Raw genomic sequence first — 113693 nt, 5'->3', positions numbered from 1 at the left:
CGCGACCTGCAGCGGTGCGCGCCCGTCGGCCTGCGCCGCGACCTGCGCGAGCGTCGCGTCGAGCAGCGCGCGATCGCGGCCGCTCACGTGCAGCGCGGAACCGAACACGACGGTTTGATCGACGCCCGGCATCGCGCGCAACCGCGCGGACAGTTCGGTCAGGTGCCCGCCGGTGATCGTACGCGTCGACAGGTGCTGCGATGCGACGATCTCCGCCGACGTGCCCTGCGCGAGCAGTTCGCCGGACGCGATGTACGCGAGCTTGTGGCAGCGTTCGGCTTCGTCCATGTAGTGCGTGCTGACGAGTACCGAGATGCCTTGTGCGGCCAGCCGGTGCAGTTCTTCCCAGAAGTCGCGGCGCGCGGCCGGATCGACGCCGGCGGTCGGCTCGTCGAGCAGCAGCAATTCCGGCTCGTGCAGCATGCACGCGGCGAGCGCGAGGCGCTGCTTCCAGCCGCCGGACAGCGCGCCCGTGAGCTGGTCCGCACGGCTCGCGAGGCCGAGCCCGTCGAGCGCGCGGGCGACCGCCGCCCGGCGGTTGGGCATCCCGTACACGCGTGCGACGAAATCGAGATTCTCGCGGATCGACAGGTCTTCCCAGTACGAGAAGCGCTGCGTCATGTAGCCGACACGCCGCTTGATCTGCGCGCTGTCGCGCACGATGTCGTAGCCGAGGCAGGTGCCGCTGCCCGAGTCGGGCGTGAGCAGGCCGCACATCATGCGGATCGACGTCGTCTTGCCGCTGCCGTTCGGCCCGAGAAAGCCGAAAATCTCGCCGCGCGCGACGCGCAGCGAGACGTCCTTCACGACGTGCTTGTCGCCGAAGCGCTTGTTCAGGCGATCGACGTCGATCGCGTACGGAGCGGCCGGCGCGTTCAACGCATCCTCACGGCGACGGGCTGGCCCGGGTGCAGCTTCGACGCGTCGGCGACGGCGGGACGCGCTTCGATCATGAACACGAGCTTGGTCCGGCTCTCGTTGCTGTAGATCACGGGCGGCGTGTATTCGGCCTCGCGCGACACATAGGTGACGCGCGCGGGCACGTCGGCCGCGCAGCCGTCGCAGCGGATCGCGACGGTGCGCCCCGGCGCGATCGATGCGATGACGGCTTCCGGCACGAAGAAGCGCACCTTCAGGTTCTGCGGCGGCAGCATCTGCACGACCGGATTGCCGGCCTGCACCCATTCGCCGACGCGGTACAGCGTGTCGTACACGCGCCCGGCGGCGGGCGCGGCGACGCGCTTCTGGTCGAGCTTCCATTGCGCTTCGGCAACCGCCGCCTGCGCAGCATCGACTTGCGCGGCCTGGGCGGCCACCTGCTGCGCGCGTCCCGGCAGGCGCGCGACGTCGACCTGGTTCTGCAACTCGCGGACCTGCGCGGCGGTGGTCTGCGCGGACGTGCGCGAATCGTCGAGCTGCTGCTTCGACAGGCCGCCGGCCGCGTACTGGCGTTCGTCGCGCGCGCGTTGCGCGGCGGCCCGCGCGGCCTGTGCGATGGCCTGCGCGAGCTGGGCACGCGTGACCGCGACTTCCGGCGGCCGCTTGCCGGTCTGAAGGTCGGCAAGTTGCGCGCGGGCCGCCGCGAGCTGATGCTGCGCCTGCAGCAATGCCGCCGTTTCGTTGACGGCTTCGAGCGAGAACACCGGCATGCCGGCCGCGATGGCCTGGCCGCGTTCGACCGACAACTGCGTCAGCGTGCCCGCTTGCGACGACGACAGGTACACGAATTCGCCTTCGACATAGCCCTGGTAGGTCGCGACGTCGTTCGCCGGCCGTCCGCAACCGGCGAGCAGCGCGACGGCGGCGGCCAGTGCGAGCGGCAGCAGGCGGGACACGTTCACGACGGCCTCCGCGGCGAATGCGCGCCGGCATCCGGTGTGGCGGCGGGCGGCTGCAAGCCGGACCCGAGCAGCGCGCGGACGTGGCGATGCAGCACGTCGCGATCGACCGGCGGCAGGCCGCGCGCGCTTTGCCACAGCTTCGCGGTGGCGAGCGGCAGCATCACGAGTGCGATGATCGAATGGAACAGGAACGCGGGTTCGAGCGCGGGGTTCAGCGTGCCGGCCTGCTGCGCGGCGCGGATGCGCTCGGCAAAGCGCCCGACGTGCTCGAGCGGAATGCGCCGCAGCATCCGCTCGCGCAGCAGCCCGCCTTCATGGACGATCTCGCGCAGCCAGATCGACGGCAGCCACGGCATGCGATGCGTGACGTCGAAGAAGCGGTCGACGAGTTCGGCGACGAGCGCGAACGGATCGTTTTCGATCTGCGGCTCGGTCGGCCGCCACACGAACGCGATGACCTGCGCGAGCCGCTCCTCGACGATCGCATCGAGCAACTGCTCGCGATTCGTGAAGTAGTAATGGACCATCGCCGACGTGACGCCTGCGGCCGCGGCGATCTGCGCGACCGTCGTCGCCGCGATGCCACGCTCGGCGAACAGCTGCATCGCGACGTCGAGCATGTGGTCGCGCAGGTCGAAGTCGTCCGCCGACGGGCGGCGCCCGCGCGGCCTGGCGACGGTGGATTTCGCGTTCATGCAGACGACGCTAATTGATGAGTTAGTTAATTTCAAGGAAGGGTTTTTGCCCGCGTTGATCGAGATCAGGCGTGCGCCGAATGGCGGTGCGGACGAGCGGGGACGCGGCGCGGCGGCACGCCGTGTGCCGGCGGCGGAGTGTAGGGAGCGGCTACTGGGGAAGCGCGGGGAACCGGTGGAGGAATGGGTGGAGCGGCCGCGCCAAAGGCTGGCGAGGAAGCCGCGCGTCACGGGCAGGGAAGCCGGCAGCACGGCACGGGTGCGCGCCCGACACGGCACGCACCCCGGAAACGTCGTTACTGATCAATCGGCGACTTCAACGGCTGGTGCTCGCCCGTCAGCCCGAACACGACGAGTTGCGCAGGCTCGGTCGCGCTCGGATTGCGCGACACCTGGTGGCGCGAACCGGGCGGCTCATACCAGCCTTCGCCGGCGCGATAGCGGCGCACCGGGCCGCCGTTCACCTGCGACAGCACTTCGCCTTTCGACACGACCGCGAACACCGAGCCGAGGTGCCTGTGTGCTTCGGATGCCTGACCAGGCGCATAGTCGACGGTCGCGACGACGGCGAGCTTGCCGGGCGCTTCGGGCACGGCCTGCTGCATGATCGCGTGCACGTTGTCGCCGGCATCGTGCGCACGGGCAGCGGCCGGCAGCGCGGCGACGAGCGCGAGCGACGTGCAAAGCATCGCGCGGCGGAGCGTGGAGCTGGAGCGCATGATCGTCGTCTCCTTACTCGGGCATCTTGCGAAACGCGATCGCGAAGCGGTTCCACGTGTTGATCGTCGCAATCAGCATCGACAGCTCGAACAGCTCGGCGTCGCTGAAGTGCGGCTTTACGGCTTCCCAGACGGCATCCGGCACATGGTTGTCGGCGACCAGCGTCAGCGCTTCGGTCCACTCCAGCGCCGCGCGTTCGCGCTCGGTGAAGAACGGCGTTTCGCGCCACACGACGACCGTCGCGAGGCGGCGATCGGTCTCGCCTCCTTTGCGTGCATCGGTGGTGTGCATGTCGACGCAGAACGCACAGCCGTTGATCTGCGACGCGCGCAGCCGGACCAGTTCGGCGAGCGGCTTCTCGATCGAGCTTTTCGCGATGAATTCCTCGGCGTTGCGCATCACCTTGATTGCGTTCGGGCTGGCGGTATAGAAGTTCAGGCGCGGTTGCATGGCAGGTCCTTTTTCGGTTGATGCGCACGGTGGCGCGACAGGACCCACTTTAAGCGTGCCACTGGCCTGCTTGAATGGCCAATTCCGGGAAAATTCAGGTAACCAGTGTCGCGCCGCCGACGCTGCCCGAGTCCAGCAGCGCGGCCAGTTTCGCGAGCGCGGTGTCGATGCGCAGCGCGTCGATCCCGCCATAGCCGAACAGCAGCCCGGCGCGCGCCGCCGAGCCGACGTGGAACGCCGCGATTCCGTACAGGCCGATGTCGTGCTCGCGGGCGGCACGGACCAGCGCGGCTTCATCGAGCTTCGGTTTCAAGTGCGCGGCGAGGTGGATGCCGGCGGTCGGCACGATCGGGTCGAACCACGGCGCGAGGCTGCCGCGCAAATGCGCGAGCAGCATCTTGCGGCGCGCGTCGTAGTGCTTCTGCACGCGCCGCAGATGCCGCGCGAAATCGCCTTCGTGCATGAAGCGCGCGAGCGCCGCCTGCGTGAGTGTGCAGGTATGCCAGTCGACGATCTGCTTCGCCTTGGCGAGCGCGCCGCGCAGCGCGCGCGGCGGAATCGCGTAGCCGATGCGCAGTTCGGGAAAGATCGTCTTCGAGAACGTGCCGACGTACGCGACGAGGCCCGTGCGGTCGAGGCTCTTGAGCGACTCCACCGGCCGGCCTTCGAAGCGGAATTCGCCGTCGTAGTCGTCCTCGATGATCACCGCGCGGCGGCGCTGCGCCCATTCGAGCAGCGCGACGCGCCGGTCCAGCGTCATCGGCATCCCGAGCGGGAACTGGTGCGACGGCGTCACGTAGACGAGGCGTGCGTCGTCGGGCAGCCGTTCGACGATCAGGCCGTGCGCATCGACCGGCACGCCGATCACCGTCGCGCCGAGCGACGCGAACGCCGCGCGCGCCGGCGGATAGCCGGGATTCTCGACCGCGACGACGTCGCCGGGCCGCACGACCACGCGCGCGATCAGGTCGAGCGCCTGTTGCGCGCCTTGCGTGACGAGCACGTCGTCCCAGCCGCACGCGACCGCGCGGCTGAACGCGACGTAGCGCGCGATCGCGCCGCGCAACTGCGGATCGCCGGCCGGGTCGTGGTACTGGCCGGGGCCGCGCGCCTGCTGGCGCAACGCGTGATGCAGGCAGCGGCGCCACGCGTCGAACGGGAACAGCGTCTTGTCGGTCACGCCGCCGCGGAAGTCGAACGCGGGCGTGTCCTGCGGCGCGGGCATCGCGAGCGCATCGGGCAGGTCGTTCCACAGCGCGCGTGCGTCGACGGCATGAACGGGCGGCGTGGCCTCGACGAGCGACGGCGTCGAGGCCGCCGCATGCGGAACCCGCGCGAGGCCGTCGGCGACGAACGTGCCGTCGCCCGCGCGCGTGTTCAGGAAGCCCTCGGCGACGAGACGCTCGAACGCGTCGAGCGTCGTCTTGCGCGACACGCCGAGCTGCTTCGCGAGATCGCGCGTCGACGGCAGCCGGGCGCCGCCTTCGAGCCGCCCGTCGACGATCGCGGTGCGCAGTTGCCGAAAGATTTGCCCGGTCAGGTCGTGACGGCCTTCGATGCGGATCGCGATGTCCATCGCAGTGGTTACTCCGAATAAGGCAATTTGATGCCGATGAGCATACCGGAAGTTCGTGGCCGGCCCGGCATCCGCCGAACACAGGGGCGCGGCGCCATTCGATTGGACCGCCGCCCGCCGGTGCCTTACGATCCATCACAATCCACGACCGGAGTGCCCCCATGCTGTCCGAAGACGAACTCGCGCTGCTCGATGCGATCCGCGCCACCGGCAGCCTGTCGCGGGCGGCCGCGCGGCTCGGCAAGGCGCCGTCGACGGTGTCGCACGCCGCGCGACAGCTCGAAACGCGTTTCGACGCGCTGCTGTTCGACCGGCGCGGCTACCGGCTGCAGCTCACGCCGGCCGGCCAGCTGCTGACCGACGAGGCGTCGCGCCTCGCGCTGGACGTCGCGCGGCTCACGCAGCGCGTGCGGCAGGTCGCGAGCGGCTGGGAGGACCGGCTGTGGATCGTCAGCGACGAGGTGCTGGAGTTCGATACGCTGCTGCCGGTCGTCCGCGCGTTCGATGCGCTCGATTCGGGCGTGTCGCTGCGCTTCACGTACGAAGTGCTCGGCGGCACCTGGGAAGCGCTGCGCGACGGTCGCGCGGATCTGGTCGTCGGCGCGACCAACGAGCCGCCGGCGATTCCGGGTTTCAAATGGTTCGAACTCGGCGCGATGGAATGGGTGTTCGCCGTATCGCCGCGCCATCCGCTGGCCGCGGCAAGCGAGCGACTGACCCGCGACGCGATCTGCGCGCATCGTGCGGTCGTCGTCGCCGATTCGTCGCGGCGGGCCGTCGGCCGCGCATACGGGCTGCTCGGCGGGCAGGCGGTGCTCGCGGTGCCGTCGATGCGCGCGAAGATCCTCGCGCAGCGCGACGGGCTCGGCGTCGGCTGGGTGCCGCGCCGGCGGGTTGCGTCGCTGCTCGCGCGCGGCGAGCTCGTCGAGAAGGAAACGGCCGATCCGCGCGAACCGAACGTGCTGTACGTCGCGTGGCGCGGCGACCGCGAGGGCCGGGCGCTGCAATGGTGGCTGGAGCAACTGCGCGAGCCGCGGCTCGCGCAGCGCCTGCTCGACGGGATCGACGTGGTCGGCTGAGTGCGTCAGCCGCGCAACGCACGGAAAGGTCCCGACAAACACGTTCGAAGATTTCGAACATGTCTGCCGCGCCGGTCGTACGGCAAGGCGGCCCGCCGCGCGCATCCTGTGTTCACGGTCAACTCACCGGTTCAAAGGAGAACATCATGCAACGCTTCGAAGGAAAAACGGTACTCGTCACGGGCGGCAACAGCGGCATCGGCCTGGCGGCCGCACGGGCATTCGCGGCCGAAGGCGCGCGGGTCATCATCACCGGTCGCGACGAGCAGACGCTCGCCGCCGCGCGCGAGTCGCTCGGCGACGGCGCGCTCGCGATCCGCAACGAGGCCGGCAGCGTCGCGTCGGCCCGCGCCCTGGCGGACGCGATCTCGGCCGCAGGCGCGCGGCTCGACGCCGTGTTCATCAACGCGGGCGTCGCGAAACTCGCGCCGTTCGCCGACAGCGACGAGGCCATGTGGGACCTCGTGTTCAACACCAACGTGAAGGGTGCGTATTTCCAGATCCAGTCGCTGGTGCCGCTGCTGAACCGCGGCGCGTCGATCGTGATCAACGGCTCGATCAACGCGCATATCGGGATGCCCGGCTCGTCGGTGTACGCGGCGAGCAAGGCGGCCGTCAATTCGTTCGCGAAGACGTTGTCGACGGAGCTGCTGCCGCACGGCGTGCGGGTGAACGTGGTGAGCCCCGGCCCGGTCCAGACGCCGCTGTACGGCAAGCTCGGGCTCGACGCGGCGACGCTCGACGAGACGGCCGAGAAGATCAAGGGGCTCGTCCCGATCGGCCGGTTCGGCACGCCGGACGAAATCGCGTCGACGGTGCTGCACCTGAGCGCGCCGGAGTCCGCGTTCATCGTCGGCGCGGAAATCATCGCGTCGGGCGGGATGGGTTTGCTCTGAGCGCGTAACCGGCGGGGCTGCGCGACCCGACGCGATGTCGGGCGGTGCAGCCCCGCCGTTCGATCGCATCGCTAGTGCGATGCACAGGCGTCACGGACTTCGTCGGTCCGATCGCGTCCGTGGAGTTGCGTCACCGTCAGCCCCGAGAACGCCGCGCTGCCGTGCTCGGCGAACACGGCCACGCGGTCCGCATCGAGCGGCGGAAAGATCAGGTCCGTCAGCGCGACGCGGCCGCCGTTCGCGAATACCTCGACCGACCCGCGATCGACGACGATTTCGAGCCGCAGTTGCCCGTGCTCGAGCGGCAGATCGACGATGTGCTCGCGGCTGAACGTGCCGGCAAAATCCGTTGTGCCGGAGCGCGAGCGGTCGAGCGTCAGCGTGCGCTTCGCCGTGTCGTACACGATCCGGGTGCCGATCGAGCCATCCGCCGATCCCCGGACGATCAGACCCGCGCGGGCCGCGCGCTGCGGCGCAATCGTCACCGTGATGCGCTGGACGATGCCGCGCGCGGCGTCCGACAGCGGGCGGGTGGCGGACTCGACGTTCAGGTTGCCTTCATGCACGGCGGGCCGCCCGTCGGCCCACGCATCGAACGCGGCGGCCGGCGTCACGACGAGCGTCGGTTCGCCGCCGATCGTCTTCAGCGCGAACTCGCGCGGCAACGTCGCCGCGCCGCGCCAGGGCGCCGTCGGCGCTTTCGCCGCGTAATCCCAGTTGCTCATCCATGCGATCGCGACAGGCCGCGCGCCCGGCGTGCCGGAGAACGTGCCGGCGGCGTAAAAGTCGGCGCCGTGATCGACCCAGCGGAATCGCGCGGGATCGGAACCGGCCGGCGCGACGTGGTCAGGCGTGAACGTGCGACCGTCGAAGTCGCCGACGAAATACATCGCGCCGGAGCCGCCGGCGATCGACCACGGGTTGACGTTGACGATCATCACCCACTTGATGTGTCGCGGATCGTCGTCGACGGGCAGCGGCACGAGATCGGGCATTTCCCACAGCACGCCAGCATGCGGCACGTCCGGCAGCGTGAAGTCGCTCAGGAACGACCAGTGGATCAGGTCATCAGACCGATAGAGCTTCACGACCTGCGCGTCCGCGACGACGGTCGTCATCAGCCAGTAGCGTCCCGGCGCGTACCACGACACTTTCGGGTCGCGGAACTGCTTCGACTCGGGATCGAGCGTGAGCACGGGGTTGTGCGCGTAGGGCCGCCACGTCGCGCCGTGATCGAGGCTGTACGCGAGCGATTGTGCCTGCGTGCCCGGTGCGTGGCCGGAGCCTTCTTTATAGACGCTCGTGTAAAGCGCGACCAGCGGCGTGTCGCCCGGCGCGCCGAGGCCGGACGTGTTGCGCGTGTCGGCGACGATCGAGCCGGAGAAAATTTCCTCCGTCGCGCTCGCGCGCATCGCGACCGGCTGCTCGCGCCAATGGACGAGGTCGGTGCTGGTCGCATGGCCCCACGACATGTTGCCCCAGTCATGGCCGAGCGGGTTGTACTGATAGAACAGGTGATAGCGGCCGTTCTCGTAGACGAGGCCGTTCGGATCGTTCATCCAGTTGCGTTGCGGCGTGTAGTGCACGGCCGGCCGCCATTGCTGCGTGCCGGGTTCGGGCGGTGCGTCGCAGGGCGCGGCGCTGGCGTGCGTGCAGGCCGCGCTTGCCGTACACGCGAGCAGCAGCCGGGCAATCCGGAGGGAAAAGCGAAAAAACGTCGATCTCATGCGGGGTTCCGTGCTTCGGCGCGCGAAGCGGGAAAGGAGGGTGCATGCCGCTTGCAACGGCAGCATGCGCGATTCTGCGAAGGAGGGAGGCGGCACACACGCGGCACGCGCGATGTGCGCCACCTCGACGCTGGCGGGCGGGGCCCGCCGCGTCCGTAGCGGACCCGTTACGGACGGGTGCCGGGGCCGCCGTTGTGGTCGGCGCCCGTCGCCGGCAGGTTTGCCGGGATGTCGCCGTAGCCGCCGAGGCCGCTACGTCCGTACGCGCGGTCGACTGCCGTCGACGTGCCGCTGATGTTCACCTTCACCGTCGGCGCGAGCGTGCCGCCGCGACGCGGGCCGATCGCATCGATGAACGACTCGACGAGCCCGCCCGGCATCACGTAGTGCGAGTACGACTGGAATTCGCGCGGATTCTGGTTCGGGTCCTGCGAATACGGCGCGCCGGCCGGTGCGGAGAAGTCGGTCGGGTTGCCGAGCACGAGGCCGCTGCCGCCGTTCAACGGCAGGAAGTCGCTGCGGATGCCGTTGCCGACGAAGCCGTAGACACCATCCGGCCCGTCGACGCCCGCGGCCATCGTCGTGCGGTGGCTGATCGTGAACAGGTAGTACTTGCCATCCTTCAGATAGATCTGCGGGCGCTCGGTCTGGTCGTCGACGCAGTTCGCCGACAGGATCGGCGGCAGGAACTTCCATTCGGTCAGTTGCGGATTCGTCGCGACCGCCAGGCCGACGTTGGCCTTTTGATACACTGCGCCCGAGTTCATGACGGCGTTGAGGTCTTCCCGCTGCGGATCGTTCGGCGCGTAGCCGAGGTCGGCCTCGGTGCAGGTCCGGGCGCCGCGCTGGCCGCCGGTGTTGCCTTCGAACACCATGTAGGTCTTGCCCGGATGCGCGGGGTCGGTGAACACGAACGGATCGCGGAACGAGAAATAGGTGTTCTGCTGGCCGGTCTGGTAGTAGTTGCCGTCCGGTTGCAGCAGCGCCTTGTGATCGTCGAAGCCGCTGAACCACACGTGCTTGTCGTCGGCATGGATGTGGCCGTCGGCGCGCGTGATGATCGCCTGCGGCGGCGTGATGTCGGCGCCGCCGGGGGCCGAGCGGTTGAACGAGGTCGCGGTGTAGTAGAGGCTGACGTTGTCGCCATGCGTGAGGCGCGCGGAACCTGACCATTCGGCGTTGTTGGTCATCGGCGACGTGCCGAACACCTTGGCGCTCGCGCCGTCCGGGAACAGATGGCCGCCCCAGGTCCAGCCGCCGTTCGCGGGACGCTGCGACGCGGGAATGCCGGCACGGCGATAGAAGAAGCCGATGCGCGCATGGACGTGGCGGTCATCGAACGTGTAACCGGCGTGCGGATCGGCGGTGAGCGAGAAGATCACCTCCCAGCCCTTGTAGCTGAGCTGGTTCGCGCGCAGGTCGGCCAGCGGCCAGGTATCCCAGACCCACACGTTCGAGTTGATCAGCGGGAAATCCTGCGGGATGTCCGGCATCGTCAGCGACTGCGGCAGCGAGTTCTTGTCGGCGCCGGCCGTGTGCGACTGCGCGACGATCTGGCGGATGTCCGCGCGGGTCCAGCGCATCGTGAAGTTGCCTTCGGGATCGTAGGCCTGCTGCGTATGCGGCGTGGGGGCGGGGGCGCCGGTGCTCTGCGCGTGCGCGACGGACGACGCGGACGCGAAGGCGGCCAGTGCTGCGCCAGCGAACAGCAAACGTTTGGCCGCGGTCGCGCGGCAAAAAGGAAAGTAAGTCATGACGGCGTTGTTTCCGTTTGCGGTGAAAAGGAACTGCTGAGGTGGTATCAATATCCAAACCGGTTTGGATGCTATTTCAAACCGGTTTGGACGTCAAAAGATAAATATTTGACGGTAATAACTACCATTCGGAAATAATTGCCGCCGCGAGCGGGTTGAACGAATGGCATGCACAACGCGAGGAGCGACGTGAAGGTGAATCTGAAGGCGCTGTCGGATGCGCTCGGACTGTCGCGCACGACGGTCAGTCGGGCGCTGAACGGCTACGACGATGTGAGCGAGGCGACCCGCGAGCGCGTGATGAAGGCTGCGCGCGAACTCGGTTATGTCGCGGATCCGACCGCACGGCGGCTGGCGACGGGGCGTGCCGATACGATCGGCATCGTGTATCCGTTCGGAGCCGGCGATCTGGGGGACCCGCGCTTCGGTGAAGTCGTCTCGGGCATTACCGAGCGGCTCGGCGAGCGCAATCTCGACTTCATCATCGCGGCCGCACGACCGAACGCCGAACTCGACACGTATCGCCGGCTCGTCGACGGCAGGCTCGTCGACGGGCTGATCGTCGCGCGCACGCTGGTCGACGATCCGCGCCTCGCGTACCTGCGCTCGAATGCGTTTCCGTATGTCGCGTACGGCCGTACGCAAACCGCGGAGCCTTACGCATGGTTCGATTTCGACAACGAAGCGGGCGCGCGCGATGCGGTGCGGCGCCTGATCGGCTTCGGCCATCGCCGCATTGCGATGATCAGTGCGCCGCTGTCGCTGAATTTCGCGATGCAGCGCCGCGCCGGCTACCTCGCGGCGCTGCGCGAAGCCGGGATCGAACCCGATCCGGCGCTGCTCGTCGAGGGTCCGTTTACGCGCGACGGCGGGCAGCAGGGCGCACAGGCGCTACTCGCGCAGGCGGAACGACCGACTGCGCTGCTCGTCGACAACAACATCTCGGGCGGCGGCGCGTTCCGGGCGCTGGTCGACAGCGGCTTGCGGCTGGGGCGGGACATGTCGCTCATCGTCTATGACGGGGTGCCCCCGGAGGTCGCGTATCCGCGTCGGGTGACGGCGGTGGTGCAGCCGACCGGACATGCGACGGGGCGTGCGCTGGCGGACCTGATGCTGGGCTTGCTCGCCGACGGCGTTCGCGAGCATCGGCTCGAAATGCCGATGATCGAGGCAGGCGATACGGACGGGCCGTTGCACGGCTAGCCACGACGGCGGCGCGCGGCGGCGGGGCGATCGGCAACGAGCGTTGCGGGACGCGCTCCGGCGCAAAAGCCATGACGGCGGCAGGGCTGAATGCCAGATCTCTAGACGACCGGTCTAATTGAGGGCTATCATCCGGCCTCATGAATGCGACGTCGTGCCTGCCAACGGACGCGAAAATGCCACATCGCGCTGCGATGCTGGTCGCGCAGGCGTGGTCGCCGATTTTTTCGGGCCAGTTATAGACGACTGGTCTAATAGAATCGGGCAATATTTTTTGTGCCGAGCTGGCACGTTGACGTGTGCCTGCGGCCTAACCGGCAGGCGTGCCGTCGTTGCCGGCACGTGGCGTGCGCCGCGTTGGCCGCCGCCGTGACGCGGCCCCGTTCCCCCATTTCGAAGGAGTGTCGATCATGAAGATTCTGGTTGTCCTGACCTCGCACGACACGCTCGGCGACACCGGCAAGAAGACCGGCTTCTGGCTCGAGGAGCTGGCCGCGCCGTACTACGCGTTCAAGGATGCGGGCGTCGAGCTGACGCTCGCGTCGCCGAAGGGCGGCCAGCCGCCGCTCGACCCGAAAAGCAGCGATCCGGCCGCGCAGACCGACGCCACGCGCCGCTTCGATGCCGATCCGGCGGCCAAGGCCGAGCTCGCGGCCACGCGCAAGCTGGCCGACGTGTCGATCGACGATTACGACGCGGTGTTCTATCCGGGCGGGCACGGCCCGCTGTGGGATCTCGCCGAGGACCTGCACTCGATCGGGCTGATCGAGCGCGCGCTGGCGGCGGGCAAGCCGGTCGCGGCCGTGTGCCACGCGCCGGGTGTGTTGCGCCACGTGAAGGATCCGAAGACCGGCGAGTCCGTCGTGCGCGGCAAGCGTGCGACGGGCTTCACCAACAGCGAGGAAGCGGCCGTCGAGCTGACGGAAGTGGTGCCGTTCCTCGTCGAGGACATGCTGAAGACCAACGGTGCGCAGTTCGAGCGCAGCGCCGACTGGGCGCCGCATGTCGTCACCGACGGGCTGCTGATCACGGGGCAGAACCCCGCGTCGTCGGAGCCCGCTGCCGAGGCGCTGCTCGCGAAGCTTGGCCGTCAGTAAGCCGGCGCGGTGCCGGCATGACCGGCACCTGGCCGTGCCGTCGTCGGGCGCATCCGGCCCGGCGACGACCCGAACCGTTCCGTCGTGCGCACCGCACGACGGCTCATCCAGTCGTTTCGTAGAACCAAGCAAAGGAGTGGTGGATGTCTGCCCTGTTCGAACCGTTCAAACTCAAGGATGTCACGCTGCGCAACCGCATTGCGGTGCCGCCGATGTGCCAGTACGTCGCCGAAGACGGCGTCGTCAACGACTGGCATCACGTGCATCTGGCCGGCATCGCGCGCGGCGGCGCGGGCCTCGTGATCGCGGAGGCGACGGCCGTGTCGCCGGAAGGCCGTATCACGCCGGGCTGCGCCGGCCTGTGGACCGATGCGCAGGCCGAGGCGTTCGCGCCGTCGGTCGCGGCGATCAAGGCGGCCGGCGCGGTGCCGGGCATCCAGATCGCGCATGCGGGCCGCAAGGCCAGCGCGAACCGTCCATGGGAAGGCGACGACCACATCGCCGACGGCGATCCGCGCGGCTGGCAGACCATCGCACCGTCGGCCGTACCGTTCGGCGCGCATTTGCCGAAGATGCCGCGCGCGATGACGCACGACGACATCGCACGCGTGCAGGCCGACTTCGTCGCGTCGGCCAAGCGTGCCCGCGACCTCGGCTTCGAATGGCTCGAACTGCACTTCGCGCACGGCTATCTCGGCCAGAGCTTCTTCTCCGTGCATTCGAACCAGCGCGACGACGAGTACGGCGGCTCGGCCGAAAACCGCGGCCGTTTCCTCGTCGACACGCTGAAGGCCGTCCGCAAGGTCTGGCCGGAGCACCTGCCGCTGACCGCGCGTCTCGGCGTGATCGAATACGACGGCCGCGATGAAGAGACGCTCGCCGAATCCATCGCGCTCACGCAGCGGATGAAGCAGGAAGGCCTCGACATGCTGAGCGTGTCGGTCGGCTTTTCGGTGCCCGACGCGCGCATTCCATGGGGCCCGGCGTTCCTCGCGCCGATCGCGGAACGCGTGCGCCGCGAGGCCGGCATGCCGGTGTCGTCCGCATGGGGGATCGACACGCCTCAACTGGCCGAGCGCGTCGTCGCCGAACGGCAGCTCGACCTCGTGATGGTCGGCCGCGCGCATCTGGCCGATCCGCACTGGCCGTACTACGCGGCCAAACAGCTCGGCGTCGAGCGTCCGTCGTGGACGCTGCCTGCGCCGTACGCGCACTGGCTCGAACGCTATCGCGTCGCCGACAAGGTGGCCTGAGCGCACGTCGCACAGCACGGCGCGCGCGACGTGCGCGGCACGCATTTGACAATGCTTGGCATCGCGTCCGCGTGCCGTGGCGGTATCGATGGATAGAATGGCGGTTCGCACCGGCCTTTGGCCCATGCGAACCGCCATTTTTTCATTTCGACAGAGGTGCCATGCGCGCACATGTCTCGCCTTCCCCCGATTCCGCCGGGCGGCCGCGTGCCCAGCAGATCGCCCGCGCCGTGCTGTATGCGGCGTTGTTGGTGCTCGCGCTGTGGGTGATCCGCGATTTTCTTCCCGCTATCGCGTGGGCATGCGTGATCGCGATCGCGTTGTGGCCGTTGCTGGAACGCTTCGAATCGGGCAGCTGGTTTCGCGACCGGCCGACCCTGATCGCGACCGCGATCACCGCGGGCGTGTCGCTGCTGGTCGTGCTGCCGATCGCCATTGCGCTCGGCCAGGCGATCTCGCAGGCGCACGACCTGCGCATCTGGCTGCATTCGATCCAGGACAACGGCATTCCACTGCCGGACGTCGTCGGCCGGTTGCCGTACGGCGCCGCACAGATCACCGAGTGGTGGCAGGCCAATCTCGGTCATCCGCTGCACGCGGGCACCGCGATGCATGGCGCGAGCGGCGAGCGGTTCATCGCGTTCGGCCGGCAGTTCGGCACGAAGCTCGCGCATGCGCTTTTCGAGTTCGGCTTCATGCTGGTCACGCTGTTCGTGATCATCAGGGCCGGCCACAAGTTGTCGGGCGCGTTGCTGCAGGGCGCGCGGCGTGCGTTCGGCCGCGGCGGGGCGGACCTGATCGAACGGATGGTCGCGGCCGTGTACGGCACGGTGACGGGGCTGGTCGTCGTCGGGCTGGGTGAGGGCGCCATTCTCGGCGTCGCGTATGCGCTCGCGGGCGTTCCGCACGCGGCGCTGCTCGGCCTCGTCACGGCCGTCGCCGCGATGCTGCCGTTCTGCGCGCCGATCGTATTCTGCGGCGCGGCGCTCTGGCTGTTCGTGCAGGGTGCGACCGCGTGGGCCGTGGTGGTGCTGGTGCTCGGTTTCGTGGTCGTGTTCGTCGCCGAGCATTTCGTGCGGCCGGTGCTGATCGGCAGCTCGACCCGCCTGCCGTTCCTGCTCGTGCTGTTCGGCATCCTCGGCGGCGCCGAGTCGTTCGGCCTGATCGGACTGTTCGTCGGCCCGGCGCTGATGACGGTGCTGACGATGCTGTGGGCCGAGTGGGTCGCCTGACGACAAGGCTCGTTGCGCAGTTCCGGGCCATCGGCGCAACGGCATTGACGCCCGTGCGGGTCCGCGCGGCGCCTCATGTTTCGCGACGATCGGGCGTGCGCCGGGCCGCGCCGGGCGCGACGTCGGACACAAGTCTCTACATTTCTTTTCGATCCGGACCCAAAGGTCTAGTAGCATGGGGCTTTCGATCACGCCGGCACGGCGCAGCAGATTTTCCAAGCATGCGATTGATTCCGATGTCCCGTCGCGCCGCGACATTGTCGCTGGCCGCCAGTTGCCTGATGCTGCACGGCTGCGCGTGGTTCGACTCGTGGCTGCCGTTCTCGTATTCGCGCACGCCGCTGGCGCGGGCCGCGTCGCGGCACGGCGCGACGCGCGCCGACGTCGTCCGCGCGGGCGGCAACCCGCGCAGCGTGTGGATGGTCCGTAACGGCAGCGGCGTCTGCTACAACTACTTCATCGAGCACGGCAACGATCACCGGGCGTACTTCGTCGTGTTCGACAAGGCCGGCGCCGTCACGCAACACGGCTTCGATACCTGCATGGACGCCGACCGCAAGGGCACGCTTCAGTCGGACAAGGCGGCTTCGCGGTAGCGCGGCCGCCATGCGCCGTGCGAGCGTGTCACGCAGTCGTCACGCTATCGTGTCGACCACGCCGCCGTCTACGCGCAACGCCGCGCCCGTCGTGGCCGAGGCCTGCGGCGAGCAGACATACACGACCATATTCGCGACTTCCTCCGTCGTAGCCGGGCGCTGGATGATCGAGCTTGAGCGCTCGCTGCGCACGAAATCCACCGCGACGTCGTCGATGCTGCGGCCCGTTGCGTCGGCCGTTTCCTTCAGGAGCGCGCGCACGCCTTCCGACATCGTCGGCCCTGGCAGCACGGAATTGACGGTCACGTTGGTTCCGGCCGCGAGTTTCGCGAGGCCGCGCGCGATCGCGAGCTGCGCGGTTTTCGTGAACCCGTAGTGAATCATGTCGACCGGGATGTTCAGGCCGGATTCCGACGAAATGAACACGACGCGGCCCGTGTTGCGCGCGAGCATCCCCTTCAGATAGTGCCGCGCGAGACGCACGCCGGACATCACGTTCATCTGGAAGTAATACGCCCATTCGTCGTCGTCGATGTCGAAGAACGCCTTCAGCCCGTAGATGCCCGCGTTGTTGACGAGGATGTCGGCCTCCGGCGTGTGCTGCGTGACGCGCGCGACGCCGGATGCGTCGGCCAGGTCGGCGGCGACGCCGTCGATGTCCGCGCCGGGTACCGCGCTGCGCAGCACTGCGAGCGCGGCATCGATCGACTTGTCGCTGCGTCCGTTGACGACGACACGTGCGCCGGCCTGCGCGAGCCCTTTGGCGATCGCCAGCCCGATGCCGGCGGTGGAAGCGGTGACGACCGCGGTCTTGCCTGTCAGATCGATGTGCATGAATGTACCGGTTGGAAGAGGGAACGGGAACCGCCGGGGGGGGGGGGGCGGCGGCCGAATTCATAGCTTAGGCGATCCGGCTGCGAAGTGTCGTGTCGCGGTTGCATCGCGCAGCGCAGTCTTGTACGGTGTGCGTTCGCCGTCCGATCCGGGAGCCCGTCGCGTGAGCCGTTCCGCCAACCCCCTCGCTGTGCCGTCGCCGTTCTGGCGCGACGCCGCGCTGCCGTTCATCGAGGCGCGCACCGTCGACGACGGCCGGACGTTCTGCTACGCGAAGCACACGCACGACACGTTTTCGCTCGGCGCGATCGTCGGCGGCACGAGCACCTACCTGAACGGTGCGACGAAGGAACGCGTCGGGCGCGGCGTGCTCGTGATCATCGATCCGGAGCAGGTGCATGCGTGCAATCCGTATGGCCCCGACGCATGGGCGTACCGGATGGTCTATGTCGACGTGCCGTGGCTCGCACGGCTGCAGCATGCGCTCGGGCGTGACCCGAACAGCGATTTTCACGGTTTTTCGCCAAAGTTGACGGCACGGCGCGACCTGTTCGCGCAGTTCGGCGGCTTTTACCGCACGCTCGTGGCACCCGGCATCGATCCGCTTGGCAAGGAAAGCGCGGCGGTCGAATTCTTCACGCGGCTGCACGGCGCGCTCGATCGCGAGTTGCCCGTCGATACGCGGCGCGGGGCCGACAACGCGAAGCTCGCCCGCGCGGCTGACTACATCGCTGCGCATTGCCGTCAGGCCGTCACGCTCGATGCGATCTGCGCGGCCGCCGACCTGTCGCCGTCCTACCTGATCCGCGCGTTCAACGCCCGCTACGGGATGACGCCGCATGCGTTCCTGGTCGACCGTCGCGTGCAGTACGGCCGCGCGGAACTGCGCCGCGGCCGGCCGATCGCAGAGGTCGCGCTCGATGCGGGCTTTGCGGACCAGGCGCATTTCCAGCGCGCATTCCGGCGCATCGCGGCCGCCACGCCGGGGCAGTATCGAAGCGCCGCGAGTTGACCGGCGAACCGTGGGGCGGTGCCGGCGTCGCAGACCGCAGACCGCAGACCGCAGACCGCAGACCGCAGACCGCACACCGCAGACCGCAGACCGCAGACCGCACACCGCACACCGCACACCGCAGACCGCACACCGCACACCGCACACCGCACACCGGCGATGGCCTGTGTCATCGGTCGCCGGCGGCACGCGCGCCGCGACCACACATCGAAAACGGCACTAAACATCGAGCAGATAAAGCGCGCTGCCCGCGAGCAGCAGCGCCATCGCGCGGTTGAACAGCCGCATCCGCCGCGCATTCGCGAGCCAGTGCCGCAGCGACGCACCCGCATACCCCCAGCAGGCGATCGACGCGAAGCAGATCACCAGATACAGCGCCGCGAATTGCCACACCTGCGCGCGATCGCCATCGGCCGCATACGCGCCCATCGCGGCCACGCACGCAAGCCACGCCTTCGGATTCAGCCATTGCATCGCCGCGCCGGCCGCCGCCGACGGGCCGGCGACGTTTCGCGCGTCCGGATCGGCCGGATCGGCCGACAGCCGGCCGTCGTCGAGCGCCAGCCGCAGCGCGAGGTAAAGCAGGAACGCGATCCCGGACCATTGGGTGGCCGTGGTCAGCATCGGCCAGCGCGCGAGCGCCGCGTGCAGCCCGAGGCCGATCAGCAGGAACAGCGCGACGAAGCCGAGCGTCGCGCCGGCCGCATAGCGCAGGCTCGCGCCGAGACCGTGGCGCGCGCCCGCGCCGAGCGCGACGAGGTTGACGGGACCGGGCGTGATCGACGACGCCAGCGCGAACGCGGCCATCGAAACCAGCATGCTCATCATGTGTCTCCATGCGAATGTGAAAGTCGCATCGAGACTAAAGAAGCCGCGCATGTCCGTATTGAAGAAAACTGCCCTCGGCGGCGCTGCCGGGATTCACGTAACGCCGAACCGGGCACAGCGCTCACCGGCGCTCGAAAGTCGTTGGACGCAGGCGTTGCAGCCGAAGGCATCGAGTCTTACATCACGGATGAGCGGCCGTCGCGAGCGCGTCGAACGCGTCGGCTTCCGGAAGCTGCAGCCACGACTCCGGGCCTGCGTCGATTTCCTCGACCGTCAGCAGGCACGCATCGAGTTCGCGACGCAACGTGGCGTGATCGATCGACTGCCCGATGAACACGATTTCCTGCCGACAATCCCCGGCCGGCTCCTCCCATTTTTTCAGCACGCCATCGCGACGATAGTCGTCGTGCGGCCAGTCCGACTGCGGGATAAATCGCCACCATCGCCCAACGTAACCCCACTGGAATGCTCCGCCCGTCTGCACGAGCATGGCGATCTCGGCATAGCGGTGCGCAGCCCAGACATAGCCCTTGCAGCGAAGCAGTCGGCCGTTGTCCCACGGACGACGCAGCCATGCGAGCAGGCGCGCCGGATGAAACGGCGCACGTTCGCGATAGGTCCACGACGCGATCCCGTACGCATCCGACTCCGAGGGGCGTTCGTCGATCTGCATGCGCTGCATCCATCCCGGCGATTCGACGAGCGCCGGCAGATCGAAGCGCCGGGTATCCAGCACGTCTGACGGATCGACCTTGCCGTGCTGCATCGGCAGGATTCGCGCTGATGGATTCAGCGATGCAAGAATTGCGCGCAGCCGGTCGAAACCCGCGTGGCCGATCCGGTCGAGACGGCTCACGAGGATCACGTTCGCGTATTCGACTTGCTCGAGCAGCAGGTCCGACAGCTTGCGCGGCGGACCGGAATTGCCGTCGTTCGCGAGCGTCGCGTCGTGCGCGACCGGTTCAGCCGACGTGATCATGTCCTCGAACGTCTCGCCGTCGACCACCGTGACGAGCGTGTCCAGCCGCGCCAGTTCGCTCAGGCTGAAACCGTCTCGATCGAGAAACGCAAACGTCTCCGCGACCGGCATCGGCTCCGAGATGCCGGTCGATTCGATCAGCAGATAATCGAAGCGGCGCTGCCGCGCCAGCGTGCTGATCTGCTCGAGCAGATCGGCGCGCAGCGTGCAGCAGATGCAGCCGTTGCTCATCTCGACCAGTTCGTCCTCGCCTCGATGCAGCTCGACGTTGCGCCGCACGTCGTCGGCGTCGACGTTCACTTCGCTCATGTCGTTGACGATCACGGCGACCTTCAGTCCTGCGCGATTGCGCAGGATGTGGTTCAGCAACGTCGTCTTCCCGGCGCCGAGGAAGCCGGACAACACGGTGACCGGAATCCTCGGCGCCGGGGCGGCCGGCGTTCCCTGATTCCCCGGCGTCGTCATGCGCTCTGCCCGGACGCGCGATCCAGGTAGCCTTCGAACAGGTCGACCACGACGTAGCCGTCGTCGTCGGCGTCGCCCCACAGATCCTTCACGCGGAACTCGACATGGTAGGTCGGCTGATGCGCGGCGCCGGTGTCGCCGTGGCCGATCGCGTCCGGGAATGGCCACGATTCGGTCGTCCGGTGCAGCACGACACCTTCCTTGCCGCGAACGTAGCCCGGCGCGCGGATGTGTCCGCTGACGTATTCGTCGCGAACGACGACGCGATCGCCGACCTCGAACCGCGTTGATTCGGGCGGGGCCGCCCGGCCCCCGGATTTCGGCGGGTTCGCGAGCCGGAAATGCGAACCGAGCGCGCGGTCGAGTTCATCCTGCGTGAGCACGCCGGTTTCGACGAGCAATGTCGCCGTCGCGATCACGTAGCGCTCGTAGTAGCGCGTGCCGACGTGCTGGCGCACGTCGATGCGTTCGACCGCGTGACGTACCTCGTCGACGCTGAATTTTTTCAGTTGGTCCACGCCGACGAACATCAGACTGTACGCGAGATGTTCCCAGTCTTCCTTGAAGACCGGCTTGTAGCCGAGACTGTTGATCGTATGCGGCACCGGGCCGAAACCCTGGAATCCGCCGAGGTCGTGAAAGCCGTCCATATGTGATCTCCGAGATGAAGGTCGAGAGCGAAACGTGGTGGGCGTCAGCGCGCGCGCGGCAGCGCAACGCCGATCAGCACGTCCTTCGTGACGAGCGTGCGCAGTTGTTCTTCGGTCATGTGCTCGCTGCCGGCCGGCCGTACGGGCAGCACGAGATAGCGGCTTTCGGCGGTCGTATCCCAGACCTTCACGACGACGTCGTCGGGCAGGTCGGTGCCGAGCTCCCGCAGCACCGTGCGCCCCTCGCGGACGAGCCGCGCACGATATTCGAAGCCCTTGTACCACTCGGGAGGCAGCCCGAGCACAGGCCAGTTCGTGCATGAGCACAGGCTGCAGACGATCACGTTCTTCAGCGTGGGCGTGTCTTCGAGCGCGACGATGTATTCGCCCTGCGGGCCGGTGTAGCCGAACTGCGCGCACGCGGTCGTGCCGTCCTTGAGCAGCAGTTCGCGAAACGCCGGGTCGACCCACGCACGCGCGACGATGCGCGCGCCGTTGGCCGGATCCCAGGTCGTGGACATCAGCTCGGTCAGGCCCGCGATATAGCCGTCGGGGATCAGGTTCTTCTCTTTCATCACGCGAAACAGCGCCCAGGCACGTTCGCCGGGCGTCGAGACCGTTTCCGCGGAAGGGGTCGTACTCATCGTTGGGGCTCCTTGTGGTGGTTCGGATTGACCGCCGCCACGGGGTCGGGACTGCCCTGGCGGGGTGCGGCCGCGTGGTGTCGGCCACGCTCGACGAGCAGGGTAAGAAGAGAAAAAGCGCGGTTCTTTGCCGGCACGGATCGGAAACTATGCTGAGACGGCCCCGTTGCGCGGCATGGGGCCGACACGCAACGGATGCACGGCGATTGGCGGCAATCGACGGGGCGCCCGGCACGAAAACCGTGGCGGCCGGCGCACGTTTTTCGACCGCTTCATGGCATCGGAAGCGCAGATCCGTCACAGCCAATTTCTTGTTCCGCCGGAAAACAGAACTGCGGATTTTGCCTTTCTATTCTCATCCTCAAGCGATGGCCGTTCGATGTCGCGAATCGCCGGCATCCCCGATGTACCGGCGGAACAACAGTCAGCCAGCACCCCGCGATTCCACCGTCCGGCGACGGTTCCCGTTCGTCATGCGGCGGGCGTGGCGGTGTCTGCGCAACCAGGTGAGGAGCATGATGGACAACGTCAACAGAATGAAACTGAAGCGAATCGCGCGCTGGATCGGCTTGTCGCTGATCGCCGTCGCATCGCATTACGCGGGCGCGGTCGAGGTCGATCCCGGCGACTATGAGCAGTATCCGATCGGCGCGACGATCGGCGTGCTGTACTACAACTATTCAGCGACGAACGCGTACTACGCGAACGGCCACCGGACGTCGGATTTCGATCTGCAGTCCAATGTCGGCATCGCCCGCCTGCTGCATGTGTTCCAGCTCACCGACAGGCTCACGATCGATCCGCAGGTGTTGCTGCCGTTCGGTCACGTCAGCAGCTTCGGCAACGCAAATTCGCTTGGCAGTACGAATGGTGTCGGAGACGTGATCCTGACGGCTCCATTGAAATTTCGCCTCAACGACGCGAAGGACGTCGCCGCCGCGACCATCTACGTATACGCGCCGACAGGGAGTTACGACCAGAACCGCGGTCTCAATCTCGGTGCCAATCGCTGGTCGCTCGATTTCCAGGCGGCCTACATCAAGCACTTTTCGCCACAGTGGGCACTCGATCTCGTCGGCGACGCGATCTGGTACGGCAACAACAGGTCGTACGGCGCGAGCGGCACGACGCTGCATCAGCGGATGAGCTACAGCGCACAGGCGATGGTGCGTTACATGCCCGATCCGGGCACGTCGCTCGCGATCGGCATCACCCAGCTCTGGGGCGGTGAAACGAGCGTCGACGGCGCGGACAACAACGACGCGCTTCGCACGACGCGCATGCGGATCAGCGCGGCGAAATTCGTGACGAAGGCCGATCAGGTGCAAATCCAGCTCGGCACCGACCTGAGCGTGCGCAACGGGCCGAAGAACAGCGTGCTCGCGGGCCTGCGTTACGCGCACATCTTCTGACCACCCGCATGCGCCGGGATACGTCCGGTGCATGTGGCTCCGTGTTCCCAACGTCGATACCTCGACATCCGATTCCCTTTCCAGAGAGGTCATGCATGGAATCCGCCATCGACAAACACCTGGTCTGCCCGCGGACGCTGTCGCGCCGCGTCGCGGATGACTACCAGCCGCCGTTCCCGATGTACGTCGCCCGGGCCGCCGAAGACCTGAGTCAGGTCGTGATGGGCTATTTCGGCGTGCAATACAGCGGCGCCGACAAGCGCGCGGCGGCACTGGCCGCGTTGCGCCGGATCGTCGCCGATTTCGGTGCGCAGGACGGGCCGAAAAACTACGATCTGACGCAACACACCGATGACCAGGGTTACGAGAACCTGATTGCCGTCGGCTATTGGCGCGATCCGGCCGCGTATGCGCGCTGGATTACGTCGCCGGCGCTCGTCGAATGGTGGACCTCCGACGCACGCCTCGCGGACGGCATCGGCTACTTCCGGGAAATCGTCGCGCCGCGCGCCGAGCAGTTCGAGACGCTTTACGCATTTACGAGCGATTTCCCCGGCGTCGGCGCGATCATGGACGGCGTCAGCGGCGAGATCGAGGAGCACGGCTACTGGGGATCGATGCGCGACCGGTTCCCGATTTCGCAGACGGACTGGATGAGCGCGGACGGCGAGTTGCGCGTCGTCGAGGGCGATCCGGCCCGCGGCGGCCGCGTGGTCGTGCTGGCGCACGACAACATCGCGCTGATTCGCTCCGGTCAGGACTGGCGCGCGGCCGAGCGCGACGAGCGCCGACTGTATCTCGAGGAGATCGAGCCGACGCTGCGCAGCGGGATGGACTTCCTGCGCGACAACGGCACGGACGTCGGCTGCTACAGCAATCGCTACGTGCGCTCGATCGATCTCGACGGCAACGTGCTCGACGAGAGCTACAACATCGGCCACTGGCGCTCGCTCGACCGCCTCGAACGGTGGGCCGAATCCCATCCGACGCACCTGCGGATCTTCGTCACCTTCTTCCGCGTCGTCACCGGGCTGTCGAAACTGCGGCTGTATCACGAGGTTTCCGTCTTCGACGCAAAGCATCAGGTCTACGAATACGTGAACTGCCATCCGCGCACCGGGATGATGCGCGACGCCGTCGCCCGCTGAATCCCGCCGGCACCGCCGGGGCCGGCGGTGCCGCTTACCGAACTGGAGAACGTCGATGGCCATCAAACGCCCGACCCGCGAACAACTGTCCGATATTGCAGCCGGCTTCGGCTTTCATCTCGATTCCCGCCAACTCGCCGAATACGACGACGTACTGCAGGCGAATTTCGACGCCTACGATGCGATCGACGCGCTGCCCGACTATCTGCCCGTCGTCGCGTATCCGCGCACGCCGGGCTACCGCCCGGAAGGCGACGAGAACCGTTACGGCGCATGGGCGCGCAAGAGCACGATCCACGGTGCCGCCGACGGCAAGCTGCGCGGCAGGACGGTGGTCGTGAAAGACAACATCTGCGTCGCCGGCGTGCCGATGCGCAATGGCTCGAGCACGTTCGAGGGCTACGTGCCCGACGTCGACGCGACCGTCGTCACACGGGTGCTCGACGCTGGCGGAACGATCGCCGGCAAGTCGACCTGCGAGTACTACTGCTTTTCCGGCGGCTCGCACACGAGCGCGTCGGGGCCGGTGCACAATCCGCGCAAGGCCGGGCACTCGTCCGGCGGCTCGTCGTCCGGCAGCGGTGCGCTGGTCGCGAGCGGCGAGGTCGACATGGCGCTCGGCGGCGATCAGGGCGGCTCGGTGCGGATCCCGTCCGCCTACTGCGGCATCTACGGGATGAAGCCGACGCACGGGCTCGTGCCGTACACCGGCGCGATGCCGATCGAGGCGACGGTCGATCATCTCGGGCCGATGACGGGCAGCGTGCTCGACAATGCGCTGCTGCTCGATGTCATCGCGGGCGACGACGGACTCGATCCGCGCCAGCGGGCGCTGCCGCCGCGCGCCGATTATCTCGGCGCGATCCGCGACGGCATCGCCGGCCTGCGGATCGGCATTCTGCGCGAAGCGTTCGGGCTCGCGAATTCGGAGAAAGTCGTCGACGAGGCCGTGCTGGTTGCCGCGCACCGGTTGCGCAAGCTGGGTGCGAGCGTCGCCGAAGTGTCGGTACCGCTGCATGCGGCCGGCACCGCGATCTGGTTGCCGATCGCGGCCGAGGGCGCGACGCAGCAGATGATGAAGGGCAACAGCCACGGTTTCAACTGGAGTGGCCTCTACGTGACCGGCATGATCGATCACCATGCGGGCTGGCGCGAGCGCGCTGATGAGCTGCCGGATACCGTGAAGGTGACGATGTTGCTCGGCGAGTATTTCACGAGCCGGTATCGCGGCCGCTACTACGCGAAGTGCCAGAACATCGCGCGGCGTTTGCGGGCGGATTACGACGCGGCGCTGCAGTCTTGCGACGTGTTGTTGATGCCGACCGTGCCGATGCGTGCGTCGAAACTGCCGGAGCCGGGTTGTGCGATGTCCGAGTCGCTGACGCGGGCGTTCGAGATGATTGCGAATACCGCGCCGTTCGACGTGTCCGGGCATCCGGCCATGTCGCTCCCGTGCGGCGTCGCCGATGATCTGCCGATCGGGCTGCAACTGGTCGGGCGCCGCTTCGACGAGGCGACGATCTATCGCTGTGCGTATGCGTATGAACAATCTTCCGACTGGCGTCAGGCGACATTCGCATAACGTGCCCGGAGCCTCGCCGCCGCGCTGCGTGTCGGTCCGGCCGGCAACGCGGCGGGCGCGGTGGAATCGATTGGACAATGTGCTTTTGAACGGGCACGCTACCGGCTGCGTATTTGCCAACCCATGTGGGGCACGACCATGACGATGCGTCCTTTCCCGCGCGCCGCAAGCGGCGACGCGCCCGGCTTGGACTCCGACAGCCCGCCGGGCGAACGAACGAATTCGGCAATCGAGGTGGCGACCAACGGCTCGATCAGCCAGCGTATCGAATTCTGGCGCGAGACGATTCTGCGCTTGTTCGCGGACGTGCAGATCGCGGCCGTGCAGAAAGCCGATTTCTTCGGCCAGGTTCGGCAGCGTAGATGCGAAAAGATGCGCATCTCCGAGATCTACGCAAGCGAGCAGGCCGTGATCCGGCGTTATCGCCAGGCGCGGAGCGAGTACGAGGACAAGTATTTCGGAGTATTGATGCTCGAGGGCAGCCAATCGGTCGAGCAGGACGGCAAGATCGTCACGCTGCACCCCGGGGATTTTGCGATCTACGACGCGACACGGCCTCACCACCTGACGTTCGGCCAGTCGTGGCGCGAGATCGTCGTCAGCATTCCCCGCACGACCCTGAACCAGCTCGTCGTCGGAATGGAGCACCGTACGGCGTGCCCGACGCAAACCGGGGAGGGTGTCGGCAGCGTCATGCGCGCGTTTCTCGAGCAGATGTCGTCGCAGATCCGTAACGTGTCCGAGGACGAGATGCGGCAGTTGTCGGATACCGCGATCTCGCTGATCGCGATGACGGTCGGGGGCTTGCAGCGCAACGATCTCGCGCAATCAAGGATGAAGGCGTTGACGCTGACGCGGGTGAAGCGGCATCTGCTCGAGCACCTGCGCGACCCGGAGCTGAACCCGATGATGATCGAGCGGTCGATCGGCATTTCGTCGCGCTACATCAACAAGCTGTTCGAGGCGGAGAACACGTCGCTGATGCGTTACGTATGGAACCTGCGGCTCGAGCGGTGCGCGCAGGATCTCGTGAATCCGCAATGCGCGATGCTGCGCGTGTCCGACATCGCGTTGCGCTGGGGATTCAACGACATGTCGCATTTCAGCCGCGTGTTCCGCGAGCGGTTTGCGATGTCGCCGCGGGCGTGGCGCGAGCAGGGCAGCAAGCCACGCGCGTGACGCGTTCCGGGCCGCGTTCGCGGCAGGCTCAGGCGCGTTCGGGGCATCCGACAGGCGCGGGCGCCGTCAGTGCACCGCGCGCGGCGCGTGCGCCGGCCGCAGCGCGTGCGGGTCGCCCGCGTCGGCCGCGCGCAGCGGGCCGACGCTGCACAGCTGCGTCGACACCGAGAAGCCGAACGTATTGACGCCGCCGGAGCACGCGACGAACACGCTGCCGCCGTGCATCTCCGCGACGGCCTTGACGATCGACAGCCCGAGCCCGTGGTTCTCCTTGCTGTTCGCGCGCGCTTCCTCGAGCCGGTAGAAGCGCTCGAACACGTGCGAGCGCTGCACGGGGTCGATCGGTTCGCCGGGGTTGGCAACCGACACGTCGACGAGCGTGTCGCGCGGCGTGATCGTCACGTTCAGCGTCGCGCCGGGCGCCGAATGCTGGATCGCGTTGATCAGCAGGTTGGTCATCGCGCGGCGGAACAGCGACGGGTCGACGGCTGCGTGCGCATCGCCGTGCAGTTCGGCGCGCAACTGCGCTTCGTCCAGCGGAATCTCGAGGAAGTCGAGCATGCGCCGCACTTCGTCGGCGAGCGACACGTGCTTCAGGTCGGTCGCGCGCTCGCCGCGATCGCTGCGCGACAGGAACAGCATGTCGTTGATGATGACGCGCAGCCGTTCGAATTCTTCGAGGTTCGACTGCAGCGTCTGGCGCATCCGGTCGACCGAGCGGTCACGGCTCGTCAGCGCGACCTGGGTCTGGCCGATCAGGATGCTGATCGGCGTGCGCAACTCGTGCGCGACGTCCGCGTTGAACGCCTCGAGCCGCGCGTAGGTTTGCTGGATGCGCTCGAGCGCGCCGTTGAACGACGCGGCCAGATCGCGCAGCTCGGTCGGCAGCGCGTCGGTGTGCAACCGCTGGCGGCGGTTGGTGGCGTTGATCGCCGCCGCGTCCTGCGACAGCCGTTCGAGCGGCGCGAGCCCGAAGCGCGCGACCGCGCGGCCCAGCAGCAGCGTCACGGCGGTAGCGATCGCGATCAGCGCCGCGAGCGTCCACACGAAACGGCGCAGCATCCGCTGCGTACGCTCGCACGACGACGCGACGATCAGCTTCAGATCGGGGCGCTCGCCGCTGCCCGCGATCGGGACGGTCTTCGTCATCACGTCGTAGCTGCTGTGGTTGAGCGCGTACTGCTGGAACGCACCGAACGGCTTGCCGACGGGCATGCCGTCGACCGGATGACCGAAGCGGAAGTTGGCGTCGGGGCTGTCGATCTGGTAACGCGTCGACCCGTCGGGCGGTTCGAGGTCGGCGAGCTTTTCCTGCATCAGGCGGCCGCGCGCGGCCGTGGTCGCGTGCGACACGATCATCTGCGCGACCTTCGCGCGCGTGTCGATCGTCGCGCGCAGTTCGGCAAACAGCTGGCGCTCCATCATCACGAACAGCCCGCAGCCGACCAGCGTGAACACGAGCAGCGACACGATGCCGAACATCGCCGACAGACGCAGGGTGATCGAGCGTTTCATGCGTGCCTCTCGTTGTCGGCGTCCTCGCGCGCCTCGAGCACGTAGCCCATGCCGCGGATCGTGTGCAGCAGCTTCTCCGCGAACGGGCCGTCGAGCTTCGCGCGCAGGCGCTTGATCGCAGTCTCGACGACGTTCGCGTTGCTGTCGAAGTTCACGTCCCATACGAGTTCGGCGATCGTCGTCTTCGACAGCACCTCGCCGCTACGCCGCGCGAGCACGCCGAGCAGCTGGAATTCCTGCGCGGTCAGGTCGAGGCGCGTGCCGTCGCGGGACGCGCGCCGGCCGATCAGGTCGACGCGCAGGTCGCCGATCGAGATCAGCGTCGATTCCTGCACGCGCGCGCGGCGCGTCAGCGCGCGCAGCCGCTCGATCAGCTCGAGGAACGAGAAGGGCTTGGTCAGGTAGTCGTCGGCGCCGCCGCGCAGCCCGCGCACGCGATCGTCGACGCGGTCGCGCGCGGTCAGCATGATCACGGGCGTCTGCTTCTGCGCGCGCAACGCGCGCAACACGCCGAAGCCGTCGAGTTTCGGCAGCATCACGTCGAGCACGACCACGTCGTATTCGAATTCGACGGCCTTCCACGCGCCGTCCTCGCCGTCGAGCGCGGTGTCGACGACCCAGCCCTCCTCGGTGAGGCCGCTCTTCAGGTATTCGACGACTTTCGGTTCGTCTTCGACGATCAGGACTTTCATGGGTTTGTCCTTGTAACCGGGTTAGGGGCCGACGCTCGCGGCGCGCGGGAGGATTGCCGTCGCGACGTCGGTCGGCGTGGCGCCGCCGGTCGCGCCGCCGTCCCAGCCGCCGCCGAGCGCCTTCGCGAGAAACACGACGAGCGCCGCGCGCTGGCCCTGGATCTGCACGGCCTGGCGCTCGCTCGTCAGCAATTGCTGCTGGGCGGTCAGCACGTCGATGAACGGCGTGAGGCCGCCCGCGTAGCGGTCCTGTGCGAGCGACACGAGCTTGCGCGCGTCGTCGACGGCCGCCGATGCCTGCTGCGCGGCTTCGGCCAGCACCGACAGGCCCGTCACCGCATTTTGCACCTCCTGGAACGCGGTGAGCACGGTCTGCCGGTAGCTGGCCTGCGCGGCGGCATAGCCGGCCTGCGCGAAATCGACGCCGGCCTTCAGCTTGCCGCCTTCGAACAGCGGCTGGCTGACCGACGCGCCGACCGACCACAGCAGCGCCGGCACCGTGAACAGGCCGGCGAAGCGCGTCGCATCCCAGCCGATGTCCGGCGACAGCGTGATGCGCGGGAAATACGCGGCGCGCGCGACGCCGATCTGCGCGTTCGCGGCCGCCATCGCGCGTTCGGCCGACGCGACGTCGGGGCGCCGCTGCAGCAGGTCGCTGGGCATCCCGGTCGGCAGCGCGGGCGCGTTGATCGCCACCACGCGCGGCGGCAGCGAGAATTCGGGGGCCGGCGTGCCGACCAGCGTCGCGATCGCGGTTTCGACCTGCGCGCGCTGCTGGATCAGCAGCTGTGCCTGCGTGCGCGTCGCGTCGAGCTGCGCGCGTTGCTGCAGCAGATCGAGGCCGGACACCGCACCGAGGTCGTGGCGCGCGCTCACGTAGTCGAGCGCCTTCTGCTGCAGGTCGATCGAGCGCTTGACGACGTCGATCTCGGTGTCGAGCGCGCGCAGCGCGAAGTAGCTCGACGCGAGATCGGCGGTCAGCACGAGGCGCGCGTTCGCGAAATCGTCGCGCGCCTGCTCGGAGCTGGCCTGCGCGGATTCGACGCTGCGCCGCACGCGGCCGAACAGGTCGAGTTCATAGCTGGCGCTCGCACCGACCTGGATGTCGTTCTGGACGGTCGACGTGCTCCGCGTCGCGTAGTTGGTCTGCGGCCGGTCGGCGGAGATCTTGAAGCGCTGGCCGCTCGCGTTCAGGCCGACGGCCGGATACTGCGCGGACGCGACCGACGCGAGCGTCGCCTTTGCCTGGTCGTAGCGTGCGGCGACGGCCTTCAGGTTCTGGTTGTTGCGCAATGCGTCGGCTTCGAGCGCGTCCAGCTGCGCGTCGCCGAAGGCGGTCCACCAGGCCGGATCGAGCGGCGCACGGGCAGGCGCGGCCGGGTGCCAGTACGCGTCTGCCGGGTCGAGCCGCCAGGCGGCCGGCGTCTCGACGGCGGGGCGCCGGTAGTCGGGGCCGACCGTGCAGCCGGCAAGGGCCGCGACCGCGACGGCGGCCAGGAGCGCGGCGGGGCGCAGGCGGGCGCGCATCGCGCTCACGACTTCGCTCCCGCGGCGGCGGACGCCGGCTTCACGACCGGCGGCGCTTGCACGATGACGGCGTCGCCGTTCGCGAGCGCATCGCTCGGGTTCGCGACGAGGCGGTCATTCGGCGTGAGCGGGCCGTCCACTTCGAGCGTCTGCCCGATCGTGCGCGCGATCGTCACCGCCTTCAGGCGCACCTGGCCGTTCGCGTCGACGGTCGCGACGGTCGGCCCTTCGGCGCGGAACAGCAGCGTGTTGGCCGGAATCTGCAGGCGGCCGACCGGCGTCATCGGCAGCGTCGCCTGCACGTATGCGCCGGGCAGCAGCCGTCCGTCCGGGTTCGGCAGCGTGATCTCGATCTGCAGCGAGCGCGTCGCGACGTCGATTGCCTGGGACGTGCGCGTGATCGTGCCGTCGAAGGTCTGGCCAGGCAGCTCGGCCTGCGCGACGCTCGCGTGCTGGCCGACCTTGATTTGCTGCGCATACGCCTGCGGCACCTGCACATACAGGCGCAGCCGGTCGGCCTGCACGACCGTGAACAGCGAGCGGCCCGCGTTGCCGGAATTGACGAGGTCGCCGACGTCGACGTTGCGCTGCGTGACGATCCCGTCGATCGGCGCGACGATGCGCTGGAAGCCCTTCAGTTCGGTGAGCCGGCGCATGTTCGCATCGGCCGCCGCGAGGTTCGCGCTGCCCTGGTTGAACGCGCCTTGCCGGTCGTCAAGTTCCTGCTGCGACACCGCATCGCGCTGGCGCAGTTGCTGCGCGCGGTCGAACGACGTCTTCGCGAGCGCGAGCGCGGCCTGCGCCTGCTGACGCTGCGCGGTGGCCTGCGCGAGTTCCTGGTTGAGCTCGGGCGTGTCGAGCTCGGCGAGCAGTTGCCCCTGCTTCACGTGCGCGCCGATGTCGGCCTGCCAGCGCAGCACGTAGCCGCTCGCGCGCGCATAGATCGGCGCCTCGACGAAGCCGCGCAACGTGCCGGGCAGCGTGAGCTTGCCGCCGGTGGCGGCATCGACCGGATGCACGACGTTCACGTACTGGCGCGTGTTCTGCTCGGCCACTGCGTCGAGCCGGTTGCGGTTCAGCACGTTGACGACGATCGTGCGCGCGGCGCCCGCGGCCAGCAGCACGCCGACCACGATCAGCACGATCCGCCCGCGCCGCGACACCGACGTGCGCGTCGGCAGGTGCATGCCGTGTTCGTCCACCTGGATGCCGACGGAGCTGTGATGTTTCTCTTCCATGAATTGACCGGGTCTAGAGGCTAGGGGCGAAAGTCAGCGTCCGGCCTGGCGCGCGCGCCGGCGGGCCAGCCGCGAATGCACGCCGCCGAACACGAGCGGCACGAACAGCAGCGTCGAAACGGTGGCGAACAGCAGGCCGCCGATCACCGCGCGGCCGAGCGGCGCGTTCTGCTCGGCGCCTTCGCCGAGACCGAGCGCCATCGGCACCATCCCGATGATCATCGCGAGCGCCGTCATCAGCACCGGGCGGATCCGCGTCGCGCCGGCCTCGAGCGCGGCCGTGAGCGGCGGCGCGCCGGTGGCGAGGCGTTGGCGCGCGAACGACACGACCAGGATGCTGTTCGCGGTCGCGACGCCCACCGTCATGATCGCGCCCGTCAGCGCGGGCACGCTCAGGTGCGTGCCGGTGATGAACAGCATCCACGCGATGCCGGCGAGCGCGGCAGGCATCGCGCTGATGATGATCAGCGGATCGAGCCACGACTGGAAATTCACGACGATCAGCAGGTAGACGAGCACGATCGCCATCGCGACGCCCGCGCCGAGACCGATGTACGACGTGCGCATCGTCTCGACCTGGCCGCGCACCGTGAGGTCGGTGCCGCGCGGCAGCGTCGCGCGCGCGTCGGACACGATCCGGTCGATCGCGCCCGCGACCGAGCCGAGGTCGCGGCCCTCGACGCTCACGTACAGGTCGATCGCCGGGCGGATGTTGTAATGCGTGATCACGGCCGGGTTCGAGACGGGGTGGATCTGCACGAGGTTGCCGAGCAACTGCAGCGGCATGCCCGTGCGCCCGCTCGCGGAAATCGGCGTGCCGAGCAGGTCGTCGATCGACGCGATGTTGTATTGCGGGGTCTGGATCTGCAGCGGGTACTGGACGCCGGTGCGCGGGTTGATCCAGAACGACGGGGTCGTCTGGGAACTGCCGGACAGCGAGATCAGCATGTTCTGCGCGACGTTTTGCGCGGAGAGGCTGAGCTGCTGCATGCGCGTACGGTCCATGTCGGCCACCAGGGTCGGTTCGTCGTTGCGCTGCAGCACGTGCACGTCGACGGTGCCGGGGATTTGCCTGATCTTTTTCATCAGGCTGCTCGCGATAGCCATGTTACTCGCGAGATCGTTGCCGAGCACCTGCACGTCGATCGCGGCCGGCTGACCGAAGTTGAGGATCTGCGTGATGATGTCCGACGGCTGGAAGAAGAACTCGACGCCGGGGAAGCGCTGCGGCAGCAGCGTGCGCAGCGTCTGCACGTAGTGCTGGGTCGAGCGATGGCCGGGCTTCAGCGCGATCATCAGTTCGCCGTCGAGCGTGCCGATCGTGCCGCTGTTGCTGTACGACAGGTTGATGCCGCTCACCGGCAGCCCGAGGTTGTCGACGATCGCGCCGAGTTCGTCGGGCGGCACGGCTTCGCGGATCACGCGCTCGACCTGGTCGGCGAGGCGCGCGGTTTCCTCGATCCGGTAGCCGGTCGGAGCGCGCATGTGCAGCCGGATGTTGCCGGAATCGGCGTTCGGGAAGAAGTCGCGGCCGAGCACGAACACGAGGCCGGTCGACAGCACGCAGAAGCCGAGGAAGCACGTCGCGTAGAAGCGGCGGCGCACCAGCAGGATGCTGAGCAGCACGATGTACCACGCACGCAGCCGCTCGAACGCGGCATTGAACGCGTGATGGAGGCGCGCGAAACGCGACGTCGAGTGGTCGGGGCCGGTGGTGGCCTGCTGCGGGCGGAACAGCAGCATCGCGAGCGTCGGCACGAGCGTGCGCGACAGCACGTAGGACGCGAGCATCGCGAACACCACGGCTTCGGCGAGCGGCACGAACAGGAAGCGCGCGACGCCCGTCAGGAAGAACATCGGCACGAACACGATGCAGATGCACAGCGTCGATACGAACGCGGGCACCGCGATCTCGCCCGCGCCTTCGAGAATCGCATCGTGCAGGTTGGTGCTCGACGAGGACCCCAGCGCGCCCTCCGGTCGCGGCCCCCCGAGGGGGCTGCCGGGCTCGCCAGGGTCGGCCCGGCGCGTGCCGAGATGCAGGTGCCGCTCGATGTTCTCGATCGTGACGGTCGCGTCGTCGACCAGGATCCCCACCGCGAGCGCGAGCCCGCCGAGCGTCATGATGTTGATGGTCTCGCCGAGCGCGGAGAGCGCGATCAGCGACGTGAAGATCGACAGCGGAATCGAGATCGCGATGATCAGCGTGCTGCGCCAGTTGCCGAGGAACAGCAGGATCATCATCGCGGTCAGCACGGCCGCGATCAGCGCCTCGCGGATCACACCCTGCACGGCGGCGTTGACGAACACCGACTGGTCGAACAGCGGCGTGATCGTGAGCCCTTCGGGCAGCGTCGGGATCACCTTCGGCAGCAACGCCTTCAGGTCCGACACGACCTTCAGCGTCGACGCGTCGCCGGTCTTCAGGATCGACATCAGCACGCCGCGCTGGCCGTTCTGGCGCACGACGTTGGTCTGCGGCGCGAAGCCGTCGCGCACCGACGCGACTTCGCGCAGGTAGGTCGTCGCGCCGTTGACGGTTTGCACCGGCAGGCCGTTGATGTCGGCGACCGTGTCGGCCGACGCGTTCGTGTCGATCCGGTATTCGGTCTGGCCCATCTTCGCGGTGCCGGTTGGCAGCACGAGGTTCTGCGCGTTGACCGCGTTGACGATGTCGGCGGGCGTGAGGCCCTTCGCGAGCAGCGCCTGCGGGTCGAGGTCGATCGCGACCACGCGCGTGCGGCCGCCGTACGGAAACGGGATCTGCGCGCCCGGGATCGTGATCAGTTGCGGGCGCAGGAAGTTGAGCGCGATGTCGGCGAGCGACTGTTCGCTGAGCGTCTTGCTGGATAACCCGAGCTGGATCACCGGGATGCTCGACGCGGAATAGGTGATCACGAGCGGCGGCGTCGCGCCCTGCGGCATCTGCCGCACGATCGCCTGCGCGGACGAGACCGTCTGCGCGATCGCCGTCTGCACGTTCGCGCCGGGCTGCAGGAACACTTTCACCACCGCGATGCCGGGCAGCGAGGTCGACTCGATGTGCTGGATGTTGTTGACGGTCGTCGTCAGGATCCGTTCATGGACGGCCGTGATCCGGTTGGTCATCTCCTTCGCGGAGAAGCCGTTGTAATTCCAGATCACGCTGATGACGGGAATGTTGACCGCCGGCAGGACGTCGACAGGCGTGCGCATCAGCGCAAGCGGGGTGGCCAGCACGATCATGATGGCCATCACGATGAACGTGTAGGGGCGCCTGAGCGCGAGATTGACGATCCACATGGAGGCAGCGGGACAGGCGGTGATCAGGCGTCGGTGAAGGGAACCCGAATGATAGGCGTCGGGGCGGAACGGGTCACTGGCGCGAAACTGGCGGAATTGTCAGGTTGGGGCGGGGTGACGAAAGGCCGATTCATCGGATGAAAGGCGCGCGGGCGCAGGCACCCGGAAACCGCCGCCGTGCCGTATGCGGATGCCGCATCGACGACGGTTCCACTCATCCGGCGTCGCTCAGATCTGTTCCATCCCGACCCGCGCCAGCGCGGCCAGATCGACGACCTCGATCTGGTTGTACGCGAGCCGCAGCACCCCGAGTTTCTCGAGCTGCTGCAACGCCTGGTTGATCCGCTGCCGCGACACACCCACGAGCATCCCCAGTTCCTCCTGCGAGATCGCGAGGGACGGACCGGTGTCCGGGTACAGCGCCGGGTTGAACAACTGCGCGAGCGCCTGCGCGACGCGCGCGTCGACGTCGAGCAGCCGGCTGTTCTGGATCGACGCGATGAACTCGCCCATCCGGTTGTTCAATTGATGGATCACGAAGCGTGTGAACGGCAGGCTGGTGTCGAGCAGCGCATGGAACGTGTCGACCGGGACGAACAGCACGATCGAGCGCTGGACGGCGACGACTTCGTACTTGCGCAGCTCGCGCTTGATCACGCTGCCTTCGCCGAACCAGCCGCCCGACGGCACGCCGGAAAACGTGCAGCCGCGCCCCGACGCGTTGAAGATCGCCAGCTTGAGCAGTCCGCGATGCACGCCGATCCAGTATTCGGACGGCGCGAGCCGCTGCGCGATCACGTCGCCGGCTTCGTGCCGTTCCGCATGGGACTGCGCGAGCACCAGCGCCTGGTGTTCCGGCGCCAGCGCGCGGAACCACGCGCACTGGCCGAACAGCGCGGACAGGGCGGGCAACGGGCCCGGTTCGAGCGGCGGGTTGGCCGGCGAGTGGTCCGGCGGAGCGGCCGCGTCGGGCGGCGCAACGGAGTGATCGTGCATGGGTGCGGGTTTGCGAGGATAGGGATAACGCGCAGCGTTCATCGGGCACTCTGTCGTTTCGATGACAGACGGCTCACAATAGCGCCCGTTAGGCTATCGGCAATTGAACCACATCAAAACCGATCGGGGTGCATGCACGCCGGCCGGCAGAAAACGGGAGACAGGATCATGACGCAGATGTTCGAGGCCGGACTCGGCCGCCGCGAGGCCAACTACGTGCCGCTCACGCCGATCGACTTTCTGGTCCGCGCGGCCGAAGTCTACGGCGAGCGCCTCGCGATCGTGCACGGCGACGTGCGGCGCACGTGGGGCGAGACCTACAAGCGCGCGAAGCAGCTCGCGAGCGCGCTCGCGCGGGCCGGCGTCGCGCGTGGCGAGACGGTCGCGGCGCTGCTGCCGAACATCCCGGCGATGGTCGAGGCCCACTTCGGCGTACCGATGGCCGGCGCCGTGCTCAACACGATCAACACGCGCCTCGATATTTCGTCGGTGCTGTTCATGCTGCGTCACGGCGAAGCGAAGGTGCTGATCGTCGACACCGAATACGCGGAGCTCGCGCATCGCGCGGCGCTCGAAGTGCCGGGCCTGAAGATCGTCAGCGTCGCCGACGCGATGCCGGCCGACCCCGCGCGCTTCGCGGGCGCGACCGACTACGAAGCGTTCGTCGCGGGCGGCGACCCGGACTACGCATGGACGCCCCCCGCCGACGAGTGGGAAGCGATCGCGCTGAACTACACGTCCGGCACGACCGGCGACCCGAAGGGCGTCGTCTATCACCATCGCGGCGCGTATCTCGCGGCGATCAGCAACATCCTCGAATGGGACATGCCGAAGCACGCGGTGTATCTCTGGACGCTGCCGATGTTCCATTGCAACGGCTGGTGCTTCCCGTGGGCGGTCGCGGCGCGCGCGGGCGTGAACGTCTGCCTGCGCAAGTTCGACGCGAAGACGGTGTTCGACCTGATCCGCCGCGAACGCATCACGCATTACTGCGGCGCGCCGATCGTGCAGAGCGCGATGGCGAATGCACCGGCCGAGTTCCGCGCGGGCATCGATCACACGGTGCACGCGATGGTCGCCGGTGCCGCGCCCGCGCCGGCCGTGATCGCGAAGATGAAGGAGATCGGCTTCGACCTGCTGCACGTGTATGGATTGACCGAGGTCTACGGCCCGGCGACCGTGTGCGCGAAGCAGGCGCACTGGGACGAACTGCCCGACGACGAGCGCGCGCGGCTCAATGCGCGGCAGGGCGTGCGCTATCACCTGGAAGCGGGCGCGACGGTGCTCGACCCGGACACGATGGCGCCGGTGCCGGCCGACGGCGAGACGCTCGGGGAGATCATGTTCCGCGGCAACATCTGCATGAAGGGTTACCTGAAGAACCCGCACGCGACGGACGAGGCATTCCACGGTGGCTGGTTCCATACGGGCGATCTCGGCGTGCTGACGCCGGACGGCTATATCCGCATCAAGGATCGCCGCAAGGACATCATCATTTCCGGCGGCGAGAACATCTCGAGCATCGAGGTCGAGGACGCGCTGTACCGGCATCCGGCCGTCGAGGTCGCGGCGGTGGTCGCGATGCCTGACCCGAAATGGGGCGAGGTGCCGTGCGCGTTCGTCGAGCTGCGCCACGGCATGAGCGCGACCGAGGAGGAAATCGTCGCGCACTGCCGGCAGTTGCTCGCGGGTTTCAAGGTGCCGAAGGTCGTGCGCTTCGGTGAGTTGCCGAAGACGTCGACCGGCAAGATCCAGAAATTCCAGCTGCGCAACGCGGTCGGGTCGGACAAGGCGATCGACCTGGCCGGGGACAAGAAGTAATCGACGCGACCGGGCAGTTGCCCGGCCGTTCGTCGTGCGTCACGCGTCGCGGGCCAGCCGGAACACGCTGACGGCTTCCGACAGTTGCGCGGCCTGGTCGCGCAACGCGACGGCCGCGCGTTCGGCATCCGAGATCAGCGTCGCGTTCTGCTGCGTCGCCTCGCCGATCTGCGTGATGGCCTGATTCACCTGCTCGATGCCGGTCGATTGCTCGCGCGACGCGGCGCTGATCTCGCCGATCAGCGTGCTGACCTGATCGACGCGCTGGACGATGTCGCGCATCGTGCCGCGCGCGGCGTCCGCGATCCGATAGCCCTGTTCGACGGTCGTCGACGATTCGGCGCTCAGCGCGTCGATTTCCTTGACCGCGGCCGCGCTGCGCTGCGCGAGTGTGCGCACTTCGGCCGCGACCACCGCGAAGCCCTTGCCGTGCTCGCCCGCGCGCGCGGCCTCGACGGCAGCGTTCAGCGCCAGGATATTGGTCTGGAACGCGATGCCTTCGATCGTGCCGGTGATGTCGGCGATCCGGCGCGTCGCACGGCCGATGTCGTCCATCGTCGCGACCACGCGTTGCACTGCCGTGTCGCCGTCGGTCGCGGCGGCCGATGCGTCGGCGACCAGCGCGTTCGCCTGCGCCGCGTGTTCCGCGTTCTGCTGCACGGCGGCCGTGATCTGCTCCATGCTGGCTGCCGTCTGTTCGACGCTGCTCGCCTGCGTCGCGATCCGCGCCGCGATGTCGCCGCTGCCGGCCGCGATGCCGACCGTGCCGCGCGCGATGTCGGACGAGCTGCTGCGCACCTGCGCGACGATCCGCGCGAGGCCGTCGCCGATTCCGTCGACCGCCTGCACGAGCCGGCCGATCTCGTCGTTGCCCGCCGCGCCGCGCGCGGCGGCGCCGTCGCGGATGCGGATGCTGAGGTCGCCGGCCGCGAAGCGTTCCGATGCACGCGCCGCCGCATCGAGCGGTCGGCTCACCACGCGTCGCACGACGACGAGGAACAACGCCGCGAACGCCGCGACGAGCACGGCCGCGATCATCAGGAAACGGTTGCGGACGGTGCGCATGCCCGCCAGCAGTTCGTCGTCGAGCGCGATGCCGCCGACCAGCCACTGCCATTGCGGAATCGTCGTGAACGACACGAATTTGGCGCTGGGCGCGGCGTCGTGCGCGGCCGGATCGGCCGACGTGTAAGCGAGCCGGCCCTGGCCGGCGGCGAGCATCTGCGTGTACGGCGCGCGCGCGTCGTCCGCGCGCTGGCCGGCCGCGTCGGGATGGACGACGAAGGTGCCGCGCGATGTACCCGGCGACGCATCGAGCACGAAGTAATAGCCGTTTTCTCCGATCTTCAATGCCCGGATGCCGTCCTGCACGACTTGCAGTTCGGCACCGACGTCGAGGCCGACGAACAGCGCGCCGATCACGCGACCCGTCGCGTCGGTGACGGGCTTGTACTGCGTGATGTACGGCCGGCCGAACAGTTTCGCGAGGCCCGTATAGCTGCGTCCGGCGACGAGCGGCGCGTAGGCGGGGCCCGCGCGATCGAGGCGCGTGCCGACCGCGCGCGAGCCGTCCTGCTTCTTCAGCGACGTCGTGATGCGGACGAAATCGTCGCCGTCGCGCGCGAAGATCGTCGCGATCGCGCCGCTTTTCTTCAGGAACTGGTCGGGAATCGCGTAATCGAGGTCGAGCGGCTGGCCGCCCGCGGACAGTGTCGGCGCGGCGACGCCGCCGATGTCGACGGTGCGGGCCGGGTCGAGCGCGAAATCGGCCGGCAGGAAACTGGCGAACAGCGCCATCGCGCGGGTGGCTTCGGCGGACAGCGCCTTGTCGAACATTTCGACCATCGCGCGGATCGACTGCTCCTTGTCCGCGATGCGCGCATGGGCCTCGTCGGCGAGCTGCTGGCCGGCGAAGTGGGCGAGCGCCCATGCGAAGGCGCTAAACAGCAGCGCGACGAGCACGCATGCCAGCGCGGCCAGGCGCGCGCCGACGCTCGCCCGGCCCAATTGGGTCAATCTCATATGAATCCTGAGTCGAGAGGGAGAGAGGCGGAACGCACGCGCCACCGCATACCGTAAGGAATACGGCAGCTTCGGTGAATTCTTTAGCGGTGCGAAGCCGGAGGGGGCGAGCAGGCTCGCCCGACGCAGGCGGGCAGCGTCAGTGCATCACGAGCCACGCGACGGCCAGATACCGCCCGACCTTCGCGATCGTGACGATCGCGAGGAAGGTCGGCAGCGGCTCGCGGAGCACGCCGGCGACCATCGTCAGCGGATCGCCGACCACCGGCGCCCAGCTCAGCAGCAGCGACCAGCGGCCGTAACGCGCATACCAGCGCTCGGCGCGCGCGAGCGCGGCCGGCTTGACCGGGAACCAGCGGCGGTCGCGGAAGTGCTCGATGCCGCGGCCGAGCGCCCAGTTGACCACCGAGCCCGCGACGTTGCCGACGCTCGCGACCAGCAACAGCGCCCATACGGGCTCGCGTCCGGCGAGCAGCAGGCCGGCGAGCACGGCTTCGGACTGGAGCGGCAGCAGGGTCGCGGCGACCATCGACACGGCGAATAGGCCGCCGTAAGTGAGCAATTCGGACATCGCGCGATTGTACCGGCCGCGCGTCGGCCGGCACCGGTCACGCGGCGGCGTCGGTGCCGAACAGCAGGTGCGAGATCACCGACTTGTCGACCGGTTCGTCGTTGAGCGTGCTGGCGAGCAGTTCGCCCGCGAGCTGCTGCGGCGAGAACACCATGTCCGGCTTCAGCAGGCGCAGCCGCTCGAGGTTGCGTTGCTGGTTCACGAGCGCGACGGTACGCACCGTCGACGCGATCTCGCGGATCGCGAGGATGATGAACGCATTCTCGGCATCGTCGGAACGCAGCGCGAGCACCGCGCGGGCCGTTGCCGCGCCGGCGCTTTCCAGCACCGCGTGGTCGGTGGCGTCGCCGACGATCAGGTCGGTCCCGCCCGCATAGTTGTGCTCGACGCCGGCCGGCACGATGACGGTCACGGCGTAGCCGCGCTTGCGCAGCCCCTCGTGCACTGCATGCGCGACGGGCGTCGCGCCGACGATCAGGAAATGATGCTTGCGGATCACGTTCGAAATGCCTCCCTTGACGATCCGTTTCAGGTTGCCGCCGATCACCGGCCCGACAACCGCGCTGATCGACGTCGCGAATACGGTGATGCCGAGCACGATCACCGATGCGGTGAAGAGGCGCGCGGTGGGCGCGTGCGGCACGATGTCGCCGTAGCCGACCGTCGACATCGACACGATCGAGAAGTAGACGGCCGTGGCGAGGTCGTGGACCGGCGGCGTGAATTCGTCGCCGAGATACAGCACGCCGAAGGTCGCGTAGATCAACAGCGACACGATGCTGAGCAGCGCGAACAGGCTGCTCGCGGCGACGCTCGCGCGGTCGAAATGGCGCCAGTAGTAGATCAGCGTGACGGCCAGCACGGCCGTGTACACGAACACCGCGTTGCTGCGGTAGCCGCCGAGGATGCTGATCGCGGCGGCCGCGACCAGCAGCAGGATCGACAGCACCCACGCGACACGCGCACGCAGCACGATGCCGATGGCCATCGTCGCGAGGCCGGCCGCGACGACGACCTGCGGCAGCACGACGAGGCCGGCGTTATCGACGAGATTCAGCGCATCGGTGAGCCACGCACGATGCACGCCGAGCTTCGCATGGGCGACGACGGGGCGCAGCACCATCAGTGCATCGAGCGCGAGGAGGAGAGCGAGATACCAGTGCAGGCCGATCGGCGCGAACAGCCGCCGCAGGCGGGTAGTGACGTGCTTCATGCAATCACCCGGTCGAGCCGGGCATGTCCAACGAACCAGGCGCTACCCTAAAGCATTCGGCGATCGGCTGCTTTTTCGCGGGGTGCGCGGGTGACCCAGCACCCGCGCGTGCGGCCGCGCGGTCTCAGTTCCAGCCGACCATGATCGCGCCCATGCCGACCAGCAGACCGCCGGTCACTCGGTTCATCGCGCGCATCCGTGCCGGACGCCGCAGCGCATGGCTCAGCCGGTGCGAGAAGAGCGCCATCGACGCAATGCCACCGGCGAACAGCAGCGCGAAGGACGTCGCGAGCAGCAGGAACTGCGCGTTCAGGCTCCAGTCTGCGCTCGGTACGATGAACTGCGGAAAGAACGACGGAAAGAACAGCAGCGTTTTCGGATTCAGGCCGGAGGTGGCGAGGCCGCGCCAGAACAGTGCGCGTCCGCTGTCGGTGTCGTCGGGTGCGGCGCTGCCGGGCTGGGTCGACGCGGCGGGCGCGGTGAGCTGCGCGCGGCCTAGCCATTGCTTGCCGCCGAGCCACACGAGGTAGGCGGCGCCGGCCCAGCGCAGCACGTTCAGCGCGTGCTCGTCGAGATGGACCAGCGAATTCAGGCACAGCGCGGTCAGCGCGAGCTGCAGCAGCACGGCGAGCGTGCCGCCCCATACGCACGGCAGCGCGCGGCGCCAGCCGGTGCGCAATGCCTGGTTCATCGTGAGGAGGTTGACGGGGCCGGGGGCGTAGATGAGGACGGCGGACGCAGCGAGGAACGACAGATAGAGCCTGAACGACATGACGGGAGGTGCGGAAAACGAAGGATCAGGCGCCGGCCCGTGCAGCCGGATAGGCGCGCGGGAGGCGGGACATTGCATGCCTGCGTGTCCGGCGCCGCAACTCGTGATTGCGGTCGTGCGTCCCGGTGCGACGGGGTTGTCGCGGGGAGCGTGCCGGACAACAGGCATGGAGAAAATGTATCAAGCGAGCCGGTTAAAAGGCTTCCTGTTTTCCAGTAAAGCACGCCCGAAACTGGAATCCTGTTCAGATAGAATGCCGATTTCCAGTAGAAAATTCTTTACGTCATGGCTACCCGCGAACGCACGCCGAAAACCCTCGACAACCAGGACCGCAAGATCCTCGGTGCACTGCAAAAGAATGCGCGTCTGTCGAACGCCGAACTGGCCGAACAGATCGGCATGTCGACCACCGCATGCTGGAACCGCACGCGGCAGCTCGAGCTCGACGGCTACATCGACGGCTACGTCGCGCTGGTCAACCAGCGCATGCTCGGCTACGCGGACATCGTGATCCTCGAAGTCACGCTCGATCGCCACGAGGACGACGCACTCGCGCGTTTCGGCGCCGAACTCGCGGCGCTGCCCGAAGTGCTCGAGGCCTACCTCGTGTCGGGCGAATACGACTACTGGATCAAGGTCGCGGTGGACGGCACGGCCGGCTATGAGCGCTTCCTGCGCGAGAAGCTGTACCGGATTTCGAGCATCCGCCATAGCCGCTCGATGTTCGCGCTGCGGTGCATGAAAGACGTGCCGTCGATTCAGGTGTGACGACAGGGGAGATAGGCCGCGGATCGTCGTGACGACGAGATGCGCGGTTGTGCCGAAGCAGAGTGGTAATCGGGCTGTCGCGTCGAGTGGGCGCGGCCCGGAGCCGGAAACAGGCGAGAAATGCCTGCGGGGCGGTAAAACGGATGATTCTTCCGCGGGCTTTTGCGGCCTTCATCCGTCACGCCGATGCCGGGCGCAGCGGCCTTGCGGTGCGCGTCCCGGCAGGCGGGTCGGACGGATGGCGTGCCCGCCGGCCGGCGGCGTGACGCTGCGCTCAGCGCGGCAGGCGTGCGTGCGCTTCAGCGATGACTTCGCAGTTCTCGAGGTGCAGTGCCCATGCTTCTGCAAGCAGCTCGCCAACACGTGCGAGCCAGCCAGCGGATTGGGTGGAACGATCGGAGACATTAGACGTTTGCATGACGAAGCCCCATGTAGGTGGCGAGTTAGGGATAACCCTAATGATAGAGAAGTGTCGCCGCTTTGTGAAATGCGATTTCGTTATATGAGAATTACTGACAATTTCTGTTGCTGCTGCACAACATGAATTGCGCCTGCTTCTGCGTGGCGGACAGGCGTAACGAGGCCGTGGCGAGCACGGCCGCGCATTGAGGGACGCAAAGGGATGTCAGGCGGGGAGAAAGGGCGCGGCAGCAGAGCGGTGCTTACCCGCCGATCCATCCGAAGCGCCACGACAGGCGGCGCGTCGCGGCGAGCAGCACATGCGCGAGTTCGCTCTCCGGCCCGCGCGGGAAGCCGCGCGACGAACCGATGATCGCGATCACGAGCCGGATGCTGCCGGTGTGATCGAACACGGGCGCTGCGATCGTCCCGATGCCCGGCACCGGTGCATCGAACGCGAAATCGAGCTCGTCCGCGCGGATCGTCGCGAGCCGCGCGCGGAATGCGTCGTCGATCTGCGTCGCGCGGCCGGCGAGACGCACCGGCTCGTCGGTCAGCAGGCCGGCCAGCACGTCGTCGGACATGCCGGCCGCGAAGATCCGCCCTATCGCGGTATTCACGAGCGACATCACCGTGCCGACCTGCAGGCTCACGTGCTGCGGCCGCGCGGATTCCTCCAGGCGGATCACGGTCGGCCCGAGCGGCCCGAGCGTCGCGGCAGCCACGCTCATGTCGGTCGCGGCCGCCAGCGCGACGATCTCGGCTTCCGCATCGCGCGTCGGCGACACGCGCTGCATCGCGATCAGGCCGAGCGCCTGGGCGAGCGGCCCGCCGCCGAAGCAGCCGACGTCGTCGCGGCTCAGCAGGCCGATCTTCTGCAGGCTCACCAGATGCGGAAATGCCTTCGCGGCCGGCATGCCGGCCGCCGCCGCGAGGTCGCGCAGCGGCAGTGCACGACCCGCCGAGACGAGCGCCAGCAGCAGCTCGCCCGTGCTGTCGAGCGCGTTGATGCCGCGTTGCGCTTTCGTATCGTCGGCGAGCGCGGGCGGCATGCGCTGCGTTGCCGGGAGCATGCCCGGCGCGATCGGCGGCGCATCGCGTCCCGCGCCGAGCGACGCAGTGGCTTGCCGTGCCGCGTCGCGCAGCGCCGTCGCGATCGGGCCGTCCCATCCGACATCGATCGATCCGGTCGAGCCGATCACCGTCAACGCGAGTTGCAGGCGTCCGTCCGCGTCCAGCACCGGCACGCACATCGCGCTGACGCCGGGGCTCGGCCGGTCCACGCCGCGCTCGATCCCGCGCGCGCGGATCGCGTCGAGTTCGGCCTGCCACGCGCCGGCGTCGGACGTGGGCTGGACGCCTTCCGCGCCCGCGAGCGTGTCGCCGGCGCCGGCCTGGCTGGCCGCCATCGCGTCGAGCTGCGCGGGGTCGCCGAACGCGCGGAACACTCGGCCGGTCGCCGTCGTGTCAAGCGACATCACCGATCCGACGTGCAGGTTCACGTGCAGCGGATAACCGCCGTGCTCGATGCGCACGATCGTGGGCCCGAGCACGCCCGGCACCGACAGCGCGACGCTCAGGCCGACCGCTTCCGCGAGCCGCGCCGCATGCGGCAGCGCCGCGCGATAGGCCGGCTGGCGCTCGATCGACATCAGCCCGAGCCGCAGCGACAGCGGCCCTGGCTCGTAGTTGCCCGTGAGCGCGTCGCGTTTCACGAGCGCGAGCCGCGTCAGGCTGACGAGATAGGTGTGCGCCTGCGCGGTCGACAGGTCGGCCGCGGCCGCCAGCTCCGACAGCCCGAGCGGCTTGCGCCGGCGCGCGAGCGCGTCGAGCAGCCGGCCGCCGACCTCGACGCTCTGGATCCCGCGCTGCGCCTTGGGCGGCGCGTCGTCCGCGCTGACTTCATGGTTCTGCACGCGATGATTCTTCCGTTGACGAAACCCCGCATGGTATCCGACGCCATTTGACGCGCCAGCCCACAGGTTTACCCGCATTAGACAATAGCAAGCGACTTTGTCATTGACAAATAATCGTCGCGGGCAGATGATCCGTTCACTCCCCTCAACACATGGCTCGCAGCCACGGAACGCAACATGGCCAAAGCATTCGCCTCCCAAGCCGATCTGGAAGAGAAGAAAGTCACCTGGACGCAGCTGTCCGAGAACGCGTACGCGTACACCGCCGAAGGCGATCCGAACTCGGGCGTGATCATCGGCGACGACAGCGTGCTGATCGTCGACACGACCGCGACGCCGGCGATGGCGCAAGACCTGATCGCGAAGATCCGCAGCGTGACCGACAAGCCGATCAAGCACGTCGTGCTGTCGCATTACCACGCGGTGCGCGTGCTCGGCGCGTCCGCGTATTTCGACGAAGGCGCGCAGCACGTGATCGCGAGCCGCGGCACGTACGAGATGATCGTCGAGCGCGGCGAGGCCGACATGAAGTCGGAGATCGAGCGTTTTCCGCGCCTGTTCGCGGGCGTCGAGACGGTGCCGGGCCTGACCTGGCCGACGCTCGTGTTCGAGCGCGAGATCACGCTGTTCCTCGGCAAGCTCGAAGTGAAGATCATGCACGTCGGCTCGGGCCACACGAAGGGCGACACGATCGTCTGGCTGCCGTCGCAGAAGGTGCTGTTCTCCGGCGACCTGGTCGAATACGACGCGGCCTGCTATTGCGGCGACGCGCAGCTCGAACAATGGCCGGCCACGCTCGAGGCGCTGCGCGCGCTCGGCGCGGAAAAGCTCGTGCCCGGCCGCGGCCCCGCGTTGCTGAATCCGGCCGAGGTCGACAAGGGCCTCGACTACACGAAGGACTTCGTGACGACGCTGCTCGCGCAGGGCCGCAAGGCCGTCGAGCGCAAGCTCGACCTGAAGGCGTCGATGGCGCTCACGCGCGAAGCGATGGATCCGAAGTTCGGCCACGTGTTCATCTACGAGCACTGTTTGCCGTTCGACGTGTCGCGCGCGTTCGACGAGGCGAGCGGCATCACGCATCCGCGCATCTGGACCGCGCAGCGCGACAAGGAAATGTGGGACGCGCTGCAGGACTGAGCCGCTCACCGCGGCGCGGTGTCCAGGCGGGCGTCGTGCCGTTTTACTGAAGGCGCCTGAACGACGGCGGCATTGGGCCGCGGTTCACGGCGCCGGCTTCCGGTCTCACAAGAATGCAGGGCGCACGTACGCCCTCGGAGACTGCTGCGCGCTCGAATCGCGCGCCCCGTTTGGAGAGAGACATGCCCCAATCGCTTCCCGCCGAAGCGACGATCGCGCACGCGAGTGTTGCGGCGTCGGCTTCCACATATGAATCCACACCGGCGTCGGACGCCGGCGACGCGCTGCTGTTCCGCAAGATTGCATGGCGGATCGTGCCGTTCCTGTTCCTCTGCTACGTCGTGTCGTTCCTCGACCGTATCAACATCGGCTTCGCGCAGTTGCAGATGAAGCACGACCTCGGCTTCAGCGATGCGATGTACGGCCTCGGCGCCGCGGTGTTCTACGTCGGCTACGTGTTCTGCGAGGTGCCGAGCAACTTGCTGCTCGCGCGCTTCGGCGCGCGCCGCACGTTCACGCGGATCATGCTGCTGTGGGGCATCGCGTCGACCGGGATGATGTTCGTGTCGCAGCCGTCGCATTTCTACGTGCTGCGCTTCCTGCTCGGCGTGTTCGAGGCTGGCTTCTTTCCCGGCATCGTTCTGTACCTGACCTACTGGTTCCCCGCGAACCGTCGCGCGGCGGCGATCTCGGTGTTCTTCGCGGGCGTCGCGGTGGCCGGCGTGCTCGGCGGCCTGATGTCGGGCTGGATCATGCGCGACATGAGCGGCGTGCTCGGGCTGTACGGCTGGCAGTGGATGTTCGCGATCGAAGGGGCGCCGGCGATCGTGCTCGCGTGCTTCGCGTTTACCTATCTCGTCGACCGGCCGCAGGACGCCGCGTGGCTCACGTCCGACGAAAAGGCGCGCGTCGCCGCGCTGTGCGGCGACGGCCGTGCGCACGGCGCGCACGACACACGCAGCCTGATGGCCGCGCTCGCGAACCCGCGCGTCTACCTGTTCGCGTTCGTCTACTTCTCGCTGACCTGCGCGTCGCTGACGCTCAATTTCTGGATGCCGCTGATGATCCGCGACTTCGGCGTGACCGACGTCGTGGCCGTGAGCCTCTACACGGTCGTGCCGAACGCGGTCGGCGCGGTGGGGCTGATCCTTATCGCGCGCCGCTCGGACCGCACCGGCGAGCGCCGCAAGCACTTCGCATGCTGCACGATCGGCGGCGGGCTCGCACTCGCGGCGCTGACGCTGCACGTGCACAGCTTCGCGGCGATGCTTGCGTGCCTGTCGATCGCGGCGACGCTGATCTTCGCCGCGCTGCCGATCTTCTGGGCCGTGCCGACCCGCTATCTGTCGGGAAATGCGGCCGCAGCCGGGATAGCGCTGATCAGCAGCATCGGGATCACGAGCGGCATCGTCAGCCCGTGGGTGATCGGGCTGATCCGCACGCGCACCGGCAGCATGGATCTCGCCGTGTACCTGCTGGCCGCGCTGCTCGCGCTGAGCGGCGCGGCGCTGATGCTCGGCGTGAAGGGCGAACCCGCGCGGCGGGCCTGAACCACGGCCGGGCGCTGCATGCGGGCCGGCGGCGACCGGCGTTGCGTGTCCTGCAGGCCCCGTATTCGCATCCATCGAGGAGACGATCGATGTCAGCCCATCTTCAAGCGGACGCCGCGCATCCCGTCGCATCCGCGTCGCGCCCGTCGGACAACGACGCGCTGTACCGCCGCATCGGCGTGCGGATCGTTCCGTTCCTGTTCATCTGCTACATCGTGTCGATCCTCGACCGCAGCAACATCGGCTTCGCGCAGTTGCAGATGCGGCAGGATCTCGGCCTGACCGACGCGATGTACAGCCTCGGCGCGGTGTTGTTCTTCGTCGGCTACGTGCTGTTCGAGGTGCCGAGCAACGCGCTGCTGCGCCGCTTCGGCGCGCGCCGCACGTTCGCGCGGATCATGTTCCTGTGGGGCGCGGTGTCGGTCGCGATGATCACCGTCGACAGCGCGAAACACTTCTACGTGCTGCGCTTCCTGCTCGGGCTTTTCGAGGCCGGCTTCTTCCCCGGTGTCGTGTTCTACCTGACGTACTGGTATCCCGCGCGCCGGCGCGCGTCGGTGCTGTCGATCTTCTATGCGGGCGTCGCGGTGGCCGGCATGGTCGGCGGGCTGCTGTCGGGCTGGCTGATGCGCGGGATGTCCGGCGTGCTCGGGCTGCACGGCTGGCAGTGGATGTTCGCGATCGAGGGCGCGCCCGCGATCCTGCTCGGCGTGATCGCGTGGTTCTGGCTGTGCGACCGCCCCGAACAGGCGCGCTGGCTGTCCGACGACGACCGGCAACGGCTCGAGGCCGACCTGGCCGCCGATCGCGCGGCCGCACCCGCGCACGCGGCCGCATCGCTGCGGCAGGTGCTGGCCGAGCCGCGCACCTACCTGTTCGCGTTCATCTATTTTTCGCTGACGACCGCGCTGCTGATGCTGCTGTTCTGGATGCCGCTGATGATTCGCGAATTCGGCATTCACGACGTCGTGCAGATCAGCCTGCTGTCGATCGTGCCGAACGCGATCGGCGCGGCCGGCCTGCTCGTGATCGCGCGGCGCTCGGACCGCAGGCGCGAGCGTCGTTGGCACTTCGCCGCGTGCGCATTCGGCGGCGCGCTGACGCTCGCGTTGCTGACGCTGCACCTGCCGAGCATCGTCGCGATGATGGCGCTGCTGTCGATCGCGGCGATGCTGATCTTCGCCGCGCATCCGGTGTTCTGGGCCGTGCCGTCCGCGTATTTCTCCGGCGCCGGCGCGGCGGGCGGGATCGCGCTGATCAGCAGCATCGGCGTATCGAGCGGGATGATCACGCCGTGGATCGTCGGGATGATTCGCACCCGCACCGGCAGCATGGACTCGGCGATGCTGATGATCGCGGGATTGCTGGCCGCATGCGCGGTCGCGATGCTGCTGGGCGTGCGCGCGACCTCGCGTGACGCGGCGCTCGCGTCGCGTTGACGGGTGTGCACCGGCGCGGTGCGCGGCTAGGGTCGATACACCTCGATCCGGTTGCGGCCGCGTTCCTTCGCGACATACAGCGCCTTGTCCGCACGCGATAGCGCCTGGTACGCGCCCAAGTCGGACGTCCGCATCGCGTCGATGCCGATGCTGACGGTCAGCGCAAGCGCCTGATCCTCGTGCACGAGCCGGGAATCGGCCGCGCGCTGCTGCACGCGCCGCGCGAGCGCGCACGCCGCATCGATTCCGGCGTGCGGCAGCACGATCGCGAATTCTTCGCCGCCGATGCGCCCGACGATGCCGTCCGGCCCGATTTCCGTGAGCAGCAGCCGCGCGAAATGCCGGAGCGCGCGATCGCCGAACGGATGTCCCCAGCGGTCGTTCAGCGCCTTGAAGTGGTCGAGGTCGAGCATCAGCACCGCGGCGTCCTGGCCGGTCGCGCGCACGCGGCGCAACGCGGCTTCGCCTAGCCGCATGAACGCGTGGCGGTTCGACAGTTCGGTCAGGTGATCGGTCGTCGCCATCCGGTGCAGCTCGGTCTCGATGTGCTTGCGCTCGGTCGCATCCGTGATGAAGCCGTGCCAGACCGTGCCGCCGTCCGGCATGCGTTGCGGCCGTGCGTCGCCTTCGCGCCAGCGCATCCCCTGGTCCGGCAGCAGCACGCGGTATTCGAGCCGCCACGGTGCCAGTCGCTCGGCCGACGTCAGCAGCGACTGGCGGTAGGCGACCAGATCGGCCGGATGAATCCGGGTCTCGACCGCATCCGCGTCGTGGGCAATCTGCTCGGGCGTCAGTTCGTAGATGTCGCGCACACCCGCGCTCGCGTACGAAAAGAACCGGCGGCCGTCGGCGGTCTGCCGCAGCTGGAACACGAGACCGGGAACCTGATCGGTCAGGTTCGTCACGAGCGTGACGGAGTCGCTCAGCCGGCCGGCGAGTTCGCGCAGCGCGGTGATGTCCGTGGTCGTGCCGACCATGCGCAACGCCCGCCCGTTGCTGTCGCGGGAGATGACCTTGCCGCGGCTGCAGATCCATTTGTACGTGCCGTTCTTGCAGCGAATGCGGTGCTCGACCGCATAGCTGTCGGTGCGGTTTTCGAAATGCGCGATCATCGCGGCCTTCACGTCGGCGACATCGTCCGGGTGCAGCCGTTCGTACGCATCCTCGATCCGGCTCGTCAGTTCGTGGGGCGCGTAGCCGAGCAGCGCCTTCCAGGCCGCCGAATAATGGATCTCGCCGGTTTCCACGTTGCGATCCCACACGCCGGTGCCGCTTTCGGTCAGCGCGAGCGTGGTCAGCGCGCTGCGTTCCGCGACGATGCCGAGCCGTTCGTGCAGCGCGGCCTGCGCGTTCGCGCGGGCGATCGCGTGTTCCGCGAGCGTGGCAAGGTCATGCAGGAAAGCGCGTTGCGCGGCGTCGAGCATCAGGCCCGCGTCGTCGACGATACACAGTGCGCCACGCGTGGTGCCGTCGGCCGCAATCAGTTCGCAGGCCGCGACGATATGCGGTGCGTCGAGCGGCAGGCCACCCGCATCGGGCGTGATGAATCGCCGGTCGGGCGCCGAGGTGCGCTCGACACGCTGCGGGAAGTGCACGGAAGAAAGCGTGGCGGGCAGCGTCCCGTCGGACGCGACCACATGCTGTGTGCCGGCTTCGGCGTAAGTGACGAACGCGCCAGCCGTGCCGACGTGCGCGCGGGCGAGACGGCACACGGTCTCGAGTTCGGGCAACGGCGCGAGCGCCGGGCGATCGTCGGCGGGAACGCGAGAGGAGGCGGGTGTGTCGCCGGCCCCGGAGGTGAACATTCGGAACCGCATGGTTGAATTCCGCGACGGTCGATTGCGCCGATGATCGGACGAATGCCGCGTGGCGCTGCTTCGGGAGTTGCAATCGCGAAGCTTATCGTCGCGGGAAATGCGTGGCAAGCGGGGCGCAACCGGCTTTGGCGGGAATGCAACGCAGGGTCCGGAATGCGTCGCGGCGTCGACGGCTGCGGTGGCGCAAGCGCCGTCGACGCGCGTCGATTCGGGAGCGTCGCGCCCGGACAGCACGGGCGCGACGCGGATACTGCCCGACTAGCGCGCAACCGCGTAGCGCGGCGCCGGCGAATCCGTCGACAGGTGCGGCGCCATCGTGCGGCGCGCGGCCTCGTACGCATCCCATTCGTCGGCCGCGTGCAGCGACGGAATCGTCACGAGCTCGCCGCGATCGAAGCCGACCAGCGCTGCGTCGACCAGGTCCGAGGCCGACATCACGATCTCCTTCGGCAGGTGTTCGAGCGGCAGGCCGCCGGTCTGCCAGAAGTCGGTGGCCGTCGCGCCGGGCAGCACGGCCTGCACCTGCACGCCGTGGTCCGCGAGTTCGTGGTGCAGCGACTGGCTGAACGCGAGCACGAATGCCTTGCTGCCGCCGTAGACGCCGTTGAGCGTTTCCGGTGACAGCGCGACGATCGACGAGATGTTGATCACGGCGCCGCGCCCGCGCGCCACGAAGCCGGGTACGGCGGCATAGGTCAGGCGCGTGAGCGCGGTCACGTTCAGGTCGATCGTCCGCGTCATCGCGTCGACGTCGCTGTCGAGCAGCGACGTGTGCGTGCCGACGCCCGCGTTGTTGACGAGCAGTGTGATGCTCGCGTCCTGCTTCAGCTTCGCCTCGACGGTGGCGAGCGCCGCGCGGTCGTCGAGGTTCGCGCCGACGATCTCGACGCTGCGCTGCGTGTCGTTCGTGATGCGCTCGGCAAGCGTGGCCAGCCGGTCGCGGTTGCGTGCGACCAGGATCAGGTCGTAGCCGCGGCGCGCGAGGCGGTCCGCATAGATCGCGCCGATGCCGGACGATGCGCCGGTAATGACGGCGGTACCGCGATGTGCTTCAGTCATGATGTCGCTCCATGTCGAGGAAAGGGTGAGTGCGTGAAGGCATTCTGGCCTCGAATCGCCGCGACACAAATGACGTAGATGGGTATGATTTAGGACATCGGGTGGGTCGTGAGGATCATGTCCCGGCACTGGAGATACGCATGCACCGCATCGGCTTTCTGATCAGCGACGGCTTCCAGATCATGGCGCTCGCCGCGCAGTCGGTGTTCGAGTACGCGAACATGGGCGTGGGCGAGCCTTTCTACGTGATGGACAACTATTCCGTCGACGGCGGCGACGTGCGTTCGTCGCTCGGATTGCCGGTCGCGACGCGCGCGCTGCGCGGGCGGATCGACGTCGATACGTGGATCGTCGCGGGCGTCAACGATCCGCTCGCATCGCCGGCGCCGGCCGGCGTCGTCGCGTTCCTGCGGCGCGCGAACGCGCGCGCGCGGCGCATCGCCGGCATTTGCACGGGCGCGTTCGTGCTCGCCGAGGCCGGGCTGCTCGCGCAGCGCCGCGCGACGACGCATTGGGCGTACGGACGCGACATGCAGAAGCAGTTTCCGGACATTCGTGTCGAGGAGGACCGGATCTACATCGTCGACGGCCCGGTCTGGACGTCCGCCGGCATGACGGCCGGCCTCGACCTGGCGCTCGCGATGGTGGAGAAGGATCTCGGCCCGGACGTCGCGCGCTCGGTCGCGCGCAAGCTCGTGATGCACCAGCGTCGCGCGGGCGGGCAGTCGCAGCATTCGGAAATGCTGGACCTCGCGCCGAAATCGGACCGGATCCAGAATGCGCTGAACTATGCGCGGCAGAACCTCGGGCGCGCGCTGACCGTCGAGGAACTGGCCGACGCCGTCCACCTGAGCCCGCGCCAGTTCAGCCGGGTGTTCACGCTCGAAACCGGGCAGTCGCCGGCGAAGGCGATCGAGCGGCTGCGGCTCGAGGCCGCGCGGCTGATGATCGAGCAGAGCCGGCATTCGCTCGATGTGATCGCGAAGGAGAACGGTTTCCGCGACCGGCGCCACCTGCGCGATGCGTTCGTGCGCGGCTTCGGCGTGCCGCCCCAGGCCGTGCGGCGCGACGCGCGGGCGGACGCGCGCGAAACGGGCTGACGCTCGCGGGCGGGCGCCGCCAGCGCGGGTCTGAAAAATCGCGCAGAATCTCCGGCATTCCTCGCCAGGAGACACCATGCACGCCGCCCCGTTCAACGTTGCGATTCCCGATCACGCGCTTGATGACCTGCGTCGGCGCCTGCGCGACATGCGCGCGCCGGTGCTGACACCCGCCGCGCCGTGGCAGCAGGGTGTGGATGGCGCGTGGCTGCGCGAACTGGTTGCGTACTGGGGCGAGCGCTTCGACTGGCGTGCGGCGGAGCGGGCGCTGAACCGGCAGCCGCAGTTCGTCGCGGACGCAGGCGGGCAACGCGTGCATTTCATTCATCGGCGTGGGGCGGGGCCGAAGCCGTATCCGCTCGTCATCACGCACGGCTGGCCGGGCTCCGTATTCGAATTCGACGCGCTGATCGATCGCCTGTGCGATCCGGCCGCTTTCGGCGGCGATCCGCACGACGCGTTCGACGTTGTCGCGCCGTCGCTTCCCGGCTTCGCGTTCTCACCAGCGCCCGCGGCACCCGGCATGTCGGCATTTCAGGTCGCCGACTGCTGGGCGACGTTGATGTCCGGGCTCGGATATCGCCGCTTCGGCGCGCAAGGCGGCGATCTGGGCGCAGGCGTGTCGATTGCGCTCGGCGCGCGGCATCCCGATGCGGTGGACGGTATCCATCTGAACTACCTGCCCGGCAGCTACGAGCCTCCGGCCGACGCGGCTTCGCCGCTGACCGAGGACGAACGGGCCTTTGTGACGCAGCGTGGAGAGTGGGCTGCGCTGGAGGGCGGATACGCGCATGTGCACATGACGAAGCCGCAGACGCTGGCCGTCGCGCTCAACGATTCGCCGGCCGGGCTGGCCGCGTGGATCGCCGAGAAATTCCGCGCGTGGAGCGATTGCGATGGTGACGTCGCAAAACGGTTTTCGCACGACACGCTGCTGACCGGAATCTCGCTCTACTGGTTTGCCGGCTGCATCGGCTCGTCAATGCAGATGTATTGGGAAAACCGGCTGCAGCCGATGCGCTTCGCAGCTGGGCAACGTGTGGCGGCGCCCGTCGCGTTTGCACGCTTTCCGAAGGAAATCAGTCGTCCGCCGCGCAGCTGGCTCGAACGGGTGTTCGATGTCGTGCAGTGGACCGACATGCCGAGCGGCGGCCATTTTGCCGCGATGGAAGAGCCGGAACTGCTGGCCGACGATATTCGGCGATTCTTCCGGCGTTTCCGGTAACGCCGCCCGGGGGCGGCCAGGCTGGCGAAGTGCGCCGGCGGCCATGCGCGCGTTGGCGAGTGCCGGCACCGTGCGGATCCTGACGCGACGATGTCGCCTGTCTTACCGCGTGACGAACGGCGCCGCATCGTGCGGCGCGGTGCGCGCATGCTTGCGCTGGCGCAGCAGCGCGACGCGGCAATTCTCGCGCGCGGTCTCGCGGCCGTCGTCGTCGAGCAGAACCAGATCGCCGCGCATCACGTTGAGCGTGATCACGTCGTCGCCGGGCGCGCCGAGCGTTTCCGGCGTATGCACCGACCCGGCCGGTTCGAGCACCGTCGAGCCGGCCTGCGCGATCCATTCGTACTCGCGGTAGCGCCACGCACCCTGTAGCGTATGGACGAAGACCTCGCCGTCGTGGCGATGGCGCGGCAGCGTGCCGCCGGCCGGCATTTTCAGCAGCGCGGTCAGGGTGTCTTCCGCCGCATTGATATGCAAATACTTGATCGCGAGCCCCGGCAGGTCGGCGCTCATCGGCAGCCACGGCAGCGCATCGCCGGGCAGGCACGAAATCGGCGGCAGGTCGTTGGGGAGCGGGGCGGACGGCTGCGTCATGGCGGGAGGCGGAGCGGAAACGGGAAGTGCGCATTATCGCAGAGCCGGATCGGGCCGCAGCCCCTCGTCGGACGGCGGCGCCAGCGAAGCCTGAACGCGGCTGCACGTCCGCGGCTACACGTCTGCGCCCGGCCGCGCCGCCGCATGCGCGGCTTCGAGGCACGACTGGAACAGCAGCGCGGCCCGCGACGGCCGCGGCGAGCGGCGCAGCAGGCTCACGAACCGGCACCGGTAGTTGAAGCGGTGCGGCGCGATCGGCTGCATCAGCCCCTTGTTTTCGAAGCTCTCCGCGTAATGGTCGGGCAGGAAGCCGAGATAGCGGCCGGACAGGATCAGCGTCGCGATCGATTCCTGGTCCGATGCCGTCGCGCTGCGCGTGAGCTTCGCGCGATGGCTCAGCTCCATGTTCGGCGAATGGAAGCCGAGCCCGGCGAACGCGTGGTTGCGGATCGTCGTCCACGTGAGCTTGCCGTGCGGTGCGTCAAAGAGCGGGTGCTGGCGGCCGCAGTACAGCAGCATCCGCTCGTCGAACAGTTCCGAATACACGAGGCTGCCCGAGCTGCGGTGCGCGGGGATGATCCCGACCTGATAGCTGCCGTCGATGATCCCGCGCTCGACCTCGTTGATCGACGCAACATGCAGGTTCAGCGCGACGTCGGGCGCTTCGTCCGTGAACTGGCGGATCGCGTCGCCGAGCCGCGCGTTCGGGTTGGTGGCCGTCTTGTCGAATACGGCGACGTGCAATTCTCCGCCCATCTTGTCGTGAATGCCGTCTATTCTGCTTCTAAATGCTTCCATCGACGCGAGCAGTCGCAGCGTTTCCTCGTAGACGGTCTGCCCCTCGGCGGTCAGCGTGAAGCCGGCGCGGCCGCGCCGGCACAGTACGAGGCCGAGGCGCGTTTCCAGGTCCTTCACGTGCCGGCTGATCGTCGAGATGCCGATATTCAGCTCGAGTTCGGCCGCCGCCATCCCGCCGCACTGCACGACGCCCTTGAAGACCCGCAGCAGCCGCAGATCCATGTCGCTGAGTTGCCCGAGCAGCGCGCGGCTCTTTGGTTTCTTTGCTTGCATAGTTGCGCAAGTGAACATTGATATTGCGATATTGAAGAGACTAATTGGCCTCCCGACAATGCGCAACATCATCACAAGAAGGAGGGGCGCGCCGCGCCGACCGACATGACCGATACGATCACCGCCAGCCAGCAGGACGAGACGAACATCCGCACCGACGCCGCCTGGCTCGACGCCCACTGGATGCCGTTCACGGCGAACCGCCAGTTCAAGTCCGACCCGCGCATGATCGTGTCGGCCAAGGGCGCGTATTTTACGGATGGCGAAGGCCGCAAGATCTTCGACGGCCTGTCGGGCCTGTGGTGCACGGGCCTCGGTCACGGCCGCACGGAAATCACGGAAGCCGTGAGCCGCCAGGTCGCGCAGCTCGACTACGCGCCGGCGTTCCAGTTCGGCCACCCCAAGTCGTTCGAGCTCGCGAACAAGATCAAGGACCTGACGCCGGCCGGCCTCGATTACGTATTCTTCACGGGCTCGGGCTCGGAAGCGGCCGACACGTCGCTGAAGATGGCCCGCGCGTACTGGCGCGCCAAGGGCAAGGGCACGAAGACGCGCCTGATCGGCCGCGAGAAGGGCTATCACGGCGTGAACTTCGGCGGCATTTCGGTCGGCGGGATCGGGCCGAACCGCAAGCTGTTCGGCCAGGGGATCGACGCCGACTTCCTGCCGCACACGCAGCTCGCCGAAAACAAATTCTCGCGCGGGATGCCCGAGCACGGCGCGGAGCTGGCCGACCGCCTGCTCGACCTGATCGCGCTGCACGACGCATCGAACATCGCCGCCGTGATCGTCGAGCCGTTCTCGGGTTCGGCGGGCGTGGTCGTGCCGCCGAAGGGCTATCTGAAGCGCCTGCGCGATATCTGCACCGCGCACGACATCCTGCTGATCTTCGACGAAGTCATCACGGGCTTCGGCCGGGCCGGCGCGATGACGGGCGCCGACGCGTTCGGCGTGGTGCCGGACATCATGAACTTCGCGAAACAGGTGACCAACGGCGTGCAGCCGCTCGGCGGCGTGATCGCGACGAAGGAAATCTACGACACGTTCATGGCTGCGGGCGGCCCCGAGTACATGCTCGAGTTCCCGCACGGCTACACGTACTCGGCGCACCCGGTCGCGTGCGCGGCCGGCGTCGCGGCGCTCGACCTGCTCGTGAAGGAAGACGCGGTGGCCCGCGTGCGCGATCTCGCGCCGCATTTCGAGGCGGCCGTGCACGGGCTGAAGGGCCAGCGCCATATCACGGACATCCGCAACTACGGCCTCGCGGCCGGCCTGACGATCGCGGCACTGCCGGGCGAGCCGGCACGGCGCCCGTACGAGATCGCGATGCGCTGCTGGGCGAAGGGCTTCTATGTGCGCTACGGCGGCGACACGATCCAGCTCGCGCCGCCGTTCATCTCGGAGAAGCGCGAGATCGACAACCTGGTCAACGCGCTGTCCGACGCGCTGAACGAAGTGGACTGAGCCGCGGCCCGTTCCCTGCGACAACCGAATTCACGACAGAGCCAGAAACATGAAACACGACAGCAATGTGACCTCCACCGTCGGCCACCTGATCGACGGCAAGCGCGTCGACGGCGGCAGCCGCGTCCAGCCGGTGTTCGACCCGGCCACCGGCGAATCGCACAAGAGCGTCGCGCTTGCCGACAAGCTGACCGTCGAAGCCGCGATCGCGTCCGCGCAGGCCGCGTTCCCGGCGTGGCGCAACACGCCGCCGCTGAAGCGCGCGCGCGTGATGAGCCGCTTCAAGACGCTGCTCGAGGAACACGCGGACGAGCTGTGCGCGCTGATCACCGCCGAGCACGGCAAGGTGCTCGCCGACGCGATGGGCGAACTGCAGCGCGGGATCGAGAACGTCGAATACGCGAGCTACGTGCCCGAGCTGCTGAAGGGCGAGCACAGCAAGAACGTCGGCCCCGCGATCGATTCGTGGAGCGAGTTCCAGGCGCTCGGCGTCGCGGCCGGCATTACGCCGTTCAACTTCCCGGTGATGGTGCCGCTGTGGATGTGGCCGATGGCCGTCGCGTGCGGCAACACGTTCGTGCTGAAGCCGTCGGAGCGCACGCCGTCGTCGACGCTGCGCATGGCCGAGCTCGCGCTCGAGGCTGGCCTGCCGCCGGGCGTGCTGAACGTCGTGAACGGCGACAAGGAAGCGGTCGACACGATCCTGACCGACCCGCGCGTGAAGGCGGTGAGCTTCGTCGGCTCGACGCCGATCGCCGAATACATCTACTCGACCGGCTGCGCGCACGGCAAGCGCGTACAGGCGCTCGGCGGCGCGAAGAATTTCGCGGTCGTGATGCCCGACGCCGACATCGGCAACGCGGTGAATGCGCTGATGGGCGCCGCGTACGGCTCGTGCGGCGAGCGTTGCATGGCGATCCCGTTGGTCGTCGCGATCGGCGATGAAACGGGCGACAAGGTCGTCGCGGGCCTGAAGGCCGAGATCGAGAAGATGAAGGTCGGACCGGGCAACGGCGCGGGCGTCGACATGGGCCCGCTCGTCACGCAGCAGCATTTCGAGAAGGTGACGGGGTTCGTCGACGCGGGCGTGGAAGCGGGCGCGACGCTCGTCGTCGACGGCCGCGGCGTGAAGGTCGACGGCCACGACGGCGGCTACTACCTCGGCCCGTGCCTGTTCGACAACGTGAAGCCCGGCATGCCGATCTACCAGCACGAGATCTTCGGGCCGGTGCTCGGCGTGATCCGCCTGAAGTCGCTCGACGAGGCGATGGCGCTGATCGACGCGCACGAATACGGCAACGGCACGTGCCTGTTCACGCGCGACGGCGAAGCGGCGCGCTACTTCAGCGACAACATCCAGATCGGCATGGTCGGCATCAACGTACCGCTGCCGGTGCCCGTCGCGTACCACTCGTTCGGCGGCTGGAAGCGCTCGCTGTTCGGCGACCTGCACGCGTACGGCCCGGATGCGGTGCGGTTCTACACGAAACGCAAGACGATCACGCAGCGCTGGCCCTCCGCCGGCGTACGCGAAGGGACCGTGTTCAGCTTCCCGTCGAATCGCTGACGCGCGATCCGGCCGCGACGCGACACGCGCCGGCCGGCGTAAAGACGCACAGGCCCGCCCGGTCGATGACCGGGGCGGGCCTTTTTACACGTGCGGCGGCCGTGCCGCCTCGGAAGACGGCGAAGGCGCGCTTACGGCGCGACCACGTGCCAGATGTTCTTGAAGTTGTCGCCGTTGCGATCGCCCTGTTTCATGTCCTTCGAGAAGAAATACAGCGGCTTGCCCTTGTAGGCCCATTGCGGGCTACCGTCGTCGCGCTTGACGATCGTGTAGGGGCCGACCGGGACGTCGGTCGCGCTGGCCTTGTACGGCGGCCAGAACGATTCGCATTGGCCCGTGCATGCGCTGGTGCCGGCGTTGGGCTTGTCCTTGTCGAATACATAGACGGTCATGCCGTTCGCGGCGACGAGCGCGCCGTTTTCGACCTTGGTGATCGCGTCTTGAGCCGAGGCGGAAACGGACGCCATGGCGAGCACGGCGGAGCTGACGAGCAGCACGGCTTTCATGATTACCTCCTTGTAGTCCGGTGGGCGGCGCAGCCGCACGCATGGCCGGGCGTGCACGCGACTGCGGGGAATGGTGCCGGAACGCGGCGCCGTGGCCGCCGGTGCGAGCGACGTGAAGTCGAATGGCGGAGGCACGGACGCGCTTCATTCACCATAGGCGGTTTTTGGCGGGGCTGCGAGAAGAACCGGGGGCACATCGGCGATGCGTGTGTCTGCCGCAACGACGCCGCGGTTGCGCGCGTGCGGCGGGATTCGCCATCCGTCCCCGAACCTTCGCGAGTTGAACTGGCCCCTGCGGCCGCGCGTCCACGACGGAAAGCGACACGCCGCGGTGCCGGGCCGTCAGCGAAACACCGGCGCCGACCCAAGCGCCGTCAGCACGGCCGGCATCGCGAGCGCGGCGGCGATCGTCTGGAACGCGGTGATGCCGGCCATCAGCGGCGCGTCACCGCCGAGCTGGCGGGCCATGATGTACGACGAGGACGACGTCGGCAGCGCCTGGAACAGCAGCGCGATGGTCAGTGCGGCATCGCCGAGCCCGAACAGGCGGCCGGCCGCGAGTGTGGCGAGCGGCATCGCCATGAACTTGAACGCCGACGCGATGCACGTCGGCTGCATCCATTCGCGCGCCGCGTCGAACTTCAGCGCGGCGCCCACGCACAACAGGCCGAGCGGCATCGAGGCGGCGCCGAGCGCGCGCACGGCCGGTTCGACGGCGGCCGGAAACGCGATGCCGGCAACCTGCATCGCGATCCCCAGCGCGCACCCGACGACGAGCGGATTCGACAGGATCTGACGCACGAGCGCCCACGCGCCGAGCCGCGTGTCGCCGTAGCGCGCGAATACCAGCACGCACATCAGGTTCACGGTCGGCACGATCGCCGCGACGCACACGGCCGCGAGCGCGATTCCGTGCGCGCCGAAGAGTCCGGCGGCGAGTGCGGTGCCGACATAGTTGTTGAAGCGCACCGCGCCCTGGAACACCGACGTGAACCCGGCGCCGTCGACCGACACGAAGCGGCGGACCAGCAGAAGCAGCATCGAGACGAACACGGTCGAGCCGACCAGCGCCGCCGCGAGCGGCAGGACGGGCAGCGCTTGCAGCCGGGCATTCGCGAGACCGTTCGCGAACAGCGCCGGCAGCAGCACGTAGTAGCACAGCCGCTCGGCGTGCGGCCAGAACGCATCGCCGATGAAGCCCGTGCGCCGGAGGCCGTGGCCGAGCGCGACCAGCAGCGCGACCGGCGCGAGCGCGAGCAGGATCGGGCCGATCATCGACGCGCCTTCAGGCGACACGGGCGGGACGGCAGGCACGCGGAGCAGCGGAACGAAGCGGGAATCCATCCGGCGGGCAACATGGCGGCACGCAATCGAAAGAGTGACGAAGCCGCCAAGTTAACACGCGGATGCAGCAGGAATAATGGTTAATTATCGGGTGTTCAATGAGAAATTCTCATCGATGACGCGGTGACTTCGGCGGCCAGCGCACGCGCGAAACGCTCCGCCGGCCGCGACTGGTGTTCGAGCAGCACGACCGCGCGGCCCATCTGCGGCTGGCCGAACGGCAGGCGCGTGACGGGCGGCAGTCGCGCGAGCGTCGAGTCGGGGAGCGCGACGATCGCCGCGCCGAGCCCGCGCGCGACCATCCGCGCGATCGTCTCCGCGCTGTCGAGCACCATCTCCTCGCGCACGCGCACGCCGATGCGGCGCAACTCGGCGGCGATCATCCGGCCGGCCCACGCCTGCGCGTCGAAGCGGATGAACGGCAACGCCTCGAGCAGCGTGCCCGCGTCGCGCTCCGCATACTGCGGCGGCGCGAGCAGCCAGAAGCGGTCTTCGTACAGCGTGGTCCAAGTCAGTTCCGCCGGATGCGGGCGCACCGGGCGCGTCGTGATCGCGGCGTCGAGTTCGCCGGCGGCGACGCGGTTCGCCAGTTCGGCCGACATGCCGGCCGATACGTGCACGCGCAACGACGGGTGCGCCGCGCGCAGCGCGAGCAGCGCATCGGGCAGCGGGCCGGACAGCGCGGTCTGGATCGCGCCGATCCGCAGGCGGCCGACGAGCTTCTTCTCGTCGCTGAGCGCATCGGGAATCCGGTCGACCATCGCGAGCACCTGCTCGGCCTGCGCGACGAGGATGTTGCCGGCTTCGGTGAGCACCGGCTGGCGGCGCGAACGGTCGAACAGCCGGACGTTGTATTCGCTTTCGAGCGCCTTGATCTGCAGGCTCACGGCCGATTGTGTGAGCCCGATCGCTTCGCCGGCGCGTGCGAAGGTTCGGTATCGGGCGATCGCGACCAGCGTTCTGAATGCGCGTAGTGACATGGACTCGATGAGGTGGGCGGCCGGGGCCGGCACGCGGATTGCTCGATGATGCCGGCGGCGCATGCAAGACATGCCGGTCGCGGCGCCGATGACCGCCGAAGCCGGCGGCCCGGCCGGCACGCTGGCGGACATCATGCCCGTGCGTGCGGAAACGGGCAACGGGCAGCCGCGGCATCGGTGCTCGCGGCGGAAAGCGTGGCGTGGCGTGGCACGGCGCGTGCAGGCGGCCGCGGCGATCGCCCGGTGCGGGTTTTCGTGAATGGCATCGAGTCGGGCATGCGCGCATAGCTGCATGCGCGGGCGGTCGTGGTCGTTCGTGCCGCCCGCATGCGTTTGATCGATGCCTCGGGGCGACGCGGGCTGTCGCGTCGGCCCCGCCCTTCGCGGAGTAACGACGATGACAGACGACCCCGGTGACGTTGCGCGAGCAAGCTATCGCGCGTATGTCGACAAGGACCGCGACGCGATCGAAGCGCTGATCGCACCAGACTTCCATTTCACGAGCCCGCTCGACAACCGGCTCGACCGCGACACGTATCTGGCGCGCTGCTGGCCGAACAGCGCGATGCTTGCCAGCTTCGCGTTTGTCGACGTCGCCGTGCACGGCGAATACGTGTTCGTCGTGTACGAAGCCGACACGACTGCGGGCAGGCGGTTCCGGAATGCGGAGCGGTTGCGTGTCCGCGATGGCCGGATCGTCGAGGCCGAGGTGTATTTCGGCTGGTATGTGCCGCACCAGGCGCCAGAGGGCGGGTTCATCGAATCGGGCGGCTGATGCGTGACGGGCAGCGGCCCGTCATACCCAGAGCCGGTACATCCAGAACGATTCGTCCTCGGCGAAGCGTCGGCGATTCCGCGCGGCGCGTACATGCCGTTCGGCACGGGGCCGCGCGTGTGCCTCGGGCAGCATCTGGCGATGACGGAAATGACGGTGGTGGCGGCCATGATCCTGCAGCGCCATGAATTATCAGTGCCGCCCGGCATGGCGGCACCGCGCGCGACGCTGAACGTGACGCTGCGGCCGACGCGCGCGCTGCACCTGGCGATCGCGCCGACGCGGTCGGCGGCGAACGTCGCATCGTCGTGACGCGGCGGAGTCGCGCTCAGCCCGCCGCATCCTCCCCGAGTGCCCGAATGAACCGCGAAAACAGCTCCGGCTGCGACGAGATCCCGAGCTTCGCGTAAAGATGGCGCCGATGCACCTTCACCGTCTCGGGTGAAATCGCCAGCCGCTCCGCGATCGCCTTCGACGAATTGCCGCGCAGCACCATTCTTGCGATCGACATCTCGCGATCGGTCAGAACGCCCGCGCCGAAGCGCGCGAGCGCCTGCTCGACGCGTGCCCCGAGATCGTCGTCGGGCGTCGTGCGCGCGGCATCGCCCACCAGCCGCCAGTGCTGCCGGATCGTCGCGAGCACCCACGGCATCGCGGCCGTCAGCTTGCCGAGCGGCTCGACGTCGAAGCGCGCGGACGCGCCGAGCGACAGCGACAGCAGCGTGTCGGCGTTGGGCCGCACGAGGATCTGGATCTCGTCGTCGCCCACCGCGTCGCGGAAGTAGCTCAGGAAATACTCACTCTGCCGGAACAGGTCGGGCGCGACTTCCTCGAGCCGGTAGCAGCCGTCGGCGAGCCCGTCGTGTGCGGCTTGCAGGAATGGATCGAGCAGATATAACCCATTGAGGTAAAGCGGCACCGGCGACGCGCTGTCGGAGCCGCCCGTGTCGTATTCGTCGAGCACGAGCGGCACGCCGTCGCGGCCGATCGCGGTCGCGAGCGCGTTGTCGAACGGCACCATTTCGTTGAGCAGCAGCACCAGGAAGCGCCAGAAGCGCGGCTCGCCCAGATGATCGATCGCGCGGCCAAGCGCCTGGTGCATCGCGAATTCGGAGAAGAGTCGATCCATACCACCACCGAAGGGTGTAACACGAAGGGGGAATAGCGGTCCTGAATTTGGCTTCCTAGACTGCCACGCAATCAATCGGGCCCGAGTATGGGTGTTCAAAAAAGAGCAGGGTAGGAGCAACAGGAGAACGAAATGGCGATGATGTCGGAATCGACGGGCACGCTGCAAGCGACGCCTGCCACGGAAGACGCGCCGCGCGCGTTGTCGCAGACGCTCAGCGTGCGCGACGCGGTGATGATCACCGTGTCGGGCGTGACGCCCGCAAGTTCGATCTTCGTGATCGCGCCATTCGCGATCCAGCAGGCCGGCAGCGGCGCGGTGCTGTCGTTCCTGCTCGGCGGCGTGCTCGCGCTCGCGTTCGCGCTCTGCTACGCGGAGCTCAGCGCCGCGCATCGCAGCGCGGGCGGCGAATATGTGATGGCCAAACGTGTGTTCGGCACGCTGCCCGGCTACCTGACGTTCATTACGGTGCTGTCCGTCAGCGTATTCATCCCGGCCGTGCTCGCGAGCGGCGCCGCACCGTATCTGAACAATGCGCTCGGCACGCACTTCGGCAATCAGTCGGTCGCGCTCACGATCGTGCTGCTCAGCTACGTGCTCGGCATGCTGAACATCAAGACGAATGCGTGGATCACCGGCGCGTTTCTCGTCGTCGAGATCGGCGTGCTGATGCTGATCGCGGGGCTCGGATTCGGCTCCCCGCATCGCGGCGCCGACGCACTGATGGCGCCGGTCGTCGCGAGCGGCAATGCGCTGGTGCCGGCCACGCTCGCGGCGATCGTGCCCGCGATCGGCACGGCGATCTTCTGCTACAACGGCTTCGGCTCCGCCGCCTATCTCGCTGAAGACCTGCGCGGCGGCAACCGCAACGTCGCGAAGGCGGTGATCTATTCGCTGCTGGTGATCCTCGTCGTCGAACTGATTCCGCTCACCGCGATCGTGCTCGGCGCGCCGTCGCTGACGGAGCTGACGAAGAGCGCGGACCCGATCGGCTATGTCGTGCGTTCGCTGAGCAACCCGGCGGTGTCGCGCGTGGTCAGCGGCGGGATCTTCCTGTCGGTGTTCAACGCGATCATCGCGATCGTGATCACGATGGGGCGCCTGCTGTACAGCAGCGGCCGCCATGCGCTCTGGTCGCGCACCTGCAACCGCGCGTTCTCGACGATCCATCCGCGCTTCGAGTCGCCGTGGCTCGCGACGCTCGCGCTGGCGGTGCCGTCGTCGGGGCTGGTATTCGTGTCGAGCCTCGACGAGCTGACCGCGTTCACGGTCGACCTGCTGCTGCTGATCTACCTCGTCGTCGGGCTGGCCGCGCTGGCGAGTCGCCTTGTGCGCCGCGACGTCGAGCATCACTACCGGATGCCGCTGTGGCCCGTGACGCCGCTCGTCGCGGTCGCGGGCGCCGCGTACACGCTCTACACGACACTGGCGACGGCGACCAAGCCGACCGACCTGATCATCATCGGCGGGCTGCTGGTAGCCGCGCTCGCGATGTATGCGGTCTGGGCGCGCCACAGCGATGCGTTCCGCTCGCTCTGACCATTTCGACACACCGAACCATTGAAAGACGGGAGGAATTGCATCATGCGCACGAGGGATCTCGGCATCCGCGTCGGACTCGGCACGCCGGGCCGCTTCAACGCGATCACGGACGTACCGGGTGTGCGGGTCGGACATTGCACGCTGAACGTCGAGAACGGCGACGCGTCGATCCGCACCGGCGTCACCGTCATCGAGCCGCGCGCGGGCGCGGCGCACGATTCGCCGTGCTTCGCGGGCGTCCATGTGCTGAACGGCAACGGCGACGCGACCGGGCTCGAATGGATCCGCGAAGCCGGACTGCTGACGACCCCGATCGCCTATACGAACACGCACAGCGTCGGCGCGGTGCGCGATGCGCTGGTCGCGAACGAGCGCGAAGCCGCGGCCGGCCGCGTGTACTGGTGCATGCCGGTCGTCATGGAAACCTACGACGGCCTGCTCAACGACATCTGGGGGCAGCACGTGAGCGCCGCGCACGTGCTGCGCGCGCTGGCCGCCGCGCAGTCGGGGCCGGTCGCCGAAGGCGGCGTGGGGGGCGGCACCGGGATGATCTGCCACGAGTTCAAGGGCGGCATCGGCACCGCGTCGCGCGTGGTCGCGGCCGACGCGGGCGGCTGGACCGTCGGTGCGCTCGTGCAGGCGAACTACGGCGTGCGCGAGATGTTGCGCGTGGCAGGTTATCCGGTCGGCGAGGTGTTGCGGCACGTGCATTCGCCGTTTCGCACACCCGATGCACAAGGTGAGGCGGGGATGGGTTCGATCGTCGTCACGATCGCGACCGACGCGCCGCTGCTGCCGCACCAGTGCACGCGCCTCGCGCAGCGGGCGAGCGTCGGGTTGGCCCGCGTCGGCGGCGGCACCGAGGATTCGAGCGGCGACATCTTCCTGGCGTTCGCGACGGGCAACGACGGGCTGCCGGCCGCGAACTACGGCAGCAAGGGCGCGCCGACGACGGCCGTGAAGATGGTGAACAACGACCACATCTCCGCGCTGTTCGTCGCGGCGGCGGAGGCGGTGGAGGAGGCAATCGTGAATGCGCTGGTCGCGGGGCGCGACGTCGAATCGCGCGGCGCGCGGGTCGAAGGGCTGGGGCAGGCGCGTTTGCTGGATGCGTTGCGCGAAGTGGGGTGGCGGCCGGGGCGCGGCGCCTGAAATGGCATGCGCCGCTTCAATCGAAGCGGCGTGGCGGACAGTGTCGTTGCGGCGATCGGCCGGCGCGTCGTGCGCGCGCGCATGCGATGCGTGCGCGGCGGGCCTGGCCGTGGCGACGCGGCGTCATGCTCAGCTGCCGAAGTAGACGTTGCAGAAGCTGACGGGGCCGACGCATGCGTTCGGGTCTTCCTGCTTCGATTGCGCACGATCGGCGCGGCCCGCGGCCTGGACGGCTTCGGCGCGGTTCGCCGGTTGCTGCGCGACGTCGGCCGGCGCGGGCTGCGCATGCGCGACAGCGGCGGTGAGCGACAGGGCAACGAGGGCGAGGTGCAGCGGCTTCATTTGGGTTTCTCCTGGGTCAGTGCCAGTCTCGCTGGCAGTGAGGAAACTATAGGCTCGCACTGCTTAAAGATTAATCACCGCGGGTGCAGAGCTTATTTCCAATCGGAACAAGGATGAGGTTGCGCGCGCATCGATTGCCGTCGATCGCCGCCGACGGTCAATGACGATGGCGATTGAACGGTGCGTCCTTGTCCAGCAGCGCGCTGCGGATGAAGTGCAGGCAGCCGATGATGCGCTGCATGCGATGGCGTTCGTCGGGCACCGCGTACCACGCGTGCAGCGTGTGCTGGGCGGCTCGGATCGCCAGATTCACCGATTTCAGCGTGCGCGCATGGTGGGCCGGCGTCGGATCGTCGAAGAATCGCGGCAGCTCGCGTAGCACCGCATCGATCGATGCGGTCCAGTGCAGCGTCTGCGGCGGTTTCGATTCGCAGAACCCGTGCAGCTCGTCGCGCAGGTCGATCACCGCATGGCCGACTTCGAGCGTCGACAGCATCCAGCGCAGCGCGTCGCGATGATGCCGCGTGCGCTTGACGAGCAGCGTGCGCAACTGCGCCATCAGGTCGTGCGTGCTCGACTGGAAGCGTGCCGCGAGGCCGTCGCGCGTGCCTTCGCACGCGAGCGTGACCTGGCGGCGCAGGTCGTGCGCGATACGCGATGTGAGCCACGGCATGTGGGTCGGAAACACCACGGCGAACACGATCGAGCACGCGAGCATCGCGACGACGACGGCGAAACCGTTGTTGATCAGCACCTCGGGCGTATACGCGATCGCGTTGTCCGGGCCCGCGAGCAGGCAGAAGAACACCGCGAAGCCGATCCCGTAGCCGGACAGGCCCGGGCGCATCGCGAGAAACGCGCCGAGGCCGAGCACCGGCGCGAGCGTCGCGCACAGCAGCGGAAAGCCGTCGATGTTCGGATAGACGTAGCACAGGAACACATAGCCGACGGCTGTCGCGAACGCCGCGCCGACGCCCATCTGCGCGACGAATTTCGGCGCCCGCGGCGACGTCGAGCTCAGCGCGCACGCAATCGCGGTGGCGATGACGGCGAGCGGGCCGCTCGGCCATTCGGACGCGATCCAGAACGCGCTCATCGCGCCGACGGCGACGAGCGTGCGCAGGAACGTGAAGCCGACGAAGAACGAATTGGTCTTTACCGCGTAGTGCGTGACCGACCGTTCGAACGCGTGATCGTCGCGGTCGAGCGACGCGTTGGTGTCGGCATAGCCGAGATACTCGCCGATGAAGCGATACATCAGCTCGATCGCGGTGTCGAAGTCGAGCAGGCCGCCGGCCGCGTGATCCTCGATCTCGCGGCGCGACGCGCGCGCGGCCTTCGGCAGCGCGCCGTGAAAGCGGCGCAGTTCGAGCAGCGCGCCGGTGGTCGACGCGATCCCGCGCTGCCGCTCGTCGCGCAACGCGGTCACCCGCTGCGCGAGGGCATCGATGTGCGGCGCGAGCGCGTCGAGCACTGCGTCGGACCGGTTCGCGCGCAAGCGTTTGACGAGCTGGTGCAGCGCATGCAGGCGCGTGCACGCATTCATGAACTCGCTGTTCAGGCGCGCGAGCCGGCGGCTGCGCGCGCGAATGTGCGGATCCTCGAACGACGCGAACGCGCGGTTGGCCTCGAAGCCGACGATCTCGTCGACGAAATCGGCGAAGCGCCGCTCGAAATCGCCGCGTGCGAGGTCGCCCGACAGCGCACCGGCCGCGAATGCCGCGAACTTCACATGACGGGCGGTCAGCGAGCGCATCAGCGCCTTCGCGGAACTGAGCGGAAGAATCAGCGCACTGACCGCGCCGGAGCATGCGATGCCGAGCGCGACTTCCGCGGCGCGCGTGAGCGCGGACTGGAACAGCGTCTGCGGCGTCATCACCGCGGGCAGGCCGATCAGCGCGGCCGTGTAGCCGGCGAGTACGAACCCGTACCAGCGGAAATGGCGGTTGCGGACCGCGAGCGCGATGCAGCCGCCGATCCACAGCGTGATGCCGGCCATGTACAGCTCCGGCTGCTGCGCGAACAGCCCGCCGAGCGCGAGCGCGGCGACGAGGCCGGCCGCGGTGCCGAGCACGCGGTAGAAGCTCTTCGCGAACACCATCCCCGACAGCGGCTGCATCAGCACGAACACGGTCGTCATCGCCGTGCGCGGCTGCGACATCTCGAGCCGCATCGCGATCCCCATCGCGAGCAGCGCGGCGAGCACGGTCTTGGCGAGGTGCAGCCAGATCAGCCCGTCGCTTGCGGCCCAGTCGCGCGCGGCGCCGCCGAGCGGATCGAGCCAGGTTCTCCATCGTGCCGGTTCGATGGAAGGTCGCTCGCTCGCAGGTTGTGGCTTCATGAAGAAAGAGGGGGCGCGTGCGGTGTCGCGGCGCGTCCGGACGGGTCCATTCGACTGATGAGGCGCCGATTGTAGGAGTGCGGCGCGCGGGCATTAACGCAGCTGCAGGGAAACGATAGTTGCAGGGCGCGTAACAATCTGTCGCATCTGCTGGAGGAAAATAGCGGCTCCGCTACAGGTGGCTCACAGGTATGGATACCCTACAAAACATGCGGGTGTTTACGCGCGTCGTCGAGACCGGCAGTTTCACCGCGGCCGCGCAATCGCTGAATTCGACGACGGGCGCGATGTCGCGCGCGGTGTCGGAACTCGAGGCGCGCCTGCGCACTCGTCTGATGAATCGCTCGACACGCCGCCTCGCGCTGACGTCGGCCGGCGAAAGTTATCTGCGGCGCTGCCGCCAGATCCTCGCCGACGTCGATCGCGCCGAGGAAGAGGCGAGCTGCGCGCACGAGCGGCCGGCCGGCGTGCTGCGCATGCACAGCTTCGCGAGCGTCGGCCATCACTACGTGATGCCCGCGCTCACGCGCTACCACACGCAATTTCCGGACGTGTCGATCGAGCTGTCGCTGTCGCAGCGCATGCCCGACCTGTTCGACGGCACGAGCGACATGGCGGTCGTGACCGCATCGTCGCTGCCCGATTCGGAACTCGTGTCGCACCTGCTTGGCTCGACCTTCAGCATCCTGTGCGCGTCACCCGAGTATGTGAAGCGCCACGGCGCGCCGGCGCGCCCGCAGGATCTCGGCGCGCATGCGTGCCTGACGCTCTGTACGCCGGCGTTTCCGACCCACGAATGGGTGCTCGAAGGTGCCGAGGGCGTCGAGCAGATCCATGTCGCCGGGCCGGTGCAGACCAACACGGCCGAGTCGCTCGCGCTCGCGATCCGCGACGGCATCGGGATCGGGATGCTGCCGCTGTACTCGGCGATCGACGCGTTGCAGGACGGCACGCTCGTGCGTGTGCTGCCTGGTCACATCCTGCAGAAGATGAACGTCTATGCACTGTATCCGTCGCGCCGCTTCGTCGACGCGAAGGTACGCACCTGGGTCGAGATGCTGCGTGCACAGGTGCCGGGGATGATCGCGCACGACGTCGAGATGCTGAACGCGATCGAGCGGGAACCGCAGGCCGCCTGAGGGCGAATACAGAAAGAAAAGGATGGCCGCGTGCCGGACGGCACGCTGTCCGGCCGCATCCATCGTCACGGACCGGTTTGCGCGATATGCGCCGCGCCCGCATGACACGCGTCGTGCGGGCGCGGCGAGGCGTCATGCATTCACAGCGCGGGCCTGACGGCGACGCCCGATTCGGTTGCGCCCGCACCGGCCGGGCCATATGCGGTATGCGCGGCCTTGTGCTCGGCGAGCCGTTTTGCCGCCAGGCGCTCCTGCGCGGCCATGATGTCGTCCGGATAGTTGCCGGCGTCGCCGAGCGACGGGTTGTAGCCGACCGATTCGAGGTCGTAGAGCTCCTGCAGCACCTGTGCGCGCGTGACGGGCGACTTGGCGGACTGAGCGAACGACACGGCCGGTGCGGCAAGCAGGACGGCAGCGGCGGCGGTAACGACGAGCGATTTCACGATGTTCTCCTGTAGGCGGGGGTGAGGCCGGTCCGGCGATCGATGCGTGATCCGAACCATTGATGCCAGTCTATGCAGCGCGCGCCGGCACAAAAACCCCGATTCCAGGCAAGCAGATTTCCAGATGGAACAACACTGACGCACGTCGCCCGCGCTGCACGAACCCGTCCGTCAAGACAGGTTCGCGGCTGGCGGGCGACGTGCGATCCTGCAGCGCTGAACTCAGAAGCGCGTACGCATGCCGATCGTGCCGACGATCTGGTTCGCGGTGCTCGATGCGCCGCCAGACGTGTTGATGAACGCCTGGTAGCCGCGGCCCGACGCATGCTGATACATCGCTTCCGCATACAGGTCGGTGCGGCGCGACAGCTTGTACACCGCCTGCAGGTCGACCTGGTGCCACTTCGGATCGGTGCCGTGCTTGCTGTCCGGATTCGACACGCTGGCGTCCGTGTACACGTACGCGGCGCCGAGGCTGACGGCCGGCGTCACCGCATAGCGCACGTTCACGTCGTAGTTGTTGAACGCGACCTGGCCGGTGGAACCGAACGAGCCCGAGTTGTCGTACTGCGAACGCGTGTAGACGAAGCCGACCGTCGCCGGGCCGAACACGTAGCTGACGCCGCCGCCGTAGCTGCGCATGCGGTCCGCGCCCACCGACCAGCCGCCCTGGCTCACGCTCTTCGCTTCGGCCACGTCGGTCGCACCCGGGCTCGCGCTCGTCGAGCCCTTCGTGCCGTTCATCTGCAGGTAAGCACCGGCCAGCTTCAGCGGGCCGTTCGTGTAGCTCGCCGCGACGCTGTACGCGCGGTTGCCGGCGAAGTTCGTCGAGTTCGAGAAGCCGTACAGCGCGCCGACCTTGAAACCCGCGATCGTGTCGCTCGTGTACTTCACCGCGTTGTTGATGCGCACCGAGTGGTTCAGGTTGTCGTTGTCGAACGGGTGCGCGAAGCCGGTATCACCGAAGTCGCCCGACGTCGCGGACAGCGGCGCGACGAAGTCGACCATCGTGTCGTACTGGCGGCCGAGCGTCAGCGTGCCGTAGCCGCTGCTGGTCAGGCCGACATACGCGTGGCGGCCGAACAGCTTGCCGTCCTGGCCGAGCGCGCCGTTGTTCACGTTGTAGCCGTTCTCGAGGACGAACAGCGCCTTCAGACCGCCGCCGAGATCTTCCGTGCCGCGCAGGCCGAAGCGGCTGCCGTTGACGGTGCCGCTGGTCATGCGCCACAGCGACGCGCCGCCCGCGTTGTTCGTGTATGCGATGCCGGCATCGATCAGGCCATACAGCGTGACCGAACTCTGTGCATGCGCGAGCGGGGCGAACAGCGCGGTGGCGGATGCGGCGGCAATCAGGGTTTTCTTCATGTAACTGCTCCTGCGTGTGGGACAAGTGACTAAAGTTCGGCGCCAGTGTAGGGGCGGGGTCGCGCGATGACGGCCGCCGGCGCGCGAGCGCACCGTTGCGAGTTGCGCAAGAGTGCGTCACACGGCGTTCACAAATCGATGCGGAGGCCGGATGGCGTGCGTTTTCGTCGACGGCGCGACGCGAAATGCCGGGTGGCCGCGTTCGCCGTGTCGCGCATTGACAACACGCGCGTCGCCGGCGCGGGAGTTGATTGCCGCGCCGCGCGCGTGGAGAATGAGCAGACCAATGCCGAGATCCGGAGACACCCGATGACCACGCCTCGCCGTCCGTCGTTCAGTTCCGCGCTGTGCTACCGCAACCCGAAAGCCGCGCTGGCATGGCTCGAACGCGCATTCGGCTTCGAGCGCTCGATCGTCGTCACCACGCCGGAAGGCGACATCGCGCATGCCGAAATGAAATTCGGCGATAGCCTCGTCATGATCGGCGGCGCGTGGGCCGACTTCATCGCCTCACCGGAAGACACCGGCGACCGCAACACGCAGCACGTCCACGTGCACCTTGCCGACGACGCGGACATCGACGCGCACTGCGAGCGCGCGCGTGCGGCCGGCGCGGAGATCCTGCAGGCGCCGGCCGACCAGTTCTACGGCGATCGCGTATATCGCGCGCGCGATCCCGGCCGGCATGTGTGGACGTTCGGCAAGCACGTGCGCGACGTGACGAACGACGAGATGCGCGCGGCCACCGGCCTGACGATCGAGGATTTCAAATAAGCGCGGCACGCATCGCCGGAGCCGGTTTTCCCCACCACGCGGCGCTCGCGCCGCATGACGCCTGGACCCACATGAACCTCTTCAATGCACGCCTGCGCGGTCGCGACGGGCTGTTTACGATCGGCATCGACGGCGACAGGATCGCGCGGATCGACGCGCAAGCCGCGCCGGTCGCCGCTGTCGGCGTCGACGATGTCGATGCGGGCGGCCGTCTCGCGATTGCTCCGCTCGTCGAACCGCACATCCATCTCGACGCGGTGCTCACGGCCGGCGAGCCGGCCTGGAACATGAGCGGCACGCTGTTCGAGGGAATCGAGCGCTGGTCCGAACGCAAGGCGACGATCACGCACGCGGATACGAAGACGCGCGCGCATGCGGCGATCGGCATGCTGCGTGATCACGGCATCCAGCACGTGCGCACCCATGTCGACGTCACCGATCCGACGCTGGCCGCGTTGAAGGCGATGCTCGAAGTGAAGGACGAAGCGCGCGGGCTGATCGACCTGCAGATCGTCGCGTTTCCGCAGGAAGGCATCGAGTCGTTCGACGGCGGCCGCGCGCTGATGGAGCAGGCGATCGAGCTTGGCGCGGACGTCGTCGGCGGAATTCCGCATTTCGAGAACACGCGCGAGCAGGGCGTCAGCTCGATCCGGTTCCTGATGGAACTGGCCGAGCGCACCGGCTGCCTCGTCGACGTGCACTGCGACGAGACCGACGATCCGCATTCGCGCTTTCTGGAAGTGCTCGCGGAAGAAGCGCGCGTGCGCGGGATGGGCGCGCGCGTGACGGCGAGCCACACGACCGCGATGGGCTCGTACGACAACGCGTATTGCTCGAAGCTGTTCCGGCTGCTCAAGCGCGCGGGCCTGAACTTCGTGTCGTGCCCGACCGAGAGCATCCATTTGCAGGGGCGCTTCGATACGTTTCCGAAGCGGCGTGGCGTCACGCGCGTCGCGGAACTCGATCGCGCGGGGCTGAACGTGTGCTTCGGGCAGGATTCGATCAAGGATCCGTGGTATCCGCTCGGCAACGGCAACATCCTGCGCGTCCTCGATGCCGGCCTGCACATCTGCCACATGATGGGCTACCAGGACCTGCAGCGCTGCCTCGACTTCGTGACCGATCACGGCGCCACGACGATGCATCTCGGCGACGGCTACGGGATCGCGGTCGGACGGCCGGCGAATCTGGTCGTGCTCGACGCGGACAGCGACTACGAAGCCGTGCGCCGGCAGGCGAAGGCCACGCTGTCGGTGCGCCACGGGAAGGTGATCATGCGACGGGAGCCGGAGCGCGTCACGTATCCGGAGTAGTGCGATCGCGTTGTTGGCGGCACGCGCCGCCGCGGATTGCCGCCACTCATGTATTCACAAATTGCATGAGTTGATCAGAAAAATACGTTTGTCTCATGAGAGGCCGAAGCCTACGATGCGGTCCTGACGGCGGCGTGCATGGTGCGCGCCGTCGTGTCGATCCTCGTTCGCCGACCTCATGCGCCTCGATCTCCCGTCCGCTCCCGCTTCTTCTTCGCCGCCGGCCAGCCCGTTCGCGCGGATGGCTGCCGTCACGATCCTGACCGGCGTTGGCGCGGGCGTCGGCGGGATGCTGCTCGCGCTGCTGCTGCACGCGATCCAGCATGTGGCCTACGGTTACAGCCTGGCGCACCTGGTCGGGGCCGAGAGCTTTCTCGCGGGTGTGACCTACGCCGAGCAGCTGCGCCGGCTCGCGGTGCTCATCGTCTGCGGGCTCGTCGCAGGCGGCGGCTGGTGGGCGCTTTACCGGTTCGGCCAACCGCTCGTCAGCATCCGCCGGGCCGTTCGCGCAGCCGATCCGCGGATGCCGTTCGTCAGCACGACGGTGCACGCGCTGCTCCAGATCGTCACCGTCGCGCTCGGTTCGCCGCTCGGCCGCGAAGTCGCGCCGCGCGAGATCGGCTCGCTGCTGGCCGGGCGGCTCGCGCGTTGCGCGGGGCTCTCGCCCGCCGATTGCCGGCTGATGGTCGCGTGCGGCGCGGGCGCCGGCCTCGCGGCCGTCTACAACGTGCCGCTCGGCGGCGCCGTGTTCGTGCTCGAAGTGTTGCTCGGCACGTTCGAACTGCGCGCGCTGGTGGTGGCCGTCGTCACGTCGGCGATCGCGGCGGCCGTCGCATGGATCGGGCTCGGCAACGAACATCAGTACACGGTGCCCTCGTTCGCGCTGAGCACGCCGCTGGTTGCGTGGTCGATCGTCTGCGGGCCGCTGTTCGGTTTTGCCGCGTACGGCTTCGTGCGCCTCACGACCCGCGCGCGGGCAGATGCGCCGAAGGGGCGCCTGCTTCCCGTGCTCTCGCTCATCAACTTCGCGGTCATCGGCGTGCTGGCGATGTGGTTTCCGCAACTGCTCGGCAATGGCAAGGGGCCAGCTTCACTGGGTTTCGTCGGCACGCTGACGCTCGGCCTCGCGGCGACGCTGCTCGTGCTGAAGGTGCTGATCGAGGCGGGCAGCCTGCGTGCGGGTGCCGAGGGCGGGCTCCTCACGCCGGGTCTTGCGAACGGCGCGCTGCTGGGCGTCGTGCTCGGTGCGGTGTGGAGTCTCGTGTGGCCGGGGGCGTCGATCGGCGGATGCGCGCTGATCGGCGCGACCGCGTTCCTTGCCGCGTCGATGCAGATGCCGATCACGGCCGTCGTGCTGCTGCTCGAGTTCACGCGCGTGAATCACGACAGCCTGGTGCCGATGCTGCTGGCCGTAGCCGGCTCGCTGGTTGCGTACCGGTTCGCGCAGCAGTTGGCGGAGCGGCGGATGGATGCCACCGCAACCGTCGGCACGCCGGCGACGGCGGCCCGGTAGCCAGCCCGCAACGCCGCAATCCTTCCCGGTTTCCGGTTCCCTGCTTCCGTGCAGGCGCTCGGCGCCGATCCCGGCCGATGCCGCTTCACGGACTGCAGCGCTTCCATATCGCCGCCGGTGTGGCGAGGCGCGGTCAGCTCGCAGCCTTTCATGAATGAACGGCACCTCGAACGTCGCTAGTGGCACCCCGATCGTGCAGAATCGAGCCTCCGATTCCCGCCCACGGATGCCGTATGACCGATCCGAACGAACCATCCGCCCGCCGCGCGTATGCGAGCTTCGCGCAACGGTACGCGGACATCGCGCCGACGTTGCGCGAATTCAGGCGTGTCGCGCGGCCAGGCGCGACGCTGGTGTTCTCGATGGCGCATCCGATGCGGGACTGGATGGACGAGCGTACGCGCGGGGACGGCACGTACTTCGATACGAGCCGTTTCGGCTTTCACTGGTCGGGTTTCGGCGAAACGAAGCCCTATGTCGAAGCATGGCGCCGGCCGCTTGCCGACATCCTGAACGCGCTCGCGGACGCCGGCTGGCGGCTCGAGCGATTCGTCGAACCGACGCCGCTGCCGACGATGAAGGCCGTGTCGGAGCGGCTCCATGCGGAGCTGTCGCTGGCCCCGGCCTTTCTCTGCATCCGCGCGCGCCGCTGACGAAGCGCGGCGGATCGCCGAGGCTCAGCGTGCCGGCTCGTCGGTCAGCGTGCCGAGAAACGCTTCGATATCCTTGATGTCCTGCGCGGTCATCGCGGGCTTGTCGCCGGGTTTGCGGTTGAACGGCGCATCGGTCACATCGACGTTCGCGCGGTACTTCGGCGGAATGTCGTCATATTCGTCGACCTTGCCGTCCGCGCCGCGCGAATAGAACTTCTGCGGCGAGATGCTGCGCTCGTTGTAGAACGCCATCACCTGATCGAGCGTGTGGAACACGCCGTTGTGGAAGAACACGTGGCGCGTCGCCGCGTTGCGCAGCGTCGGCGTGAGGAACATCGCGCAGTACTGCGTCTGGTCCTTCAGATCCTCGCGGAACGGCCCGCACACGCCGAGATCGTGGAACGCCGGGTTGCGGTTCTGCGCGAGCGCCATGTTGCGCGGCGCGCCGAGCGCCTCGTACTGGTAATCGGTAAACATCGGCGGCAAGCCGTCCTTGCCGGGCTTCGACAGGTGGCAGCCCGCGCAATTCGCCTTGTCCGGATCGTTGAAGAGCCGCAGCCCGCGCAACTCGGCCTGCGTCAAGCGTGCACGGCCTTCGAGCCAGCGGTCGTACTTGCTGTTGTACGGATGGAACGACGGATCCTCGACCTGATAGCGCGCGATCGCGAACATCGCCTCCGACACCACAAGTTGCGGACTGGAGAACACGCGCGCGCCGAACAGTTGCTCGAACTGCGCGCGATGCGACGACTGCGCGAGCTTGCGCGCGACGTCGTCGATGCTCGCATTCGCCATCTCGACCGGATTCAGCAGCGGCCCGAACGCCTGCTGCTGCAGCGTATCGGCGCGGCCGTCCCAGAACATCCCGCCCTGCGGCACGAGCTGCGGCGCGGCCGACGTGCCGGCCACCTTCTGCGCCTTGACGACGCCGGCCGCCGATGCAGCCTGCTGAGCGACGCTCGGCGCGGCGTCGTTTTCGCCCGCATCGGGGCCGATGCTGAAGTTCGGCTGACGATACAGGTACATCAGCGACGGCGGCGGGCGGTAACCCTGCTGCGTCATCGCGAGGCCGCCCGGCTGCACGTCGAGCCCGTTCGGCGGCCCGTACGCGTGATCGGGGCTATGGCACGACGCGCACGACTGCTTGCCGGATGCCGACAGCGACGGATCGGCGAACAGTGCACGCCCGAGCTGCGCGACCGCGGACAGCGGCTGCGCGGCCGGGCGCTGCAGCGCGACCGGATGCGGATTCGCGCCCGTCCAGTCGGCGACGACGTCGCCGATCGCCGCCGGCGTGCGGGCCGGAAACGCGATCGCGAACGCGCCGTAGCCGAGCACGGCCGCGCCGAGCACGAACGCCGCGCGGCGCACCGCGCGGGCAGGGGAACGCGGCGCGGCGGCGCCGGATGCGTCGGGAGACGGGAACGCGGGACGGGCTGTCATGCTGTCGGTCGAAAGTCGGGCACCGCGTGGAAGCGGCGCATCAAATGGAAACGGCCGGCGCACGATGCGCCGGCCTGCTGCTACCGGTTACGCGATGCCGGTCAGATCGACGGCGCCGCGCTCAGCACGGTGCCTTGCGTCGGATCGAGATACAGCGGCGCCGTATTCGGCTTCGACGCGAAGTCGAACAGCCCGCGCAGGTCGCCTGCCGTGGCATCGAACGAACCGCCGCCGATGCGCTGGCCGCCGAGCCAGTTGTCCTCGATGAAGCGCACGACCGATGCCTGGTCGATCATCGTGTGATCGACGTAGTTCTGCTTCGCATACGGCGAGATCACGACCAGCGGGATGCGCACACCCGGGCCGCAGCGGCCGTTCACGGTGCCGCCGTTCACGCCTGTGGTGCCACCCGAGCCGCATACGCCGTTGCCGTTCAACTGGTCGACCGCGTCGGACGACGAATGCGTCGGCGCCGTGTATGCGTGGTCGTACCAGCCGTCGGAGTCGTCATACGTGACGATCACGGCCGTGTTCTGCCAGTCCGGCTGCTGCTGCAGGAAGTTGACGACCTTCGTCACGAACGCCTGCTCGTCGAGCGGATCCGAATAGCCCGCGTGCGCGTCCTGCGCGGCCGGTGCCTTCAGGAAGCTGACCGACGGGAAGTTGCCGGCCTTCACGGCCGCGAAGAAGTCGTCGCTGTCGTACTGGTGGTTCGCCGGCTCGGCCGTCTTGCCGTCGGCTTCGAAGCTGGAACCGATCGCCGCGACGCTACTCGGCCGCGTGTGCTGCGGGTTCGCGGTCGACGCGTAGTACTGGAACCAGTTGTGGTGCGGGATGTAGTCGGCCGTCGCGGCGTTCACGGCAGTGGCGACGGTGCTGCGGCTACAGCCGGTCGTGCCGTTGCTGTTGGTCGTCGACAGGTTGAAGCCGCCCATGAAGCCGCCCCACGTGATCTTTGCGCCGTTCAGCAGGTCGCCGATGTTCTTGCCGCTCATCATCGCCTGGTCGGTCGTGCTCGAGCACACGTCGTAGCCCGGGTCGACATCGTTGATCATCGTGAAGCCGCCCTGGCCGTCTTTGATGTAGTACGACGTGGCGGCGAGCGTCGACGGCTGCTTCGACGTCTTGACGATCTGCATCCCGTTGGTCTGGCCCGACACGACGTTCAGCGCGCCCGGCGTCGACGGGCCGTAGACCGTCGTATACGCGTTGTCGCTCATCGCGAAGCGCTGCGCGTAGTTCCACAGCGCGGTCACGGTGTTGCCGTCGAAGTAGCCCATCACCTGGCCCTTCGTGCCGAACGCGCCGGCGCCGCCGGACGAGCCCTTGCCCGTGTATTTCGGGAACAGGTCGGCGAGGCCGTTGTCCTCGGCCTGCTGCTCGGCCGTGTACGCGTGGTTCTGGTCGGCGGTCGCGGCTTGCGTGCGGTCGAGGCGGAACGGGTTCGCGGCGTCGGTGCCGTTGGCCGTGTTCGTGAAGTTCGGGTTCGCGGTGAGCAGCGTGCCCGTCAGCCCGTTGATCGTTGGCGTGCCGGATTTCGCGGTGAACGCCGGTTCGCCGGACGGGTTCGACGCATTCGGGTAGGTGCCGAAGTAGTGGTCGAACGACACGTTTTCGCCGTAGATCACGACGACGTGCTTGATCGGCGTGGCGGTCTGCAGCGCATCCTGCGACGACACGGCGGGCGTCGACGAGGGATCGTCGCTGCCGCCGCAGGCGAACAGCGCAAGCGCCGCGCCGGCGCACGCGGTGACGAGCAAGGCTTGACGGAACATCGGGACACTCCAGGTAGGTTTTCGATGGTGGATAGCGGCCCCGTCGCCATGTCGGTTCGGCGCGGCGCTCGCGATAGAGCACCGGCATTGAAACAGCCTGATATGAAGATATGGGGGCGGAACGGTTTCGCGACGGTTGCGCCGCGGTATCGATTTCATTACGGCGCGAGGCGGCGCGAAAGAAAGCGGAAAGGGACGGAGCGGATGCAACCTGGGCGACATATTCGGCGATCGGCGCCGTCACCGCCGCGGATGTCGCGCCGGGCGGGCGACGGCGCACGGCGGGCCGGTTCGTCCGGGATGCCGGGCCGCGCACTTTTTTGACAATCGCGTGACGGATTCATACGATGGTTGGCCCGCGGCGACGATTTCGCGTTGCCGGCCGTCAGCGAGTATTCAGCGTGCCGATCCCCGTTCTGTTTGCCGTCCTGTGTGCCGCCTTCCTGCATGCGTCCTGGAATGCACTCGTGCGCAGCAGCGGCGACCGGCTGCGCTCGGCTACGGTGCTGCAGATCGCGATCGGGCTGTTCGCGCTGCTGCTCCTGCCGGCCGCCGCGCCGATCACGCCCGCGAGCTGGGCCTGCGTCGTCGCGTCGGCGGTGATCCACGTCGTCTATACGCTGTTGCTGGTGCGGGCTTACGAGCACGGCGACCTCACCATCGCGTACCCGGTCGCGCGCGGGACCGCGCCGCTGCTCGTCACGCTGGGCGCGGCGGTGTTCGCGGGCGAGCGCCTGAACGCGGGCGCGCAATGCGGGCTCGTGCTGATCTGCGCGGGCATCTTGGCGATCGGGCTGGAGCGAGGCCGCGGCGCGCGGCACCGGATGACGCAGGTGTTGCCGACCGCGTTCGCCACCGGCGTATCGATCGCCGCGTACAGCGTGGTCGACGGGATCGGCGTGCGGGAAAGCGGCAGCACGGTCGGTTATACGGCGTGGATGTTCGTGCTGACCGCGTTGCTGATGGCCGTGTACTACCGGCTGCGCGCGGGGCCGCTGCGGCTCGCGCAGGATGTCGGCGAAACGGCGAAGGCCGCATGCGGTGGCGTGTTCGCGGCGCTTGCGTACGGCATCGTGATCTGGGCGATGGATCGCGCACCGATGGGCCCGGTGTCGGCGCTGCGCGAAACGAGCGTGGTGTTCGCGGCGTTGATTGCCGGCGTGTATCTCGGCGAGCGGCTGACGCCGCGTCGCGCGGCCGGATGCATGGTGATCGCGGGCGGCGCGCTGCTGATCAGCGCGTTCGAGGCGGTGCGCTGAGCGCGGCAGCCGAGCATTGCGTCGCCCGGGCGGTCGCGCAGTGCCGTGTCAGCTTTCCACCGGCATCGCACTCGTGCACTTGATCTCGTCGAGGCACACGCTGGAATGCACGCCGCTCACGCCGGGGATTCGCATCAGGGTTTCGAGCAGGAACGTGGACAGCCCCTTCAGGTCGTGCGCGACGACCTTCAGCACGTAGTCGATATCGCCCGTCACCGAGAAACATTCCTGGATCTGCGCGAGATCCGACACGAGCTTCTGGAACTTCGACAGGTCGCGGATATGCCCGCGTTCCATCGTCACGTGCACGAACGCGGTGACGCCGAACCCGAGCGTGTCGGGGCACAGGCGGGTCTCGTAACGGCGGATCGCGCCGATTTCCTCCAGCCGCCGGTGGCGTCGCAGCGTCTGCGCGGGCGACAGGCCGACGGCCTTCGCGAGGTCGAGGTTCGACGCGCGGCCGTTCTCCTGCAGCACCGACAGCAAGTGGCGATCGATGCGATCGAGAACCGGTTCAGGCATTTTTGTTTCCTCATCTGTCTCCCGGATGCAATCTTATCTCATAATGTAGGGTTTGCATGAGCGGGTTACGCAACCCGATTTCGCTGCCGCGACGCTAAACTGACGCCGGATTTTCGTGTGCGCCCGCAGCAATGCAGGCCAGGGCGACGGTCGGCGGCCGGTCTGGCGGGCCTGCCGACAGGAAACGGGTGTTGCCGCGCGAAGATTGCAGTCCCCAACCCGGCGGCTCCACGAACGGCCGCCGGCACAGCAAAACAGCGCCCGGCACACCGAGGCGCGCCGCACCGCTTCCGGCGGCGGCGGGCAGAATGGAGAAGACATGGTTTCTGGAAACGAGAAGGACGGCCTGAAGCGGGGGTTGAAGAACCGGCACATCCAGCTGATCGCGCTCGGCGGCGCGCTCGGCACGGGGCTGTTCCTCGGCATTGCGCAGACGATCAAGATGGCCGGCCCGTCCGTGCTGCTCGGCTACGCGGTGGCCGGCGTCGTCGCGTTCTTCATCATGCGCCAGCTCGGCGAGATGGTCGTCGACGAGCCGGTCGCCGGCTCGTTCAGCTACTTCGCCGACAAGTACGTCGGCCACTTCACCGGCTTCCTGTCCGGGTGGAACTACTGGGTGCTGTACATCCTCGTCAGCATGGCCGAGCTGTCGGCCGTCGGGATCTACGTGCAGTACTGGTGGCCGGGTGTGCCGACCTGGGTGTCGGCGCTGGTGTTCTTCGTCGCGATCAACCTTCTCAACCTGGCGAGCGTGAAATCGTACGGCGAGACCGAATTCTGGTTCTCGATCATCAAGGTCGCCGCGATCGTCGGGATGATCGGCTTCGGCGGCTGGCTGCTCGCGAGCGGTCATGCGGGGCCGGAAGCGAGCATCGCGAACCTGTGGCAGCACGGCGGCTTCTTCCCGAACGGCGTGTCGGGGCTCGTGATGTCGATGGCCGCGATCATGTTCTCGTTCGGCGGGCTGGAGCTGATCGGCATCACCGCGGCCGAGGCCGACGATCCGAAGCACAGCATTCCGCGCGCGACCAACCAGGTGATCTACCGGATCCTGATTTTCTACATCGGCGCACTGGCGGTGCTGCTGTCGCTGTATCCGTGGGAAAAGGTCGTCACCGGCGGCAGCCCGTTCGTGCTGATCTTCCACGCGCTGAGCAGCAACGTGGTCGCCAACGTGCTGAACGTGGTCGTGCTGACGGCCGCGCTGTCGGTCTACAACAGCGGCGTGTACAGCAACAGCCGGATGCTGTTCGGCCTCGCGAAGCAAGGCAACGCGCCCAAGGTGCTGTGCTCGGTGAACAAGCGCGGCATTCCGCTCGCCGCGCTCGGCGCGTCGGCGCTCGCGACCGGCGCGTGCGTGGTGGTCAACTACTTCATGCCGGGCAAGGCGTTCGAGGTGCTGATGGGCCTCGTCGTGTCGGCGCTGATCATCAACTGGGCGATGATCACGCTGATCCACCTGAAGTTCCGCCAGGCCAAGCGCATCGCCGGAGAGCAGACTTCCTTCCGCAGTCTGGGCTATCCTTTCACGAATTACCTGTGCCTGGCGTTCATGGCCGGCATTCTCGTCGTGATGTACCTGACGCCGGATCTCCGCCTGTCGGTGTACCTGATCCCCGTATGGCTCGCGGTGCTCGCGATCGGGTATCGCTTCCGTCAGAAGAATGCGGGCTACGCGATCAGCGACGGCGCGTCCGCCGGCTGACACGGGCACCACGACCACTCTTCCAAACGAGACCGACATAGCCATGTTCGAACACATCGACGCGTACCCGGGCGATCCGATCCTGACGCTCAACGAGAACTTCCAGAAAGATCCGCGCGATCAGAAGGTCAACCTGAGCATCGGCATCTATTTCGATGCCGAAGGCCGGATTCCCGTGATGGGCGCCGTGCGCGAAGCCGAAACCGTGCTGCAGCGCGACCTCGGCCCGAAGCCCTATCTGCCGATGGTCGGCCTGGCCGCCTATCGCGACGCCGTGCAGGCGCTCGTGTTCGGCGCCGATCATCCGGCGCGCGCGGCCGGCCGCATCGCGACCGTGCAGACGCTCGGCGGTTCGGGCGCACTGAAGGTGGGCGCCGATTTCCTGAAGCGCTACTTCCCGGACGCGCAGGTGTGGCTCAGCGACCCGAGCTGGGAAAATCACCGCTTCATCTTCGAGCGTGCGGGCTTCACGGTAAACACGTACCCGTACTACGACGAAGCGACGGGCGGCCTGAAGTTCGACGCGATGCTCGCGGCGATCGACGCGCTGCCGGCGCGCAGCATCGTGCTGCTGCACGCGTGCTGCCATAACCCGACCGGTGTCGATCTCGACGAAGGCCAGTGGGAGAAGCTGATCGACGTGATCGAGGCGCGCGGGCTGCTGCCGTTCGTCGACATGGCGTACCAGGGCTTCGGCGCGGGCCTCGACGCGGACGCGTTCGCGGTGCGCGAACTGGCCCGCCGCGGCGTGCCGGCGCTCGTCGCGAACTCGTTCTCGAAGAATTTCTCGTTGTACGGCGAGCGCGTCGGCGGCCTGAGCGTCGTCTGCGAGGATGCGGCCGCGGCCGAGCGCGTGCTGGGCCAGCTGGCCGGCGCGGTGCGCTCGAACTACAGCAACCCGCAAACCTACGGCGCCAAGGTCGTGGCGACCGTGCTGAACACGCCCGCGTTGCGCAAGCAGTGGGAAGAAGAACTCGCCGCGATGTGCCGCCGCATCGCGCGGATGCGCCAGTCGATCCACGACGGCCTGCGCGACCACGTCAGCGGCGAAGCGCTGACGCGCTACGTGAAACAGCGCGGGATGTTCACGTACACGGGCCTGACCGAATCGCAGGTCGACGCGCTGCGCGAAGTGCACGGCGTGTACATCCTGCGTTCCGGGCGCATGTGCGTCGCGGGGCTGAACGATTCGAACGTCGGCATCGTCGCGGACGCGATCGGCAAGGTGCTGAAGAGCGGCGTCTGACGGCGCGCCCGCGGGCGCACGATCGCATCGCCGAAACCGGCTGTCTCCGTCGTGGAGGCAGCCGGTTTTTTCTTGCGCGGCGGCGGCGCGGCGGTACGATGGCGCATCGAACGCATGATGAAGGAGCGGCATGGCTATTCGAATCGTACGGCTCGGCACGCCGCGCACGGCCGGCGAGGGCCTGCGGATCGGCACGGTGCGGCGACCGCCGCGCGGCGTTCCCAAGGCGGAATTCGCATCGCGCGACTACTATGATGTATGGCTGCCGACGCTGTCGCCGAGCCCCGAGCTGGTCGCGCAGGCGCAGGCTGCCGAAACCGACGCCGAATGGCGCGCGTTCACGCGCCACTTCCGAGCGGAAATGGCGCATGGCGACGCGTCGAAGGTGCTGGACCTGCTCGCCGCGTTGTCGGCGACGAGCGCGTTTTCGATCGGCTGCTACTGCGAGGACGAGCGCCGCTGCCATCGCAGCGTGCTGCGCGAACTGCTGGCGGAGCGCGGTGCGGCGATCGATGCGGATGCGGGCTGAACCGCCGTCGGGCGGCGCGACGTTGCGCCGCCGCGTGAGGTGCAGCGAACCGGTTGACGTGGGTCAAGCGTGCGGCGGCGTGGGCCGTTATGCTCACGTCATGAATCGTCCCGACGATGACAGGCGCACAGATGCAGATAGCCTTTCCACCAGAACCGCCCGAATATTGCGCACGCGATCTGGTCGTCGCGTTTTCGGCGCTCGTCGACGGCCGCTGCGTGCAGTGCGCGATCACGGCCGAGGCGCTGGAAGACCATTTCGGTGCGCCGTCGCTGCTCGAGCGGGATTTGCTGCATGCGTTCGAAGCGCACCGTTCGGCGATCGAGGCGATGGCGCGACGGATGCTCGACGAAATCGGCGGCCGGCCGGTGTTGCTGCACAGCGGTCACTTTCGGATGGGTGATTGATACCGCAGGAGGATGCATGACACTGCAAGGCACGATTCATGAGCGCGACTGGTCGGTCGAGATCGAGACGCGGCGGTGTGAATCCGGCGAGTTCCGATGTCGTGTGTCGGTCGAGCATGGCACCGGGCCAGCGCGCTTTCACCACACGTTCGAGCACAGTCATGCGTACCCGACCGAGTACGAGGCGGCGATCGAAGGGTTGCGGGCCGGGATGACATGGATCGAAATGAAGGCGTCGCAGACATTCAACGTTTGAACCGTATCGTGCCGATGGACGCGCGAATGCAAAGCTGCCAGGGCAGTAATCGCCGCGGCCGTCATCGCGCTGCGTGAAGCAGGATCGTGCCGCGCGTGGGACACCGAGGCACGGAGACACAGGAACAGGCAACGCCGTCGACGAGCGGCGACCGCGTCAGGAGAAGCGCCATGGGCGTGGGCATGCAGATCGTCTGCGTCGGATTCGCAGGTTCCGCTGCGCTGGAAGCAGAAGCGGCGGTGCAACTGGTGCGGCTGGAACGATTCCGCGCACGGCTGGAGGATTGCCGTCTGGTGATCGAATTGCGCCCGCGCGTGGACGGCGGCCGGACCTACGACGTGCGGCTCGAGCTGGCCATGCGCGGCCGCTCGCCGGTATCGCTGCCGAGTGGCACTGGCGACGACGTAATCGAGGTGCTTGGCCGCGTGTTCGCGCTGGCCGAGCAGACCCTGTCCGTATCGCAGGCGGGCGAATCCGGGGCGGTCGTGCTGCATGCGCTCACGCCGGGCGCCACCGCGCAATGACGCGCGACGCGCCGTGCGTCACACCTGCGCGAGCGCGTGCGCGTCGATGATCCGCACGCGCTTGCCGCGCGTCTCGACGAGTGAATCCCGATGAAACCGCGAGAACATCCGGCTGACGGTCTCGAGCTTCATGCCGAGATAGCAGCCGATCTCCTCGCGCGTCATCCGCAGGTTGAATTCCGATGCCGAATAGCCGCGCGCCTCGAAGCGCGACGACAGGTTCAGCAGGAAATGCGCGACGCGCTGCTCGGCCGACATCGTGCCGAGCAGCAGCATCTGGCTCGACTCGCGGACGATCTCGCTGCTCAGCATCTGGTAGAGGAAATGCTGCATCGGCTTCATTTCGCGGCACGCCGCCTCGAGCGCGCCGAACGGGATGACGCATACGACGCTGTCCTCGAGCGCGATCGCGTCGCAGCAGTGCTGGCCGCCGCCGATGCCGTCCATGCCGAGCGTTTCGCCCGCGATCTGGAAGCCGGTCACGTGCTCGCGGCCGTCGCGATGCATCATCACCGTCTTGAACGAGCCCGCGCGCACGGCGTAGATGCTGTGAAATGGATCGTCGGTTCGGAACAGTGCGTCGCCTTGGCGAACCTGGCGCGTGGAACAGATGATCGCGTCCAGTCGGCCGTATTCGGCGGCGGTCAGGTGCGGCGGCAGGCACAGCGAGCGCATCAGGCAAGCCGAGCAGCGCGCGGCGGGATGTTTCGCGCCGTCGTTACGTGAGACCGCGGGAAGCGGAATCGTTGGCCGAGGCGCGACGGATGGGGCGGCGGCGCAGGCGGTGGCTGTGGACATGAGTCACTCCGGCTCGGTCAGGGGCGGTGCGCACGAGCGCGCACCAGGGATTCGATGACGTGGCATGCGGCGTCGAATTCGGCGGTCTTGTCGAAGAAGTAGTCCGCTCCCGCCGTCGCACATGCCTCCCTGAATGCCGGCGCCGAATGGTTCGTCAGCACGATCGTGACGATCCGCGGCGCGGCCTTCGACAGCATCCCGATCAGCTCGAGACCGCTGCCGTCCGCGAGTCGCAGGTCGACGATCACGACGTCCGCGTGGCTGCCGCGGATGTGCGTCAGTGCGTCCTCGCCGTCTTCCGCTTCGCCGACGACCACGACGCCGCGGATCGCGCCGACGAGCAGCGCGATCCGTTGCCGGACGGCAATGGCGTGATCGACGAGAAACACCCGGAGTGTGTCGGCGGGTGACAGGCTGGCATTCATGCCGGCAGTATCCTGTCGCGCCGCCGAAAATGAAATCGGCCGAACTGGAAGTTTGTGTAGGCCGCCGCGACGCGTTGTAGGGTGTTTCCTACAACGCGCAGGAGAAAGAGGCGAGGCCGCGTGCCCGGCGACGCCGGGTGGGGCCCGCGAAGATGATGGCGGGCCGAGGTCCGCCGCCGTGGAATCAGCCAGCCGCGCGCGCGTCCAGCGCGTCGCGAGCCGTGCGGCATGCGGCCAGATCCCACGCGGCGCAGCCGACCGTTTTGAACAGCAGCGGCCCGCTGCGCTCGAAGGCGCCGCGCAGCACGTCGGCGAGCGATGCGACCTGCCGCCAGTCGACCTGCGCGACGATCAGGTCGCCGGCCTCGTGGCGCGCGCCGGCCGGGTCGTCGACGACGAGGCGGCTGTGGCGCACGGTGTCGGCGTCGATCTCGGCGGCATCCGCGGTGAACGCGCCGACGCCGACCACGAGGCGGCCTTCGCGTGCCGCTTCGCGATAGACGGGCGTGCGGCTCGTCGTCAGCGTGACGACGACGTCGATCGCATCGGGAATCGCGTCGCCGTCGAGCGGCACCAGTTGCGGCGCCTGCGCGCGATGCGTGGCGCAGAACGCGGCCGCGCTGTCGGCGCGCGAGCCACGCACGTGCAGGCGCGCGTCCGGAAAGATCGCCGCGAGCGCTTCCGCGTGATTGGCCGCCTGCTTGCCGGTGCCGATCAGCAGGATGTCGCGGGGCGCGGCGCCGTGCAGCGCCTGAATGCCGAGCGCGGTAATGGCTGCCGTGCGGCGCCCGGTGACCGTCGGGCCATCGAGCACGAAGCGCAGCGCGCCCGTCGTCGCATCGTACGCGCTCACCTGGCCGAGGATCGTCGGCAGTCCGCGCGCGCCGTTGCCAGGGCACACGTTCACGAGCTTGTGGCTCGCGAGGTCGCGTGCGCTCGACGGCATCGACAGCATCACGCCGCCCGCCTGCAACGGCACGACCAGGCGTTCGGGGCTGACGATCTCGCCCGCCGCGTATTCGGAGACGGTGTGCGCGAGCGTGGCGAGCAGCGCGGGGTAGTCGAGCAGCGCGGCCGTTTCGGCGGCGTCGAACGCGGGAATCCGGGGGAGAGCGGTCATCGTATCGATCGGTTTCGTGTCGGTGGGCGTGGACGACGGGCGCATGCCGCGCTCGCCACGGAGGCTGCCGAATATCGAGATGGCAGTCATTCTGGATCAAATCTATACCAGTTGATCGTCGGCACGCAAGCCGGAAAAACAAGCGGACCGTCAATTTTGGTTCTAATATCCGTCCAGATGGGCGTCGCGCACGTCGGCGCCGGTATCGCTCCGGTATAGTGCGAACCCGTTTCCCCGTCCACCACCCGCCCGGGCAGGAGCCCCAGATGATGTCCGCACGTCCCGAATCGCTCGAAGCCGGTTTCCGACCGTTGCAGATCTACGAACAGGTTGCCGAGAAAATCCGCGACGAGATCCGCGCGGGGCGCTATGCGGCCGATTCGAGGCTGCCGTCCGAGCGCGAACTCGCGGCGCTGTTCCAGGTCGGCCGACCGGCCGTGCGCGAGGCGCTCGGCGCGCTGCAGAACGAAGGGCTGGTGTTCACGAAGCGCAATTCGGGCACCTACGTCGTGCCGGCACCGCTCGACGTGCTCGCGCAGCGCGGCGACACGCGCAGCGTGCCCGACGCCGACTTCAGTCCGACGTCGACGCTCGACGTGCGGCTCATCCTCGAGCCGGCGATCGCGCGCCTCGCCGCCGCGCACGGGCGCGCCGATCCCGTCGCCGAAGGCTATCTCGCGCAGATGGAAACCATTGCCGACATCGACGATCCGCAGCAGCGGGCGCTGTGGAACGAGAGCGACCGGCTGTTCCACCGGCAGCTCGCGTTGATGACCGGCGACGCGCTGATCGTGAAGATCGCGGAGGAAGTCGCGAAGACGATGGACCAGCCCCTGTGGAAGCGGCTGAAGGACGATGGCATCTACGACGCGGGCCGGATCCGGCTCTACGTGTCCGAGCACCGGCTGATCTACGAGGCGATCGTGTCGGGCGACGCCGATGCGGCCGCCTTCTACGTCGAACAGCACATTCTTCGTGTGCGGCGAGACATCACGCCGAAATGACCTGCATCCCGTCGGTCTGGTCTTAAAAATAACCAAAAGAACAAAAATCATTTTGAAACTGCTTGCGTCATGACCACATGTGTCCTACATTGGTTTCACACAAAACCAATCAGGAGACACCATGCGACACTTCGTTACCGCGCTCTCGGTGGCCGTTGCCGCCGGCGCGCTGACTTCCGCGCACGCGCAGGAAGTCGTGATGATCGGTCATTCGGCACCGCTGACCGGCCCGCAGGCCGCGAACGGCAAGGACAATGAAAATGGCGCACGCCTCGCCGTCGAGGAGCTCAACAAGGCCGGCGTGAAAGTGGCCGGCAAGACGGTCACGTTCAAGCTGGTGTCCGAGGACGACCAGGCCGACCCGAAGGCGGGCGTGCAGGTCGCGCAGAACCTGGTCGACAAGGGCGTCGTCGCGGTGCTCGGGCCGTACAACTCGGGTGTCGCCATTCCGGCGTCGCGCGTATACAGCAACGCGGGCGTACCGATCCTGCCGGTCGCGTCGAACCCGGCGCTCACGCGGCAGGGCTTCAAGAACATCTTCCGGATCGGCGCGAGCGACGAACAGCTCGGCGGCACGATGGCGACTTTCGCCGCGAAGACGCTGAACGCGAAAACCGCCGCCGTCATCGACGATCGCACCGCGTACGGGCAGGGCGTTGCGGAGCAGTTCATGAACGTCGCGAAGGCGAACGGGATCAAGATCGTCGACCAGGAGTACACGAACTCGTCGGCGACCGATTTCCTCGGCATTCTCACCAAGATCAAGGCCAGCAATCCCGACGTGATCTTCCTCGGCGGTTATGCGGCGCAAGGCGCGCCGATGGCGAAGCAAATGAAGCAGCGCGGGTTGCGCGCGAAGCTGCTCGGCGGCGACGGCATCTGCTCGGCCGACATGGGCAAGGTCGCGGGCGAGGCCGCGTCGATCGTCTACTGTGCGCAGGGCGGTGTCGCGCTCGAGAAGACGCCGGCCGGCCGCGAATTCCTGAAGAAGTACCACGATACCTATCACACGGACACGCAGGTCTACGGCGTCAACTACTACGACGGCATGAAGCTGCTCGCCGACGCGATGGTCAAGGCCGGCACGACCACGGACAAGGCGAAGTTGATCGCGCAGTTGGCGAAGTCGAACTACGCGGGCGTCGCGGGCACCTATTCGTTCGACGAACGCGGCGACCTGAAGGGCGCGCCGACCACCGTCTACGTGATCCGCAACGGCCTGCCCGAGCCGTACGCCAAGTAATCCGTCACCGGACGGCGCCGCGGCGCCGTCCTTCGTTTTCACGCCTTCGATCCTCCATGAAAATTTCCCGATCCATTTCCACCGTCGAGGTCCATACCGGCGGCGAAGCGTTCCGCATCGTCACGAGCGGGCTGCCGCGCCTGCCCGGCGACACGATCGTCAAGCGCCGCGCGTGGCTCAAGGAGAACGCCGACGAGATCCGCACGGCGCTGATGTTCGAGCCGCGCGGCCACGCCGACATGTACGGCGGCTACCTCACCGAGCCGGTGTCGGCGAACGCGGATTTCGGCGTGATATTCGTGCACAACGAAGGCTACAGCGACCATTGCGGACACGGCATCATCGCGCTGTCGACCGCCGCGGTCGAGCTCGGCTGGGTGCAGCGCACGGTGCCGGAGACGCGCGTCGGCATCGACGCGCCGTGCGGTTTCATCGAGGCGTTCGTGAAATGGGACGGCGAACACGCGGGGCCGGTGCGCTTCGTCAACGTGCCGTCGTTCATCTGGCAGCGCGACGTGTCGGTCGACACGCCGTCTTTCGGTACCGTGACCGGCGACATCGCGTACGGCGGCGCATTCTATTTCTACGTCGACGGCGCGCCGTTCGACCTGCCGGTGCGCGAAGCGGCGGTGGAAAAACTGATCCGCTTCGGCGCCGAAGTGAAGGCCGCCGCGAACGCGAAATATCCGGTCGTGCATCCGGAGATCCCCGACATCAACCATATCTACGGCACGATCATCGCGAACGCGCCGCGCCATCGGGACTCGACACAGGCGAACTGCTGCGTGTTCGCGGATCGCGAGGTCGACCGCTCGCCGACCGGCTCCGGCACCGGCGGGCGCGTCGCGCAGTTGTACCAGCGCGGCCTGCTGGCGGCCGGCGACACGCTCGTCAACGAGTCGATCGTCGGCACTGTGTTCAAGGGGCGCGTGCTGCGCGAAACGACGGTCGGCGATATTTCGGCCGTGATCCCGGAAGTGGAGGGCAGCGCGCACATCTGCGGGTTCGCGAACTGGATCGTCGACGAGCGCGATCCGTTGACCTACGGTTTTCTCGTGCGCTGAGCGTCGCGTACGGCACCCGGTTGTACCAGGCTTGGCGCGCGGTTCCTTTACGGGGCGCGCGCCTTTTTTGTTGTAAGGATGCGCGATCCGGCGCCGTTCGCACGGGCCCGGGACTGCCGCGGGCCGGTGGGCCGCGCGAGTTTTGGTACGATGCAGCCTTTCCAGCAGATCCCCCACCCGCGTGAATCGCCGAAACGTGTCGTCAGTGCGTGACCTCTGTGCCAAATGGGTCGCGCGCGCCCAACCCGTCGCGGCCGCTGCCGCCGTGCCCGTCAAGCGTGTCCTGGCCATCGCCTGGCGCCATCTCCGTCATCCGACGCGCCGCGGCGTGCTGCGCGCGGCCGCCGCCGTGCCGGCGCTGCTGCTGCTGTACGTGCTGGTGCTGATTCCGTTCACGCCCGGCATCGGCGACATCCGCAAGGCACGCGTCGACCAGCCCGCGCAGGTGCTGTCCGCCGACGGCAAGGTGCTGGCGGAATTCAAGCCGTCGAACCGCGAATGGGTGTCGCTCAAGCAGATCTCGCCGCACATGGTCGACGCGCTGATCGCGACCGAGGACCATCGCTTCTACGAGCACCACGGCCTCGACTGGAAGCGCACGGCGTCGGCCGCGCTCCATACGTTCTCGGGCAGCCGCCAGGGCGGCTCGACGATCACGCAGCAGCTCGCACGCAACCTGTATCCGGACGAGATCGGCCGCGCGCCGACGCTCACGCGCAAGGTGAAGGAGGCGATCACCGCGCTGAAGATCGAGGCCGTGTACAGCAAGGACCAGATCCTCGAGACCTACCTGAACACGGTGCCGTTCCTGTACAACGCGTACGGCGTCGAGATGGCAGCGCGCACCTATTTCGACAAGTCGGCCGACGAGCTCGACGTGCTGGACAGCGCGACGCTCGTCGGGATGCTGAAGGGCAACAGCTACTACAACCCGGTGTTGAACCCCGAGCGCGCGCTGCAGCGGCGCAACACGGTGCTCGGCCAGATGGTGAAGTACGGCAAGCTGTCGCCGGCGCAGTTCGCGCAGTTGCAGCGCCGGCCGCTGCGCATCGATTTCGAGCGCCAGAAGGAACCGCCCGGGCCTGCGCCGCACTTCGCGCAGCAACTCCGCAAATGGCTGATCGGCTGGGCCGACCGCAACGACTACAACATCTACTCGGACGGGCTGGTCGTGCGCACTACGATCGATTCGCGGCTGCAGCAGATGGCGACCCAGGCGCTGACGCTGCAGGCGAACCAGTTGCAGGGCATCGCGAACAACGCGTGGAGCGGCCGCGACGGTTGCGGCACCGACAACGAGGTGTTCCGCACCTTCATGCGCGAATCGCCCGAGTACAAGGCCGCGCAGGATGCCGGCAAGAACGATGCCGTCGCGATGAAGCAACTCGCCGCCGACCGCGGTTTCATGCGCGCGCTGTGCAAGGCGAAGACCGACGTGCAGGCCGGCTTCGTCGCGATCGATCCGCGTGACGGGCAGATCCGCGCGTGGGTCGGCAGCCGCGACTTCACCAACGAGCCGTTCGATCACGTCGCTCAGGCGCGGCGTCAGCCGGGCTCGACCTTCAAGCCGTTCGTCTACGGCGTCGCGTTCGCGAACGGGATGAAGCCGGACGACACCTTCATCGACCAGGCGGTCGAGATTCCGCTGAAGGGCGGCGAGATCTGGCGGCCGAATGACGACGTGCCGCCGTCGGGCAAACCGATGACGCTGCGCGACGCGGTCGCGCTGTCGCGCAACCGGATCACCGCGCAGGTGATGGAGAAGGTCGGACCGGCGGCGGTGGCGCGGCTCGCGCGCGACATGGGCGTGCGCGAAAGTCCGCTCGAGCGCGTGCCGTCGCTCGCGCTCGGCACGAGCCCGGTGACGCTGAAGGAGATGGTCGCGTCGTACGCCACGATCGCGAACGGCGGGCTGTACCTCGAGCCGCAGATGGTGACGCGCATCGAGAACCGCCAGGGCGACGTGCTCGCCGAGTATGCGCCGGCGCCGCCCGAGCGCGCGCTCGACGCCGAGACCGACAAGACGCTGCTCGGCGTGATGCGCGACGTGGTGACGCGCGGCACCGGCAGCAGCATCCGCACGCGCTTCGGCATTCGCGGCGACGTGGCCGGCAAGACCGGGACCACGCAGGACAATGCGGACGGCTGGTTCATCCTGATGCAGCCCGGGCTGGTGGCCGGCGCGTGGGTCGGCTTCGACGACGGCCGCGTGACGCTGCGCAGCGACTATTGGGGGCAAGGCGCGCACAGCGCACTGCCGATCGTCGGCGACTTCTTCCAGCGCGCGCAACGCGCCCGGATCGTCGACGCGAAGCTGAAATTCGATACCGAGCCGTCGCCCGGCTGGTTCGCGTCGGTGCGCGAACGCGTGACGGATCTGTTCGACGGGTGGTTCGGGCCCGAGCCGAAGCAGGCGCCGGCGCCGGTCAGAACGCAGCGCATCGAGCGGCAGCCGGAGGCGGACGCCGCCGCGGCGTCCGCCGCATCGGCTGCGTCGGCGCCCGAGGCGGCATCCGGCGGCATCGTCGAGGAGTGGGTTCCGGCGTCCGAGGTGGCTGCATCGGCCGCCGCGCTGTCGTCGGGCGCGTCGCAACCGCAGGCCGCGCAGCCGGCGGCGGCGGGAGGCAGCGCGACGCCTGCGGGCAACACGGGCGGCGGGGGCCTCGGCTCCGCCCCGGCCGCACCTTCGGCCGTACCGGCTCCGTCGGCGGCTCCGGCTCCAGCCCCGGCGCCGGTTTCGCCCGGTGCGACCAGCGGTTCGGAGTAACGAGACGTTCAGATTTCGCGCGATGCTGCCGTAATAACGTTGTCACGACAGCTCGCGCGGTCGCTCCGCGCCCTTCCGATGCGGCACATCACAGATCACGTCGCGCTCGCGCGCGATGATGTCCCCGCCGGCGTACCGCTCGGCTTCGATCTCTACGATGCGGGCGGCGCCGCGCTGCTGCCCGCCGGCACGACGCTGCACGATCCCGCGCAGCATGCTTTCCTGTTCGATCACTTCCAGCCCGTCCGCCGGCGCGATGACGCCGAGCCCGCCGTGCCGGCGCCCGACACCGTGCCGGGGGCCGCGCGCATGGGGCTGTCGGCCGGCGCCGCGATCGGCATCCGGCGGCGGGTTGGCGCGACCCGCGTGCTGCAGCGCTGCCGGTTGATCGGGATCGGCGCATCGGGTGCGCTGTTCGTCGAGCCGCAGCCGGCGGTCGTGCTCGACTTTGTCCACGGCGACGACGTCGAGGCGGTTGCGATCGGCCGGTCGGCGGTGTCGCGATTCGGCGCGACGGTCGAAGCGGTGCAGTCAACGGGCGCCGCGCCGTTCATGGTGCTTTCGCCGCCGGGCTTCGTCGACCGGCTGCGCACGCGCGCGGAGCCGCGCGTCCAGGTACGGATCGCGGCCCGCTGCACGGGCGGGCCGGTGCACGCGGAGGGTATCGGGATCGTTCGCGATCTCAGCCTGAACGGGCTGTCGATCGCGCTCGACCGGGCGCTCGCGGCGGCCGGCGAACCGTTGCACGTGCAGTTGCCGTATACGGATGAGGATCGTGTCGCGTTGCTCACGCTCGACGGCACGGTGCGCGCGGTGCATGCCGATCCGGTGGTGCCGGGCTGGGCGCTTCACCACGCGGCATTCGACGAAACGGCTGCCGACGACCGGATTCGCCTCAAGGCGTTGCTGTTCGACCTGTCCATGGGGGCCACTGACGCGGATCAGGTTCGCTGATGCCTTGAACGGGGCAAACCTGGCAGCCGCGGCGCGGTTGTCCACCGCCCGGCGAGTCGATCCCCGGGCGAAAGCATGCTGCCGCATATTGGGTTCGGATGCGGCCATAATCCTCTGATGTTTCGACCGAATACGTGGCAATTGTACGGATTCGGTCAACAGTGAATTTGCGATTTAAGTATTTACCCTGATAGGCAAGCCTCCTAGACTTCCATTCATGCGCAATGACTACCGAGTCCGAAGCGCCTGACAAAACAATCTGGAGGTAACGCATCATGAAATCGCTGATCAAGGCAGTTGCACTGGCCGCTCTGGTGGCCGCACCGGTCGTCTCGTTCGCCCAATCGAACCAGCAGCCGCTGACGCGCGCGCAAGTGCGTGCCGAGTTGGTCCAGCTCGAAAAGGCCGGTTACAACCCGAACGACTGGATGAACTATCCGGAAAACATCCAGGCCGCACAGGCAAAGATCGCCGCGGCACAGAACACCGGTGCGCAGGGTGACGCAACGGGTTACGGCCCGAGCCCGGTCGCGTCGTCGCAGTCGGGCCAGCGCGTGGTCGTGCCGGCAGCAGCCGATCGTTCGTCGGTGTACTTCGGTCACTAAGCAAGCCGTTCGCCGCGCGGCCGCCGGGCCGCCTGCAAAGCCGTAGCGAAAAGCCCGCACTCGTGTCGAGTGCGGGCTTTTTTGCGTGCGCGGCAAGCGTGGCGCGGGCTGACAATCCATCGCGTGTGCGCTAGCATCGCGGTCGGCATTGCCACGCTGCGGCGGCCGCGACGGAGGTCGCGCCCATCGGCCGGCGAGGTCGCGCACCGAGGCGCGGCGGCAAGCCCGGCATCACGTTCCACGACTTCAACGAAAACAAACAGGAGCATCCATGCGTGTCTTGACCGGTCTGCTGTGCGCGCTGGCGCTGACGGCGAACGTTGCCCATGCGCAGGCGAATTGTGCCGATGCGACGGATCAGGCGGCGATGACGGCGTGCGCCGATCGCGCGTACAAGAAATCCGACGCGGACCTGAACCGCACTTACCAGGCCGTCACCGCACGGCTGCGCGATGCGAAGCCGCTCGCGGAGAAACTCGTGAACGCGCAGCGTGCGTGGATCGCCTACCGCGACGCCGAATGCAACTTCTCCAGCGCGAACGCCGAAGGCGGCAGCGTGTATCCGATGGTCGTGTCGACCTGCCTCGACGATCTGACCAAGACGCGCAACGAGACGCTGAAGGGTTATCTGTCCTGCGAGGAAGGTGACCTGGCCTGTCCGGTGCCGGGGAAGTAAGGCCGTGCGACGTCCGGCTGGCCCGCACGCCGCGCGGCCGGCACGGTGCGCCTAGACGTCGTCCGCTTCGTCGAGCAGCTTGTGCCGGATCGCGTAGCGGACCAGCGCCGCTTCGTGCGGCATCTGCATCTTTTCCAGAATCCGGGTCTTGTAGGTGCTGACCGTCTTCGCGCTCACGCACAGCGCCTGCGCGATCTCGGTCAGTGTCTGTCCGGCGGCGATCCGGCGGAACACGTCGAACTCGCGATCGGACAGCCGCTGGTGCGGCAGCGTCTCGGCCGGTTCGTTCAGGCTCTGCGCGAACTGCTCGGCCATCGCGAGACTCACGTAGACGCCGCCCGCTGCAACCTTGGTCACGGCGCCGACCAGTTCGGCGCTCGCGCTTTCCTTGGTCAGGTAGCCCGACGCGCCGGCGCGGAACGCACGCACCGCGTATTGCTGTTCCGCGTGCATGGTCAGCACGAGCACGCGCAGCGCGGGCTTCTCGTCCTTGATCTGCTTGATCAGCTCGACGCCGTTGCGTCCCGGCATCGAAAGGTCGAGCACCAGCACCTGCGCGGGCGTCGAACGAATCAGCGCGATCGTCGACGGCCCGTCGCACGCTTCGCCGGCGACTTCGAATGCGGTGGCGTTCTGGAGAATGTGCCGCAGACCGTCGCGCACGAGCGTATGGTCGTCGGCGATGAGCACCTTGATCATGTGAGGGTGGTTTCCTGTTGAACGGTGCCTAGCGGGAACGCGACCGTGATCGAGAAGCCGCGTGCGAGCGCGGTATCGATCGTCACGCTGCCACCCAGCATGTGTGCGCGTTCGCGAATGCCGATCAGGCCGAACGACTTGTCCTCGTGGGCGGTGCCGCCCGGTGCCGCGCCGCGGCCGTTGTCCGCGACGCGCAGCACGCAGAAGCCTTCCTCGATGTCGAGCCGCAGCGCGACGCGCGTCGCATCCGCATGGCGCGCGACGTTCGTCAGCGCTTCCTGGACGATCCGGAACAGCGTGGTCGCGCCGGTGCTGGTGAACGTGAGCCCGCCCGTTTCGATGTGGCGTTCGACGTCGATGCCGTAGCGGTTCGTGAAGTCGTTCGCCAGCCACTCGATCGCGGGCACGAGGCCGAGATCGTCGAGCATCACGGGGCGCAGATCGGCTGCGATGCGCCGCACCGACGCGACGGTCGCGTCGATCAGCCGGCGCATGCCCTGCAGTTGCGACAGCACGTCGTCGTCGGGTTGCGCACGGTTCGGCGTGCGCAGTTGCTGCTCGATGACCGACAGGTCCATCTTCAGCGCGGTGAGCTGCTGCCCGAGGTCGTCGTGCAGTTCGCGCGCGATGCGGGTCTTTTCCTCTTCACGCACGTTCTGCAGATTCGCCGACAGCTCGCGCAGTTCCTCGCGTGACTGCTTCAGCGCATTCTCGGCGCGTTGCCGCTCGGTGATGTCGCGCAGCATCACCGTGTAGAGCTTGCCCGACGCGTCGCGGATCTGCGAGATCGACGCCTCGATCGGGAATTCCTCGCCGTTGCCGCGCAGCCCGAACAGCACGCGCTGACGGCCCATTTGCCGCTCGGACACGCCCGTCACGCCGAACTGGTCGACGTGCTTCGCATGCGCGGCACGAAACCGCTCGGGGATGAAGCGCGACAGCGGCGCGCCGATCGCCTCCATCGCCGATACACCGAATACCTGTTCGGCCATCGGGTTGAAGATCACGACCGTCTGCTTCTCGTCGATCGTGATGATCGCTTCCATCGACGAACGGATGATGCCCATCATCCGCGCCTCGTTCAGGATGCCGCGGCTGCTGGCGCCCGTATCCGCGGTGCCGGCGCGGCCGCGCAGCAACGCATGGACGAGTGCCGCGAACGCGAACGACGCGATCAGCCCTGCGGCGAGCACCGTGCCCGCCGCGCGCTGCGCGCCGGTCGCGCTCGGGCGGCCGTCTGCGGAATAGGCGAGCGTCAGCACGGTCCCGCCGAAATTCAGCTGGTCCCTGCGCCGCATCAGGTCGGGCGATGCCAAAGCCTCGTCGGTCGTCGTCTCGGCGCTCGCGATCGGCCGAGGATCGTCGCCGGCGCTCATCCGCAGGTCGAGCCCGCGCTCCGCGTCGAGCGCGCGCTCGATCAGGCGATTCGGGCTCACCTGCGCGAACAGCACGCCGTCGGCGCCGGTTTCACGGGCGCCGGACTGTGCGGCGGTCGTGCGCGGTGAAGCCGTGGCGGGCAGGAACAGCGTGAGGGTGCGCGCATCGCGGGATGTGTCGTCGTCGGCCGAATGGATGCCGAGTGCGACATCGCCGGTCTGCAGCGCGCGCGCGAGGGGGGCCTGATCCGGCGCACCGAAGCGCACGCCGGCCGAGCTCGGCGCGGGCGCGCCGAGCGTCGCCACCGCGAGCGGGCCGGCCGGCATCGGCGCGTGGCCGGCGAGGGCGCTGCGCGCCGCGGGCGACAGCGGCGCATAGCCGAACTGCCGGATCGGCGAACGCCCGCTGTCGAGCTCGAGTGTGTCGGCATACCGGCGCCATTGCTCGGGCGTCATCTGTGGCGCGAGCGCGAACGCGCCGCGCGTGCTTTCGAGCACGGCGACGGCGGCTTGCAGCTCGTGGCGCAGCATCGCCGTCACGTGCGTCGTGCGTCGTTCGAAGCGCGTATGGACGGCGCCTTGCCACTGCTCGCGAACGAGCAGCGCAACGCCGAGCGACAGCGCCGCGCCCGCGAACAGCGCAACGACGCCAGCCGCGAGCGGCTGGCGTAACATGGTCTGGAAGCGCGTGGGCCCTCGGGCGTCACGCGGCGGGGTTCCACTGGCGGTCATTCGATGGCCATTCTGGTGTCGGGGCCGCCCGTGGCACTCGGGCGGCGCGGTATAACCGGGAAAAATCGCACCGGCCGCGTGCGGCATCTATTTTCAAGATGAAATTGTGCGCGTTTTACACGTTTTTTGTAATAGGGTCAGTTAAAAATGAGATAGCCAGGCGGTGCAGCGGGCGTTCCGGCCGCGATTGACACGCGTCAACCGGTGTGTCCGCACGTGGGGCAGACTGTTCGGCAGGCGAGCCGGCATCGGGCCGGCTTGCGATGACGGGGGCGTCGTTCGCGCGATGGGCGACGGGCTTCCGGTCGGAGGGCGGACCATGTACAAGCGGATTTTCGTCGGGCTCGATGGGGGCCCGAGTGCGCGTCTCGCGCTGAACGAGGCGATCCGGATCGCGGCGGCATCCGGCGGCGAGGTCACGTGCGCGTTTGTCGTCGAGCACCGGCCGCAGCTCGTCGACGTCGATGCGGGCTTCGCGGCCGAACACGACGGCGACGCGGCGGCAGCCGAAGCGGCGACGCTCGTGCTCGACGATGCGAAGGCGGCCCTCGCGCAGCGGCACGTGCCGGGCACCGTGCGCGCGCTCGACGCCTACGGGGAGGACATCGCCGCGGTGCTGATGCGCACGGCGGCCGAGGCCGGCGCCGATCTGATCGTGATGGGCACGAGCGGGCGGCACGGCCTGCGCCGGCTGCTGCTCGGCAGCGTCGCGGAATCGCTGCTGCGCGCGGCCGATCGGCCCGTGCTGCTGGTGCGCCACGACGAGCAGGCCGCGGCGCCGACTGCGTGACGACGCGGTGCGGCGTCGCGCCGTGAGCGGCGGGCAGGCGGCTGTCGCGCGGATGGCAGTGTGACGGCGGTGTGACGGCGGGTGCGGCGGTGCGTCCGCTGCATCGATCGACGTGCCGCCGATATCTTGCGCCGCTGCGTCGCTACGGTGTGATCGCGTAGCGCCGGTTGCGTCGCGTCCCGCACTTCTGGCAGCATCGCCCGGTGTTCGCTTCATCGTCGCGCGCCGCGTTCGGCGCGCGATCCAGTCGCCGCGTGCATGGCCGCGGCGATCGACGCAGCGGCACGCGACGTCGGCCGGTGGGGTTCCCGATTGGCCGGGCCGTGCGTCGCGTGCCCGGTTCAATCCTTCACCGACGTCATCCGCCATGCCGATTTCCGCCGCCGACCTGATTCACCAGTTCGATCTGCAACCGCACCCCGAGGGCGGCTATTTCCGGGAAACCTACCGTGCGGCCGACACGGTCGTGCGTCCGGCCGACGGCGCGCCACGCGCGGCGTCGACCGCAATCTATTATCTGTTGTGCGACGGCGCGTATTCGTCGTGGCACCGGATCCGTTCCGACGAGGTCTGGCACTTCTACGCGGGCGATCCGCTCGAAGTGTGGGTGCTCGACGAGCACGAGGGGCTGACGATCCACCGGCTCGGCAACCCGCTCACGCATCCCGGCACCGTATTCCAGGCGGTCGTGCCGGCCGGGCGCTGGTTCGGCGCGCGCTGCGCGTCGCCCGAGCACGTCGCGCTCGTCGGCTGCACGGTCGCACCAGGGTTCGAGTTCGCGGAATTCGAACTCGCGGACGCGACGATACTGGCCGCCACGTTCCCCGAATACGCGGAATACGTGGCGGGGCTCGCGCAGCGCCCCGACGCGTGAGCGCGGCGGCCGCCTCCAACGGTAGCTGTTCCGCGCGGTCCCGGCCAAACCCGTTTAGAATGCACGACTGTGCAGGATCGGCCGCGGACGTGCCGCGGCGATCGCTGTCAGCCGTATCGACGGCCTCCCCCGTGGCACGGTCAGCATGTCTTTCAGGAGCGCCGCCGTGTGGCACTTTCCCATTGCGATTCCCTCGTCGCTCGGCCCGTGGGCCGTGTTCGCGAGCGTACTGATCACGCAGCTCGGCGTGCCGGTGCCGGCCGTGCCGATGCTGATTCTCGGCGGTACGATGGCGGCGATGGGGCAGGCGTCCTGGACAAGCATGTTCGCGGCGGCGATCGGCGCGACGATGCTTGCCGATTCGCTGTGGTTCTTCATGGGCCGCACGCGCGGCCGTCGCTTGCTGAACGGCCTCGTGCGATTCTCGCTGTCGCTCGACACGACGCTGCGCTTCGCGCGTAATGTATTCGAAAGATACGGCGCGCCGCTGCTCGTCCTCTCCAAATTCCTGCCGGGCCTCGGCCTCGTGTCGGCGCCGCTGCTCGGCACGACCGCGATCGGCATCGGCGTGTTCCTGTTCTGGGATCTGGCCGGCGCGTCGCTGTGGGCTGCGTTCTGGCTCATCGGCGGCGCGGCCGTGCATGACCAGATCGTGCAGTTCGTGCTGTGGGTGCGCGCGAGCGGCGGCACGATCCTCGACGCGTTCCTCGCGATCTTCATCACGTTCCTGCTCTACCGCTGGGTGCGCCGCGTGCAGTTCCGGCGCTACCTCGCGCAGGTGCGCATCTCCCCGCCTCAGCTCGTCGAAATGATGACATCGAACGAGCCGCCGCTGATCTTCGATGCGCGGCCGCGCGCGATTCGCGAACGCGAGCCGTATCGGATCGCCGGCGCGGTGCCGGTCGATCTCGATTCGCCGGACCTGCTGGATCCGGAGCTGCTGAAGCGGCCGATCGTCGTGTATTGCGTGTGCCCGAACGAGGCAACGGCGAAGCGTCTGATCGCGAAGATGCAGCGCAAGAAGATGCTTCACAACATCAAGGCGCTGAAGGGCGGGCTCGATGCGTGGGAGAAGCACGGCTATCCGGTCGAGCCGCTGCCGGCCGATCTCGATTCATCGAGGTATTTCGTGCGGCCGGAGCATACGGCGCTCGCAGGCGAATATACGGTGCGGGCGACGTTGTCGAAGTAAATCGTGCGCGGGATTCCGCGCACATCCCGATTTCGCCTCCGATTTCACACTTTCGCGCAGCAGGGCCAGGCGCCGGCCAGCCTCGGTCGCGTGAACCGCAACGGTGTGCCGGTGTACGGCGTCGCCGTGTCGGTCGCGCTGCTGCTGATCGGCGTGCTGCTCAACTATCTGGCGCCGCAGCAGGTGTTCACCTGGCTGACGTCGGTGTCGACGTTCGGTGCGATCTGGACGTGGTGCGTGATCCTGATCGCGCAGATGCGCTTTCGCCGCACGCTGTCGGCCGACAGGATCGCGCGCCTGCCGATCCGCGTGCCGTTCTATCCGCTCGGCTCGTTCATTGCGCTCGGGTTTCTCGCGCTGGTCGTCGTGCTGATGGCATTCACGCCGGACACGCGTGTCGCGCTCGTGATCGGCCCGGCGTGGATCGTGCTGCTCGGCATCGCATACGCGGTGTTCTATGCGAACCGCGCGGGCGCGCCCGCGTCGACGAAGTCGTAAGCAAACCGGGCAAAAGTCGCCGCGCCGCGCGCGCGGCGGCGCATCGCGGCCCGCACGTGTATTGATCGCGATCATGCACGTGGGGGCCGGACGACATATGCTGTTTGAATCGCTTGTCCACGCTTCGCGTGGCCGTCCGCCGTTCCCTGCGACCGCGTCGGCCGTTCGTCCGCCGCGCGCAGCCGCCCGCGCGAAGCTCCGGTCGTCGTCCGCGACGACGCGTCCGCCAGGAGACCTTCGCCATGCAATCCAGCCCGACCATCCCGCCGCTCGCTCGAATTTCGCTGGCCGTCGACCTGACGCCGGAGTCGCTGGCCGCCGCGCGCTACATGCGCACGCTGCTGCGTCCCGGCATGCAGGTGCGCATCGTCTGCGCGATCGACAATCCGCGTCTCGTGCTGCCCGACATTCCGCGCGTCGACGCGCTTCTGACCTCGGCGCGCGAGGAGATGACGCGCGAAGCGCAGGCCACGCTCGAGCGCATCGCGGCACTGTTCGCCGGGAGCGGCGCGGAGATCGAACAGGTGATCATCGATACGTCGGTCACGGGCGGCACGGTGGCCGATGCACTCGCGAACGACACGTCGGCATCGCACGCCGACGTGCTCGTGGTCGGCGCCAATCCGCACCATGGACTGTTGCGGCTCGTCGAGGGCGCGGTGTCCGACACGCTGGCCTCGCGCGCACGCTGCGCGCTGCTGATCGTACCCGCCAACTACACGCGGCCGTCGGAAGGACCGCTGCAGCGCCTGATGTTCGCCGTGGACGGCAGCGAGCCGTCGCTGCATGCAGTGCGCGTCGGGCTCGGCTTCGCGGCGCCGACGACGCTGCTGTATGCGGCCTATGTCGTCGATCGCGCGGTTCGTCTGACGGATCTCGTGCCGGTGCGCGCGCTCGAGGATGCGTATCGCGCGGAGGGCGAGGATGCGCTGGCACGGATCGGCCCGCTGTTCCATGCAACGGGGAACCCGACCAAGCGCGGCATTGTCGAAACGCGGCCGACCAGCGACGACGTCGCCCATGCGCTGATGCGCGACGCGGTGCACTGGCATGCGGAACTGCTGGTGGTCGGCACGCACGGCCGGCGCGGCATCGCCGCCTGGCTGATCGGCAGCGTGGCGCGCCGGATCGCGCATCTCGCGCAGGTGCCGGTGCTGCTCGTGCGCGGCGCGGAATGAAAATCGCGACGCAATGGTGGCGAAGCGGACTTTCGTTGATCTGGATCAGAATTGCCGTGCGCCTCGCATGAGATGGTGACAGAACGTCCGGGGCGGCGGGTTGCCCGTCGTCCGTGCGCGACGTGGCGATTCGACACGTCGGGTGCAGAACCGCGCGAACGGGCGCATATCCGACGCCGTTGTTCGCGCTTCAAGCGATTTCCGGAGCCGTGCCACGCAGCGCGTGGCGCATCAGCCGATCACGAACTCTCTGGCGCGAGGGTAGGCAGCCGACGGCTGCCTTGGAACGACGGACGGGGTGATTTTCACCCCGTCCGCTTCCTGGCCCCGTGCAGACTACTTTCCTCGCAGGTATTGTTTTGCTCGATGCCGCCGTGCGGAACGGCGTGTGGCGACACGCGACGTGCTGGCGCGCAGCGGTCGTTGCCGATTGGCGTGACAGCCTTCGTCTCCATCGCGCAGCCCCCGTGCCGCATCGGCTGCGTTCGGCTTCTTTCGGCTTTTACACGCGGCGAGGCGCTCGCAGGTCGTGCCGGCTGCGGGCGCCGCGGCATACGCGTGCGCGCCGACGCACGCCATGCAGCCGTCCTCGTCCGCCCGGCATGCGATTGCGCAACCGTGGCCAGCCGGGGCGCGTCTTTCGGCGCGGCCTCACGACGACCGGTGCGTCGGCACCGGCCCGCGCGCAGAGGGCGGCGGCGAAGCGCTGCAGCGCGAGCACCGACCCCGCGACACTCTGGTATTTCTCGCGGCCGATCTGCCCGTCGAGCGTGACGAGCAAGCCCGATTCGCGCGCGAGCGCGAGCAACGCGTCGAGATCGTCGGGCGGGCGGATTGCGACCGGCGCGGCAGTCGCGAACAGCATGCGCGTGCGCCGCTGTCCGTCCCGCGCCGGGAAGTTGCGATGGGCCATGATGGTCTCCTGCGCCCGACCCCGCGTGCCGGCTCGATGGCCGGCTGAGCGATGACCGGGTATGAACGCTTGGTTCATGATGTCAGTATCCGCCGGCCAGGCCGCGTTGCCAATCGGCGCGGGCTGAAGTCGCTGTCAGACATTGCGCGCGCGGTATCGGAATCGGCTGACACGCGGGGCCGACGATCGGTTGCGGTGGCGCAAGGCGGGCCGTCACGCGATGTGCGGCACCCCGATCCGGTGCATTCGAACAGACGAATCGCGGCCGGTGATCATCGCTTGACGCGGGATTTCGGCCGGTCTAAGTTTCCCGATGCATCGGCGTCGCGCGACGGTTCGTCGTACGCGCGATCGGCGGTGCCGCGCCTCGGGGGGCGTGGGCAATCCTTCCAGTCATTCGCGGGCCACGCGCGCCGCGAATCCAGCGCACGAGCCGATCCAGCGACGGATCGGCGCGGCGGCACGCGACGTGCCGTTGATCGCGCGCAAACACGCTTCGGCGCATCGTACGCCGGGCGGCTGTCCAGTCTTTAATCTTCCGGTAGGCTCATCTTCCTTTCGTTCCTCGACCGTCAGGAGCTCGTCGATGTCACAGGACAATCTGCTTGATGCTTTGAAGGCCGTCGCCGAAGAGCGCGCGATCGGCGCCGACCAGTTGCGCACGATGCTCGACGACGAAGTGCGGGCGTTGTCGTCCGATGCCCGCGTGCACGACTACATCCACGTGTTCGCGATCCGCCACCTGCGCGAACGGATGCGCAGACAGGACGAACTCGAGCGCGACACGCCAGCCAGTACGCCGAACCGGGAGCCGGATACGAGTACCAGTCGGCGTTTGTAAGGAGGCCCGCCGCGGCCAGCGCCACTGACGCCGGGACCGCGGCCGACTGCCGACCGACGCCGACGCGCAGGCATGCCGTATCGGCAACCGCTGCGCGCAAGCGCGCCCCCAACGCCCCCGCGGCCGCCGGCGTTTTTCGTCATACGTTTCATCGAATCGACACAACGGCCTCAAGTTCGCGGCGCGAATGCCGTTTACCCGGTGAATTCGTCCACCGGGCGTTCGCGCTCCCTTACCGAGTCGTTGCCATGCTCTCGTCCCTCCGCACCCGCATTCTTGCAGCGTGCGTCGCCATCGTCGTATTCGCGCTCGTCGCCACCACGCTGATCAATTACTTCATCGCACGCACGTACAACGACGATGCGATCGACCGCAACCTGAGATCCGTTGCCAGCGGCCACGTGGTCGGCATCGGCGACTGGGTCGCGACCCGAAACCGGATGATCGCGTCGCTGCAGGACGCCGCGCTGTCGCCCGATCCGCTGCCGGTGTTCAAGCAGATGGCCGCGGCCGGCGGCTTCACGAATGTGTACGCGGGCTATGCGGACAAGACGTTCCGTTTCTCCGACCCCACCGGCATCCCGCCCGACTACGATCCGACCGGCCGCCCGTGGTACAAGCAGGCCGCACAGGCCGGCAAGCCGGTCGTCACGCCGCCGTACGTCGATGCGGGAACCGGCAACCTGGTCGTTACGTTCGCGGTCCCGATCCTGCGCGACGGCGCGCTGAAGGGTGTCGTCGCGGCCGACGTCGCGATGGACAGCGTGATCGCGAACGTGAAGTCGATCCACCCGACGCCCGCGAGCTTCGGGATGTTGATCGACAGCAGCGGCCACGTCGTCGCGCATCCGGACGCGAAGCTTACGCTGAAGCCGGTCGCCGACGTGTCGCCCGATCTCGGCGGCATGGGCGCCGCGTCGCTCGCCGCGGCCGTCGCGCCGGTCGAAGTGCACGTGGGTGGCGACGCGAAGCTGGTGCGCGCGCAGGCCGTGCCGGGCACCGACTGGTACGCGCTGGTCCTGCTCGACAAGTCGGAAGCGACGGCAGGGATGCGCTCGCTGCTGACCGCGTCGCTGATCACGCTGGTGGTGATCGTGGGCGTCGCGTCGCTGATCGTCGGCGCGATCACGGCAACCGCGTTCCGCCGGCTGTCGCAGGTGCGCCAGGCGATGGCGTCGATCGGCTCGGGCACCGGCGACCTGACGCAGCGCTTGCCGGCCGAAGGCCGCGACGAAGTCGCCGACATCGCGCGCTCGTTCAACAGCTTCGTCGACAAACTGAACGACGTGATGCGGCAGATCCGCGACGCGAGCGAATCGGTGCGCACGGCCGCGAACGAGATCGCCGCGGGCAACCAGGACCTGTCGTCGCGGACCGAATCGGCGGCGGCGAGCCTCGAGGAAACGGCTGCATCGATGGAAGAGATCACCGCGACGGTCGGCCAGTCGGCGGCCGCTGCCAGCCAGGCCGACGAACGGGCGGCCGCCGCGTCGCGCATCGCGTCGCACGGCGGCGTGGTCGTGTCGGACGTGGTGTCGACGATGGGGAAGATCGAGGAAGCGTCGGGCCGGATCGGCGACATCATCGGCGTGATCGACGGGATCGCGTTCCAGACCAACATCCTCGCGCTGAACGCGGCGGTGGAAGCCGCGCGTGCCGGCGAGCAAGGGCGTGGTTTCGCGGTCGTCGCGCAGGAAGTGCGCAGTCTCGCGCAACGCAGCGCGCAGGCCGCGCGCGAGGTGAAGGTGCTGGTCGAGTCGACGGTGGCGAGCGTGTCGGCCGGGTCGGGACAGGTGCGCCAGGCCGGCGACACGATGCGTGAAATCGTGTCGAACGTCGCCAATGTGACGACGATCATCTCCGAGATCACGCACGCGGCGAACGAGCAGACGCGCGGCATCCAGGAAGTGAACCGCGCGGTCACGCAACTCGACGAAATGGTGCAGCAGAACGCGGCGCTCGTCGAGCAGTCGACCGCTGCGGCGTCCGCGCTGCAGACGCAGGCGAACGCGCTCGCGACGACGGTCGGGCAGTTCAAGGTCGCGTGACCTGCATCGCGTGATGCGGGCCGGATCGCTGCGCGCCACGCGCGCGGCGACGCTCAGCCGTGGCCGCCGTCGCGCATCAGCGCCAGCCGGTTGTAGAGCGTTTTCAGGCTGATGCCGAGCGCTTTCGCCGCTTGCGGCTTGTTGCCGTCGAAGTGCCGTAGCGTCGCCGCGATGAAACGCTGCTGCGCGTGGTGCAGCGTCGCGCCGAGCGGCAGCGCCATCGCATCGTCCGACGTAAGGTCGGGCAACATCGTCGGCTTGGGCAGCGCGACGTCGATGCCGTCGTCCGCGAGGATGTACGCGCGCTCGATCGTGTTGTGCAGCTCGCGCACGTTTCCTGGCCACGAATACGCACGCAGCGCGGCGATCGCCGCGTCGGTCAGGCGCTTGTGCGAGTGGTGCCGCACGTTGAGCGCATCGACAAACTCGTGCGCGATCGCTTCGACGTCGCCGTTGCGCTGGCGCAGCGGCGGCACGTACAGCGCGAACGCGGCGAGACGGTAGAACAGATCCTCGCGCAGCCGGCCGTCGCGCACGGCTTCGGCGGGATTGTGACGGGTCGCCGACACGATGCGCACGTCGAGTGGAATCGACTCGGTGCCGCCGACCCGCACGATCGTGTTCGATTCGAGCGCGCGCAGCAGCTTCACCTGCAGCGACGCGGGCATCTCCGCGATCTCGTCGAGCAGCAGCGTGCCGCCGAACGCGGCTTCGAAGAACCCTTCGCGTTGCGCGATCGCGCCGGTGAAGCTGCCTTTCTCGTGACCGAACAATTGCGCTTCGGCGATGTCCGCCGGAATCGCGCCGCAGTTGACGGGGACGAATGGCCCGTCGCATCGCGCGCTCAGATCGTGCAGTCGCCGCGCGACGATATCCTTGCCGACCCCGCTTTCGCCGGCAATCATCACGCTGGCGCGGGTCGGAGCGATTTTCTCGATACGGCCGAGCAGCGTGCGCATCGCCGCGGAGTGGCCGGACAGCCGGCGCGCGTCGGCGCGTGGCTTCGGACGGTTTGCAGAGTCGACCATAGGCGTTCAGCGGGCCGTTTTGAAAATCGGCACTGCGCACTCCCTTCTTTGCAATATCTATCATCGACAGCGAAACCGCACGGAAGGTGCCGCGATTTAGAAATTTCCAATGTCGGGTGCGACGACGGAAGAAATATGCGATCGCTGGGGCACGATGCCGACAGGCGGCGGCCGATGCCGCCCCATGGTGCTTTTTTACAGCCGAGGTATGAAAAATCGAAACACGCCTGCCATCGCGTTCTCCGCAAACGCGACAGGCGGTTGAGCGACGCGGCGCGACGGCACGTGCAACCCCCGGCTTTGCCGCGAAGTCGCCACGCGCCATGCGGCGGGTACGCGCGTTGCGAAGGCTCGTAGGCTCGCCCGGTCCGCTCGAGGGCATATCGTCGAGCGACGGTCGCAGGGCGATGCAGGGAAACGATGAGAACCTTTACCCGCGAGCTGTTTCGGCAGGGCGCATGGGTCGTGCTGGCCGTCGGGCTGGCGTCCGCGCTGCAAGTGTGGGCGATTCACGCCGTCGGGATGCGTGAACCGTTTGCACCGCTGCCTTTCTACGTCGGTGTCGCGGCCGCGGCCTGGCTGACGTCGTTCGGCGGCGGTCTGGCCGCGACCGCCGCGAGCGCGGCCGTGATCGGCGCGTTGTGGTGGCGCGATGTGCCGCTGCTCGCGCTGCTGACGCGGGCCGGCGTCTTCGTTGCGATCGGTTTCGTCGAATGCATGCTCGTGCTGGCCGTCAAGCCGCTGCTCGCGAACGACCGGCTGCGCGGAGCCGACGATGCCGAAGACGATGACGCGCGCCCGGCGAGCCGCGAACCGGCGCGCGCGCCGCTCGCACTCGACGACATCCTGCTGCGCCGCGTGGTCGACGCATCGCCCGACGCGATCGTCGGCGTCGATGCCGCACGGCGGATCACGAGCTGGAACCCGGCGGCGCGGCGCCTCTTCGGCATCGACGTCGCGGCGGTGATCGGACACGACGTCACGACGTTGATCGCGCCACGCTGGCTGCGGCTGCATCCCGTTCCTGCGTCGTTCGCGAACGCGCGCGCGCCCACCGGCCCACTCGACATCCTGTGTGTACGTCGCGACGGTGGCCGCTTTCGCGCGACCTTCGCGGCAGCGCCGATCGTCGACGCGCAAGGCAACTGCACCGGCCTGTCGATGACGCTGCGCGAGGCGCACGAACGCCGCGACGAGCGGCGCGAACTGCGCTCGCTGCGCGGCGTGCGCGACGCGCGCGTGCAGGCCGACGAATCGAACCGGTTGAAGGACGAACTGCTGGCGACCGTGTCGCATGAATTGCGCACGCCGCTGAACGTGATCTACGGCTGGGTCGAGGTGCTGCGCAGCGCCGACGCCCAGGGCTTGGCGCATCAGGCGATCGACGCGATCGATCGTAGCGCACGGTCGCTGTCGCGGATGGTCGGCGACCTGCTCGACGCGTCATCGTTCGCGACGGGCCGGATGCGGCTCGAACGCACGCCCGTCGACCTGGTGCGCGCCGTGAACGAGGCAGTGCGCGAGCTGGACGCGAGCGCGGAGGCGAACGGACTCGAACTGTCGACCGCGTGCGCGATGTCCAACTGCGTGATCTACGCGGACGGCGAGCGCATTCGTCAGGTGCTGTCGAACCTGCTGTCGAACGCGATCAAGTTCACGCTGCCGGGCGGCCACGTCAAAGTGTCGCTGACCCGGGCCGGCGCGCGCGTGCGGCTGTCGGTCGCCGATACGGGGCAGGGCATTTCCGCGGATCGCCTGCCGCATCTGTTCGATACGTTCAACCGGCCGGAAGGCGCGTCCGCGTCGCCGAAACGCGGCCTCGGGCTCGGCCTGTCGATCGTGCGCAACATCGCGCGGCTGCACGGCGGCGAGGTGGCGGCCGCGAGCGAAGGCGTTGGGCGTGGCACGACCGTGACCGTCATGCTGCCGGTGGACTGGCGCGCGGACGATCTGATCGGCCAGCCCTCACGGCCGAGCGGGGCGTCGACGGCGGTGGCGCTCGACGGCCAGCGCGTGCTGGTGGTCGACGACGATGCGACGTCGCGCGAGAGTCTTGCGGCGGCGCTCGAAACGCTGGGTGCCCAGGTGTCGACCGCGCAATCGGGGCGCGACGCGCTCGACGTGGTCGCGCGGCAGCACCCGAGCGTCGTGCTGTCCGATCTCGCGATGCCGGACGGCGACGGCTTCTGGCTGCTCGACCACATCCGCCATTTGCCGAACGCCGGCGGGCGTCTGCCCGTCGTCGCGGTAACCGCACACGCGGGCGCGGACCGGAACCGCGTGATGGCCGCCGGCTTCGACGCGTTTCTCGGCAAGCCGGTCGACATGCCGACACTGGCCAGCGTGATCGTCGACGTGGCGGCCGCCGGACGGCACCGCTGACGCCCGGCGGCCTCCGCAACACCCGCCAGGAGGCGCGATGAAGAGATCGAACAACACGCAGCGCGACGACCCGGGAGGCAAGCCGGCACGCTCCGGGCGCATGCCGCTGATCGTGCGGATCCCGTTCGCCGGAAATGGCTGCTTGCTCGTATCGGGCGTGCTCGCCGCGTTCTGCGCGTCGGCATTCACGCCGGCGCATGCGCAGGCGCCGCCAGCATCGTCCGTTCATGTCGCGCCGGGCGTCGTCCGTCCCGGCGAGACCGCCGACGAGGCGGACATGACGCGGCGGCCGAACGGCATCGATGCGGAATTCGTCGACAAGGCAGGCATCGTCGGCAAGACGGCGCTGGAGGCGAGCCAGCTCGCGCTCGATCGGTCGTCGAATCCGGACGTGAAGGCCTTCGCGCGCCGGATGGTGGACGATCAGGTTCGCATGGCCGCGGAATTGCGCCGGCTCGGCGCGCAAAAGGGCCTGCCCGTGCAGACGCGCATGCTGGTCGATCCGGGGCTGACGACCCTGCGAACCATGCGTGGCGACGCATTCGACAAGGGTTACATCGCGCTGGCGGGACCGAGCGCGCACGAGGCTGCGATCAGGGTCTACGAAGCCGAAGCGCGCAACGGTCACGACCCGCAGCTTCGCGCGTTCGCGGCAGACACGCTGTCGACGCTGAAGGCGCACCTGCGCGCCGCGCGCGCGCTCGAGCGTTCGATCGCGGCCGCGCGCTGATCCGCACGGCGGCCGCGCGCGTCTGTCGCGTCGGTCAGTGGCGTCGCGTGCCGCTCTCCGGGCCGTTCGGAGACGCCTCGTATGGCGGCGAGTCGAGCGCAGTCTCGCCTTCCTCGATCAGCCAGTACGGCGACGCGCCGTAGTGCGCGTGCAGCGCCTCGGCCCACGCGGGATCGGCCATCGCCGGCCAGCGGTCCTTCTCGAAGCCCGGTGCGTCGCGCACCCGTTCGGTCGGAACGGGCAGCAGGAAGCAGCGGCGCTCGACGTCGAGCGTCAGCGCGTTCCACGGCACCGCGAGCAGCTTGTCGCCGATCCCGGCAAATCCGCCCGACGACACGACCGCGTACGCGATGCGGCCCGAGTGGACGTCGAGCATGATGTTCGTGACCTTGCCGATGTCGTCGCCGTCGATCGTCAGCACGCGATCGTTTTCCAGCGTGCCGGCGGCCATCACGTCCGGCCCCGGCCCGCCGGCCGAACGGCCGCGGTCGCCGACAATGCGCGCCTGCGTGCGCGACGGTCTGTCCGTTGTCATCGCTTTTCTCCTGGTCGAAGCGCACGGCGCATACGGCGCGCGGGCTGCACGGATGGGGGGCGCTCAGCGGCGGCGCGGCAGGGACACGTCCTCGAGCGTATTCGCCAACTCGTCGCGTGCCGGGCCGCCCGCGCGCGTCGCGATGTCGCCGAGCGACACCATGCCGACGATCTGGTGGTTGGCGTCGAGCACCGGCATCCGATGCAGTTGTATGTCGGCCATCCGCTGCTGCACGTCGCCGACGCCGTCGTCCTCGACGCACCACTGCACCGGCGCCGATGCGACCACTTTCACGGGGGTATCGGGCGGATGCCCGCGCTACAGCGCGCGTACCGCAAGGTCGCGGTCCGTCACGATCGCGACGAGCCCGGTGCCGTCGCACACCGGCAGCACGCCGATGTCGAAGCGCTGCATCAATTCGGCTGCATGGCGAATCGTGTCGGTGGGCGCGACGCACACCACGTCGCGCGACATGATTTCATTGACGCGATACATGAACGCCTCCTTCGTGAGCGAGACGATGCGGGAGCAGGACGCGTGCCGCGTTCAATCGACAGGTGCCGGACCTGCGCGGCCGTGCCACGGAGAAATTTGCCAGCCGGGTTGTACATCTTCCACGGCGGCAGCCGTGGCCGGG

The 113693-nt window shown here is 68.1% G+C and carries 96 protein-coding genes and 5 pseudogenes (1 of these 101 cut by a window edge); 53 read left to right on the top strand and 48 right to left on the bottom strand.

The features are described 5' to 3' along the window. From ACT2FV_RS05210 to pdxR, 6 genes are all read right to left on the bottom strand, one after another. Positions 1-879, bottom strand: partial view of an ABC transporter ATP-binding protein gene (locus tag ACT2FV_RS05210; protein ID WP_151049537.1) — the 5' portion only. It extends 81 nt beyond the left edge of the window; the window shows 879 of its 960 coding nt (coding positions 1-879); it begins with the start codon at positions 877-879; its stop codon lies off the left edge, out of view. Beyond that, positions 876-1841 (bottom strand): HlyD family secretion protein, encoded by a 966-nt coding sequence (locus ACT2FV_RS05205; protein ID WP_444503373.1) that lies wholly within the window; start codon positions 1839-1841, stop codon positions 876-878. Before ACT2FV_RS05205 ends, ACT2FV_RS05210 begins: the two co-directional genes overlap by 4 nt. Beyond that, positions 1838-2536, bottom strand: a complete 699-nt coding sequence (locus ACT2FV_RS05200; RefSeq protein WP_175815277.1) for a TetR/AcrR family transcriptional regulator — start codon at positions 2534-2536, stop codon at positions 1838-1840. The genes ACT2FV_RS05205 and ACT2FV_RS05200 overlap by 4 nt, the downstream gene beginning before the upstream one ends. Positions 2537-2832: 296 nt before the next feature. Further along, a complete protein-coding gene (locus ACT2FV_RS05195) occupies positions 2833-3255 on the bottom strand; it encodes a cupin domain-containing protein (RefSeq protein ID WP_444503372.1) in 423 nt (140 codons plus the stop codon). A 13-nt stretch (positions 3256-3268) separates the two neighbouring features. Continuing rightward, positions 3269-3706, bottom strand: coding sequence for a carboxymuconolactone decarboxylase family protein (locus ACT2FV_RS05190; protein WP_151049532.1), 438 nt, complete (start codon positions 3704-3706; stop codon positions 3269-3271). Between the two features lie 94 nt (positions 3707-3800). Further along, on the bottom strand, positions 3801-5282 hold the full coding sequence (gene pdxR, locus ACT2FV_RS05185; RefSeq protein WP_444503371.1) for a MocR-like pyridoxine biosynthesis transcription factor PdxR: 1482 nt from the start codon (positions 5280-5282) through the stop codon (positions 3801-3803). A 161-nt stretch (positions 5283-5443) separates the two neighbouring features. Between pdxR and ACT2FV_RS05180 the strand changes: the two genes are divergently transcribed. Next, entirely contained in the window at positions 5444-6361 is a 918-nt protein-coding gene (locus ACT2FV_RS05180) for a LysR family transcriptional regulator (protein ID WP_151049528.1), read from the top strand. 146 nt (positions 6362-6507) lie between these two features. Continuing rightward, the gene (locus tag ACT2FV_RS05175) at positions 6508-7257 is read left to right on the top strand and encodes an SDR family oxidoreductase (RefSeq protein ID WP_059599315.1); all 750 of its coding nucleotides are present in this window, start codon (positions 6508-6510) and stop codon (positions 7255-7257) included. Between the two features lie 71 nt (positions 7258-7328). Here ACT2FV_RS05175 and ACT2FV_RS05170 read toward each other — a convergent pair whose 3' ends face one another. Both ACT2FV_RS05170 and ACT2FV_RS05165 read right to left on the bottom strand, forming a co-directional pair. After that, positions 7329-8984, bottom strand: coding sequence for a glycoside hydrolase family 32 protein (locus tag ACT2FV_RS05170; RefSeq protein WP_444503370.1), 1656 nt, complete (start codon positions 8982-8984; stop codon positions 7329-7331). 167 nt (positions 8985-9151) lie between these two features. Next, complete coding sequence (locus ACT2FV_RS05165; RefSeq protein WP_059599317.1) at positions 9152-10738, bottom strand: glycoside hydrolase family 68 protein; 1587 nt, start codon at positions 10736-10738, stop codon at positions 9152-9154. A gap of 168 nt (positions 10739-10906) precedes the next feature. Here ACT2FV_RS05165 and ACT2FV_RS05160 point away from each other — a divergent pair, with 168 nt between their 5' ends. The 5 genes from ACT2FV_RS05160 (at position 10907) to ACT2FV_RS05140 (ending at position 16119) form a co-directional block, all read left to right on the top strand. Further along, complete coding sequence (locus ACT2FV_RS05160) at positions 10907-11941, top strand: substrate-binding domain-containing protein (RefSeq protein ID WP_444503369.1); 1035 nt, start codon at positions 10907-10909, stop codon at positions 11939-11941. A 410-nt stretch (positions 11942-12351) separates the two neighbouring features. After that, entirely contained in the window at positions 12352-13038 is a 687-nt protein-coding gene (locus ACT2FV_RS05155; RefSeq protein ID WP_124623799.1) for a type 1 glutamine amidotransferase domain-containing protein, read from the top strand. A gap of 143 nt (positions 13039-13181) precedes the next feature. Beyond that, complete coding sequence (locus tag ACT2FV_RS05150) at positions 13182-14291, top strand: NADH:flavin oxidoreductase/NADH oxidase (RefSeq protein ID WP_124900740.1); 1110 nt, start codon at positions 13182-13184, stop codon at positions 14289-14291. Positions 14292-14452: 161 nt separating this feature from the next. Continuing rightward, positions 14453-15523 (top strand): AI-2E family transporter, encoded by a 1071-nt coding sequence (locus tag ACT2FV_RS05145; RefSeq protein WP_151049518.1) that lies wholly within the window; start codon positions 14453-14455, stop codon positions 15521-15523. Positions 15524-15744: 221 nt separating this feature from the next. Beyond that, a complete protein-coding gene (locus ACT2FV_RS05140) occupies positions 15745-16119 on the top strand; it encodes a hypothetical protein (RefSeq protein ID WP_059599321.1) in 375 nt (124 codons plus the stop codon). Between the two features lie 39 nt (positions 16120-16158). Here ACT2FV_RS05140 and ACT2FV_RS05135 read toward each other — a convergent pair whose 3' ends face one another. Further along, positions 16159-16953 (bottom strand): SDR family NAD(P)-dependent oxidoreductase, encoded by a 795-nt coding sequence (locus ACT2FV_RS05135; RefSeq protein WP_444503368.1) that lies wholly within the window; start codon positions 16951-16953, stop codon positions 16159-16161. Positions 16954-17116: 163 nt separating this feature from the next. On the opposite strand from ACT2FV_RS05135, the gene ACT2FV_RS05130 reads away from it, so the two are divergent. Then, positions 17117-17965, top strand: coding sequence for an AraC family transcriptional regulator (locus tag ACT2FV_RS05130; protein WP_151049514.1), 849 nt, complete (start codon positions 17117-17119; stop codon positions 17963-17965). Between the two features lie 219 nt (positions 17966-18184). Here ACT2FV_RS05130 and ACT2FV_RS05125 read toward each other — a convergent pair whose 3' ends face one another. From ACT2FV_RS05125 to nthA, 4 genes are all read right to left on the bottom strand, one after another. Beyond that, complete coding sequence (locus ACT2FV_RS05125) at positions 18185-18790, bottom strand: LysE family translocator (protein ID WP_151049512.1); 606 nt, start codon at positions 18788-18790, stop codon at positions 18185-18187. A 184-nt stretch (positions 18791-18974) separates the two neighbouring features. After that, positions 18975-20237 (bottom strand): GTP-binding protein, encoded by a 1263-nt coding sequence (locus ACT2FV_RS05120; RefSeq protein ID WP_444503367.1) that lies wholly within the window; start codon positions 20235-20237, stop codon positions 18975-18977. Next, positions 20234-20887, bottom strand: coding sequence for a nitrile hydratase subunit beta (nthB, locus tag ACT2FV_RS05115; RefSeq protein WP_444503366.1), 654 nt, complete (start codon positions 20885-20887; stop codon positions 20234-20236). The genes ACT2FV_RS05120 and nthB overlap by 4 nt, the downstream gene beginning before the upstream one ends. Before the next feature lie 44 nt (positions 20888-20931). Continuing rightward, positions 20932-21531, bottom strand: a complete 600-nt coding sequence (gene nthA / locus ACT2FV_RS05110; RefSeq protein WP_124623817.1) for a nitrile hydratase subunit alpha — start codon at positions 21529-21531, stop codon at positions 20932-20934. A gap of 515 nt (positions 21532-22046) precedes the next feature. Here nthA and ACT2FV_RS05105 point away from each other — a divergent pair. The 4 genes from ACT2FV_RS05105 (at position 22047) to ACT2FV_RS05090 (ending at position 26852) form a co-directional block, all read left to right on the top strand. Beyond that, on the top strand, positions 22047-22943 hold the full coding sequence (locus ACT2FV_RS05105; RefSeq protein WP_151049506.1) for a transporter: 897 nt from the start codon (positions 22047-22049) through the stop codon (positions 22941-22943). A gap of 95 nt (positions 22944-23038) precedes the next feature. Beyond that, positions 23039-24091 carry an aliphatic aldoxime dehydratase gene (oxdA, locus tag ACT2FV_RS05100; protein ID WP_124623823.1) on the top strand — a complete coding sequence of 351 codons (1053 nt, stop codon included), beginning with the start codon at positions 23039-23041 and terminating at the stop codon, positions 24089-24091. A gap of 55 nt (positions 24092-24146) precedes the next feature. After that, positions 24147-25673: an amidase gene (locus ACT2FV_RS05095; RefSeq protein WP_444503365.1), complete on the top strand. Its 1527-nt coding sequence runs from the start codon at positions 24147-24149 to the stop codon at positions 25671-25673. 138 nt (positions 25674-25811) lie between these two features. Further along, positions 25812-26852, top strand: a complete 1041-nt coding sequence (locus tag ACT2FV_RS05090; RefSeq protein ID WP_124900749.1) for a helix-turn-helix domain-containing protein — start codon at positions 25812-25814, stop codon at positions 26850-26852. Between the two features lie 66 nt (positions 26853-26918). Here ACT2FV_RS05090 and ACT2FV_RS05085 read toward each other — a convergent pair whose 3' ends face one another. The 6 genes from ACT2FV_RS05085 to ACT2FV_RS05060 form a co-directional block, all read right to left on the bottom strand. Then, positions 26919-28367 carry a heavy metal sensor histidine kinase gene (locus ACT2FV_RS05085; RefSeq protein WP_174919825.1) on the bottom strand — a complete coding sequence of 483 codons (1449 nt, stop codon included), beginning with the start codon at positions 28365-28367 and terminating at the stop codon, positions 26919-26921. Continuing rightward, complete coding sequence (locus tag ACT2FV_RS05080) at positions 28364-29059, bottom strand: heavy metal response regulator transcription factor (RefSeq protein WP_059599382.1); 696 nt, start codon at positions 29057-29059, stop codon at positions 28364-28366. Before ACT2FV_RS05080 ends, ACT2FV_RS05085 begins: the two co-directional genes overlap by 4 nt. Positions 29060-29080: 21 nt before the next feature. Continuing rightward, positions 29081-30586: an efflux transporter outer membrane subunit gene (locus ACT2FV_RS05075; protein ID WP_444503897.1), complete on the bottom strand. Its 1506-nt coding sequence runs from the start codon at positions 30584-30586 to the stop codon at positions 29081-29083. 5 nt (positions 30587-30591) lie between these two features. Beyond that, complete coding sequence (locus tag ACT2FV_RS05070) at positions 30592-31824, bottom strand: efflux RND transporter periplasmic adaptor subunit (protein ID WP_444503364.1); 1233 nt, start codon at positions 31822-31824, stop codon at positions 30592-30594. A 33-nt stretch (positions 31825-31857) separates the two neighbouring features. Beyond that, positions 31858-35106: an efflux RND transporter permease subunit gene (locus ACT2FV_RS05065; RefSeq protein ID WP_444503363.1), complete on the bottom strand. Its 3249-nt coding sequence runs from the start codon at positions 35104-35106 to the stop codon at positions 31858-31860. 228 nt (positions 35107-35334) lie between these two features. Further along, positions 35335-36102, bottom strand: coding sequence for a Crp/Fnr family transcriptional regulator (locus ACT2FV_RS05060; RefSeq protein WP_170296448.1), 768 nt, complete (start codon positions 36100-36102; stop codon positions 35335-35337). Between the two features lie 168 nt (positions 36103-36270). Between ACT2FV_RS05060 and ACT2FV_RS05055 the strand changes: the two genes are divergently transcribed. After that, positions 36271-37923 carry an acyl-CoA synthetase gene (locus tag ACT2FV_RS05055; protein ID WP_124623845.1) on the top strand — a complete coding sequence of 551 codons (1653 nt, stop codon included), beginning with the start codon at positions 36271-36273 and terminating at the stop codon, positions 37921-37923. A gap of 39 nt (positions 37924-37962) precedes the next feature. Here ACT2FV_RS05055 and ACT2FV_RS05050 read toward each other — a convergent pair whose 3' ends face one another. From ACT2FV_RS05050 to ACT2FV_RS05035, 4 genes are all read right to left on the bottom strand, one after another. After that, the gene (locus tag ACT2FV_RS05050) at positions 37963-39945 is read right to left on the bottom strand and encodes a methyl-accepting chemotaxis protein (protein ID WP_444503362.1); all 1983 of its coding nucleotides are present in this window, start codon (positions 39943-39945) and stop codon (positions 37963-37965) included. 139 nt (positions 39946-40084) lie between these two features. Continuing rightward, positions 40085-40516, bottom strand: coding sequence for a YqaA family protein (locus tag ACT2FV_RS05045; RefSeq protein WP_059599387.1), 432 nt, complete (start codon positions 40514-40516; stop codon positions 40085-40087). A gap of 37 nt (positions 40517-40553) precedes the next feature. After that, the gene (kch, locus tag ACT2FV_RS05040) at positions 40554-41729 is read right to left on the bottom strand and encodes a voltage-gated potassium channel protein (protein ID WP_226115074.1); all 1176 of its coding nucleotides are present in this window, start codon (positions 41727-41729) and stop codon (positions 40554-40556) included. Between the two features lie 124 nt (positions 41730-41853). After that, the gene (locus tag ACT2FV_RS05035) at positions 41854-42501 is read right to left on the bottom strand and encodes a LysE family translocator (protein ID WP_151050187.1); all 648 of its coding nucleotides are present in this window, start codon (positions 42499-42501) and stop codon (positions 41854-41856) included. Positions 42502-42786: 285 nt separating this feature from the next. Between ACT2FV_RS05035 and ACT2FV_RS05030 the strand changes: the two genes are divergently transcribed. Beyond that, on the top strand, positions 42787-43269 hold the full coding sequence (locus tag ACT2FV_RS05030; RefSeq protein WP_006755380.1) for an Lrp/AsnC family transcriptional regulator: 483 nt from the start codon (positions 42787-42789) through the stop codon (positions 43267-43269). Between the two features lie 662 nt (positions 43270-43931). On the opposite strand, the gene ACT2FV_RS05025 is transcribed toward ACT2FV_RS05030, so the two are convergent. Next, entirely contained in the window at positions 43932-45584 is a 1653-nt protein-coding gene (locus ACT2FV_RS05025) for an IclR family transcriptional regulator (protein ID WP_444503361.1), read from the bottom strand. A gap of 177 nt (positions 45585-45761) precedes the next feature. Here ACT2FV_RS05025 and ACT2FV_RS05020 point away from each other — a divergent pair, with 177 nt between their 5' ends. The 3 genes from ACT2FV_RS05020 (at position 45762) to ACT2FV_RS05010 (ending at position 49710) form a co-directional block, all read left to right on the top strand. Continuing rightward, a complete protein-coding gene (locus tag ACT2FV_RS05020; protein ID WP_059599391.1) occupies positions 45762-46721 on the top strand; it encodes an MBL fold metallo-hydrolase in 960 nt (319 codons plus the stop codon). Positions 46722-46903: 182 nt separating this feature from the next. Beyond that, a complete protein-coding gene (locus ACT2FV_RS05015) occupies positions 46904-48271 on the top strand; it encodes an MFS transporter (protein WP_444503360.1) in 1368 nt (455 codons plus the stop codon). A gap of 89 nt (positions 48272-48360) precedes the next feature. Beyond that, a complete protein-coding gene (locus ACT2FV_RS05010) occupies positions 48361-49710 on the top strand; it encodes an MFS transporter (protein ID WP_151050182.1) in 1350 nt (449 codons plus the stop codon). Between the two features lie 26 nt (positions 49711-49736). Here the strand turns inward: ACT2FV_RS05010 and ACT2FV_RS05005 are convergent, their stop codons facing one another. Both ACT2FV_RS05005 and ACT2FV_RS05000 read right to left on the bottom strand, forming a co-directional pair. Continuing rightward, positions 49737-51515, bottom strand: coding sequence for a sensor domain-containing diguanylate cyclase (locus ACT2FV_RS05005; RefSeq protein ID WP_239007217.1), 1779 nt, complete (start codon positions 51513-51515; stop codon positions 49737-49739). Between the two features lie 270 nt (positions 51516-51785). Next, positions 51786-52586 carry an SDR family NAD(P)-dependent oxidoreductase gene (locus ACT2FV_RS05000; RefSeq protein WP_151050178.1) on the bottom strand — a complete coding sequence of 267 codons (801 nt, stop codon included), beginning with the start codon at positions 52584-52586 and terminating at the stop codon, positions 51786-51788. 140 nt (positions 52587-52726) lie between these two features. On the opposite strand from ACT2FV_RS05000, the gene ACT2FV_RS04995 reads away from it, so the two are divergent. Together ACT2FV_RS04995 and ACT2FV_RS04990 are read left to right on the top strand one after the other, a co-directional pair. Further along, positions 52727-53686 carry a GlxA family transcriptional regulator gene (locus ACT2FV_RS04995; protein ID WP_444503359.1) on the top strand — a complete coding sequence of 320 codons (960 nt, stop codon included), beginning with the start codon at positions 52727-52729 and terminating at the stop codon, positions 53684-53686. Positions 53687-53762: 76 nt separating this feature from the next. After that, complete coding sequence (locus tag ACT2FV_RS04990; protein ID WP_444503358.1) at positions 53763-54911, top strand: epoxide hydrolase family protein; 1149 nt, start codon at positions 53763-53765, stop codon at positions 54909-54911. Positions 54912-55013: 102 nt separating this feature from the next. On the opposite strand, the gene ACT2FV_RS04985 is transcribed toward ACT2FV_RS04990, so the two are convergent. Then, entirely contained in the window at positions 55014-55505 is a 492-nt protein-coding gene (locus ACT2FV_RS04985; protein ID WP_059599398.1) for a 2,4'-dihydroxyacetophenone dioxygenase family protein, read from the bottom strand. A 114-nt stretch (positions 55506-55619) separates the two neighbouring features. Further along, a complete protein-coding gene (locus tag ACT2FV_RS04980; protein ID WP_059599399.1) occupies positions 55620-56576 on the bottom strand; it encodes a LysR family transcriptional regulator in 957 nt (318 codons plus the stop codon). Positions 56577-56681: 105 nt separating this feature from the next. Here ACT2FV_RS04980 and ACT2FV_RS04975 point away from each other — a divergent pair, with 105 nt between their 5' ends. Continuing rightward, a complete protein-coding gene (locus ACT2FV_RS04975; RefSeq protein WP_059599400.1) occupies positions 56682-58040 on the top strand; it encodes an aspartate aminotransferase family protein in 1359 nt (452 codons plus the stop codon). Positions 58041-58089: 49 nt separating this feature from the next. Further along, positions 58090-59607, top strand: coding sequence for a CoA-acylating methylmalonate-semialdehyde dehydrogenase (locus tag ACT2FV_RS04970; RefSeq protein ID WP_444503357.1), 1518 nt, complete (start codon positions 58090-58092; stop codon positions 59605-59607). A gap of 131 nt (positions 59608-59738) precedes the next feature. On the opposite strand, the gene ACT2FV_RS04965 is transcribed toward ACT2FV_RS04970, so the two are convergent. The 3 genes from ACT2FV_RS04965 to ACT2FV_RS04955 form a co-directional block, all read right to left on the bottom strand. Further along, positions 59739-60113 carry a COG4315 family predicted lipoprotein gene (locus ACT2FV_RS04965; protein ID WP_444503356.1) on the bottom strand — a complete coding sequence of 125 codons (375 nt, stop codon included), beginning with the start codon at positions 60111-60113 and terminating at the stop codon, positions 59739-59741. A gap of 342 nt (positions 60114-60455) precedes the next feature. Beyond that, positions 60456-61388, bottom strand: coding sequence for an AEC family transporter (locus ACT2FV_RS04960; protein ID WP_175815240.1), 933 nt, complete (start codon positions 61386-61388; stop codon positions 60456-60458). 164 nt (positions 61389-61552) lie between these two features. After that, a complete protein-coding gene (locus ACT2FV_RS04955; protein WP_444503355.1) occupies positions 61553-62437 on the bottom strand; it encodes a LysR substrate-binding domain-containing protein in 885 nt (294 codons plus the stop codon). Between the two features lie 397 nt (positions 62438-62834). On the opposite strand from ACT2FV_RS04955, the gene ACT2FV_RS04950 reads away from it, so the two are divergent. Beyond that, positions 62835-63212, top strand: coding sequence for a nuclear transport factor 2 family protein (locus tag ACT2FV_RS04950; protein WP_059599404.1), 378 nt, complete (start codon positions 62835-62837; stop codon positions 63210-63212). Positions 63213-63239: 27 nt separating this feature from the next. Beyond that, a pseudogene (locus ACT2FV_RS04945) lies at positions 63240-63524 on the top strand (cytochrome P450); the annotation flags it as partial. A 16-nt stretch (positions 63525-63540) separates the two neighbouring features. Here ACT2FV_RS04945 and ACT2FV_RS04940 read toward each other — a convergent pair. Further along, positions 63541-64341 carry a helix-turn-helix transcriptional regulator gene (locus ACT2FV_RS04940; RefSeq protein ID WP_444503354.1) on the bottom strand — a complete coding sequence of 267 codons (801 nt, stop codon included), beginning with the start codon at positions 64339-64341 and terminating at the stop codon, positions 63541-63543. Between the two features lie 132 nt (positions 64342-64473). Between ACT2FV_RS04940 and ACT2FV_RS04935 the strand changes: the two genes are divergently transcribed. Further along, the gene (locus ACT2FV_RS04935; protein ID WP_059599407.1) at positions 64474-65880 is read left to right on the top strand and encodes an APC family permease; all 1407 of its coding nucleotides are present in this window, start codon (positions 64474-64476) and stop codon (positions 65878-65880) included. A 45-nt stretch (positions 65881-65925) separates the two neighbouring features. After that, entirely contained in the window at positions 65926-67035 is a 1110-nt protein-coding gene (locus ACT2FV_RS04930; RefSeq protein ID WP_444503353.1) for a DmpA family aminopeptidase, read from the top strand. Positions 67036-67164: 129 nt separating this feature from the next. Here the strand turns inward: ACT2FV_RS04930 and ACT2FV_RS04925 are convergent, their stop codons facing one another. Together ACT2FV_RS04925 and ACT2FV_RS04920 are read right to left on the bottom strand one after the other, a co-directional pair. Then, positions 67165-67377, bottom strand: a complete 213-nt coding sequence (locus ACT2FV_RS04925) for a hypothetical protein (protein WP_059599409.1) — start codon at positions 67375-67377, stop codon at positions 67165-67167. A gap of 157 nt (positions 67378-67534) precedes the next feature. Then, the gene (locus tag ACT2FV_RS04920) at positions 67535-69718 is read right to left on the bottom strand and encodes an FUSC family protein (protein WP_124623900.1); all 2184 of its coding nucleotides are present in this window, start codon (positions 69716-69718) and stop codon (positions 67535-67537) included. A gap of 191 nt (positions 69719-69909) precedes the next feature. Between ACT2FV_RS04920 and ACT2FV_RS04915 the strand changes: the two genes are divergently transcribed. After that, entirely contained in the window at positions 69910-70857 is a 948-nt protein-coding gene (locus tag ACT2FV_RS04915) for a LysR family transcriptional regulator (RefSeq protein WP_059599411.1), read from the top strand. A gap of 140 nt (positions 70858-70997) precedes the next feature. Here ACT2FV_RS04915 and ACT2FV_RS04910 read toward each other — a convergent pair whose 3' ends face one another. Beyond that, positions 70998-71300: a DUF4148 domain-containing protein gene (locus ACT2FV_RS04910; RefSeq protein ID WP_151049944.1), complete on the bottom strand. Its 303-nt coding sequence runs from the start codon at positions 71298-71300 to the stop codon at positions 70998-71000. 222 nt (positions 71301-71522) lie between these two features. Continuing rightward, positions 71523-72665 carry a porin gene (locus ACT2FV_RS04905; RefSeq protein ID WP_059599412.1) on the bottom strand — a complete coding sequence of 381 codons (1143 nt, stop codon included), beginning with the start codon at positions 72663-72665 and terminating at the stop codon, positions 71523-71525. 309 nt (positions 72666-72974) lie between these two features. Between ACT2FV_RS04905 and ACT2FV_RS04900 the strand changes: the two genes are divergently transcribed. From ACT2FV_RS04900 to ACT2FV_RS04885, 4 genes and pseudogenes are all read left to right on the top strand, one after another. Next, a complete protein-coding gene (locus tag ACT2FV_RS04900) occupies positions 72975-73439 on the top strand; it encodes a VOC family protein (protein ID WP_059599469.1) in 465 nt (154 codons plus the stop codon). 71 nt (positions 73440-73510) lie between these two features. Beyond that, entirely contained in the window at positions 73511-74752 is a 1242-nt protein-coding gene (gene codA / locus ACT2FV_RS04895; RefSeq protein ID WP_444503352.1) for a cytosine deaminase, read from the top strand. 178 nt (positions 74753-74930) lie between these two features. Beyond that, entirely contained in the window at positions 74931-76265 is a 1335-nt protein-coding gene (locus ACT2FV_RS04890) for a chloride channel protein (RefSeq protein WP_444503351.1), read from the top strand. 296 nt (positions 76266-76561) lie between these two features. Beyond that, positions 76562-76918 (top strand): annotated as a pseudogene (locus ACT2FV_RS04885) (SAM-dependent methyltransferase); the annotation flags it as partial. 24 nt (positions 76919-76942) lie between these two features. Here ACT2FV_RS04885 and ACT2FV_RS04880 read toward each other — a convergent pair. Continuing rightward, on the bottom strand, positions 76943-78361 hold the full coding sequence (locus ACT2FV_RS04880) for a cytochrome-c peroxidase (RefSeq protein ID WP_444503350.1): 1419 nt from the start codon (positions 78359-78361) through the stop codon (positions 76943-76945). A 101-nt stretch (positions 78362-78462) separates the two neighbouring features. Next, positions 78463-80136 (bottom strand): phospholipase C, encoded by a 1674-nt coding sequence (locus ACT2FV_RS04875; RefSeq protein WP_059599417.1) that lies wholly within the window; start codon positions 80134-80136, stop codon positions 78463-78465. Between the two features lie 347 nt (positions 80137-80483). On the opposite strand from ACT2FV_RS04875, the gene ACT2FV_RS04870 reads away from it, so the two are divergent. Next, positions 80484-81395, top strand: coding sequence for an EamA family transporter (locus ACT2FV_RS04870; protein WP_444503349.1), 912 nt, complete (start codon positions 80484-80486; stop codon positions 81393-81395). A gap of 48 nt (positions 81396-81443) precedes the next feature. Here ACT2FV_RS04870 and ACT2FV_RS04865 read toward each other — a convergent pair whose 3' ends face one another. Continuing rightward, on the bottom strand, positions 81444-81917 hold the full coding sequence (locus tag ACT2FV_RS04865; protein WP_006479071.1) for an Lrp/AsnC family transcriptional regulator: 474 nt from the start codon (positions 81915-81917) through the stop codon (positions 81444-81446). 319 nt (positions 81918-82236) lie between these two features. Between ACT2FV_RS04865 and ACT2FV_RS04860 the strand changes: the two genes are divergently transcribed. The 6 genes from ACT2FV_RS04860 to ACT2FV_RS04835 all read left to right on the top strand — a co-directional run bounded on the left by ACT2FV_RS04860 (position 82237) and on the right by ACT2FV_RS04835 (position 86584). Beyond that, complete coding sequence (locus tag ACT2FV_RS04860) at positions 82237-83622, top strand: amino acid permease (RefSeq protein ID WP_444503348.1); 1386 nt, start codon at positions 82237-82239, stop codon at positions 83620-83622. Between the two features lie 43 nt (positions 83623-83665). Beyond that, positions 83666-84868, top strand: a complete 1203-nt coding sequence (locus ACT2FV_RS04855; protein WP_124900778.1) for an amino acid aminotransferase — start codon at positions 83666-83668, stop codon at positions 84866-84868. A gap of 130 nt (positions 84869-84998) precedes the next feature. Next, positions 84999-85397, top strand: coding sequence for a DUF488 domain-containing protein (locus ACT2FV_RS04850; RefSeq protein WP_151050938.1), 399 nt, complete (start codon positions 84999-85001; stop codon positions 85395-85397). A 116-nt stretch (positions 85398-85513) separates the two neighbouring features. Next, positions 85514-85804, top strand: a complete 291-nt coding sequence (locus tag ACT2FV_RS04845) for a DUF1488 family protein (protein ID WP_124623930.1) — start codon at positions 85514-85516, stop codon at positions 85802-85804. Between the two features lie 16 nt (positions 85805-85820). Further along, entirely contained in the window at positions 85821-86060 is a 240-nt protein-coding gene (locus ACT2FV_RS04840; RefSeq protein ID WP_059599423.1) for a hypothetical protein, read from the top strand. 170 nt (positions 86061-86230) lie between these two features. After that, positions 86231-86584, top strand: a complete 354-nt coding sequence (locus tag ACT2FV_RS04835; RefSeq protein WP_124623934.1) for a metal ABC transporter ATPase — start codon at positions 86231-86233, stop codon at positions 86582-86584. 18 nt (positions 86585-86602) lie between these two features. Here the strand turns inward: ACT2FV_RS04835 and ACT2FV_RS04830 are convergent, their stop codons facing one another. The 3 genes from ACT2FV_RS04830 to lhpI form a co-directional block, all read right to left on the bottom strand. Further along, positions 86603-87382 (bottom strand): helix-turn-helix domain-containing protein, encoded by a 780-nt coding sequence (locus ACT2FV_RS04830; protein ID WP_124623937.1) that lies wholly within the window; start codon positions 87380-87382, stop codon positions 86603-86605. Between the two features lie 17 nt (positions 87383-87399). Then, the gene (locus ACT2FV_RS04825; protein ID WP_444503347.1) at positions 87400-87807 is read right to left on the bottom strand and encodes a response regulator transcription factor; all 408 of its coding nucleotides are present in this window, start codon (positions 87805-87807) and stop codon (positions 87400-87402) included. Between the two features lie 184 nt (positions 87808-87991). Beyond that, a complete protein-coding gene (gene lhpI / locus ACT2FV_RS04820) occupies positions 87992-88927 on the bottom strand; it encodes a bifunctional Delta(1)-pyrroline-2-carboxylate/Delta(1)-piperideine-2-carboxylate reductase (protein WP_444503346.1) in 936 nt (311 codons plus the stop codon). Between the two features lie 266 nt (positions 88928-89193). On the opposite strand from lhpI, the gene ACT2FV_RS04815 reads away from it, so the two are divergent. From ACT2FV_RS04815 to ACT2FV_RS04785, 7 genes are all read left to right on the top strand, one after another. Beyond that, entirely contained in the window at positions 89194-89931 is a 738-nt protein-coding gene (locus ACT2FV_RS04815; protein WP_059599427.1) for a FadR/GntR family transcriptional regulator, read from the top strand. A 121-nt stretch (positions 89932-90052) separates the two neighbouring features. Then, positions 90053-91174: a branched-chain amino acid ABC transporter substrate-binding protein gene (locus ACT2FV_RS04810; RefSeq protein WP_059450263.1), complete on the top strand. Its 1122-nt coding sequence runs from the start codon at positions 90053-90055 to the stop codon at positions 91172-91174. Between the two features lie 56 nt (positions 91175-91230). Beyond that, positions 91231-92238, top strand: coding sequence for a trans-3-hydroxy-L-proline dehydratase (lhpH, locus tag ACT2FV_RS04805; protein WP_444503345.1), 1008 nt, complete (start codon positions 91231-91233; stop codon positions 92236-92238). 196 nt (positions 92239-92434) lie between these two features. Beyond that, positions 92435-95005 carry a penicillin-binding protein 1A gene (locus ACT2FV_RS04800; protein ID WP_174919820.1) on the top strand — a complete coding sequence of 857 codons (2571 nt, stop codon included), beginning with the start codon at positions 92435-92437 and terminating at the stop codon, positions 95003-95005. 78 nt (positions 95006-95083) lie between these two features. Then, positions 95084-95959: a PilZ domain-containing protein gene (locus ACT2FV_RS04795; RefSeq protein ID WP_174919818.1), complete on the top strand. Its 876-nt coding sequence runs from the start codon at positions 95084-95086 to the stop codon at positions 95957-95959. Between the two features lie 275 nt (positions 95960-96234). Continuing rightward, complete coding sequence (locus tag ACT2FV_RS04790; protein ID WP_151052432.1) at positions 96235-96564, top strand: DUF4148 domain-containing protein; 330 nt, start codon at positions 96235-96237, stop codon at positions 96562-96564. A gap of 271 nt (positions 96565-96835) precedes the next feature. Next, the gene (locus ACT2FV_RS04785; RefSeq protein ID WP_059599432.1) at positions 96836-97240 is read left to right on the top strand and encodes a lysozyme inhibitor LprI family protein; all 405 of its coding nucleotides are present in this window, start codon (positions 96836-96838) and stop codon (positions 97238-97240) included. 51 nt (positions 97241-97291) lie between these two features. On the opposite strand, the gene ACT2FV_RS04780 is transcribed toward ACT2FV_RS04785, so the two are convergent. Next, positions 97292-97939, bottom strand: a complete 648-nt coding sequence (locus tag ACT2FV_RS04780; RefSeq protein WP_059599433.1) for a response regulator — start codon at positions 97937-97939, stop codon at positions 97292-97294. Next, positions 97936-100047, bottom strand: a complete 2112-nt coding sequence (locus ACT2FV_RS04775) for a PAS domain S-box protein (RefSeq protein ID WP_444503344.1) — start codon at positions 100045-100047, stop codon at positions 97936-97938. The genes ACT2FV_RS04780 and ACT2FV_RS04775 overlap by 4 nt, the downstream gene beginning before the upstream one ends. A gap of 319 nt (positions 100048-100366) precedes the next feature. On the opposite strand from ACT2FV_RS04775, the gene ACT2FV_RS04770 reads away from it, so the two are divergent. The 5 genes and pseudogenes from ACT2FV_RS04770 (at position 100367) to ACT2FV_RS04750 (ending at position 104579) form a co-directional block, all read left to right on the top strand. Continuing rightward, positions 100367-100837 carry a universal stress protein gene (locus ACT2FV_RS04770; RefSeq protein ID WP_124623954.1) on the top strand — a complete coding sequence of 157 codons (471 nt, stop codon included), beginning with the start codon at positions 100367-100369 and terminating at the stop codon, positions 100835-100837. Positions 100838-101204: 367 nt separating this feature from the next. Then, a complete protein-coding gene (locus ACT2FV_RS04765; protein WP_124900786.1) occupies positions 101205-101711 on the top strand; it encodes a cupin domain-containing protein in 507 nt (168 codons plus the stop codon). Positions 101712-101877: 166 nt separating this feature from the next. Continuing rightward, positions 101878-102903, top strand: a complete 1026-nt coding sequence (locus tag ACT2FV_RS04760; protein WP_059599472.1) for a DedA family protein/thiosulfate sulfurtransferase GlpE — start codon at positions 101878-101880, stop codon at positions 102901-102903. A gap of 45 nt (positions 102904-102948) precedes the next feature. Next, positions 102949-103401: pseudogene (locus ACT2FV_RS04755) on the top strand (amino acid permease); the annotation flags it as partial. 242 nt (positions 103402-103643) lie between these two features. Next, on the top strand, positions 103644-104579 hold the full coding sequence (locus tag ACT2FV_RS04750) for a universal stress protein (RefSeq protein WP_124623959.1): 936 nt from the start codon (positions 103644-103646) through the stop codon (positions 104577-104579). A gap of 502 nt (positions 104580-105081) precedes the next feature. On the opposite strand, the gene ACT2FV_RS04745 is transcribed toward ACT2FV_RS04750, so the two are convergent. Then, positions 105082-105492, bottom strand: coding sequence for a hypothetical protein (locus ACT2FV_RS04745; RefSeq protein ID WP_444503343.1), 411 nt, complete (start codon positions 105490-105492; stop codon positions 105082-105084). Between the two features lie 586 nt (positions 105493-106078). On the opposite strand from ACT2FV_RS04745, the gene ACT2FV_RS04740 reads away from it, so the two are divergent. Beyond that, positions 106079-106333: a DUF3562 domain-containing protein gene (locus tag ACT2FV_RS04740; RefSeq protein ID WP_059599439.1), complete on the top strand. Its 255-nt coding sequence runs from the start codon at positions 106079-106081 to the stop codon at positions 106331-106333. Positions 106334-106581: 248 nt separating this feature from the next. Continuing rightward, the gene (locus tag ACT2FV_RS04735; RefSeq protein ID WP_444503342.1) at positions 106582-108381 is read left to right on the top strand and encodes a methyl-accepting chemotaxis protein; all 1800 of its coding nucleotides are present in this window, start codon (positions 106582-106584) and stop codon (positions 108379-108381) included. A gap of 53 nt (positions 108382-108434) precedes the next feature. Here ACT2FV_RS04735 and ACT2FV_RS04730 read toward each other — a convergent pair. Then, positions 108435-109473 (bottom strand): annotated as a pseudogene (locus tag ACT2FV_RS04730) (sigma-54 interaction domain-containing protein). Between the two features lie 356 nt (positions 109474-109829). On the opposite strand from ACT2FV_RS04730, the gene ACT2FV_RS04725 reads away from it, so the two are divergent. After that, positions 109830-111791, top strand: a complete 1962-nt coding sequence (locus ACT2FV_RS04725; RefSeq protein WP_444503341.1) for a PAS domain-containing hybrid sensor histidine kinase/response regulator — start codon at positions 109830-109832, stop codon at positions 111789-111791. 100 nt (positions 111792-111891) lie between these two features. Then, the gene (locus tag ACT2FV_RS04720; RefSeq protein WP_444503896.1) at positions 111892-112521 is read left to right on the top strand and encodes a DUF4142 domain-containing protein; all 630 of its coding nucleotides are present in this window, start codon (positions 111892-111894) and stop codon (positions 112519-112521) included. Positions 112522-112555: 34 nt separating this feature from the next. On the opposite strand, the gene ACT2FV_RS04715 is transcribed toward ACT2FV_RS04720, so the two are convergent. Continuing rightward, positions 112556-113056 carry a PRC-barrel domain-containing protein gene (locus tag ACT2FV_RS04715; protein ID WP_444503340.1) on the bottom strand — a complete coding sequence of 167 codons (501 nt, stop codon included), beginning with the start codon at positions 113054-113056 and terminating at the stop codon, positions 112556-112558. Between the two features lie 63 nt (positions 113057-113119). After that, positions 113120-113551, bottom strand: a pseudogene (locus ACT2FV_RS04710) (CBS domain-containing protein). Between the last annotated feature and the right edge of the window lie 142 nt (positions 113552-113693).

Source organism: Burkholderia sp. PR2 (genome assembly GCF_052372875.1).
GTDB classification, from domain to species: domain Bacteria; phylum Pseudomonadota; class Gammaproteobacteria; order Burkholderiales; family Burkholderiaceae; genus Burkholderia; species Burkholderia diffusa.
Note: the sequence above shows the minus strand (reverse complement) of the source record. Positions and strands in the feature narration are given on the sequence as shown.

Bases quoted from the DNA above. Each gene is read 5' to 3' on its own strand.
- ACT2FV_RS05200 (WP_175815277.1), bottom strand. From the start codon at position 2,536: ATGAACGCGAAATCCACCGTCGCCAGGCCGCGCGGGCGCCGCCCGTCG.
- ACT2FV_RS05195 (WP_444503372.1), bottom strand. From the start codon at position 3,255: ATGCGCTCCAGCTCCACGCTCCGCCGCGCGATGCTTTGCACGTCGCTC.
- ACT2FV_RS05190 (WP_151049532.1), bottom strand. From the start codon at position 3,706: ATGCAACCGCGCCTGAACTTCTATACCGCCAGCCCGAACGCAATCAAG.
- pdxR (WP_444503371.1), bottom strand. From the start codon at position 5,282: ATGGACATCGCGATCCGCATCGAAGGCCGTCACGACCTGACCGGGCAA.
- ACT2FV_RS05180 (WP_151049528.1), top strand. From the start codon at position 5,444: ATGCTGTCCGAAGACGAACTCGCGCTGCTCGATGCGATCCGCGCCACC.
- ACT2FV_RS05175 (WP_059599315.1), top strand. From the start codon at position 6,508: ATGCAACGCTTCGAAGGAAAAACGGTACTCGTCACGGGCGGCAACAGC.
- ACT2FV_RS05170 (WP_444503370.1), bottom strand. From the start codon at position 8,984: ATGAGATCGACGTTTTTTCGCTTTTCCCTCCGGATTGCCCGGCTGCTG.
- ACT2FV_RS05165 (WP_059599317.1), bottom strand. From the start codon at position 10,738: ATGACTTACTTTCCTTTTTGCCGCGCGACCGCGGCCAAACGTTTGCTG.
- ACT2FV_RS05160 (WP_444503369.1), top strand. From the start codon at position 10,907: ATGCACAACGCGAGGAGCGACGTGAAGGTGAATCTGAAGGCGCTGTCG.
- ACT2FV_RS05155 (WP_124623799.1), top strand. From the start codon at position 12,352: ATGAAGATTCTGGTTGTCCTGACCTCGCACGACACGCTCGGCGACACC.
- ACT2FV_RS05150 (WP_124900740.1), top strand. From the start codon at position 13,182: ATGTCTGCCCTGTTCGAACCGTTCAAACTCAAGGATGTCACGCTGCGC.
- ACT2FV_RS05145 (WP_151049518.1), top strand. From the start codon at position 14,453: ATGCGCGCACATGTCTCGCCTTCCCCCGATTCCGCCGGGCGGCCGCGT.
- ACT2FV_RS05140 (WP_059599321.1), top strand. From the start codon at position 15,745: ATGCGATTGATTCCGATGTCCCGTCGCGCCGCGACATTGTCGCTGGCC.
- ACT2FV_RS05135 (WP_444503368.1), bottom strand. From the start codon at position 16,953: ATGCACATCGATCTGACAGGCAAGACCGCGGTCGTCACCGCTTCCACC.
- ACT2FV_RS05125 (WP_151049512.1), bottom strand. From the start codon at position 18,790: ATGAGCATGCTGGTTTCGATGGCCGCGTTCGCGCTGGCGTCGTCGATC.
- ACT2FV_RS05120 (WP_444503367.1), bottom strand. From the start codon at position 20,237: ATGACGACGCCGGGGAATCAGGGAACGCCGGCCGCCCCGGCGCCGAGG.
- nthB (WP_444503366.1), bottom strand. From the start codon at position 20,887: ATGGACGGCTTTCACGACCTCGGCGGATTCCAGGGTTTCGGCCCGGTG.
- nthA (WP_124623817.1), bottom strand. From the start codon at position 21,531: ATGAGTACGACCCCTTCCGCGGAAACGGTCTCGACGCCCGGCGAACGT.
- ACT2FV_RS05105 (WP_151049506.1), top strand. From the start codon at position 22,047: ATGATGGACAACGTCAACAGAATGAAACTGAAGCGAATCGCGCGCTGG.
- oxdA (WP_124623823.1), top strand. From the start codon at position 23,039: ATGGAATCCGCCATCGACAAACACCTGGTCTGCCCGCGGACGCTGTCG.
- ACT2FV_RS05095 (WP_444503365.1), top strand. From the start codon at position 24,147: ATGGCCATCAAACGCCCGACCCGCGAACAACTGTCCGATATTGCAGCC.
- ACT2FV_RS05090 (WP_124900749.1), top strand. From the start codon at position 25,812: ATGACGATGCGTCCTTTCCCGCGCGCCGCAAGCGGCGACGCGCCCGGC.
- ACT2FV_RS05085 (WP_174919825.1), bottom strand. From the start codon at position 28,367: ATGAAACGCTCGATCACCCTGCGTCTGTCGGCGATGTTCGGCATCGTG.
- ACT2FV_RS05080 (WP_059599382.1), bottom strand. From the start codon at position 29,059: ATGAAAGTCCTGATCGTCGAAGACGAACCGAAAGTCGTCGAATACCTG.
- ACT2FV_RS05075 (WP_444503897.1), bottom strand. From the start codon at position 30,586: ATGCGCGCCCGCCTGCGCCCCGCCGCGCTCCTGGCCGCCGTCGCGGTC.
- ACT2FV_RS05070 (WP_444503364.1), bottom strand. From the start codon at position 31,824: ATGGAAGAGAAACATCACAGCTCCGTCGGCATCCAGGTGGACGAACAC.
- ACT2FV_RS05065 (WP_444503363.1), bottom strand. From the start codon at position 35,106: ATGTGGATCGTCAATCTCGCGCTCAGGCGCCCCTACACGTTCATCGTG.
- ACT2FV_RS05060 (WP_170296448.1), bottom strand. From the start codon at position 36,102: ATGCACGATCACTCCGTTGCGCCGCCCGACGCGGCCGCTCCGCCGGAC.
- ACT2FV_RS05055 (WP_124623845.1), top strand. From the start codon at position 36,271: ATGACGCAGATGTTCGAGGCCGGACTCGGCCGCCGCGAGGCCAACTAC.
- ACT2FV_RS05050 (WP_444503362.1), bottom strand. From the start codon at position 39,945: ATGAGATTGACCCAATTGGGCCGGGCGAGCGTCGGCGCGCGCCTGGCC.
- ACT2FV_RS05045 (WP_059599387.1), bottom strand. From the start codon at position 40,516: ATGTCCGAATTGCTCACTTACGGCGGCCTATTCGCCGTGTCGATGGTC.
- kch (WP_226115074.1), bottom strand. From the start codon at position 41,729: ATGAAGCACGTCACTACCCGCCTGCGGCGGCTGTTCGCGCCGATCGGC.
- ACT2FV_RS05035 (WP_151050187.1), bottom strand. From the start codon at position 42,501: ATGTCGTTCAGGCTCTATCTGTCGTTCCTCGCTGCGTCCGCCGTCCTC.
- ACT2FV_RS05030 (WP_006755380.1), top strand. From the start codon at position 42,787: ATGGCTACCCGCGAACGCACGCCGAAAACCCTCGACAACCAGGACCGC.
- ACT2FV_RS05020 (WP_059599391.1), top strand. From the start codon at position 45,762: ATGGCCAAAGCATTCGCCTCCCAAGCCGATCTGGAAGAGAAGAAAGTC.
- ACT2FV_RS05015 (WP_444503360.1), top strand. From the start codon at position 46,904: ATGCCCCAATCGCTTCCCGCCGAAGCGACGATCGCGCACGCGAGTGTT.
- ACT2FV_RS05010 (WP_151050182.1), top strand. From the start codon at position 48,361: ATGTCAGCCCATCTTCAAGCGGACGCCGCGCATCCCGTCGCATCCGCG.
- ACT2FV_RS05005 (WP_239007217.1), bottom strand. From the start codon at position 51,515: ATGTTCACCTCCGGGGCCGGCGACACACCCGCCTCCTCTCGCGTTCCC.
- ACT2FV_RS05000 (WP_151050178.1), bottom strand. From the start codon at position 52,586: ATGACTGAAGCACATCGCGGTACCGCCGTCATTACCGGCGCATCGTCC.
- ACT2FV_RS04995 (WP_444503359.1), top strand. From the start codon at position 52,727: ATGCACCGCATCGGCTTTCTGATCAGCGACGGCTTCCAGATCATGGCG.
- ACT2FV_RS04990 (WP_444503358.1), top strand. From the start codon at position 53,763: ATGCACGCCGCCCCGTTCAACGTTGCGATTCCCGATCACGCGCTTGAT.
- ACT2FV_RS04985 (WP_059599398.1), bottom strand. From the start codon at position 55,505: ATGACGCAGCCGTCCGCCCCGCTCCCCAACGACCTGCCGCCGATTTCG.
- ACT2FV_RS04980 (WP_059599399.1), bottom strand. From the start codon at position 56,576: ATGCAAGCAAAGAAACCAAAGAGCCGCGCGCTGCTCGGGCAACTCAGC.
- ACT2FV_RS04975 (WP_059599400.1), top strand. From the start codon at position 56,682: ATGACCGATACGATCACCGCCAGCCAGCAGGACGAGACGAACATCCGC.
- ACT2FV_RS04970 (WP_444503357.1), top strand. From the start codon at position 58,090: ATGAAACACGACAGCAATGTGACCTCCACCGTCGGCCACCTGATCGAC.
- ACT2FV_RS04965 (WP_444503356.1), bottom strand. From the start codon at position 60,113: ATGAAAGCCGTGCTGCTCGTCAGCTCCGCCGTGCTCGCCATGGCGTCC.
- ACT2FV_RS04960 (WP_175815240.1), bottom strand. From the start codon at position 61,388: ATGATCGGCCCGATCCTGCTCGCGCTCGCGCCGGTCGCGCTGCTGGTC.
- ACT2FV_RS04955 (WP_444503355.1), bottom strand. From the start codon at position 62,437: ATGTCACTACGCGCATTCAGAACGCTGGTCGCGATCGCCCGATACCGA.
- ACT2FV_RS04950 (WP_059599404.1), top strand. From the start codon at position 62,835: ATGACAGACGACCCCGGTGACGTTGCGCGAGCAAGCTATCGCGCGTAT.
- ACT2FV_RS04940 (WP_444503354.1), bottom strand. From the start codon at position 64,341: ATGGATCGACTCTTCTCCGAATTCGCGATGCACCAGGCGCTTGGCCGC.
- ACT2FV_RS04935 (WP_059599407.1), top strand. From the start codon at position 64,474: ATGGCGATGATGTCGGAATCGACGGGCACGCTGCAAGCGACGCCTGCC.
- ACT2FV_RS04930 (WP_444503353.1), top strand. From the start codon at position 65,926: ATGCGCACGAGGGATCTCGGCATCCGCGTCGGACTCGGCACGCCGGGC.
- ACT2FV_RS04925 (WP_059599409.1), bottom strand. From the start codon at position 67,377: ATGAAGCCGCTGCACCTCGCCCTCGTTGCCCTGTCGCTCACCGCCGCT.
- ACT2FV_RS04920 (WP_124623900.1), bottom strand. From the start codon at position 69,718: ATGAAGCCACAACCTGCGAGCGAGCGACCTTCCATCGAACCGGCACGA.
- ACT2FV_RS04915 (WP_059599411.1), top strand. From the start codon at position 69,910: ATGGATACCCTACAAAACATGCGGGTGTTTACGCGCGTCGTCGAGACC.
- ACT2FV_RS04905 (WP_059599412.1), bottom strand. From the start codon at position 72,665: ATGAAGAAAACCCTGATTGCCGCCGCATCCGCCACCGCGCTGTTCGCC.
- ACT2FV_RS04900 (WP_059599469.1), top strand. From the start codon at position 72,975: ATGACCACGCCTCGCCGTCCGTCGTTCAGTTCCGCGCTGTGCTACCGC.
- codA (WP_444503352.1), top strand. From the start codon at position 73,511: ATGAACCTCTTCAATGCACGCCTGCGCGGTCGCGACGGGCTGTTTACG.
- ACT2FV_RS04890 (WP_444503351.1), top strand. From the start codon at position 74,931: ATGCGCCTCGATCTCCCGTCCGCTCCCGCTTCTTCTTCGCCGCCGGCC.
- ACT2FV_RS04880 (WP_444503350.1), bottom strand. From the start codon at position 78,361: ATGACAGCCCGTCCCGCGTTCCCGTCTCCCGACGCATCCGGCGCCGCC.
- ACT2FV_RS04875 (WP_059599417.1), bottom strand. From the start codon at position 80,136: ATGTTCCGTCAAGCCTTGCTCGTCACCGCGTGCGCCGGCGCGGCGCTT.
- ACT2FV_RS04870 (WP_444503349.1), top strand. From the start codon at position 80,484: ATGGTTGGCCCGCGGCGACGATTTCGCGTTGCCGGCCGTCAGCGAGTA.
- ACT2FV_RS04865 (WP_006479071.1), bottom strand. From the start codon at position 81,917: ATGCCTGAACCGGTTCTCGATCGCATCGATCGCCACTTGCTGTCGGTG.
- ACT2FV_RS04860 (WP_444503348.1), top strand. From the start codon at position 82,237: ATGGTTTCTGGAAACGAGAAGGACGGCCTGAAGCGGGGGTTGAAGAAC.
- ACT2FV_RS04855 (WP_124900778.1), top strand. From the start codon at position 83,666: ATGTTCGAACACATCGACGCGTACCCGGGCGATCCGATCCTGACGCTC.
- ACT2FV_RS04850 (WP_151050938.1), top strand. From the start codon at position 84,999: ATGGCTATTCGAATCGTACGGCTCGGCACGCCGCGCACGGCCGGCGAG.
- ACT2FV_RS04845 (WP_124623930.1), top strand. From the start codon at position 85,514: ATGACAGGCGCACAGATGCAGATAGCCTTTCCACCAGAACCGCCCGAA.
- ACT2FV_RS04840 (WP_059599423.1), top strand. From the start codon at position 85,821: ATGACACTGCAAGGCACGATTCATGAGCGCGACTGGTCGGTCGAGATC.
- ACT2FV_RS04835 (WP_124623934.1), top strand. From the start codon at position 86,231: ATGGGCGTGGGCATGCAGATCGTCTGCGTCGGATTCGCAGGTTCCGCT.
- ACT2FV_RS04830 (WP_124623937.1), bottom strand. From the start codon at position 87,382: ATGTCCACAGCCACCGCCTGCGCCGCCGCCCCATCCGTCGCGCCTCGG.
- ACT2FV_RS04825 (WP_444503347.1), bottom strand. From the start codon at position 87,807: ATGAATGCCAGCCTGTCACCCGCCGACACACTCCGGGTGTTTCTCGTC.
- lhpI (WP_444503346.1), bottom strand. From the start codon at position 88,927: ATGACCGCTCTCCCCCGGATTCCCGCGTTCGACGCCGCCGAAACGGCC.
- ACT2FV_RS04815 (WP_059599427.1), top strand. From the start codon at position 89,194: ATGATGTCCGCACGTCCCGAATCGCTCGAAGCCGGTTTCCGACCGTTG.
- ACT2FV_RS04810 (WP_059450263.1), top strand. From the start codon at position 90,053: ATGCGACACTTCGTTACCGCGCTCTCGGTGGCCGTTGCCGCCGGCGCG.
- lhpH (WP_444503345.1), top strand. From the start codon at position 91,231: ATGAAAATTTCCCGATCCATTTCCACCGTCGAGGTCCATACCGGCGGC.
- ACT2FV_RS04795 (WP_174919818.1), top strand. From the start codon at position 95,084: ATGCGGCACATCACAGATCACGTCGCGCTCGCGCGCGATGATGTCCCC.
- ACT2FV_RS04790 (WP_151052432.1), top strand. From the start codon at position 96,235: ATGAAATCGCTGATCAAGGCAGTTGCACTGGCCGCTCTGGTGGCCGCA.
- ACT2FV_RS04785 (WP_059599432.1), top strand. From the start codon at position 96,836: ATGCGTGTCTTGACCGGTCTGCTGTGCGCGCTGGCGCTGACGGCGAAC.
- ACT2FV_RS04780 (WP_059599433.1), bottom strand. From the start codon at position 97,939: ATGATCAAGGTGCTCATCGCCGACGACCATACGCTCGTGCGCGACGGT.
- ACT2FV_RS04775 (WP_444503344.1), bottom strand. From the start codon at position 100,047: ATGACCGCCAGTGGAACCCCGCCGCGTGACGCCCGAGGGCCCACGCGC.
- ACT2FV_RS04770 (WP_124623954.1), top strand. From the start codon at position 100,367: ATGTACAAGCGGATTTTCGTCGGGCTCGATGGGGGCCCGAGTGCGCGT.
- ACT2FV_RS04765 (WP_124900786.1), top strand. From the start codon at position 101,205: ATGCCGATTTCCGCCGCCGACCTGATTCACCAGTTCGATCTGCAACCG.
- ACT2FV_RS04750 (WP_124623959.1), top strand. From the start codon at position 103,644: ATGCAATCCAGCCCGACCATCCCGCCGCTCGCTCGAATTTCGCTGGCC.
- ACT2FV_RS04745 (WP_444503343.1), bottom strand. From the start codon at position 105,492: ATGGCCCATCGCAACTTCCCGGCGCGGGACGGACAGCGGCGCACGCGC.
- ACT2FV_RS04740 (WP_059599439.1), top strand. From the start codon at position 106,079: ATGTCACAGGACAATCTGCTTGATGCTTTGAAGGCCGTCGCCGAAGAG.
- ACT2FV_RS04735 (WP_444503342.1), top strand. From the start codon at position 106,582: ATGCTCTCGTCCCTCCGCACCCGCATTCTTGCAGCGTGCGTCGCCATC.
- ACT2FV_RS04725 (WP_444503341.1), top strand. From the start codon at position 109,830: ATGAGAACCTTTACCCGCGAGCTGTTTCGGCAGGGCGCATGGGTCGTG.
- ACT2FV_RS04720 (WP_444503896.1), top strand. From the start codon at position 111,892: ATGCCGCTGATCGTGCGGATCCCGTTCGCCGGAAATGGCTGCTTGCTC.
- ACT2FV_RS04715 (WP_444503340.1), bottom strand. From the start codon at position 113,056: ATGACAACGGACAGACCGTCGCGCACGCAGGCGCGCATTGTCGGCGAC.